At 67.2% G+C, this 115343-nt stretch carries 97 protein-coding genes and 2 tRNA genes (2 of these 99 only partly in view); 46 read left to right on the top strand and 53 right to left on the bottom strand.

The genetic code is table 11. The annotated features are described in order from the left end of the window. The 4 genes in view from PT85_RS10290 to PT85_RS10275 are tightly spaced (at most 14 nt apart) and all read left to right on the top strand, a layout consistent with a single transcriptional unit that may run on beyond the window. On the top strand, window positions 1-494 hold the 3' portion of the coding sequence (locus PT85_RS10290) for a pilus assembly PilX family protein (protein ID WP_027589034.1). The gene continues 19 nt to the left of window position 1, outside the view; only the last 494 of its 513 coding nucleotides appear in the window; the start codon falls outside the window, past its left edge; the stop codon is at window positions 492-494. A gap of 14 nt (window positions 495-508) precedes the next feature. After that, a complete protein-coding gene (locus tag PT85_RS10285; RefSeq protein WP_139182016.1) occupies window positions 509-850 on the top strand; it encodes a hypothetical protein in 342 nt (113 codons plus the stop codon). A 12-nt stretch (window positions 851-862) separates the two neighbouring features. Continuing rightward, entirely contained in the window at window positions 863-4936 is a 4074-nt protein-coding gene (locus PT85_RS10280; RefSeq protein ID WP_039606594.1) for a PilC/PilY family type IV pilus protein, read from the top strand. Further along, window positions 4936-5388 (top strand): type IV pilin protein, encoded by a 453-nt coding sequence (locus PT85_RS10275; protein WP_039559277.1) that lies wholly within the window; start codon window positions 4936-4938, stop codon window positions 5386-5388. Before PT85_RS10280 ends, PT85_RS10275 begins: the two co-directional genes overlap by 1 nt. A gap of 93 nt (window positions 5389-5481) precedes the next feature. Here the strand turns inward: PT85_RS10275 and ispH are convergent, their stop codons facing one another. The 6 genes from ispH to murJ form a co-directional block, all read right to left on the bottom strand. Further along, window positions 5482-6426 (bottom strand): 4-hydroxy-3-methylbut-2-enyl diphosphate reductase, encoded by a 945-nt coding sequence (ispH, locus tag PT85_RS10270; protein ID WP_039606593.1) that lies wholly within the window; start codon window positions 6424-6426, stop codon window positions 5482-5484. Between the two features lie 130 nt (window positions 6427-6556). Continuing rightward, a complete protein-coding gene (locus PT85_RS10265) occupies window positions 6557-6994 on the bottom strand; it encodes an FKBP-type peptidyl-prolyl cis-trans isomerase (protein WP_027589029.1) in 438 nt (145 codons plus the stop codon). Further along, on the bottom strand, window positions 6991-7488 hold the full coding sequence (lspA, locus tag PT85_RS10260) for a signal peptidase II (protein ID WP_027589028.1): 498 nt from the start codon (window positions 7486-7488) through the stop codon (window positions 6991-6993). The genes PT85_RS10265 and lspA overlap by 4 nt, the downstream gene beginning before the upstream one ends. A 27-nt stretch (window positions 7489-7515) precedes the next feature. Further along, window positions 7516-10347: an isoleucine--tRNA ligase gene (gene ileS / locus PT85_RS10255; protein WP_039606592.1), complete on the bottom strand. Its 2832-nt coding sequence runs from the start codon at window positions 10345-10347 to the stop codon at window positions 7516-7518. Window positions 10348-10362: 15 nt separating this feature from the next. Beyond that, on the bottom strand, window positions 10363-11301 hold the full coding sequence (gene ribF, locus PT85_RS10250) for a bifunctional riboflavin kinase/FAD synthetase (RefSeq protein WP_039559283.1): 939 nt from the start codon (window positions 11299-11301) through the stop codon (window positions 10363-10365). Between the two features lie 75 nt (window positions 11302-11376). Next, a complete protein-coding gene (gene murJ, locus PT85_RS10245; protein WP_039559284.1) occupies window positions 11377-12918 on the bottom strand; it encodes a murein biosynthesis integral membrane protein MurJ in 1542 nt (513 codons plus the stop codon). A 200-nt stretch (window positions 12919-13118) separates the two neighbouring features. On the opposite strand from murJ, the gene rpsT reads away from it, so the two are divergent. Next, window positions 13119-13385 (top strand): 30S ribosomal protein S20, encoded by a 267-nt coding sequence (rpsT, locus tag PT85_RS10240; RefSeq protein ID WP_027589024.1) that lies wholly within the window; start codon window positions 13119-13121, stop codon window positions 13383-13385. 183 nt (window positions 13386-13568) lie between these two features. Here the strand turns inward: rpsT and PT85_RS10235 are convergent, their stop codons facing one another. From PT85_RS10235 to rplU, 5 genes are all read right to left on the bottom strand, one after another. Beyond that, window positions 13569-14012, bottom strand: a complete 444-nt coding sequence (locus PT85_RS10235) for a CreA family protein (RefSeq protein WP_027589023.1) — start codon at window positions 14010-14012, stop codon at window positions 13569-13571. A 10-nt stretch (window positions 14013-14022) separates the two neighbouring features. Continuing rightward, the gene (gene proB, locus PT85_RS10230; protein ID WP_039606591.1) at window positions 14023-15141 is read right to left on the bottom strand and encodes a glutamate 5-kinase; all 1119 of its coding nucleotides are present in this window, start codon (window positions 15139-15141) and stop codon (window positions 14023-14025) included. A 77-nt stretch (window positions 15142-15218) separates the two neighbouring features. Further along, window positions 15219-16439 (bottom strand): Obg family GTPase CgtA, encoded by a 1221-nt coding sequence (gene cgtA, locus PT85_RS10225; protein ID WP_039562433.1) that lies wholly within the window; start codon window positions 16437-16439, stop codon window positions 15219-15221. Between the two features lie 156 nt (window positions 16440-16595). Then, complete coding sequence (gene rpmA / locus PT85_RS10220) at window positions 16596-16853, bottom strand: 50S ribosomal protein L27 (protein ID WP_027589020.1); 258 nt, start codon at window positions 16851-16853, stop codon at window positions 16596-16598. 22 nt (window positions 16854-16875) lie between these two features. After that, window positions 16876-17187 carry a 50S ribosomal protein L21 gene (gene rplU / locus PT85_RS10215; protein WP_039562440.1) on the bottom strand — a complete coding sequence of 104 codons (312 nt, stop codon included), beginning with the start codon at window positions 17185-17187 and terminating at the stop codon, window positions 16876-16878. A gap of 242 nt (window positions 17188-17429) precedes the next feature. Here rplU and PT85_RS10210 point away from each other — a divergent pair, with 242 nt between their 5' ends. Then, window positions 17430-18398 (top strand): polyprenyl synthetase family protein, encoded by a 969-nt coding sequence (locus PT85_RS10210; protein WP_027589018.1) that lies wholly within the window; start codon window positions 17430-17432, stop codon window positions 18396-18398. A gap of 73 nt (window positions 18399-18471) precedes the next feature. Here PT85_RS10210 and PT85_RS10205 read toward each other — a convergent pair whose 3' ends face one another. From PT85_RS10205 to PT85_RS10185, 5 genes are all read right to left on the bottom strand, one after another. Further along, complete coding sequence (locus PT85_RS10205) at window positions 18472-19545, bottom strand: NAD(P)-dependent alcohol dehydrogenase (RefSeq protein WP_027589017.1); 1074 nt, start codon at window positions 19543-19545, stop codon at window positions 18472-18474. 90 nt (window positions 19546-19635) lie between these two features. Beyond that, the gene (locus PT85_RS10200) at window positions 19636-21720 is read right to left on the bottom strand and encodes an EAL domain-containing response regulator (RefSeq protein WP_039606590.1); all 2085 of its coding nucleotides are present in this window, start codon (window positions 21718-21720) and stop codon (window positions 19636-19638) included. A gap of 203 nt (window positions 21721-21923) precedes the next feature. Next, complete coding sequence (gene asd / locus PT85_RS10195; RefSeq protein ID WP_039606589.1) at window positions 21924-22799, bottom strand: archaetidylserine decarboxylase; 876 nt, start codon at window positions 22797-22799, stop codon at window positions 21924-21926. 21 nt (window positions 22800-22820) lie between these two features. Continuing rightward, on the bottom strand, window positions 22821-23639 hold the full coding sequence (locus PT85_RS10190; protein WP_039606588.1) for a rhodanese-like domain-containing protein: 819 nt from the start codon (window positions 23637-23639) through the stop codon (window positions 22821-22823). Between the two features lie 76 nt (window positions 23640-23715). Beyond that, complete coding sequence (locus PT85_RS10185) at window positions 23716-25269, bottom strand: HDOD domain-containing protein (protein ID WP_039606772.1); 1554 nt, start codon at window positions 25267-25269, stop codon at window positions 23716-23718. Window positions 25270-25379: 110 nt separating this feature from the next. On the opposite strand from PT85_RS10185, the gene motA reads away from it, so the two are divergent. Together motA and motB are read left to right on the top strand one after the other, a co-directional pair. Next, entirely contained in the window at window positions 25380-26231 is an 852-nt protein-coding gene (motA, locus tag PT85_RS10180) for a flagellar motor stator protein MotA (protein ID WP_027591751.1), read from the top strand. Between the two features lie 9 nt (window positions 26232-26240). Continuing rightward, window positions 26241-27224 (top strand): flagellar motor protein MotB, encoded by a 984-nt coding sequence (gene motB, locus PT85_RS10175; RefSeq protein WP_039606587.1) that lies wholly within the window; start codon window positions 26241-26243, stop codon window positions 27222-27224. Between the two features lie 131 nt (window positions 27225-27355). Here motB and rsgA read toward each other — a convergent pair whose 3' ends face one another. Next, entirely contained in the window at window positions 27356-28375 is a 1020-nt protein-coding gene (gene rsgA, locus PT85_RS10170) for a small ribosomal subunit biogenesis GTPase RsgA (RefSeq protein ID WP_027591749.1), read from the bottom strand. A gap of 159 nt (window positions 28376-28534) precedes the next feature. On the opposite strand from rsgA, the gene orn reads away from it, so the two are divergent. Next, entirely contained in the window at window positions 28535-29077 is a 543-nt protein-coding gene (gene orn, locus PT85_RS10165) for an oligoribonuclease (RefSeq protein WP_039606586.1), read from the top strand. A gap of 141 nt (window positions 29078-29218) precedes the next feature. Here orn and queG read toward each other — a convergent pair whose 3' ends face one another. After that, a complete protein-coding gene (queG, locus tag PT85_RS10160) occupies window positions 29219-30283 on the bottom strand; it encodes a tRNA epoxyqueuosine(34) reductase QueG (protein WP_039606585.1) in 1065 nt (354 codons plus the stop codon). Between the two features lie 57 nt (window positions 30284-30340). On the opposite strand from queG, the gene PT85_RS10155 reads away from it, so the two are divergent. From PT85_RS10155 to PT85_RS10080, 16 genes are all read left to right on the top strand, one after another. Further along, complete coding sequence (locus PT85_RS10155; protein WP_039606584.1) at window positions 30341-31840, top strand: bifunctional ADP-dependent NAD(P)H-hydrate dehydratase/NAD(P)H-hydrate epimerase; 1500 nt, start codon at window positions 30341-30343, stop codon at window positions 31838-31840. Next, window positions 31828-32295: a tRNA (adenosine(37)-N6)-threonylcarbamoyltransferase complex ATPase subunit type 1 TsaE gene (gene tsaE, locus PT85_RS10150; RefSeq protein WP_039562453.1), complete on the top strand. Its 468-nt coding sequence runs from the start codon at window positions 31828-31830 to the stop codon at window positions 32293-32295. Before PT85_RS10155 ends, tsaE begins: the two co-directional genes overlap by 13 nt. A gap of 20 nt (window positions 32296-32315) precedes the next feature. Further along, window positions 32316-33707 carry an N-acetylmuramoyl-L-alanine amidase gene (locus tag PT85_RS10145; RefSeq protein ID WP_027591744.1) on the top strand — a complete coding sequence of 464 codons (1392 nt, stop codon included), beginning with the start codon at window positions 32316-32318 and terminating at the stop codon, window positions 33705-33707. Further along, window positions 33704-35578 (top strand): DNA mismatch repair endonuclease MutL, encoded by a 1875-nt coding sequence (mutL, locus tag PT85_RS10140; protein ID WP_039606583.1) that lies wholly within the window; start codon window positions 33704-33706, stop codon window positions 35576-35578. Before PT85_RS10145 ends, mutL begins: the two co-directional genes overlap by 4 nt. Window positions 35579-35763: 185 nt before the next feature. Continuing rightward, window positions 35764-36735: a tRNA (adenosine(37)-N6)-dimethylallyltransferase MiaA gene (gene miaA, locus PT85_RS10135; protein WP_027591742.1), complete on the top strand. Its 972-nt coding sequence runs from the start codon at window positions 35764-35766 to the stop codon at window positions 36733-36735. Window positions 36736-36825: 90 nt separating this feature from the next. Beyond that, window positions 36826-37080 carry an RNA chaperone Hfq gene (gene hfq, locus PT85_RS10130; RefSeq protein ID WP_027591741.1) on the top strand — a complete coding sequence of 85 codons (255 nt, stop codon included), beginning with the start codon at window positions 36826-36828 and terminating at the stop codon, window positions 37078-37080. Window positions 37081-37092: 12 nt separating this feature from the next. Then, entirely contained in the window at window positions 37093-38394 is a 1302-nt protein-coding gene (hflX, locus tag PT85_RS10125) for a ribosome rescue GTPase HflX (RefSeq protein ID WP_039559333.1), read from the top strand. 96 nt (window positions 38395-38490) lie between these two features. After that, window positions 38491-39666, top strand: coding sequence for an FtsH protease activity modulator HflK (gene hflK / locus PT85_RS10120; RefSeq protein ID WP_027591739.1), 1176 nt, complete (start codon window positions 38491-38493; stop codon window positions 39664-39666). Then, on the top strand, window positions 39666-40535 hold the full coding sequence (gene hflC, locus PT85_RS10115; RefSeq protein ID WP_027591738.1) for a protease modulator HflC: 870 nt from the start codon (window positions 39666-39668) through the stop codon (window positions 40533-40535). The genes hflK and hflC overlap by 1 nt, the downstream gene beginning before the upstream one ends. 111 nt (window positions 40536-40646) lie before the next feature. Beyond that, a complete protein-coding gene (locus tag PT85_RS10110) occupies window positions 40647-40832 on the top strand; it encodes a DUF2065 domain-containing protein (RefSeq protein ID WP_027591737.1) in 186 nt (61 codons plus the stop codon). Between the two features lie 20 nt (window positions 40833-40852). After that, on the top strand, window positions 40853-42040 hold the full coding sequence (locus PT85_RS10105) for an ATP phosphoribosyltransferase regulatory subunit (protein WP_039559339.1): 1188 nt from the start codon (window positions 40853-40855) through the stop codon (window positions 42038-42040). 54 nt (window positions 42041-42094) lie between these two features. After that, the gene (locus PT85_RS10100; protein WP_027591735.1) at window positions 42095-43390 is read left to right on the top strand and encodes an adenylosuccinate synthase; all 1296 of its coding nucleotides are present in this window, start codon (window positions 42095-42097) and stop codon (window positions 43388-43390) included. Window positions 43391-43528: 138 nt separating this feature from the next. Further along, complete coding sequence (locus tag PT85_RS10095; protein WP_027591734.1) at window positions 43529-43855, top strand: ArsR/SmtB family transcription factor; 327 nt, start codon at window positions 43529-43531, stop codon at window positions 43853-43855. Between the two features lie 5 nt (window positions 43856-43860). Beyond that, complete coding sequence (locus tag PT85_RS10090) at window positions 43861-45219, top strand: NAD(P)/FAD-dependent oxidoreductase (RefSeq protein WP_052237652.1); 1359 nt, start codon at window positions 43861-43863, stop codon at window positions 45217-45219. Between the two features lie 18 nt (window positions 45220-45237). Continuing rightward, window positions 45238-45585 (top strand): DUF5368 domain-containing protein, encoded by a 348-nt coding sequence (locus PT85_RS10085; RefSeq protein WP_039606582.1) that lies wholly within the window; start codon window positions 45238-45240, stop codon window positions 45583-45585. 114 nt (window positions 45586-45699) lie between these two features. After that, window positions 45700-46068 carry a DsrE family protein gene (locus PT85_RS10080; RefSeq protein ID WP_039606581.1) on the top strand — a complete coding sequence of 123 codons (369 nt, stop codon included), beginning with the start codon at window positions 45700-45702 and terminating at the stop codon, window positions 46066-46068. 194 nt (window positions 46069-46262) lie between these two features. Here the strand turns inward: PT85_RS10080 and PT85_RS10075 are convergent, their stop codons facing one another. The 4 genes from PT85_RS10075 to PT85_RS10060 are packed head-to-tail and all read right to left on the bottom strand — an operon-like array spanning window position 46263 to window position 52136. Beyond that, window positions 46263-47636, bottom strand: a complete 1374-nt coding sequence (locus PT85_RS10075; protein ID WP_039606580.1) for a TolC family protein — start codon at window positions 47634-47636, stop codon at window positions 46263-46265. A 29-nt stretch (window positions 47637-47665) separates the two neighbouring features. Then, window positions 47666-47875 carry a YgaP family membrane protein gene (locus tag PT85_RS10070; protein ID WP_039559349.1) on the bottom strand — a complete coding sequence of 70 codons (210 nt, stop codon included), beginning with the start codon at window positions 47873-47875 and terminating at the stop codon, window positions 47666-47668. 3 nt (window positions 47876-47878) lie between these two features. Next, window positions 47879-51103 carry an efflux RND transporter permease subunit gene (locus PT85_RS10065; RefSeq protein WP_039606770.1) on the bottom strand — a complete coding sequence of 1075 codons (3225 nt, stop codon included), beginning with the start codon at window positions 51101-51103 and terminating at the stop codon, window positions 47879-47881. Window positions 51104-51113: 10 nt separating this feature from the next. After that, window positions 51114-52136: an efflux RND transporter periplasmic adaptor subunit gene (locus tag PT85_RS10060; protein WP_039606579.1), complete on the bottom strand. Its 1023-nt coding sequence runs from the start codon at window positions 52134-52136 to the stop codon at window positions 51114-51116. A gap of 142 nt (window positions 52137-52278) precedes the next feature. On the opposite strand from PT85_RS10060, the gene PT85_RS10055 reads away from it, so the two are divergent. After that, window positions 52279-52602: an ArsR/SmtB family transcription factor gene (locus tag PT85_RS10055; RefSeq protein WP_027591729.1), complete on the top strand. Its 324-nt coding sequence runs from the start codon at window positions 52279-52281 to the stop codon at window positions 52600-52602. 52 nt (window positions 52603-52654) lie between these two features. Here the strand turns inward: PT85_RS10055 and PT85_RS10050 are convergent, their stop codons facing one another. From PT85_RS10050 to PT85_RS10040, 3 genes are all read right to left on the bottom strand, one after another. After that, the gene (locus PT85_RS10050; RefSeq protein WP_027591728.1) at window positions 52655-54235 is read right to left on the bottom strand and encodes a methyl-accepting chemotaxis protein; all 1581 of its coding nucleotides are present in this window, start codon (window positions 54233-54235) and stop codon (window positions 52655-52657) included. A gap of 190 nt (window positions 54236-54425) precedes the next feature. After that, a tRNA-Leu gene (locus PT85_RS10045) sits at window positions 54426-54512 on the bottom strand. A 58-nt stretch (window positions 54513-54570) separates the two neighbouring features. Then, window positions 54571-54657: transfer RNA gene (locus PT85_RS10040), tRNA-Leu, on the bottom strand. A 201-nt stretch (window positions 54658-54858) separates the two neighbouring features. On the opposite strand from PT85_RS10040, the gene rnr reads away from it, so the two are divergent. From rnr to PT85_RS09995, 9 genes are all read left to right on the top strand, one after another. After that, window positions 54859-57690 carry a ribonuclease R gene (rnr, locus tag PT85_RS10035; RefSeq protein ID WP_051587331.1) on the top strand — a complete coding sequence of 944 codons (2832 nt, stop codon included), beginning with the start codon at window positions 54859-54861 and terminating at the stop codon, window positions 57688-57690. Beyond that, window positions 57687-58433 (top strand): 23S rRNA (guanosine(2251)-2'-O)-methyltransferase RlmB, encoded by a 747-nt coding sequence (gene rlmB / locus PT85_RS10030; protein WP_039606578.1) that lies wholly within the window; start codon window positions 57687-57689, stop codon window positions 58431-58433. The genes rnr and rlmB overlap by 4 nt, the downstream gene beginning before the upstream one ends. 173 nt (window positions 58434-58606) lie before the next feature. Next, window positions 58607-59020, top strand: a complete 414-nt coding sequence (gene rpsF, locus PT85_RS10025; protein WP_027589449.1) for a 30S ribosomal protein S6 — start codon at window positions 58607-58609, stop codon at window positions 59018-59020. Window positions 59021-59048: 28 nt separating this feature from the next. Beyond that, a complete protein-coding gene (gene rpsR, locus PT85_RS10020; protein ID WP_003452992.1) occupies window positions 59049-59279 on the top strand; it encodes a 30S ribosomal protein S18 in 231 nt (76 codons plus the stop codon). Between the two features lie 37 nt (window positions 59280-59316). Further along, a complete protein-coding gene (locus PT85_RS10015; protein WP_027589450.1) occupies window positions 59317-60201 on the top strand; it encodes a YybS family protein in 885 nt (294 codons plus the stop codon). 21 nt (window positions 60202-60222) lie between these two features. After that, window positions 60223-60669, top strand: a complete 447-nt coding sequence (rplI, locus tag PT85_RS10010) for a 50S ribosomal protein L9 (RefSeq protein WP_027589451.1) — start codon at window positions 60223-60225, stop codon at window positions 60667-60669. Between the two features lie 113 nt (window positions 60670-60782). Next, complete coding sequence (gene dnaB / locus PT85_RS10005) at window positions 60783-62180, top strand: replicative DNA helicase (protein ID WP_027589452.1); 1398 nt, start codon at window positions 60783-60785, stop codon at window positions 62178-62180. 109 nt (window positions 62181-62289) lie between these two features. Next, the gene (gene alr, locus PT85_RS10000; RefSeq protein ID WP_039606577.1) at window positions 62290-63366 is read left to right on the top strand and encodes an alanine racemase; all 1077 of its coding nucleotides are present in this window, start codon (window positions 62290-62292) and stop codon (window positions 63364-63366) included. A 99-nt stretch (window positions 63367-63465) separates the two neighbouring features. Beyond that, window positions 63466-65763 carry a YgiQ family radical SAM protein gene (locus tag PT85_RS09995; RefSeq protein ID WP_039606576.1) on the top strand — a complete coding sequence of 766 codons (2298 nt, stop codon included), beginning with the start codon at window positions 63466-63468 and terminating at the stop codon, window positions 65761-65763. 136 nt (window positions 65764-65899) lie between these two features. Here the strand turns inward: PT85_RS09995 and PT85_RS09990 are convergent, their stop codons facing one another. Next, window positions 65900-66913 (bottom strand): DUF5924 family protein, encoded by a 1014-nt coding sequence (locus PT85_RS09990; protein ID WP_039606575.1) that lies wholly within the window; start codon window positions 66911-66913, stop codon window positions 65900-65902. 313 nt (window positions 66914-67226) lie between these two features. Between PT85_RS09990 and azu the strand changes: the two genes are divergently transcribed. The 3 genes from azu (at window position 67227) to PT85_RS09975 (ending at window position 70408) form a co-directional block, all read left to right on the top strand. Beyond that, the gene (gene azu, locus PT85_RS09985; protein WP_027589903.1) at window positions 67227-67676 is read left to right on the top strand and encodes an azurin; all 450 of its coding nucleotides are present in this window, start codon (window positions 67227-67229) and stop codon (window positions 67674-67676) included. A 533-nt stretch (window positions 67677-68209) separates the two neighbouring features. Further along, window positions 68210-69304 carry a flavin reductase family protein gene (locus PT85_RS09980; RefSeq protein ID WP_027589902.1) on the top strand — a complete coding sequence of 365 codons (1095 nt, stop codon included), beginning with the start codon at window positions 68210-68212 and terminating at the stop codon, window positions 69302-69304. A 33-nt stretch (window positions 69305-69337) separates the two neighbouring features. Beyond that, window positions 69338-70408, top strand: coding sequence for a fatty acid desaturase family protein (locus tag PT85_RS09975; protein ID WP_039606574.1), 1071 nt, complete (start codon window positions 69338-69340; stop codon window positions 70406-70408). Between the two features lie 261 nt (window positions 70409-70669). Here PT85_RS09975 and PT85_RS09970 read toward each other — a convergent pair whose 3' ends face one another. After that, the gene (locus PT85_RS09970) at window positions 70670-71302 is read right to left on the bottom strand and encodes a TetR family transcriptional regulator (protein ID WP_027589900.1); all 633 of its coding nucleotides are present in this window, start codon (window positions 71300-71302) and stop codon (window positions 70670-70672) included. A 193-nt stretch (window positions 71303-71495) separates the two neighbouring features. On the opposite strand from PT85_RS09970, the gene PT85_RS09965 reads away from it, so the two are divergent. From PT85_RS09965 to PT85_RS09950, 4 genes are all read left to right on the top strand, one after another. Continuing rightward, window positions 71496-72392, top strand: a complete 897-nt coding sequence (locus PT85_RS09965; RefSeq protein WP_039606573.1) for an AEC family transporter — start codon at window positions 71496-71498, stop codon at window positions 72390-72392. 34 nt (window positions 72393-72426) lie between these two features. Next, window positions 72427-73314, top strand: coding sequence for an esterase/lipase family protein (locus PT85_RS09960; RefSeq protein ID WP_027589898.1), 888 nt, complete (start codon window positions 72427-72429; stop codon window positions 73312-73314). Between the two features lie 141 nt (window positions 73315-73455). Beyond that, window positions 73456-75768 (top strand): putative bifunctional diguanylate cyclase/phosphodiesterase, encoded by a 2313-nt coding sequence (locus tag PT85_RS09955; RefSeq protein ID WP_039606572.1) that lies wholly within the window; start codon window positions 73456-73458, stop codon window positions 75766-75768. Next, window positions 75765-76637 carry a phosphate/phosphite/phosphonate ABC transporter substrate-binding protein gene (locus tag PT85_RS09950; RefSeq protein WP_039606571.1) on the top strand — a complete coding sequence of 291 codons (873 nt, stop codon included), beginning with the start codon at window positions 75765-75767 and terminating at the stop codon, window positions 76635-76637. Before PT85_RS09955 ends, PT85_RS09950 begins: the two co-directional genes overlap by 4 nt. Here the strand turns inward: PT85_RS09950 and PT85_RS09945 are convergent. Beyond that, the gene (locus PT85_RS09945) at window positions 76621-77229 is read right to left on the bottom strand and encodes a LysE family transporter (protein WP_027589895.1); all 609 of its coding nucleotides are present in this window, start codon (window positions 77227-77229) and stop codon (window positions 76621-76623) included. The two genes, PT85_RS09950 and PT85_RS09945, sit on opposite strands and share 17 nt — an antisense overlap. 110 nt (window positions 77230-77339) lie before the next feature. On the opposite strand from PT85_RS09945, the gene PT85_RS09940 reads away from it, so the two are divergent. Together PT85_RS09940 and PT85_RS09935 are read left to right on the top strand one after the other, a co-directional pair. Beyond that, entirely contained in the window at window positions 77340-78236 is an 897-nt protein-coding gene (locus tag PT85_RS09940) for a LysR substrate-binding domain-containing protein (protein WP_234702690.1), read from the top strand. Between the two features lie 180 nt (window positions 78237-78416). Next, the gene (locus tag PT85_RS09935; protein ID WP_039606569.1) at window positions 78417-79715 is read left to right on the top strand and encodes an NAD(P)/FAD-dependent oxidoreductase; all 1299 of its coding nucleotides are present in this window, start codon (window positions 78417-78419) and stop codon (window positions 79713-79715) included. Between the two features lie 184 nt (window positions 79716-79899). Here the strand turns inward: PT85_RS09935 and PT85_RS09930 are convergent, their stop codons facing one another. The 4 genes from PT85_RS09930 to PT85_RS09915 all read right to left on the bottom strand — a co-directional run bounded on the left by PT85_RS09930 (window position 79900) and on the right by PT85_RS09915 (window position 85609). After that, a complete protein-coding gene (locus tag PT85_RS09930; protein ID WP_052237651.1) occupies window positions 79900-82452 on the bottom strand; it encodes a bifunctional diguanylate cyclase/phosphodiesterase in 2553 nt (850 codons plus the stop codon). Window positions 82453-82662: 210 nt separating this feature from the next. Beyond that, window positions 82663-83928 (bottom strand): Hsp70 family protein, encoded by a 1266-nt coding sequence (locus PT85_RS09925; protein ID WP_039606568.1) that lies wholly within the window; start codon window positions 83926-83928, stop codon window positions 82663-82665. An 84-nt stretch (window positions 83929-84012) separates the two neighbouring features. Further along, window positions 84013-84954, bottom strand: a complete 942-nt coding sequence (locus PT85_RS09920) for a lysylphosphatidylglycerol synthase transmembrane domain-containing protein (protein WP_027589891.1) — start codon at window positions 84952-84954, stop codon at window positions 84013-84015. A gap of 175 nt (window positions 84955-85129) precedes the next feature. After that, window positions 85130-85609: a GNAT family N-acetyltransferase gene (locus PT85_RS09915; RefSeq protein ID WP_039559794.1), complete on the bottom strand. Its 480-nt coding sequence runs from the start codon at window positions 85607-85609 to the stop codon at window positions 85130-85132. Window positions 85610-85775: 166 nt separating this feature from the next. On the opposite strand from PT85_RS09915, the gene PT85_RS09910 reads away from it, so the two are divergent. Further along, window positions 85776-86639 carry a DMT family transporter gene (locus PT85_RS09910; protein WP_039606567.1) on the top strand — a complete coding sequence of 288 codons (864 nt, stop codon included), beginning with the start codon at window positions 85776-85778 and terminating at the stop codon, window positions 86637-86639. A gap of 68 nt (window positions 86640-86707) precedes the next feature. Beyond that, entirely contained in the window at window positions 86708-86974 is a 267-nt protein-coding gene (locus PT85_RS09905; protein ID WP_039559385.1) for a DksA/TraR family C4-type zinc finger protein, read from the top strand. Window positions 86975-86981: 7 nt separating this feature from the next. On the opposite strand, the gene PT85_RS09900 is transcribed toward PT85_RS09905, so the two are convergent. The 21 genes from PT85_RS09900 to dsbD form a co-directional block, all read right to left on the bottom strand. Next, window positions 86982-88286 (bottom strand): aspartate aminotransferase family protein, encoded by a 1305-nt coding sequence (locus PT85_RS09900; RefSeq protein ID WP_027589887.1) that lies wholly within the window; start codon window positions 88284-88286, stop codon window positions 86982-86984. A 106-nt stretch (window positions 88287-88392) separates the two neighbouring features. Beyond that, the gene (gene urtE / locus PT85_RS09895; RefSeq protein ID WP_039606768.1) at window positions 88393-89091 is read right to left on the bottom strand and encodes an urea ABC transporter ATP-binding subunit UrtE; all 699 of its coding nucleotides are present in this window, start codon (window positions 89089-89091) and stop codon (window positions 88393-88395) included. 184 nt (window positions 89092-89275) lie between these two features. Beyond that, window positions 89276-90094 carry an urea ABC transporter ATP-binding protein UrtD gene (urtD, locus tag PT85_RS09890; RefSeq protein ID WP_039606566.1) on the bottom strand — a complete coding sequence of 273 codons (819 nt, stop codon included), beginning with the start codon at window positions 90092-90094 and terminating at the stop codon, window positions 89276-89278. Further along, window positions 90091-91167 carry an urea ABC transporter permease subunit UrtC gene (gene urtC / locus PT85_RS09885; RefSeq protein WP_039606565.1) on the bottom strand — a complete coding sequence of 359 codons (1077 nt, stop codon included), beginning with the start codon at window positions 91165-91167 and terminating at the stop codon, window positions 90091-90093. The genes urtD and urtC overlap by 4 nt, the downstream gene beginning before the upstream one ends. A 5-nt stretch (window positions 91168-91172) precedes the next feature. After that, on the bottom strand, window positions 91173-92741 hold the full coding sequence (urtB, locus tag PT85_RS09880; protein ID WP_039606564.1) for an urea ABC transporter permease subunit UrtB: 1569 nt from the start codon (window positions 92739-92741) through the stop codon (window positions 91173-91175). 178 nt (window positions 92742-92919) lie between these two features. Continuing rightward, window positions 92920-94182, bottom strand: a complete 1263-nt coding sequence (gene urtA, locus PT85_RS09875; protein WP_039606563.1) for an urea ABC transporter substrate-binding protein — start codon at window positions 94180-94182, stop codon at window positions 92920-92922. 70 nt (window positions 94183-94252) lie between these two features. Continuing rightward, on the bottom strand, window positions 94253-94969 hold the full coding sequence (locus PT85_RS09870; protein WP_039606562.1) for a GntR family transcriptional regulator: 717 nt from the start codon (window positions 94967-94969) through the stop codon (window positions 94253-94255). A 1-nt stretch (window position 94970) separates the two neighbouring features. Next, window positions 94971-98606, bottom strand: coding sequence for an urea carboxylase (gene uca, locus PT85_RS09865; protein WP_039606561.1), 3636 nt, complete (start codon window positions 98604-98606; stop codon window positions 94971-94973). 134 nt (window positions 98607-98740) lie between these two features. Beyond that, window positions 98741-100549 (bottom strand): allophanate hydrolase, encoded by a 1809-nt coding sequence (gene atzF, locus PT85_RS09860; protein WP_175444354.1) that lies wholly within the window; start codon window positions 100547-100549, stop codon window positions 98741-98743. A gap of 254 nt (window positions 100550-100803) precedes the next feature. Beyond that, on the bottom strand, window positions 100804-101400 hold the full coding sequence (locus PT85_RS09855) for a MarC family protein (protein WP_027589909.1): 597 nt from the start codon (window positions 101398-101400) through the stop codon (window positions 100804-100806). Between the two features lie 96 nt (window positions 101401-101496). Further along, complete coding sequence (locus PT85_RS09850) at window positions 101497-104247, bottom strand: response regulator (RefSeq protein WP_039606559.1); 2751 nt, start codon at window positions 104245-104247, stop codon at window positions 101497-101499. Window positions 104248-104366: 119 nt separating this feature from the next. Further along, window positions 104367-105656 carry a phosphoribosylamine--glycine ligase gene (gene purD, locus PT85_RS09845; protein WP_039606558.1) on the bottom strand — a complete coding sequence of 430 codons (1290 nt, stop codon included), beginning with the start codon at window positions 105654-105656 and terminating at the stop codon, window positions 104367-104369. A gap of 212 nt (window positions 105657-105868) precedes the next feature. After that, the gene (gene purH / locus PT85_RS09840; protein ID WP_027589912.1) at window positions 105869-107476 is read right to left on the bottom strand and encodes a bifunctional phosphoribosylaminoimidazolecarboxamide formyltransferase/IMP cyclohydrolase; all 1608 of its coding nucleotides are present in this window, start codon (window positions 107474-107476) and stop codon (window positions 105869-105871) included. 45 nt (window positions 107477-107521) lie between these two features. Then, on the bottom strand, window positions 107522-107833 hold the full coding sequence (gene fis / locus PT85_RS09835) for a DNA-binding transcriptional regulator Fis (RefSeq protein ID WP_027589913.1): 312 nt from the start codon (window positions 107831-107833) through the stop codon (window positions 107522-107524). Continuing rightward, window positions 107830-108825, bottom strand: coding sequence for a tRNA dihydrouridine synthase DusB (gene dusB / locus PT85_RS09830; RefSeq protein ID WP_027589914.1), 996 nt, complete (start codon window positions 108823-108825; stop codon window positions 107830-107832). The genes fis and dusB overlap by 4 nt, the downstream gene beginning before the upstream one ends. A 194-nt stretch (window positions 108826-109019) precedes the next feature. Next, complete coding sequence (locus tag PT85_RS09825; RefSeq protein ID WP_039606557.1) at window positions 109020-110216, bottom strand: DUF3426 domain-containing protein; 1197 nt, start codon at window positions 110214-110216, stop codon at window positions 109020-109022. 65 nt (window positions 110217-110281) lie between these two features. Continuing rightward, window positions 110282-111160, bottom strand: coding sequence for a 50S ribosomal protein L11 methyltransferase (prmA, locus tag PT85_RS09820; RefSeq protein ID WP_039606556.1), 879 nt, complete (start codon window positions 111158-111160; stop codon window positions 110282-110284). Window positions 111161-111281: 121 nt separating this feature from the next. Further along, a complete protein-coding gene (accC, locus tag PT85_RS09815) occupies window positions 111282-112634 on the bottom strand; it encodes an acetyl-CoA carboxylase biotin carboxylase subunit (protein WP_037008665.1) in 1353 nt (450 codons plus the stop codon). A 17-nt stretch (window positions 112635-112651) separates the two neighbouring features. Then, window positions 112652-113113 carry an acetyl-CoA carboxylase biotin carboxyl carrier protein gene (accB, locus tag PT85_RS09810; RefSeq protein WP_039559420.1) on the bottom strand — a complete coding sequence of 154 codons (462 nt, stop codon included), beginning with the start codon at window positions 113111-113113 and terminating at the stop codon, window positions 112652-112654. A 23-nt stretch (window positions 113114-113136) separates the two neighbouring features. Further along, the gene (aroQ, locus tag PT85_RS09805; protein WP_027591851.1) at window positions 113137-113580 is read right to left on the bottom strand and encodes a type II 3-dehydroquinate dehydratase; all 444 of its coding nucleotides are present in this window, start codon (window positions 113578-113580) and stop codon (window positions 113137-113139) included. 200 nt (window positions 113581-113780) lie between these two features. Continuing rightward, window positions 113781-115343, bottom strand: the 3' portion of a protein-coding gene (gene dsbD / locus PT85_RS09800; protein WP_039606555.1) for a protein-disulfide reductase DsbD. Its footprint extends 183 nt past the window's final position; 1563 of the gene's 1746 nt are visible here — the last part of the coding sequence; the start codon falls outside the window, past its right edge; the stop codon is at window positions 113781-113783.

Below are 115343 nucleotides of genomic sequence, written 5' to 3'. Positions count from 1 at the left end.
GTCAACGCGGGGCCAGCCTGATCGTGGCCCTGATCTTTCTCCTGGTACTGACCGTTGCCGGCCTGACCGCCGTGCGCTTTGCCACGCTTGAGGAGCGCATGGCCAGCAACACCCAGTTCCGCAGCATGGCCCACCAGTTGGCGCAGAGCGAGATGCGCGCGCAGCAGCGCTTGTTCAATACCAGCGCGGCGGGGCGTGCCCCGCTACTGGAGGCGCTGAATGCCGGAGTCCATGGCCTGACGTCCTCTCAGTTGGCCAACCTGGCCCTGCCGGACACCAGCCGTTTGCCCGTGGCGCTTGATGCTGAAATCGATCCTGCGGGAGCTGCCTTCCCCCAGCACAGCGTGCGTTTCCTGAACCAGCGGATCTGTGAGGACGGCAGCAGCGGGGACAAGTTCTCCTGCACCTATTACGAAGTGGCCACCACCGCCCGGATGGATGGCGGGGCCGAGTCGTCGCAGGTGCAGGGCATCGTATTCATGAGTAACCAGTGAGCGAGGAGTGGGTCATGACCCGGATCGGCGTATGTATCGCCTGCATTCTTGCGTTGGCGCTAGGAAATGCAGCGGCGCGGGAACAAGCGATGCATGAAGTGCTTATGGAAACCATCGAATCCCAGCGGTTGATTTTCCACTGGCGGCACGAGCCAGAGCGTTTGGCAACTGTGCTGGTTTACACCTGTTCGACCTGTGAGATTCAGCAGAAATTCATTGATCGAGAAACCCGGCTGATACGCGGCAACCAGGAGCTGGACATTTCGCTGCTCGGGCAAAGAGTCGAATGGGACGGTCATGTGACGATCTCCAGTGCTGATCCGAAGCGGATTCTAAAAGTCGAGATATTCGAGTAAGAAGGGTCAATCATGGCAAGGAAATTAGCGCTGGCCGCAGGGGCCTTTCTCTATACGTTGCTGGCCTCTCAGGCGGTGCTGGCAGACGACATAGAAATCTACGTCACCCGCGATCTGCCGGCCGATCAACGGGTTCGGCCGAACATTCTGTTCATCATCGACTCCTCCGGTTCCATGGGCACGGAAGTCTCCGGCACCAAGCCCAAGCAAAGTCGCATTCAGGTCGTGCGCCAGGTGACCAAGCAGCTTATCGATGAGTTGAAAGTCGCCGAGGATGTCAATGTGGGCATCATGCGCTTCAACGGCAATGATGGCGGTAAGGTCCTGCAGGAAGTTAAGCGGCTGACGAAAAATAATGCCGCCGACATGAAGGACGTTGTGGATGATATCCCTGCATCGGGGAATACTCCGCTGCTGGAAACATTCCACGAAGCCTTTCTTTATCTGAGTGGTGGTAGTCCCTACTGGGGCAAGGAAGTCTTGCAGTGTGTTGATTGGGACCGCAGGGGAAACTGTACGAAGCGGGAACTCGTTAATGTCAGTGTTGCGAGCTCCATCCGGGACGGCGCCTATATATCCCCGCTTACCCATAGTTGCCAGAAGACCAACATCATTTATCTCAGTGATGGCGAGCCAACCCAGGACACCAGTTCCAACGAGGCGGTGCGCAAGCTGGTGGCCGGCAAGAATGTCCGATATCCCGCCTCGACCTGCGGCAATGGTCAGGGAGCCTGCCTGCCTCACCTGGCCGAGTACATGGCCAATCAGGACATGGCTCCTGGCGTGAGCGGCACGCAGACGGTCAACACCTACACCATCGGTTTCGCCATCGACCTGCCGCTGCTGAAGAACACCGCCGAGGCTGGCGGCGGCAAGTACTTCACCACCAGCAACGTCTCCGGGCTGACCGAGGCGATGAAGTCGATCATCGTCGAGATCCTCGCCGAGAACACCAGCTTCGCCGCGCCCAGCGTGGCGGTGAGCGCCTACAACAATCTCGGCTACCGCAACGACCTCTATTACGCGCTGTTCCGGCCCGCCGAAGGCGACCGCTGGGTGGGCAACGTCAAGCGCTACAAGCTGACCCGGGATGGCAACGGCGACAGCCTGATCGTCGATCGCGACGGCAATCCGGCCGTGGACCCCCAGACCGGCTTCTTCCGCGATACCGCGCGCAGCTTCTGGTCATCGACCACGGACGGGAAGGATGTGGCCAAGGGTGGCGTGGCCGAGAACCTGCCGGCTTCGCGAACGGTTTACACCTGGACCGGGAACGACCGTACCCCGACAGCCAATGCGGGTGTAACCGGCGCAGCCACCTTGGCAAGCCTTGCGGATACCCAGCAGCTGACCAACGCCATGCTTGGCGCGGCCAACAACACCGAGCGCAGCAACTTCATCAAGTGGGGCCAGGGACTCGATCCGCAGACCAATACCCGCCGCCAGCAGGTGGCCGATATCCTGCATAACGAGCCGAAACTGGTGGCCTACCGCACCGATGAGAACCTGGCACGGGTCACCAATGCCGAAAAACCGACCAATGACCCCACGTACGATCCCGTGCTGGGCTCGTCCCTGGAGCAGCTGTACCTGTTCTTCAGCAGCAACGAAGGCTTCATTCATGCCGTCGATGCCAGCACCGGGGTAGAGAAGTTCGCCTTCATTCCCAAGGAGTTGCTGCCCAACCTGGGTGCCTACTACAAGGATGCGAAGGGTGGAGCCAAGACCTATGGCATGGACGGGCAGATCAAGCTGTGGGTCGAGTACGGCCCCCTGGATGCCGACAACCAGACCCGCAGCCTGTCCAAGGCGTTCCTGTATGCCGGCATGCGCCGGGGCGGGCGCAATTACTACGCCCTGGATGTCGCCAATCTTGATGCGCCCAAGCTCAAGTGGGCGATCAAGGGTGGCGTGACGCCGGGTTTCGATGCGCTCGGGCAAACCTGGGCGGCGCCGATGCTGGGCCAGCTCAAGGTCAACGGCACGCCCACCAAGGTGCTGATCCTGTCCGGTGGTTACGACACCAACCAGGACAATGACGAGCCGAACACCCCCAGCAACGATACACGTGGCAATGCGCTGTTCATTGTCGACGCCGATAGCGGAAAACTGTTGTGGCGGGCCGGCAGCGATCAGGCGGCCGACCTGCAGATCGCCAGCATGACCAACAGCATTCCGGCCGAGCCGGCGCTGGTGGATGTCGATGGCAATGGTCTGGTCGATATCCTCTATGTCGCGGATACCCGCGGGCAGATCTTCCGCATCGATTTCAACCACAGCGGTGCCAACAGCACCGCGACGGGTGGGCGTGTCGCCAGCCTGGGCGGCACTACCGCGGCGGACAATCGCCGTTTCTACAGCCCGCCGGACATCGCGCTGCACCGCGTGCGTGGTAGCCAGCCGCACTTCACCATCGCCATCGGCTCGGGCTATCGCGCCCATCCACTCAACGAGGACACCGAAGACCGCTTCTATGTGTTGCGTGACTACAACGTCTACTCGCCACCGACGAGTTATACGACGCTGACCGAGGCTGATCTGACGGATGTTTCCAGTGTGAGTGTCAGTGGCGACGCGGCGGCGGCTATCCGCACGCAGCTGGCCGCCAAGGAAGCGGAAATCAGCGCGCTGAATGCGACGGTGGTGTCGGCCCAGTTGGCCCTGACGGACTATCGGGCCTCCAGCGGCCTGACCGGCAAGTATCAGCAGTGGCAACAGGAACAGGCCGAGGCGCTGTATCGCCAGCAGCAGATCGAGCAGATCCTCGAGCGGAATCCCTTCGTCGTGCAGCATGCGCCGGAATCCGAGCAACAGCGGGACTTCCAGGAGCAGATCGCCGATGTGCAGGCATTGCTCGATGGCTGGGTGGAGGCGGATCCGAACAACACCGATTTGATTGCCTATCGCAGTCAGCTGACCACGGTCTACGGCAATCTGTTGCAGCGGCAGGCCTCTCTGGAAGCCTACCAGGCCACCGTGACGGCCAAGGAGGCGGAGCTGGTGGCAGCCCGCAACGACCCCGACAACGCAGATGTGGATGGGCTGGAGCAAGAACTCGGCGATCTGCGTCAGAACTACGCAACTGCGGCCGCCGGGCGCGATCGGCTGAATACCACGCTGCCTGATCTGATCGACGCCGCCCGTGCTGCCACGACAGACCGTCAGTTAGCACTGGATGCGTTGCAGGCCGCCATCGCGGACGTCGGTTCCTGGGACAGCGGTGCCGGCCAGCTCGAAAGCGACCTCCTGGCGCGCGACGAACAGGGCAAGCTGCAGGACCTAGAGAATTTGGCCGACAGCCAGAGTAATGATGTCGAACTGCTCGACGATCTCGAGGATGAGCGCCAGACGCATCTGGCCCAGGCCGCTGCCTTGCTGGCTGCCATCGAAGCGCTGCAGGCACTGCCCTACGTCGACTCCCCCACGCTGACTGAGGAACAACTGGCGGCGGCCCGCGCGCAGTACGGCGACGACCTGACCATCCTCGAGGCCTACCAGTTCCTGCTGGACCAGGCGATCGCCACCGCCAGCGAGCGTCTGCCGGGCCTGCGCACCGAGATCAATGGGCTCTACGCCCAGCTGCAGCCGGGCGACAACTACACGCCCAACCAGACCCTGCTCGGCCAGAGCCAGGGCTGGTTCATGCGCCTGCCCCATGGCGAGAAGGTGCTATCGGCCTCGACCTCCTACAAGGGCGTGGTGTTGTTCAGTACCTTCAGCCCGCGCGGCCAGGCGGTCAGCACCTGCGGGCCGGATGTCGGACGGGGCCGCTACTACGCCGTCAACCTCAGCGATGCCAGCGGCGTGTTCCTCAAGGATGGTGTGGTGGTGCGCGGCTTCGACCTGAATCGCAGCGGGATTCCGCCGAGTCCTTCGGTGATTCTGGATGACAGCCCGTCCGGTGATTCAGGCAGCGACGGTGGCGGTGATGATGGCACGCCCCCAGGCACTGGCACGGAAAGTGGCTCCAAGGGCCCGGCATCGGGCGCCGGTACGGAAATCAATACACCAGCCTGCGGCCCTGGCCCCGGCAAGCGCTACTGCGAAAGTACCCCGGTGACCCCGACCTACTGGAGAGAAAACTGATGGACCAGAAAGGCTTCACTCTGCTCGAAGTGATGATCGTCGTGGCGATCATCGGCATCCTCGCGGCCATCGCCTACCCGAGCTATCAGGAGCATACCCTGCGGGCCGGGCGGGCCGACGGCAAGGCCAAGCTGATGGAGATCCTGCAGGCTCAGGAGCGCTTCTACTCGCAGAACCAGCGCTATATCGCAGCCCTGGATGGCGATCCTTCCGCCGCGCCACCCACTGGTCTCGGCTATGCCGCCGATCCGGTGATTTCCGACGAGGGGCGCTACAGCATCACGGCGGCGGCCTGCGGCAACGGCGCCGGCCAGGGCATCGCCAGTTGCGTGATCCTCACGGCTACCCCGCGCGGGGCGCAGGCCAATGATGCCGCGTGCGGCAACCTGACCCTGAACAGCCGGGGCGAGCGTGGGCGCAGCGGCAACGGTAATCTCGACGCCTGCTGGTAGGCGGCCGGAAAGGCGCCAACCGCCCTACGGTCTGGTAATGGCAGAAACGACAAGGCCGGCAATCGCCGGCCTTGTCGTTTGTTACCCGCGCAATTACAGCGCCTTCACCCGCAGTTCCTTCGGCATGGAGAAGGTGATGTTCTCCGGCCGACCTTCCAGTTCCTCGGCACCCGTCGCGCCCCAGGCGCGCAGTTGCTCAATCACGCCACGCACCAGCACTTCCGGGGCTGAGGCGCCGGCGGTGATGCCGATCTTCTCGACTCCCTCGAACCACTCGCGCTTGAGGTCCTCGGCGCCGTCGATCAGGTAGGCCGGCGTGCCGATGCGTTCGGCCAGCTCGCGCAGGCGGTTGGAGTTGGAGCTGTTCGGGCTGCCGACCACCAGCACCAGGTCGCACTCCACGGCCAGTTGCTTGACCGCGTCCTGGCGGTTCTGGGTGGCGTAGCAGATGTCGTCCTTGCGCGGTCCGCCGACGTTGGGAAAGCGCTGGCGCAGGGCGTCGATGACCTTGCTGGTGTCGTCCATGGAGAGGGTGGTCTGGGTGACGAAGGCCAGCGATTCCGGCTGGCGCACCTGCAGGCGGGCCACGTCTTCCTCGTTTTCCACCAGGTAGATGCTGCCGCCGTTGCTGTTGTCGTACTGGCCCATGGTGCCTTCGACTTCCGGGTGGCCGGCGTGGCCGATCAGCACGCATTCGCGGCCTTCGCGGCTGTAGCGCACCACTTCCATATGCACCTTGGTGACCAGCGGGCAGGTGGCGTCGAACACCTTCAGGCCGCGGCGATCGGCTTCGTCACGCACGGCCTTGGAGACGCCGTGGGCGCTGAAGATGACGATGTAGTTGTCCGGCACCTGGTCGAGTTCCTCGACGAAGATGGCGCCACGGGCGCGCAAGTCCTCGACCACGAACTTGTTGTGCACCACTTCGTGACGCACGTAGATCGGCGGGCCGAAGACTTCCAGGGCGCGGTTGACGATCTCGATGGCGCGGTCGACACCGGCGCAGAAGCCACGGGGGTTGGCGAGTTTGATGTGCATGGCGGTGTCTCGTCGTGGTGGTGCTAGGCGTAGGGTGGAAACTCGCGAAGCGATTTTCCACCGGGTAGGCGCTGGGGTGTCAACGGTAGACAAGGCTGCGCCGTTGTCTACCCTACGGCCTCGGCGGCTGTCAGGCGGCCTTGACGTCCAGGATCTCCACCTCGAAGGTCAGCACCTTGCCGGCCAGCGGGTGGTTGAAATCAACGGTGACCTGCTGGTTGTCGAAGTGGCTGACCACGCCGGGCAGCTCGCCCTTGGCGGCGTCCTGGAAGATGACCATCAGCCCCTCGGAGAGCTCCATGCCCTCGAACTGGCCGCGGGGCATGACCTGCACGTTCTGCGGATTGGGCTGGCCGAAGCCGTGTTCCGGCTCGATGCGCAGGCTGCGCTTGTCGCCGGCCTTCAGACCCTGCAGGGCCAGCTCGAAGCCGGGCAGCAGGTTGCCGTCACCGAATGTGAAGGTGGCGGGCTGCTTGTCGAAGGTGCTGTCGACCACGTCGCCGCTCTCCAGCTTCAGGGCGAAGTGCAGGGTAACTTCCTTGTCCGGGCCGATGCGGATGTCAGTCATTGGGATTCTCCGGACTGCTTGGATGTGAACATGTCGATGACCAGCATGATGGCGCCAACGGTAATGGCGCTGTCCGCCAGGTTGAAAGCCGGGAAATACCAGCGGTTCTGCCAGTGCACGAGGATGAAGTCGATGACGTGGCCGAACAGCACGCGGTCCACCAGGTTGCCCAGCGCGCCGCCGAGCACCAGTGCCAGGGCGATGGCCAGCCAGGTTTCGTTGGGCTTCAGACGCTTGAGCCAGACCACCAGCACCACGCTGACCACAATGGCGATCAGCGCGAACAGCCAGCGCTGCCAGCCGGACTGGCCGGCCAGGAAGCTGAAGGCCGCGCCGGTGTTGTAGGCCAGCGTCCAGCTGAACAGGTCGGGAATGATCACGATCTGCTGGTACAGGTTCAGGGCGCCCTCGAAGTAGAACTTGCTGGCCTGGTCGAGCACGAATACCAGGGCGGTGAGCCACAACCAGGGCAGCTTGCCGAAGCGCGCGCTCATCGCATGCCCTCGCTGACCGGCGATTCGTTACGCATAGTGGCGCTCCTCGCCCTGACCTTCGATGTTGTCCACGCAGCGGCCGCACAGCTCCGGATGCTCGGCGTGTTGACCCACGTCCTCACGGTGGTGCCAGCAGCGGGTGCACTTGGCGTGCTCGGACTTGACGATCTTCAGCTTCAGGCCCGCCACCTCGGTGCCCACGGCGTCAGCCGGCGCATCGGCCAGCGGCGCCAGGGAGGCGGTGGAGGTGATCAGCGCGAAGCGCAGCTCGTTGCCCAGCTTGGCCAACTGCTCGACCATCGCCGGTTCAGCGAACAGGGTGACCTCGGCCTGCAGGCTGCCGCCGATGGCCTTGGCGGCGCGCAGGTTTTCCAGCTCCTTGTTCACCGCGCCCTTCACGGCCTGGATCTGCTCCCAGTAGGCGCGATCCAGCGTGGAGCCTTCCGGCAGGGTGGCCAGTTGGTCGTACCAGGTGTTGAGCATCACCGACTCGTTGCGCTCGCCCGGCAGGAACTGCCAGATCTCGTCGGCGGTGAAGGCCAGGATCGGCGCGATCCAGCGCACCAGCGCCTCGGCGATGTGGAACAGCGCGGTCTGGCAGGAGCGCCGCGCGATGCTGTTGGCCTGGGTGGTGTACTGGCGGTCCTTGATGATGTCCAGGTAGAAGCCGCCCAGCTCCTGCACGCAGAAGTTGTGCACCTTGTGGTAGACGTTCCAGAAGCGGTACTCGTCGTAGGCCTCGATGATCTCGGCTTGCAGGCGTGCCGCGGCGTCCACTGCCCAGCGGTCCAGGTCCAGCATCTGCTCGGGCTGCAACAGGTCGCGGGCCGGGTCGAAGCCGTTCAGGTTGGAAAGCAGGAAGCGCGTGGTGTTGCGGATACGCCGGTAGGCATCGGCGCTGCGGGTCAGGATGGTCTTGGAGACGGCCATCTCGCCGGAGTAGTCGGTGGACGACACCCACAGGCGCAGGATGTCGGCGCCCAGGCTGTCGTTGACTTCCTGCGGGGCGATCACGTTGCCCAGCGACTTGGACATCTTGCGGCCGTTCTCGTCGACCACGAAGCCGTGGGTCAGCAGGCCGCGATAGGGCGCGTGGCCGTCGATGGCGCAGCCGGTGAGCAAGGATGAGTGGAACCAGCCGCGGTGCTGGTCGGAGCCTTCCAGATACAGGTCGGCGCGCGGGCCCTGTTCGTGGCCCATGGGGTGCGAGCCGCGCATCACGTGCCAGTGGGTGGTGCCGGAGTCGAACCACACGTCCAGGGTGTCGTTGATCTTCTCGTACTGGTCGGCCTCGGCGCCCAGCAGCTCGGCCGGCTCCAGCTTGAACCAGGCTTCGATGCCCTGCTGCTCGACGCGCTGGGCCACCTGCTCCATCAGCTCGACGGTGCGCGGGTGCAGCTCGCCGCTTTCCTTGTGCAGGAAGAACGGGATCGGCACACCCCAGTTGCGCTGGCGCGAGATGCACCAGTCCGGGCGGCCGGCGATCATGCCGTGCAGGCGCGCCTGGCCCCAGGCTGGCACGAACTGGGTCTGCTCGATGGCGTCCAGTGCGCGGGCGCGCAGGCTGCTGCCGTCGGCCACCACCTTGTCCATACCGACGAACCACTGCGCGGTGGCGCGGTAGATCAGCGGCGTCTTGTGGCGCCAGCAGTGCATGTAGCTGTGCTGGATCGCGGTGTGCTTGAGCAGCGCGCCGACTTCACGCAGCTTGTCGACGATGGCCGGGTTGGCCTTCCAGATGAACTGGCCGCCGAAGAACGGCAGGTCGGCCACGTACACGCCGTTGCTCTGCACCGGGCTGAGGATGTCGTCGTTGGACATGCCGTAGTGCTTGCAGGAGCGGAAGTCGTCCTCGCCGTAGGCCGGTGCGGAGTGCACGATGCCGGTCCCGGAGCCGGTTTCCACATAGTCGGCCAGGTACACCGGCGCGAAACGCTCGTAGAACGGGTGACGGAAGCGGATCAGTTCCAGCTTGGCGCCTTCGGTGCGGGCGATGATCTGCCCGTCCAGCTCGTAGCGCTGCAGGCAGGACTCGACCAGTTCCTCGGCCAGCACCAGCAGCCTGTCGCCGGTATCGACCAGCGCGTAGACGAAGTCGGGGTGAACGTTCAGCGCCTGGTTGGCCGGGATGGTCCACGGGGTGGTGGTCCAGATCACGATGCTGGCCGGCTTGGCCAGGCTGGCCAGGCCGAAGGCGGCGGCGAGCTTTTCGGCGTCTTCCACCGCGAAGGCCACGTCGATGGCGTCGGACTTCTTGTCCTGATATTCGACTTCCGCCTCGGCCAGTGCCGAGCCGCAGTCGAAGCACCAGTTCACCGGCTTGAGACCCTTGAACACGAAACCGCCTTCGACCATCTTCGCCAGCGCGCGGATCTCGCCGGCCTCGTTGGCGAACTCCATGGTCTTGTACGGGTTGCTCCAGTCGCCGAGCACGCCCAGGCGGATGAAGTCGGCCTTCTGGCCTTCGATCTGCTGGCTGGCGTAGTCGCGGCAGCGCTCGCGGGTCTGGTCGGCCGGCTGGTTCTTGCCGAAGGTGGTTTCCACCTTGTGCTCGATGGGCAGGCCATGGCAGTCCCAGCCCGGCACATAGGGGGCGTCGAAGCCGGACAGGGTGCGCGAACGCACGATCATGTCCTTGATGACCTTGTTCACCGCGTGGCCGATGTGAATGCTGCCGTTGGCGTAGGGCGGGCCGTCGTGGAGGATGAACTTCGGACGTCCCTCACCGATCGCGCGCAGCTTGCCGTACAGGTCAATGCTGTCCCAGCGCTGCAGCATCTCCGGCTCGCGTTGCGGCAGGCCGGCCTTCATCGGAAATGCCGTTTCCGGCAGATTGAGGGTCGCTTTGTAGTCGGTCATCGTCGTTCAGGCTCGTTATTGAAGCGGTTGGCCCAGCCAGTAGGCTCGGGCGGCAGCGATATCGGCGTCGATAGCGGTTTTCAATTCTTCCAGCGAGGCGAAGCGTTGTTCGTCGCGCAGCTTGTGGTGGAACGCCACGCTGAGGCGCTTGCCATACAGGTCGCCGGCGTAATCCAGCAGATGCACTTCCAGATGGGCGCGGCCGTCGCCCTTGACGGTGGGACGCATGCCGATGTTGGCCACGCCCGGGCGACGCTGGCCGTCGAGCAGCACGCTGACCAGGTACACCCCCTGCAGCGGCACGCGGGTGCGCTTGAGCTGTACGTTGGCGGTGGGCGTGCCCAGCTGGCGGCCGAGCTTCTGGCCGTGCATCACCCGGCCGGCAATCGCATAGGGGCGGCCCAGCAGGCGTTCGGCGAGGGCAAAGTCAGCGGCGGCCAGGGCCTGGCGCACCCGCGTGCTGCTGATTCGCTCACCGTCCAGCTCGATGGTGCTGGCCGCTTCCACCGAGAAACCGTGGCGTTCGCCGGCCTGCTGCAGGAAGGCGAAATCCCCGGCGCGGTCGCAGCCGAAGCGAAAGTCGTCGCCGATCTCCAGATGTGCCACGTGCAGGCCGTCGACCAGCACCTGCTGGACGAAGTCCTGGGCAGACAGCTCGCGCAGGCGGCGGTTGAAGGCCAGGCACAGCACGCGGTCCACGCCCTCGGCGGCCAGCAGCTCCAGCTTGTCGCGCAGGCGCGCCAGGCGCGCGGGCGCCTTGTCCGGGGTGAAGAACTCGCGCGGCTGCGGCTCGAAGATCACCACGCAACTGGGCAGGCACAGCTCGGCCGCGCGTTCGCGCAGACGCTTGAGAATGGCCTGATGGCCGCGGTGCACGCCATCGAAGTTGCCGATGGTTGCGACGCAGCCCCGATGCTGGGGCCGCAGGTTGTGGAGGCCTCGAACCAGCTGCATAGCGGATGTCTTGATTGAAAAGTGGCCGATTATACGCACAGCGCCGGTATGCGGGTAGGGCGCAGCGGCGCGCCGCTACAGCGCGCGCCGGGCGAACTGGCGGGGCCGGAAGCCGAGCAGCGCCAGCACGCCGAAATAGGCGAGCACCCCGGCGCCAATCAGCACGCCCAGGCGCGCGAAGCGCATAGGCATGCCGCCGTCCGACCAGGCCGGCAGGTAGTGCATGACCGCCAGCAGCGCGGCGACCATCGCCAACAGCCCGATCAGCAGTCGGGCGAGGAAGGAGGCCCACCCGGGTTGCGGCTGATACAGGTCCTGGGCGCGCAGTTTCCAGAACAGCAGGGCGGCGTTAAGGCAGGCGGCCAGGCCGATGGCCAGAGCCAGGCCGGCGTGGGCCAGCGGGATGACGAAGACGAACAGCACGTTCATCACCTGGGTCATGGCCAGGGTGAACAGGGCGATGCGCACCGGGGTGCGCACGTTCTGGCGCGCGTAGAAGCCTGGCGCCAGCACCTTGATGAGGATCAGCCCAAGCAGGCCCACCGAATAGGCGATCAGCGCGCGCTGGGTCATCTCGGCGTCGTGGGCGGTGAACTGGCCGTACTGGAACAGCGACACGGTCAATGGCTCGGCCAGCAGCGCCAGGGCCACCGCGCAGGGCAGCACCAGCAGGAAGCACAGGCGCAGGCCCCAGTCGAGCAGGCGCGAGTAGTCTTCGCGGTTGCCGCCGGCCACCGACTTGGAGAGTGATGGCAGCAGGATGGTCCCCAGCGCCACGCCGAGCACACCGGTGGGGAGCTCCATCAGGCGGTCGGCGTAGTACATCCAGGACACCGAGCCGGCCACCAGGAAGGAGGCGAAGATGGTGTTGATGATCAGCGACAGCTGCGCCGCCGAGACGCCGAGGATCGCCGGGCCCATCAGCTTCATGACCCGCCACACGCCGCTGTCGCGCAGGTTCAGGCGCGGCAGCACCAGCATGCCGATCCTCTTCAGGTGCGGCAGCTGATAGAGCAGTTGCGCCAGGCCGCCGGCCAGCACCGCCCAGCCGAGCACCATGATCGGCGGGTCGAAATAGGGGGTGAGGAACAGGGCAAAGCCGATCATGCACACATTGAGCAGCGTCGGCACGAACGCCGGCACGGCGAAGCGGTTCCAGGTGTTGAGGATCGCGCCGGCCAGTGAGGACAGCGAGATCAGCAGGATATAAGGGAAGGTGACACGCAACAGGTCGCTGGTCAGCGTGAAACGGTCGGCCTCGTCGGCGAAGCCGGGCGCGGTGGCCCAGACGATCCACGGGGCGGCGAGGACGCCAAGCAGGCTGACCGCCGCCAGTACCAGGGTCAGCAGGCCGGCCACGTAGGCGATGAAGGTGCGCGTGGCCTCTTCGCCCTGCTGGGTCTTGTACTCGGCCAGGATCGGCACGAACGCCTGGGAGAAAGCGCCTTCGGCGAAGATGCGGCGCAGCAGGTTGGGCAGCTTGAAGGCGACGAAGAAGGCGTCGGAAGCCACGCCGGCGCCGAACACCCGGGCGATGATGGTGTCGCGCACGAAGCCGAGCACGCGGGAAAGCAGGGTGATGGAGCTGACCGCGGCCAGGGATTTGAGTAGGTTCATGGACGACCGATGCGAGAGAGTCGGCCCGGTGGGCCTGGAAACCAGGCGGCGAGTGTAGCGGCAAACAGCGCGGGGCGGGGAGCGGGCGTGGCCTCGCCGGGCATCGCGCGCCGGTGTTCGCGCGCTTGACAAGCCAAAGGCGCGTCGGCATCATTCGCGGCCTTATTTACCTGCATCCCCAGTTTTCGAGGAGTTCGACGGTGGCCAACAGCCCTTCCGCCAAGAAACGCGCCCGCCAGGCTGAGAAGCGTCGCAGCCACAATGCCAGCCTGCGTTCCATGGTTCGTACCTACATCAAGAACGTGGTCAAGGCTATCGACGCCAAGGACCTGGACAAGGCCAAGACCGCTTACGTGGCTGCAGTGCCGGTGATCGACCGTATGGCCGACAAGGGCATCATCCACAAGAACAAGGCCGCTCGTCACAAGAGCCGCCTGAACGCCCGCATCAAGGCCCTGGTTGCCTAAGCAAAGCGTTCCACAAAGAACCGGCCCAAGGGCCGGTTTTTTGTTGCCTGGGATTTATGTTGGAAACCGCAATGAGGTGATGGTGGCCTGCGGATCCTGTGGGAGCGAATTCATTCGCGAGCTTCTGGCGGCGGCCTGCGCGAACAGCGCGCGGACAAGTCCGCCCCCGCATAGGCCGTGGGGCTACCAGGGCCGGATCGGCACCGCCGTCAGCGAGTTCTGCGGGCTGCCTTCGATGATCCGGTCGCTGTAGACCAGATACACCAGCGTGTTGCGCTTCTGGTCGTGAAAGCGCACCACCTGCATGCTCTTGAAGACCAGCGAAGTACGCTCCTTGAACACCTCCTCGCCATCCTTCAGCTCGCCCTTGAAGCGGATCGCGCCGGTCTGCAGGCATTCGAGCGAGGCCTCGGAGCGATCCTCGGCCAGGCCCAGGCCGCCGCTGACCCCGCCGGTCTTGGCGCGCGACAGGTAGCAGGTCACGCCCTCGACCTTGGGGTCATCGAAGGCCTCGACCACCACCTTGTCGTTGGGCCCCAGCCACTTGAACACCGTGGAAACCTCGCCGATGGTTTCGGCCAGGGCGAGGGGCGAAAAGAGCAGGGTGGCCAGGGCCAGTGCGCGCATGGATGTGTCCTCAGACCAGGATCAGGTTGTCGCGGTGGATCAGCTCGGGGCCGTCGATGTAGCCAAGCAGCTCCTCGATGTCGGTGGTCGGATGGCCGATGATCTTCTGGGTCTCCGCCGCGCTGTAGTTCACCAGTCCGCGGGCGACCTCCTCGCCCTGCGGGTCGACGCAGACCACCATCTCGCCGCGCCGGAAGTTGCCGGAGGCGGCCTTGACGCCGACCGGCAGCAGGCTCTTGTGTCCGTCGCGCAGGGCGCGCACGGCGCCGGCGTCCAGCGTCAGCGTGCCGCGCATCTGCAGGTGGCCGGCCAGCCACTGCTTGCGGGCGGCGTGGCGGCTCTGTTCGGGGCTGAGCAGCGTGCCCAGGCGCTCGCCGGTCTTGAGGCGATCGAGAACGCTCTCGATGCGGCCGCCAACGATCACCGTGTAGGCGCCGGAACGTGCCGCCACGCGCGCGGCACGCAGCTTGGTCTGCATGCCGCCACGCCCCAGGGCGCCGGCGCTGCCGCCAGCCACGGCGTCCAGTTGCGGGTCGTCGGCGCGGGCTTCGTAGATGAGCTTGGCGTCGGGGTTGTGGCGCGGGTCGGCGTCGAACATGCCGTCGCGGTCGGTGAGGATCACCAGCAGATCGGCTTCCACCAGGTTGGCCACCAGCGCGGCCAGGGTGTCGTTGTCGCCGAAGCGGATCTCATCGGTGACCACCGTGTCGTTCTCGTTGATCACCGGGATCACGCCCAGGTCCACCAGGGTGCGTAGGGTGGTGCGGGCGTTCAGGTAGCGCTTGCGGTCCGACAGGTCGTCATGGGTGACCAGGATCTGCGCAGTCTGCAGGCCGTGCTCGGCGAAGCTGCTTTCCCAGGCGCGGATCAGGCTCATCTGGCCCACCGCGGCGGCGGCCTGCAGCTCGTGCATGGCCTTGGGGCGTTCGGCCCAGCCAAGCCGGTTCATGCCGGCCGCCACCGCGCCGGAGGATACCAGCACTAGTTCCGCGCCCGCCTGGCGCAGGGCGACCATCTGCTTCACCCAGGTGTCCATTGCCGCCCGGTCCAGCCCCTTGCCGTCGGCGGTCAGCAGGGCGCTGCCAATCTTCACTACCCAGCGCCTGGCGCCGGTCACCTTGTCGCGCATGTCTTTGTTCTGCCTTCGCAAAGCCGTGAGTCAATCAGCACGGCGCCGCTTGGAGAAGCGGCGCCGTGGGTTTGTCGTCAGTCCCTGACGTAGATGATTTCCGGACCGTCCTCGTCGTCCTCGTAATCGTCGAAATCGTCGTCGTCCACGTCGTCGACGCTCTTCAGGCCGGCGCGGCGCAGGGCGCGGCGGTCGTCCAGTGCCTGCAGGCGGGCGCGCGCCTCGTCCTCGATACGCTGGTTGAGCTCTTCCAGCGCCTGGGCGTACTCCGGATCCTCGGCGATGCGCTGATCGCGCTCGTCCAGGTAGCGCATGATGTCCTTGCTCAGCGCGTCGGTGCCTTCGCTCTCCAGCGCGGAGATCACGTAGACCGGGCCCTTCCAGTCCAGGCGCTCGACGATGTGCTTCAGACGCTCCTCGCGCTCCTCGTCGAGGATCTGGTCGGCCTTGTTCAGCACCAGCCAGCGTTCACGCTCCAGCAGCGCCGGGCTGAACTTGCCCAGTTCGTTGAGAATCGTCTCGGCGGCGTCAGCCGGGTCGCTCTCATCCAGCGGGGCGATGTCCACCAGGTGCAGCAGCAGGCGGGTGCGCGCCAGGTGCTTGAGGAAGCGGATGCCCAGGCCGGCGCCCTCCGACGCACCTTCGATCAGGCCGGGAATGTCGGCGACCACGAAGCTCTTGTAGCGGGCCACGCTGACCACGCCCAGGTTGGGGATCAGGGTGGTGAAGGGGTAGTCGGCGACCTTCGGTTTGGCGGCGGACACTGCGCGGATGAAGGTGCTCTTGCCGGCGTTGGGCAGGCCGAGCAGGCCGACATCGGCCAGCACCTTGAGCTCCAGCTTGAGGTCGCGGGATTCGCCGGGCTTGCCGGGCGTGGTCTGGCGCGGCGCGCGGTTGGTGCTCGACTTGAAGCGGGTGTTGCCCAGGCCGTGCCAGCCGCCCTGAGCGACCAGCAGGCGTTGCCCCGCCTTGACGAGGTCGCCAATGATTTCCTGGGTGTTGGCGTCGATCACCGTGGTGCCGATCGGTACCGGCAGGATCAGATCCTCGCCCTTGGCGCCGGTGCAGTCGGTGCTGCCGCCCTTCTGGCCATTCTGGGCCTGGAAGCGGCGGGTATAGCGGTAGTCCACCAGGGTGTTGAAGTTTTCCACGGCTTCCAGGTACACGGAGCCGCCGTCGCCCCCGTCACCGCCGTTGGGGCCGCCCTTTTCGATGAACTTCTCGCGGCGGAAGCTCATCATGCCATTGCCGCCGTCGCCGGCCTTTACAGAGATCGATACTTCATCGACGAATTTCATGGAGCGCCTCCCGCCCGTGGGCGGGCAGTATGAATCGGGTGAATCAGCCCAGGGCCTGAGGGCCTGTCGAACGTCCGACAGGCTCCCAGCGGCCACTAGGATACAGAAACAAAAAAGCCCCGTCGCACGGACGGGGCTTTTTCAGCAAGCGCGGACTTAGGCAGTCACGACGCTCACGTAGCGACGGCCGAAGGCGCCCTTCACTTCGAACTTGATCGCACCGTCCACTTTCGCGAACAGGGTGTGATCCTTGCCGATGCCCACGCCGTAGCCAGCGTGGTATTGGGTGCCGCGCTGACGCACGATGATGTTGCCGGCCTTGACAGCCTGGCCGCCGAACAGCTTCACGCCAAGGCGCTTGCTTTCTGAGTCGCGGCCGTTGCGGGTAGAACCGCCAGCTTTTTTGTGTGCCATGAGTCAAATCCTCCTAAAGGGATCAGGCCTGAATGCCAGTGATCTTGATTTCGGTGAACCACTGACGGTGGCCCTGGCGCTTCATGTGGTGCTTGCGGCGACGGAACTTGATGATGGTCACCTTGTCATGACGGCCCTGGCCGATGACTTCAGCAGTCACCTTGGCGCCTTCTACGACCGGAGCGCCGATCTTGACGTCGTCGCCGTTGCCGACCAGCAGCACGCGGTCGAAGCTGATGGATTCGCCAGTGGCGACTTCCAGCTTCTCGACCTTCAGGAATTCACCTTCGGCGACCTTGTATTGTTTGCCACCGGTAACGATTACAGCGTACATGGAATATCTCCGTTGATCCTGCTCACCCAGCGCTTTATAGGAGGAGGTATTGGCTGGCATGGCTGCTCGGGTTCGAAGGGTCGCCGAGCATTTGCGTAAGGCAGGGAAATTGCCCAGGAAAGTTCAGGGTGCGCGATTGTACGCAAGGCACCCAGACGGCGCAAGCGGCGCGGGGCCTCGCCTTGACAGTGTCTGGGGCGGCCCCTAGCATGCCGCGCAATCCTGCAAGTGTGAGATACGCCGTGCAACCGCAACTTTTCCATCGCGTGGTAGCGGACGATTTCGCCGCCGTCGACGAGATCATCCGCCAGCAACTCAGCTCGCGCGTTCCCCTGGTGGAAAAGATCGGCGACTACATCATCTCGGCCGGCGGCAAGCGCCTGCGCCCGCTGCTGGTCCTGCTCGCCGGGCGCGCCCTCGGTTACCGCCAGGACGATCTGCGCCTGCTGGCGGCGATCATCGAGTTCCTGCATACCTCGACCCTGCTGCATGACGATGTGGTGGACATGTCCGGCATGCGCCGTGGCCGTTCCACCGCCAACGCGCTGTGGGGCAACGCGCCCAGCGTGCTGGTCGGCGACTTCCTGTATGCGCGCTCGTTCGAAATGATGGTCACGCTGGGCTCCATGCCGGTGATGCGCATCATCTCCCAGGCCACCCGGGTGATCGCCGAAGGCGAAGTGCTGCAGCTGTCCAAGGTGCGCGACGCCAGCACCACCGAAGAAACCTACATGGAAGTCATCCGCGGCAAGACCGCGATGCTCTTCGAGGCCTCGACCCACAGCGCGGCCGTGCTGACCCAGACCCCGGCGGACGTGGCTGAAGCGCTGCGCCAGTTCGGCGACAACCTGGGCATCGCCTTCCAGCTGGTCGACGACCTGCTGGACTACAAGGGCGACGCCGAAACCCTGGGCAAGAATGTCGGCGACGATCTGGCCGAAGGCAAGCCGACCCTGCCGCTGATCTACACCATGCGCGAAGGCAACGCCGAACAGGCCGCGCTGGTGCGCCAGGCTATCCAGAAGGGCGGCATCGAGGACCTGGAGCGCATCCGCGAGGCCGTGGAAGCCGCCGGCGCGCTGGACTACACCGCCAGGCTGGCCCGCGAGTATGCCGATCGTGCCATTGCCTGCCTGGAGGTGCTGCCGGATTCCGAGCATCGCCAGGCCCTGGAAGAACTGACCCGCTTCGCGGTCGCCCGTACCCACTGAGGCCAGGTGACGTCTGGCGTCGCCCCCCCCCCCCCCCAACGGCGGCCGGAAAAACACCGACCGCTCAAGGAACTCAGGGTTTTATCGCCACCTTCAACACGCCGTCGCGCTGGTGGGAGAACAGGTCGTAGGCCTCGACGATGTCGTCCAGCCGGTAGTGATGGGTGACCAGCGCGCCGAAGTCCGCCCGGCCGGAGGCCACCACATTGAGCAGCCGGCGCATGCGTTCCTTGCCGCCCGGGCATAGCGACGTGATGATCTTGTGGTCGCCCAGGCCGGCATGGAAGGCGCCCAGTGGAATGCTCAGGTCCTGGGAATAGACCCCCAGGCTGGACAGCGTGCCGCCGGGCTTGAGCACCCGCAGCGCCTGCTCGAAGGTGGTCTGGGTACCCAGCGCCTCGATGGACGCGTCCACGCCACGCCCGCCGGTCAGTTTCAGAATCTCGTCTACCACGTCGACGTTGCGGAAGTTCAGCGTCACGTCGGCGCCCATGCGGCGGGCGACTTCCAGGCGCTGGTCCACGCCGTCCACCACGATGATGGTGCTGGCGCCACGCAAGCGCGCACCGGCGGTGGCACACAGGCCGATCGGCCCCTGGGCGAATACCGCGACGATGTCGCCGATACGGATATGGGCCGCCTCGGCGCCGGCGAAACCAGTGGACATGATGTCCGGGCACATCAGCACCTGCTCGTCGCTGAGGCCGTCCGGTATTGGTGCGAGGTTGGCCTGTGCATCGGGCACCAGCGCATATTCAGCCTGCACGCCATCGATGCTGTTGCCGAAGCGCCAGCCGCCCATCGGCTTGTAGCCATGGCAGCTGCAGCCGCCGTCCTGGCTCGGCACGCCGTCCTGGCAGGCGTAGGAAGTGAAGCTCGGGCAGATTGCGCCGGCAATCACCCGCTGGCCTTCCTGATAGCCCTTCACGTTGCTGCCCAGCTTCTCGATGATGCCGACCGGTTCGTGGCCGATGGTCAGGCCGCGCGCCACCGGGTATTCACCCTTGAGGATGTGGACGTCGGTGCCGCAGATGGTGGTGGTCGTGATGCGCAGCAGCGCGTCGTTGGGGCCGACCTCTGGGATGGGTTTTTCCTGCAGTTCGATGCGGCCGGGTTCGACGAACACGGCGGCTTTCATCATGGCCATGGCACGCTCCTGGGTAGGGAAGAGTGTCAGGACACTCTAGTCCCAGGAATGGCCCCCGGTCGCGGCGGTGCATTGTCGCGCGCCGGGCGGTTACTCCTCGCCGGCCGCGAAGTCGTAGTTCATGGTGGCAGCCGGGCTCTGCAGGTAATGGCCCTGGATATAGTTCACCCCGGCCTGCCAGAGGCTGGACAGCGCGCTGGCGGTTTCCACTGCGGGCATGATGCTCAGGCGGTTCTGGGCATGCAGGCCGGCCAGCAGGGTCTTGATGCCTTCAAGCTGCTCCGGCTGGCCGAGCTCGCGCGTGAAGGAAGCGTCCAGCTTGACGTAGTCGGCAGCCAGGTGGCGCAGGGTGTTGAGCGGGTTGAGCGCGCAGCCGAACTGCACCAGGGCGACCTTGCAGTGCAACGCGTGCAGCCCTTCGGCCAGCGCCTTGGCCTGCTTGAGGTAGCTGACGGCATCGGTTTCGCGCAGTTGCAGCACCAGGCTGTCGGCGGGCAGGCGTGCGGCCTTGAGCACCGTGGTGAGCCAGGGCAGCAGGCCGGGGTCCTGCAGGCTGGCATCGCTCAGGTGGATGAACAGGCGCGTGCTGTGTCCCTTGGCCAGGTGCTCGACCAGCTGTTTGACCGCCGTGAGCAGTACCCAGCGGTCGATCCGTACCGCCAGTCCGGCCTGGCGGGCGGCGTCCAGGAAGTCCGGCGGCGACAGTTCCTCCCCCTGGGGCGAGGCCAGTCGCAACAGCACTTCGTAGTGCTCCTGGGTGTCGCCGCGCAGGCTGATGATCGGCTGGAACAGCAGCCGGAAACCGTTGCTATCCAGTGCCTGGCGCACCATGGCCTCCAGGTTGCCGCGGCTGGCTTCGGCGGCCAGCTCCTCGGTCGGGTCGTGCAGCTTGAGGCCGGCGCGTCCCTCCAGGCTGTCGGCGCAACGGTGGGCACGGTCGATCACGTCCTGGGCGCGGGCGGTCTTTTCGCTCAGGCCGGCGAGGCCGATGCCCAGGCTGGCCTGCACGCTGCGGCCGTGGATGTCGAACAGGTGGCCCTCCAGGCGCTTGAGCAGCGCCTCCAGCGGCGTCTGCAGCTGCTCCGGAGTGTGCCCGGTGTACAGGACGGTGAAGACCTCGTCGCTGAAGCGCGCCAGGTACGCCTCGGCGGGCAACTGGCCGGGCAGCCAGCGCGCCAGCTCGGTCAGCAGCAGGCCGATGTCGGTGACACCCAGTTCGCTGAGCAACTGGGCGTAGTGGTTCAGTTGCAGGTAGGCGAGGGCGGACGGCTGGCCGGCATTCACCGCGCGCTCGGCGGCGGCATCCATCAGCTCCAGGAAATGCGGGCGGTTGTACAGGCCGGTCAGCGGGTCGAGGGTGCTCGCCTCGCGCAACCGCTCCTCCAGCTCGGCGTTGTCTGCATCACGGCGGATCACCACCTGAATGCAGGGCTCGCCGTCATAGCTGGCCGGGGAAAAATGCATGCGGGCGCGGAACGTCTCGCCATCCGTGCGCACGCCGCCACAGTTGAGTTCGCTGCGGCCATTGCCACTCTGGTAGCCCTTGAGGAAGTCCTTGAAGGCACTCTGATCGCTGGCACCGATCAGGTCGATCATCGGCATGCCTTCCAGCTCGTCGGCGTCGGCATAGCCGAACAGCTCCAGGTAGGCGCGGTTGGCATAGATATGCATGCCGTCATGCGCGTAGGCGATGGCATCCACTGAGCTGTCGAGCAGCAGTTGGCAGCGCTTCTCCGCCTCGTGCAGCGCCACTTCCGCGGCGCGGCGGGCGCGACGCTCCTCCAGGTTGGCCAGTTCGCGCTCGGCGACGCGCATCAGGCGTTCGTCCTCGCCCTGCGGCAGGGCATCCTGAGCGCCCAGGCTCATGGCCTCGACAATCGCGTCGCTGATGTCGCGGGTCGGCATGCCGGCGGGCACCAACTGGATGATCGGCAGGTCCTTGGCCTGGCGGCGAATGGCGTGCACCACCTCCTCGGGAGGCAGCAGCTGGCTGCTGGGTGCGCAGATCAGCAGGTCCCAGGTCTGTTGCAGGGTGCTTTGCAGGTCTTCGGCCGAGGTCAAGCGCTGCACGCGGGTGGCGCGCCCGGCGTTGCGAAACAGGCTGACCAGGCGCTCGGCCTCGTTTTGCGAGTCTTCGAGCAGCAGCAGGCGAATGGTCTTCTTGTCGATGGTCATGGAGAGGACGCGGCCCGGGCGGGCGAATAACGCTGGAGGGTGTGCCCGGAATCTTGCGGCGCGGCGCGCGGCGCGTCAAAACGCCCGGCCGAAGCTGTGACGTGGGTCGCTTGGGGTGCGGCAGGCCGGGTGGGGAGGCGTTATGTCGGCCGCGCGGAATCGGGCTGGCTGGGGTGGGCCGGGATGAACCCGGCCCGGCAGGCTTACTGGGCGCCGTCGTGCGCCATGCCCAGTCGCTGACCCATGACCACGGGGCTGAGGGCGGCCAGTTGTTCGTCCCAGTCGACCTGGTTGGGTCCGAACAGCACGATGGCGGTCGAGCCCAGCTTGAAGCGGCCCATTTCCTCGCCTTTCTCCAGGCTGATGGGTGCGCGGGCCGCCTCGTCATAGCGGAAGCTCTTCAGCGCACGCTTGGGCGGCGTGACCAGGCCGGCCCAGACCGTTTCGATGCTTGCGACGATCATGGCGCCGACCAGCACGACGGCCATCGGCCCGCGCTCGGTGTCGAACAGGCAGACCACGCGCTCGTTGCGGGCGAACAGCTCGGGTACGTTTTCCGCGGTGGTCTGGTTGACCGAGAACAGTCGACCGGGCACGTAGACCATCTCGCGCAGGGTGCCGCCCAGCGGCATGTGCACGCGGTGATAGTCGCGCGGCGACAGGTAGACGGTGGCGAACTGGCCACCCATGAACGGCGCGGCGCGCTCGGCGTCGCCGCCCAGCAGCTCCAGCGCGCTGAAGCTGTGGCCCTTGGCCTGGAAGATGCGCCCGTCGGTGATCGCGCCGAGCTGGCTGACGGTGCCGTCGGCTGGGCAGAGGATGGCGCCGGGCGTCGTGTCCAGCGGGCGGGCGCCTTCCTTCAGGGCGCGGGTGAAGAAATCGTTGAAATGGGCGTAGGCGTTCAGGTCCTCGACCTGGGCCTGGCTCATGTCCACCTGGAAGTGCTCAGCGAAACGGCGGATGAAAGTGCTCTTCACCCAGCCGATCCGGCATTCGGCCAGGCAGCCGGCCAGGCGCGACAGCAGGTGATGGGGCGTCAGGTACTGAGTGAGGATGAACAGGCGGTCTTTGAAGGACATGAAGGTTCCTTGGGTCTGAGCCTAGAGTTCGACGGGCGTGTCGGGATGGTTGCCCCATTCCGACCAGGAGCCGGCATAGCCTTTGACGCGCGGGTAGCCGAGCGCCTTGGCCACCAGATAGGTGAAGCCCGAGCGGTGATGGGTGTGGCAGTGGGTGATGATTTCCTTGTCCGGGGTGATGCCCAGCGCCAGCAGCTGCTCGGCGATGTTCGCACGAATGCGCAGGGCACGCGCGCCATCCATCCCGGCGGTCCATTCGTAGTTCACCGCCCCCGGGATGTGCCCACCCTTGGCAGCCAGCACCTTCTCGCCCCGGTATTCGGCGGGCGAACGGGCGTCCCAGATCACCAGGTCGTCGGCGCCCAGGCGGCTCTGCAGGTAGTCGAGGCTGGCGATGGGTGTCTCGTCGAGGCGCAGCTGCACCGGGCCGCCGGCGCGCGGCGGGACGTCGTGGCTGAGCGGCAGGCCGGCGGTCAGCCAGGCATGCAGGCCGCCATTCAGGTAGTGGTAACGGCGCTGGCCAATGATGTCCAGCAGCCAGATGAAGCGGCCGGCCCAGCCGCCGCCTTCGTCGTCGTACACCACGTAGACCGCACCGTGCCGGTGGCCGAGATCGCCGAACAGCTCTTCCAGATGCTCGCGGGGCGGCAGCAGGCCGGGCGCCGGCGGCTGGCCAAGCTGAGTGCGCTTGGGGTCGATGTAGCGAGCGCCGGGAATATGACCCTCTGCATAGCGGGCGCTGCTGGTCAGGTCGACCAGGATCAGCTCGGGCGCCGACAGGCGCGGCAGCAGGTCCGACGGTTCGATCACCAGCGGCAGTTCGGAAAAGACGTCGCTCACGGCGGCTCTCCAGGAAAAGGGCGGGCGATTGTAGCGAAAAGCCGCCCGTACGGCAGTGGGCCCGCCGACGAGACGGTCAGGGCGCCGGCGGTACGGCTGCCGCAGTGGCTGGCGCGCCGCGCCGACCGAAGGCCAGCGTGCCCCGCTCGATCACCCGTGCGGTCTTCTCCAGCAGCTCCAGCTGGCGATCCGAGAAGGGCATGCCGTGCTGGTCGCCGAACAGCACCAGGCCGTTGCGTCCGCCCAGATCGAAGCCGCGCATGACCATGTGGCGCCCATCGAACTGTTCGCGGATGGCCGGCGGCAGCTTGCGACACAGCCCGGCGTTGCGCTGCGGCGAGACGTGCACCAGCACCGATTGCGCAATCAGTTGCGGCAACAGCGGCCAATGCCCCGGGTCGGCCTTCAGGCGGGGCGTGCGGGGCGGCAGGCCTTGCTGATGCAGGGCGATCAACTGGCCCTGGCGGTCCGTACAGAGCAGGGCGAAGCGCTGCAGCCCGCACAGTTCCAGGGCTTGCGCGGCGCTGGCGAGCAGGTGTGGCAGATTGGCGAAGGCGCTCGGCTGCTGGCTGAAACGCTCGCACAGGCGGCTCCATTGTTCCGGGCGGAAGAAGCTGGAAAGCAGCGAGGGCGGCTCAGGGGGTGGCGGCCTGCGGCTGCCTGCCGGCCAGAGCAGCGCCTGGGTCGGGTGCCAGGCCGGGCCCGCCGGCAGCAGGCGGGCGCTGTCCGCCGCCAGGCCGTGAATCTGCGTCTGCACGCGCGCCAGGGGCAGGTCGAGATAGAGCGCCGTCAGTCGCTGCCAGCGCAGGCTGCGGGCATCGTCCCAGGCGCTGTGGGCGGCCAGCGCCAGGGCGTTGGCGAACAGGGCGCTGTGGCTGGGGCGGGTCAGCCAGCGCAACTGCTCGGAGTCCTCGTCCTGCAGGCGCTGCAGCGGGTGCGTGCCGGGCCGCCGTGCCAGGCGCAGGCAACGGATCAGGGCGTCGCGCTCCTGGCCCAGCGCCTGGTAGCCGAGGATCACCGCCTCGGGCAGCCGCCAGCGCCGGGCCAGCGCCAGGCCCAGTTCCACCAGCGGCACGCCGAACAGATCCTGTTCCACCGTGCGGGCCGGCTGGTGCTCGCCGATCACACGCGCTTCCCAGCGTTGCAGCAGGTCGGGGAAGGCCTGGGCCAGCGCCCAGAACGGCGCCAGGAACAGCAGGCTGGCGCAGAGAATTTCGCCCTCCAGGCGCGCCATGCGGGTGGCGAACAGGCCGGCGGCCTGGTGTTGGGCGTGCTGGCTGATCAGCAGCAACTGGATCAGGGCCGGCGGCAGGGTGGTCGCGTTGCGTTCCGGAAGTTCCTGCAGGATGGTCGCGGCGCGACTCAGGCCGAGGCGTACCAGGGCGCTTTCCAGGTGCTCGCTGTCACTGCCCAGCGGGCCGGGTGCGTGGCGATTGGCTTCGCGCAAGAGGGCCAGGGTCAGGGCCGGACAGGTCTGCAGTCGCTGGGCGATGATGCGCAGCGGACGGTCGCCACGGCGCAGTTCGCGGTGCAACTGCTCGCGTTGCCGGTCGGAAATGGGCAGGCTCGTCGCGTCCAGGCGTTCAAGCCAGGCGTCGAGGCTGCGGGGCGGCGCGGAAGGGTCTGGCATGGGCATTGGCGCGTACCTGAAAAATTCGCCTTCAGTTTGCCTGAAGGGCGCCGATAACCACTAGGGCATAACCGGTCGTCCGCTTCCTCCAGGATTCGTAGTCTTCAGTCATGGCAAAAATCATCGGTATTCTCGTCGTATTCAGCAGCGTGCTGGGCGGCTTCGCGCTCGCGGGCGGCAAGATCATGGCGCTGATCCATCCGTTCGAGCTGATCATCATCGGTGGTGCGGCGCTGGGCGCGTTCATCCAGTCGAACCGTGGCCACAACTCGTGGCGCATCATCAAGAAATCGCTGCGCATGTTCAGCTCGCGCTACAACCGGGCCTATTACCTGGAAGTGCTGCGGCTGATCTACGACATCCTCACCAAGAGCCGGCGTGAAGGCATGATGGCCATCGAGGGCGACATCGAGGAACCCCACGAAAGTCCCATCTTCGCCAAGTATCCCAGCGTGCTGAACGACGAGCGCATGGTGGCGTACATCTGCGACTACCTGCGCATCATGACCAGCGGCAACATGGCCGCTCACGAGCTGGAAAACCTCTTCGAAATGGAGCTGGCCAGCCTCAAGGAAGAGCTGCACCACCCCTCCCACTCGGTGGGCAAGGTGGCCGACGCGCTGCCGGGCTTCGGTATCGTCGCCGCAGTGCTGGGCATTGTGATGACCATGGCCCTGCTCGGCGAAGCCGAACAGGCGCGCATCGGTGAAAGCGTGGCGGCGGCGCTGGTGGGTACCTTCCTTGGCATCCTGGCCGCCTACGGCTTCATCGGCCCGCTGTCGGTGTGCCTGGAGCAGGACGCCCGCGAGGAGCTGAACGTCTACGAGGCCATCAAGGCCAGCCTGATCGCCTCGGCCTCCGGCCTGCCGCCGACCCTGGCGGTGGAGTTCGGACGCAAGGTGCTGCTGCCGGGGCATCGGCCCAGCTTCCAGGAGCTGGAACAGGCGATGCGCGGGAGCTGATGACAGGCGATGGAAAACAACCAGCCCATCATCATCAAGCGCATCAAGCGCTATGACAGCGGCCATCACGGTGGCTCCTGGAAGATCGCCCTGGCCGACTTCATGACCGCCATGATGGCGTTCTTCCTGGTGCTCTGGCTGATGTCGGTGTCCACGCCGCTGCAGCGGGCGATCATCTCCGGCTACTTCAAGGACCCGATCGGCTTCAGCGGCTCGACCAGCAAGCACGTCATCGACCTGGGCGGCTCGCCGCACCCGGCGCCGGATCGCACCCAGAACGTCGAGCTGAACGGTCCGCTCAGCGAGGGACTGAGCAATCCGGTGGACGTCGACGAGATCAGCAACCTGTCCGCCGAGCTGGATTTCGAGCGTCTGGAAATGCTGCGCCTGGAGCTGCAGAACGTCATCGAGGAAAGCTCCGAGCTGCAGCGTTTCAAGGACCAGATCCTGATCGAGAGCACCCGCGATGGGCTGCGCATCCAGATCATGGATTCGGAGAATCGCCCGATGTTCGCCCTGGGCAGCGACCGCATGGAAGAGTACTTCGAGGACATCCTGCTGGCCCTGGGCGACACTCTGGTCACCGTGCCGAACAAGATCACCCTCAGCGGCCATACCGATGCTCGTCAGTACTCGGCGGCGCGCGGTTTCGAGGGCAACTGGGAGCTGTCCACCCTGCGCGCCAACGCCGCCCGCCGGGCGCTGGTGGCCGGTGGCTATCCGGAGGAGAACGTTGCCCAGGTGGTCGGTTACGCCTCAGCGGCGCTGTACAACCGCGCCGATCCCTACAGTCCGGCCAACCGCCGCATCGATATCGTGGTGCTGACCCGTAAGGCGCAGCGGGCGATGGAAGGCGAGCCGGATGGCTCGGGTGGCCGCCTCCCTGCGCCGCAGGAGACGCCGCCGCCGCCGGTGCCGGCCGAGGAGGTGAAGCAGCGCATGGACCTGTTCCGCGACGGCCCGCTGAAGATGGATGAACTGAAGCGGCAATGAACCGCCGCGACGCCCGGTTTTCGCGTGGGCCCGCAGCCAGCCCGTAGGGTGGATCACGCCTTGCCGATCCGCCATGCGGGCCGCGCAGGCCCGCTGGTGGCCAGCGCAGGCGCTGACCACCCTAGATCCCTTTAGTACTCGCGTTCCGGCAGGCTGGCGATGATGTGCCGGTAGCTGGCCAGTCGCTGCGGCTGGATGCGTCCTTCCTCCAGCGCCTGCAGCAGGGCGCAACCCGGTTCCCGGTCGTGGCGGCAGTCGCGGAAGCGGCAGCGACCGAGCAGTTCGCGGAACTCGATGAAGCCGGCTTCCACATCGTCGCGGCTGACATGGCCCAGACCGAATTCGCGGATGCCGGGCGAGTCGATCAGGTCGCCGCCCTCCGGGAAATGGAACAGCCGCGCCGTGGTGGTGGTGTGCGTGCCCTTGCCGGTCAGTTCCGAGAGCGCGCCGACCTTCAGGTCGACCCCCGGCAGCAGGCTGTTGACCAGCGACGACTTGCCCACCCCCGACTGGCCGACGAACACGCTGATGCGGTCATCCAATGCCGCGCGCAGCTGGTCCATACCGGCGCCTTCGTGGGCGGAAACTTCCAGCAAGGGGTAGTCGAGCTGCCGATAGGTGGTCAGCAGGCTGTCGATGAACGCCGCGTTGTCCTCATCGAGCAGGTCGGCCTTGTTGAGCAGCAGCAACGGGCGGATGCCGGCGTGCTCGGCGGCGATCAGATAGCGGTCGATCAGGTTGGCGTGCGGCTGCGGCAGTGGCGCGAAGACGATGACGATCTGATCGACATTCGCCGCCACCGGCTTGAGCTGGCCGCGGCTGTCCGGCCGGCACAGTTCGCTGCTGCGCGGCAGCTGGGCGACGATCACCCCCTGGCCCTGGTTGCCGGCACGCCACACCACCCGGTCGCCAGTGACCAGCGTGGGCAGGTTGGCGCGCAGGTGGCAGCGGCAGATCTGCCCGTCGCCGTCTTCGACATCCACCTGCACGCCGAAATGGGCAATCACCAGACCGTGCTGTTCCGGGCCCAGGTCGCCGCCTTCCAGCTCGTCGAGCATGCGCTCCTCGCGCTTGGCGGCGCGTGCGGCGCGCTCTTCCTGGATCTTGCCGATGCGCCAGTTTTGCCGGCGAGAGAGTTGGCGTTTGGACATGCTGGAGCCTGGTCGGAGAAAGGCCGGCATTCTATCACGGCGCGCCGGGGCGCCCGGGGTGCGACGATTCGTTCTGGCAAAGCGCCGTCAGGAAGCGGAGTATTTGATTCGGACGGTCGGACCACTAGACTGCGCCGCCCCGACCCAAGGAGCCCCGTCATGCTGAATGCCCAGAACCTGATCTGGATCGACCTGGAAATGACCGGTCTGGATCCCGACAAGGACCACATCATCGAAATGGCCACCATCGTCACCGACAGCCAGCTCAACGTGCTGGCCGAAGGCCCGGTGATCGCCATCCACCAGAGTGACGCGATCCTCGCCGGCATGGACGAGTGGAACACCCGCACCCATGGCCAGTCCGGGCTGACCCAGCGGGTGCGCCAGAGCCGCATCGAAACCGCCGAGGCCGAGGCGCTGACCCTGGCCTTCCTGGAGGAATGGGTGCCCAAGGGTGCCTCGCCGATCTGCGGCAACAGCATCTGCCAGGACCGCCGCTTCCTCTACCGCCACATGCCGACCCTGGAAGCCTATTTCCACTACCGCAACCTGGACGTCTCCACCCTGAAGATCCTCGCCGACCTGTGGGCGCCGGCCGTGAAGGAAAGCTTCCAGAAAAAGGGCAGCCACCTGGCACTGGACGACATCCGCGAATCCATCGCCGAGCTGCGCCACTACCGCGAGCATTTCATCAAGGCGTGATGGCCCGGAAGTGGCGCGGCCTCCCGTAGGAGGGGGCTTCAGCCGCGACCGGGCCTGCAAGGCGTCGCGGCTGAAGCCCTGCGCTCGGTGCCGCTTTTCTGTGGGAGCGGACTTGTCCGCGAGCGTTGCGCTGTCCGAACGCTACCCCCGCCCGTGCCGCGCCAGCGCCCAGGCCACATGCTCGCGCACCAGCTCCGACGGGTCGTCGCGCCGCAGCTCCAGCGCCTCGATCACCGCGATGGTGCTCGGCGCGTTGCCCAGCCCCACCGCCAGGTTGCGCAGCCAGCGCTGGTAGCCGGCGCGGCGCAGTGGCGAGCCCTCGGTGCGCTGCAGGAACTCCTCCTCGCTCCAGCGGAACAGCGCGGCCAGCTGGCTGTTGTCCAGGTCGTGACGCGGCAGGAAATCGCTTTCGCCAGTGGGGCGCGCGAAGCGGTTCCACGGGCAGACCAGCTGGCAGTCGTCGCAGCCGAACACCCGGTTGCCTATCAGCGGTCGCAGCTCCAGCGGAATCGCCCCCTTGAGCTCGATGGTCAGGTAGGAGATGCAGCGTCGCGCATCCAGCAAGCGTTCCCCGGCGAACGCGCCGGTCGGGCAGATGTCCAGGCAGGCCCGGCAGGAGCCGCAGTGCTCGCGGTTGTGGGGCTCGTCCATCGGCAGTGGCAGGTCGACGAACAGCTCGCCGAGGAAGAACCAGCTGCCGGCCTGGCGGTTCAGCAGCAGGGTGTTCTTGCCGATCCAGCCGAGGCCCGCCTGCTGGGCCACCGCCTTCTCCAGCACCGGTGCGCTGTCCACAAAGGCGCGATAGCCGAACGGACCGACCACGCCCTGGATGCGCTCGGCCAGTTGCTGCAGGCGCTTGCGCACCAGCTTGTGGTAGTCGCGGCCCAGCGCGTAGCGCGATACATAGGCCTGCTCCGGGTCGGCCAGGCGTTCGGCCATGCCGGTGTCGCCGGGCAGGTAGTCCATGCGTACCGAGATCACCCGGCGGGTGCCTTCCACCAGTTCGGCTGGCCGTGAGCGCTTGTGACCGTGGGCGGCCATGTAGTCCATCTCGCCCTGGTAGCCGGCGGCCAGCCAGTCCTGCAGATATTGCTCATGTGTGCCGAGGTCGACATCGGCGATGCCTACCTGCTGGAAGCCCAGCTCGCGGCCCCAGTCCTTGATGGACCGGGCCAGGGTGTCGAGATCGGGAAACGTGGCGGACATGGCGGGGCGGCGGGCTGGTGAAGATGCGTATAATTCTGCCAGACATCGGAGCTACCCATGGCACCCGCTCGCGACCCACTGCCCATTCCCCTCTATTCCGCTGCTCAGGTGCGTGACCTCGACGCCCGGCTGATCGCCGCCGGCACGCCGGGGTTCGAACTGATGCAGCGCGCCGCGCATGCCGCCTGGCGCGCGCTGCGCCAGCGCTGGCCGGATGCCCGGCAACTGACCGTGCTGGCCGGACGCGGCAACAATGCCGGCGACGGTTATCTGCTGGCGGCCCTGGCCGTGCGTGCCGGACTTGAGGTGCGCGTGCTGGCGGTGTGCGATCCCGCCGAGCTACGGGGCGATGCCGCGCTGGCGCATGCCGAGGCCCGCCAGGGCGGCGCGTCAATCGAGCCCTGGCGGGCCGATGCGAACCTGGCCGGCGTGCTGGTCGATGCGCTGCTGGGCACCGGCCTGCAGGGCGAAGTGCGCGAGCCCTATGCCGCCGCCATCGCCGCCATGAACGCCAGCGGCCTGCCGGTTCTCGCCGTGGACATTCCCTCGGGTCTGTGCGCCGACAGCGGCCGGGCGCTGGGCAGTGTGGTGTGCGCGCAACTGACAGTGACCTTCATCGGTCTGAAGTTCGGCCTGTTCAGCGGCGTGGGCCCGGACGTGGTGGGCGAGCTGCGCTTCGCCGACCTGCAGGCCGACGCGGCGCTGGTCGCGGCCACACCCTGGCTGGCGCAACGCCTGGATGGCTCGGTGGTGCCGCGCCTGGCGCCGCGTCGGCCCACCGATCACAAGGGCCGCTTTGGTCATGTGCTGGTGGTGGGCGGCGAACGCGGCACCGGCGGCGCCGGCCTGCTCGCGGCGGAAATGGCCTTGCGCAGCGGTGCGGGCCTGGTATCGCTGGCGACCCGGCCGGATAACACCGCCGCTTCCCTGGCGCGTTGTCCCGAAGTGATGGCCGCCGGCGTGTCCTCCGCCAACCAGCTGATGCCGTTGCTGGATCGCGCCAGTCAGCTGGTGGTCGGGCCGGGGCTGGGGCAGGGCGCCTGGGGGCGTAGCCTGCTGTCCGCCGCGGCGGCCTCTGGCAAGCCGCAGGTCTGGGATGCCGATGCGCTGAACCTGTTGGCTGCGGGCGCGGCTCGTTTGCCGAGTGATGCGCTGCTGACGCCGCATCCCGGCGAGGCGGCGCGGCTGTTGGGTGTCGATACCCGGGAGATCCTGGCCGACCGTCGCGGAGCGGCGCTGGCACTGGCCCGGCGCTACGGCGCCGTGGTGGTGCTCAAGGGGGCCGGCAGCCTGATCGCCGCGCCGGACGGTCGGCTGGTGCTCTGCGATCAGGGCCATCCGGCAATGGCCAGCGCCGGGCTCGGCGATGTGCTGGCCGGCCTGCTGGCTGCGTTGCGTGCCCAGGGATTACAGGCCTTCGAGGCCGCCGCTCTCGGTGTCTGGCTGCATGCCCGCGCGGGAGTCCGGCTCGGCGCCGGCGGTCGCGGGCTGGCTGCCCGCGACCTGATGACTGTCATACGAGAAGTGCTGGAGGAGCATGCCCCATGTCTGAACTGATGCTGTATGCCGCCGACGAAGCGACCATGCTGGCCCTGGGCGCGCGCCTGGCGACGGTCAGCGAGGGCCGGGGCGTGATCTACCTGCACGGCGACCTGGGCGCCGGCAAGACCACGCTGTCGCGCGGCATCGTGCGCGGCTTCGGGCATACCGGGGCGGTCAAGAGTCCGACCTTCACCCTGGTGGAACCCTATGAGCTGGGCGCGGCGCGCATCTATCACTTCGACCTGTACCGCCTGGTCGACCCCGAGGAGCTGGAGTTCCTCGGCATTCGCGACTACTTCACCGGTGATGCCCTGTGCCTGGTGGAGTGGCCGCAGCGCGGCGCCGGCGTTTTGCCAAGGGCGGACCTGGACATTACCATTACCCCCCATGAAGCCGGTCGCGCGCTGCGCCTGAGCCCGCGTAGCCCGCGCGGCGAGGCCTGGTGTCGAGCGCTGGCGCTGCCGGAATGAGCAAGCGGATGGAGAAACTGATGCGAGTCGCCGCTGCGTTCGTCGGGATTGCGATGCTCCTGGGGCTGACGGCGGAAGCCATGGCCGTCGAGGTGCGGGGCGTGCGCCTGTGGCGGGCTCCGGACAATACCCGCCTGGTCTTCGACCTCGGCGGCCCGACCGAACACAGCGTGTTCACGCTCAGCGCGCCGGATCGCCTGGTGATCGACATTCCGGCCGGCCAGATGAAGGCTGCGCTGGACCAGCTCTCCGTGGAGAACACCCCCATCAAGGGGCTGCGTTCCGCCCAGCGCACGCCCAGTGAACTGCGCATCGTCGTGGACCTGGGCGCACGGGTGACGCCCCGCAGCTTCACCCTCCCGCCCAACCAGCAGTACGGCCATCGCCTGGTGGTGGACCTGTACGACGAAGGCGCGGCGCCGGAGACCCCTGCTGCAACGGCGACCGCGGCGGCCGTGCCACCGGTCCGGCTGGCCCCCTCGCCAAGCGCAAAGCGCGACGTGCTGATCGCCATCGATGCCGGTCATGGCGGCGAAGATCCCGGTGCGTTGGGGCCGCGCGGCGTGCGCGAAAAGGACGTGGTGCTGGCCATCGCCCGAGAGCTGCAGCGCCAGATCAACGCCGAAAAGGGCTTCAAGGCCCAGTTGGTGCGTACCGGCGACTATTTCATTCCGTTGCGCAAGCGCACCGAGATCGCCCGCAAGATGGGTGCCGACCTGTTCGTTTCCGTGCACGCCGATGCCGCACCGCGCACCTCGGCCTCCGGGGCGTCGGTGTTCGCCCTGTCCGACCGGGGCGCGACCTCGGAAACCGCGCGCTGGCTGGCCGACACGGAAAACCGCTCAGACCTGATCGGCGGCGACGGTGGCGTCAGTCTGGACGACAAGAACCCCATGCTGGCCGGTGTGCTGCTCGACCTGTCGATGACCGCCTCGCTGTCCTCCAGCCTGGATGTCGGCCAGAAGGTGTTGACGCAGATGGGCCGCGTCACGCCGCTGCACAAGCGGCGCGTGGAACAGGCCGGGTTCATGGTGCTCAAGTCCCCGGACATTCCCTCGATTCTGGTGGAGACCGGCTTCATCACCAATCCGGGCGAGGCCAGCAAGCTGCAGAAGTCCAGCCACCAGCAGGCACTGGCCCGTTCGATTCATCAGGGCATCCGCCAGTTCTTCCATGCCAGCCCGCCGCCGGGCACGCTGCTGGCCTGGGAACGGGACGCCAAGTTGCTGGCCGAAGCCGCGCCGATCGCGCGCACCCACGTGGTCAGCGCCGGTGAGAACCTGCTGCAGATCGCCCAGCGCTACCAGGTCAGCCTGGCCAGCCTGCGCCGAGCCAACAACCTGAATAGCGACATGATCCGCATTGGCCAGTCCCTGCGCATCCCCGCCACCAGCCTGGCGGTGCAGCCATGAGTGAAACTCGTCGTATCCAGCTGCTCAGTCCGCGGCTGGCCAACCAGATCGCCGCCGGTGAGGTGGTCGAGCGCCCGGCCTCGGTGATCAAGGAGCTGCTGGAGAATTGCCTGGATGCCGGTGCCCGGCGCATCGACGTGGATGTGGAACAGGGCGGTATCAAGCTGTTGCGCGTGCGTGACGATGGCGGCGGCATTCCGGCCGACGACCTGCCGCTGGCCCTGGCGCGCCATGCCACCAGCAAGATCCGCGAGCTGGACGATCTGGAAGCGGTCAGCAGCCTGGGCTTTCGTGGCGAGGCGCTGGCCTCGATCAGTTCGGTGTCGCGCCTGACCCTGACCTCGCGCACCGCCGATGCCGGCCAGGCCTGGCAGGTGGAAACCGAGGGGCGTGACATGGAGGCGCGCGTGCAGCCGGCGGCGCATCCGGTCGGCACCACCGTGGAAGTGCGCGACCTGTTCTTCAACACCCCGGCGCGGCGCAAGTTCCTGCGCACCGAGAAGACCGAGTTCGAGCACCTGCAGGAAGTCATCAGACGCCTGGCGCTGGCGCGCTTCGATGTGGCCTTCCATTTGCGCCACAACGGCAAGAGCGTGCTGGCGCTGCATGAAGCATCCGACGCACAGACCCGTGCGCGCCGCGTGGCGGCGGTGTGCGGGCCGGCCTTCCTGGAGCAGGCTCTGCCGGTGGAGATCGAGCGCAACGGCCTGCGCCTGTGGGGCTGGGTCGGCCTGCCGACCTTCTCGCGCAGCCAGGCGGACCTGCAGTACTTCTACGTCAACGGTCGCATGGTGCGCGACAAGCTGGTTGCTCACGCGGTGCGCCAGGCCTACCGCGATGTGCTCTACAACGGCCGGCATCCGACCTTCGTGCTGTTCCTGGAGCTCGATCCGGCGACGGTGGATGTCAACGTGCATCCGACCAAGCACGAGGTGCGCTTCCGCGACAGCCGCACCATTCACGACTTTCTCTACGGCACCCTGCACCGCGCCCTGGGCGAGGTGCGTCCGGAGGATCAGCTGGCTGCACCGGCCGCTGTCGCGCCGATGGTCCGCCCCATGGGGTTGGACGCCGGCGAATTCGGCCCGCAGGCGGAAATGAGTCTGGCCGCCACGGTGCTGGAGCGGCCCGCCGACGTCCCCGCCTGGCGACCCGCCAACGGGGGCGGCTATGCACCGCGCGGCGTGCAGCCGGTGCCGGCGGCTGAGCTGCAGGGCGCCTACCGCGAATACTTCGCCCCGCTGCCAGCTGCCGAGGTGGCGCCGCTGCCGGAATCCAGCGGTGACATTCCCCCGCTGGGCTACGCCCTGGCCCAGCTCAAGGGTGTCTACATCCTGGCCGAGAACGCCCTGGGTCTGGTGCTGGTGGACATGCACGCGGCCCACGAGCGCATCACCTACGAGCGGCTGAAGACCGCCATGGCCAGCGAGGGGTTACGCGGCCAGCCGTTGCTGGTGCCGGAAAGCCTGGCGGTCAGCCAGCGCGAGGCGGATTGCGCCGAGGAACACCATGCCTGGTTCCAGCGCCTGGGTTTCGAGCTTCAGCGCCTGGGGCCGGAGAGCCTGGCCATCCGCCAGATCCCGGTACTGCTCAAGCAGGCCCAGGCCGGACAGCTGGTGCGCGACGTGCTGGCCGATCTGCTGGAATACGGCAGCAGCGACCGCATCCAGGCACACCTCAACGAGCTGCTGGCGACCATGGCCTGCCACGGCGCGGTGCGTGCCAACCGCCGCCTAACCGTGCCGGAGATGAACGCCCTGCTGCGCGATATGGAACACACCGAGCGCAGCGGCCAGTGCAACCACGGTCGGCCGACCTGGACGCAGCTGGGTATGGACGACCTGGACAAGCTGTTCCTGCGCGGCAGGTAATTGGCCATGGGTTCTCCATGCGGGCCAGCGCGTCACGTTGACCAGCCCATGCATAGTTGGTAGGTCGTAGGGCGGTCGGCGCTTTCCCGGCCGCCGCTGCGGTGTCGTGGGCGTTGGGCGCACGCTCGCTTGCAGCCGGCGGCCGGCAACTGGAAACTATGCAGCCATCCGCTGTGAGTCCCTCGATGTCCTCCCTGCCTCCCGCCATCTTCCTCATGGGCCCGACCGCCGCCGGCAAGACCGACCTGGCGCTGGCGCTGGCGCGCGCGCTGCCTGTCGAGCTGATCAGCGTTGATTCGGCGCTGGTTTACCGGGGCATGGACATCGGCACCGCCAAGCCGGAGCCGGAGGTGCTCGCCGAGTTTCCGCACCGGCTGATCGATATCCGCGATCCGGTGGAAAGCTACTCGGCCGCCGAGTTTCGCGTCGATGCCTTGCAGGCCATGGCGGACATCACCGCCCGGGGGCGCATTCCGCTGCTGGTCGGCGGCACCATGCTTTATTACAAGACATTGCTGGGTGGCCTTGCCGACATGCCCAGCGCCGACCCTGCGGTGCGCGCCGAGCTCGAGCGTCAGGCTGCCGAACTGGGCCTGGCCGAGCTGCATCGCCAACTGGCCGCCGTCGATCCCGAGTCCGCCGCGCGCATTCATCCCAATGACCCGCAGCGGCTGGTGCGCGCCCTGGAGGTGTACCGCGTCAGCGGTGTGAGCATGAGCGAACACCGCCGTCGACAGGCCCTGGAAAATGCTTCGCAGCCCGGCGCCGGGACGGCCGGTTTGCCGTATACTGTCGCGCAATTTGCGATCGCGCCGGGTCTGCGCTCCGTTCTGCACGAGCGTATCGCCCGGCGTTTCCATCTCATGCTGGAACAGGGTTTCGTCGAAGAAGTCGAACGATTGCGCCAGCGAGGTGACTTGCACGCCGGGCTGCCGTCTATACGAGCGGTGGGCTACCGTCAGGTCTGGGAGTATCTCGAGGGGCAGCTGGATCGCGCCGATATGGTCGAGCGCGGCATCATTGCCACTCGTCAGCTGGCCAAGCGGCAGTACACCTGGTTGCGAGGCTGGCAGGGCCTGCAATGGCTCGACAGCCAGGCTTGCGACAACCTGTCACGCGCCTTGAAATGCCTGGAGTCGGTCTCCATATTGGGCTGATCCGTACTGATGCTGTCTATCCTTCGAGGGGATGCCGAGCCGTTGCAATCCCCCGCTTACGTTCTCATTTCCATTGATAGGAGTTTTGCAATGTCAAAAGGGCACTCGCTACAAGACCCTTACCTCAACACCCTGCGTAAGGAACGCGTACCGGTTTCCATCTATCTGGTCAATGGCATCAAGCTGCAGGGCCAGATCGAGTCCTTCGACCAGTTTGTCATCCTGCTGAAGAACACCGTCAGCCAGATGGTCTACAAGCACGCCATCTCCACCGTAGTGCCGAGCCGCCCGGTCCGTCTGCCGAATGCCGGCGAGTCCGAGACCGCCGAGTCCGGCAACGCCTGATAGGAGTCCATCTTGTTCTTCGAGCGCCCTGGTGGTGGAGAAAGGGCCATTCTGGTGCATCTGGAAGGCCAGGACCCGGAAGCGCGTGAAGACCCGCAGGAGTTCCAGGAGCTGGCCAACTCGGCCGGTGCCGACACGGTGGCATTCGTCAGCGTGTCGCGGCATCAGCCGAGCGCCAAGTTCCTGATCGGCAGCGGCAAGGTCGAGGAGATTCGCGACCTGGTCAAGGCCGAGGACGTCGAGCTGGTCATCTTCAATCACACCCTCACCCCGAGCCAGGAGCGCAACCTGGAGCGGGAGTTCGAGTGCCGGGTGCTGGACCGCACCGGGCTGATTCTCGACATCTTCGCCCAGCGCGCCCGTACCCACGAGGGCAAGCTGCAGGTGGAGCTCGCCCAGCTGGAGCACATGAGCACGCGCCTGGTGCGCGGCTGGACTCACCTGGAGCGCCAGAAGGGCGGTATCGGCCTGCGCGGCCCGGGTGAAACCCAGCTGGAAACCGACCGCCGCCTGTTGCGGGTGCGCATCCGGCAGATCAAGTCCCGTCTGGAGAAGGTGCGCAGCCAGCGCGAGCAGGCGCGGCGCGGCCGTCGCCGCGCGGATATCCCCTCGGTCTCGCTGGTGGGTTATACCAACGCGGGCAAGTCGACCCTGTTCAACGCCCTGACCACCTCCGAGGTGTATGCCGCCAACCAGTTGTTCGCCACGCTGGATCCGACCCTGCGGCGTCTGGAGCTGGATGATCTCGGGCCGGTGATCCTGGCGGACACCGTAGGTTTCATTCGCCACCTGCCGCACAAGCTGGTGGAGGCGTTCCGTGCCACGCTGGAGGAGTCCAGCAACGCCGACCTGTTATTGCACGTGATCGATTCCCATGAACCGGAGCGTGACCAGCAGATCGACCAGGTCCTGCGCGTGCTGGGCGAGATCGGCGCCGACCAGTTGCCCATGCTCGAGGTGTACAACAAGATCGACCTGCTCGAAGGCGTGGAGCCGCAGATCCAGCGTGACGGCGAGGGCAAGCCGCAGCGGGTCTGGCTGTCGGCCCGCGAGGGGAAAGGTCTGGACCTGCTGCGCCAGACCATTGCCGAACTGCTCGGCGAGGATCTGTTCGTCGGTACCCTGTGCCTGCCGCAGCGCCTGGGGCGCCTGCGCGCACAGTTCTTCGAGCTGGGGGCCGTGCAGGAAGAAACCCACGATGAACGGGGGGCCAGCCTGCTGTCGGTGCGCCTGCCGCGCATCGAGCTGAACCGGCTGGTCAGTCGCGAGGGGCTGCAGCCGAGCGAATTCCTGGCGCAACACACTTTGCAATAATGCCCGGGTGGGCAACTTTGCCGCCTCCGTGCGGCATTCGGTAGCATTGAGCGGCGCGCCGCGGGCGCGCCTTCGCTTTATCTGATGGAGAGCGCTATGGCTTGGAACGAGCCGGGTGGCAACTCGAACAACAATGATCAGGATCCCTGGGGCGGCCGCCGTGGCGGCGATCGCAAGGGTCCGCCCGATCTGGACGAGGCCTTCCGCAAGCTGCAGGACAGCCTCAACGGCATGTTCGGCGGCAAGAAATCCTCTGGAGGCGGCGCCGCCGGCGGCCGCAAGGGTGGTGGCTTCGGTCTGATCGCCATTGTCGTCGCCGTGCTGGCGGTGATGTGGCTGTACAGCGCCATCTACGTGGTGGACGAGCAGGAACAGGCGGTGGTGCTGCGCTTCGGCGAGTACTACGAAACCGTCGGTCCGGGCCTGAACATCTATTTCCCGCCGATCGACCGCAAGTTCCAGGAAAACGTCACCCGCGAGCGGGCGTATTCCAAGCAGGGCCAGATGCTCACCGAGGACGAGAATATCGTCGAGGTGCCGCTGACCGTGCAGTACAAGATCTCCAACCTGAAGGACTTCGTGCTCAACGTCGACCAGCCGGAGGTGAGCCTGCAGCATGCCACCGACAGTGCGCTGCGCCATGTGGTCGGTTCGACCGCCATGGACCAGGTGCTGACCGAGGGCCGTGAACAGGTGGCAACCGACACCCGCGAGCGCCTGCAGCGCTTCCTGGACAACTACCGCACCGGCATTACCGTCACCCAGGTGAACGTGCAGAGCGCCGCCGCGCCCAAGGAAGTGCAGGAAGCCTTCGACGACGTGATCCGTGCCCGTGAAGACGAGCAGCGCGAGAAGAACCAGGCCGAAGCCTATGCCAACGGCGTGATTCCGGAAGCGCGTGGTCAGGCCCAGCGCATCATCGAGGAGGCCAGCGGTTACCGCGATGCCGTCGTGTCCCGCGCCGAAGGTGAGGCCGCACGCTTCAAGCTGCTGCTGGCCGAGTACCGCAAGGCGCCGCAGGTCACTCGCGAACGTCTCTACCTGGAAACCATGCAGGAAATCTACGGTAACACCAGCAAGGTGCTGGTCGCTGGCGACAAGGGGCAGAACAACCTGCTCTACCTGCCGCTGGACAAGATGGTTCAGGGGCGCGCCGCCGCGCCGGGCAACGCGCAATCCGGCGCTGCGACCACGCCGAGCGCCGCCGATACCGCCGCGCGCATCGTGCGGGAGATGGAACAGCGTGATCTGCGTACGAGGGAGAGCCGCTGATGAGCAATAAATCGCTGGCTGCCCTGATTGTCGGGGTGGTAGTGGCGCTGGTCGCCTGGAACAGTTTCTACATCGTTCAGCAGACCGAGAAGGCCGTGCTGCTGCGCTTCGGCAAGGTGGTCGAGGGCGACGTGCAGCCGGGCCTGCATGTGAAGATCCCGCTGGTCGACAAGGTGCGCACCTTCGATGCGCGTCTGCTGACCCTGGATACCGCCACTGCGCGCTTCCTGACCCTGGAAAAGAAAGCGGTGATGGTGGACGCCTTCGCCAAGTGGCGCGTGGCCAATGCCGAGCAGTTCTACACCGCGACCTCGGGCCTCAAGCAGATCGCCGACGAGCGCCTGGCGCGTCGTCTGGAAGCCGGCCTGCGCGACCAGTTCGGTAAGCGCACCCTGCACGAAGTGGTATCCGGCGAGCGCGATGCGCTGATGGCCGAGATCACCGCCTCCATGGATCGCATGGCGCGTCGTGAGCTGGGCATCGAGGTGCTGGACGTGCGTGTCAAGGCCATCGATCTGCCGCGCGAAGTCAACCGCAGCGTGTTCGAGCGCATGAGCACCGAGCGTGAGCGCGAAGCGCGTGAACACCGTGCCAAGGGTCGCGAGCTGGCCGAAGGTATCCGCGCCGATGCTGATCGTCAGCGCCGCGTACTGCTCGCCGAAGCCTATCGTGAAGCCGAGGAAACCCGTGGTCAGGGCGATGCCCGGGCGGCGGCGATCTATGCCCAGGCCTACTCGCAGGATCCGGAGTTCTACGCGTTCCACCGCAGCCTGCAGGCCATGCGCGACAGCTTCAACGACAAGAGCGACGTGCTGGTGCTTGATCCCAGCAGCGACTTCTTCCGCTACATGCAGAAAAGCAAGCCCTGACGCGGTGCCATCCGGCGAGCCATGCTGCTCGCCGGATGACCCACAGGCAAAAGGTTGTTATCATCCGCCAGCCGGGCCAAACCCGGCTTTTTTACGTCTGCGTGAATAAGCATGTGGCAGGAACTCGGTATTGCCCTGTGTCTGATGCTGGTGCTGGAAGGCATCCTGCCCTTCCTGTTCCCGCAGCGTTGGCGCGCGGCGTTCAGTCAGCTATTGCAGCTGTCCGACCGTCAGCTGCGCTGGATGGGGCTGGTCAGCATGCTGCTGGGCACCGCCCTCCTGTATCTGCTTCGTTAAGGTTTGCCCGGGGAGGCGAAATGGCAACGGTAGATCGCTGGCTGCTGCCAGATGGCATCGAGGAAGTTCTGCCGCCGGAAGCGGCGCGCATCGAAGCAGCCCGCCGCCAGGTGCTCGACCTGTTTCAGCGCTGGGGCTACGAGTTCGTGGTCACCCCGCACATTGAATTCATTGAATCCCTGCTGACCGGCGCCGGCCAGGATCTGGACCTGCGTACCTTCAAGGTCACCGACCCGCAATCCGGTCGGCAGATGGGTTTCCGCGCCGACATCACACCGCAGGTCGCGCGCATGGACGCCCACAGCCTGCGCCGCGAAGGTCCGGTGCGCCTGTGCTACGCCGGCAGCGTGCTGCAGGCCCGTCCGCGCGCGCTGAGCACCTCGCGCAGCCCGATCCAGCTGGGTGCCGAACTCTATGGCGATGCCAGTCCGGCCAGTGATGTCGAAGTCATCAGCCTGATGCTCGACATGCTTGAGCTGGCGGCGGTGCCCAACGTACACATGGACCTGGGCCACGTCGGCATCTATCGCGGTCTGGCCGCTGCCGCCGGGCTGACTGGCGAGGCCGAGCAGCGCCTGTTCGACGCCCTGCAGCGCAAGGCGGTGGACGAGATCGAAACGCTGACCGCAGACCTGCCGGAATCCCTGGCTCGCATGCTGCGCGCCCTCGCCGAGCTGTGTGGCGGGCGAGAGGTGCTCGACCTGGCGCAGGCCTGTCTGGTGGATGCACCGGACGACGTGCACGCGGCGCTCGACGAGCTGGTGGGCATCGCCGATCTGCTGGAGATGCGCTACCCGGAGCTGCCGCTGTACTTCGACCTGGGCGAGCTGCGTGGCTACCACTACCACACCGGAGTGGTGTTCGCGGCCTTCGTGCCGGGCGTGGGCCAGTCGATCGCCCAGGGTGGCCGTTACGACGACATCGGCGCGGTGTTCGGCCGTGCCCGTCCGGCCACCGGCTTCTCCACCGATCTGAAGGCGCTCATCGATCTCGGCACGCGCGAAAGCGTCGCTGCGCCGGCTGGCATCTGGGCGCCCGACAGCCATGATTTCTATCTCTGGCAGGCCGTGCAGCGCCTGCGCAAGGCCGGCGAGCGGGTGGTTCAGGCGCTGCCGGGGCAGGACCTCGACGCGGCGGTCGCGGCCGGTTGCGATCGTCAGTTGCTGATCCGCGATGGCCAGTGGCAGGCCGTGGCGCTGAATTCCTGAGACTTTTTCCGCCGGCCCGTGCCGGCTACCGAGCTTCCGAAGAGGACAAGTGTTATGGGTAAGAACGTCGTCGTCCTGGGCACCCAGTGGGGTGATGAGGGCAAGGGCAAGATCGTCGACCTGCTGACCGACCAGGCCGCCGCAGTGGTGCGCTACCAGGGCGGTCACAACGCCGGCCACACCCTGGTGATTGACGGCGAGAAGACCGTCCTGCACCTGATTCCGTCCGGCATCCTGCGCGAGAACGTGCAGTGCCTGATCGGCAACGGCGTGGTGGTGGCTCCCGACGCCCTGATGCGCGAAATCACCAAGCTGGAAGAGAAGGGCGTGCCGGTGCGCGAGCGCCTGCGCATCAGCCCGTCCTGCACCCTGATCCTGCCGTACCACGTGGCACTGGATCAGGCCCGCGAGGCGGCTCGCGCGGAAGGCAAGATCGGCACCACCGGCCGTGGCATTGGCCCGGCCTACGAGGACAAGGTGGCGCGTCGCGGCCTGCGCATCGCCGACCTGTTCAACCCCGAGCGCTTCGCCGCCAAGCTCAAGGAATTGCTGGAGTACCACAACTTCGTCCTGCAGAACTTCTACAAGGTCGAGCCGGTGGACTTCCAGAAGACCCTCGACGAGGCGCTGGGCTACGCCGACATCCTCAAGCCGATGGTCGCCGACGTCGCCGCGCGCCTGCACGAGCTGCGCAAGGCTGGCGCCTGCATCATGTTCGAGGGCGCCCAGGGCTCGCTGCTGGACATCGACCACGGCACCTACCCCTACGTGACGAGCTCCAGCACCACCGCTGGCGGTACCGCCACCGGTTCCGGCTTCGGCCCGCTGTACCTGGACTACATCCTGGGCATCACCAAGGCCTACACCACCCGCGTCGGCTCTGGTCCTTTCCCCACCGAGCTGTTCGACGAGGTCGGCGCGCGCCTGGCCAGCGTCGGTCACGAGTTCGGCTCGACCACGGGCCGTGCCCGTCGTTGCGGCTGGTTCGACGCGGTGATCCTGCGTCGCGCCATCGAGATCAACTCCATCTCCGGCCTGTGCTTGACCAAGCTGGACGTGCTGGACGGCCTGGAAACCGTGAAGCTCTGCGTGGGCTACAAGGATGCCAGCGGCCAACTGCTGGCCGAGGCGCCGACCGAGTCCGACAGCTATGTCGGCCTGCAGCCGGTGTTCGAGGAAATGCCGGGCTGGAGCGAATCCACGGTCGGCGCCCAGCGTCTGGAAGACCTGCCGGCCAACGCCCGTGCGTATATCAAGCGCATCGAGGAACTGGTCGGCGCGCCGATCGACATCATCTCCACCGGCCCGGATCGCAACGAGACCATCGTGCTGCGCCATCCCTACGCCTGATCGCGCCGTTCACGAAACCAAATCCCCGGTGGAAGCCCGCTTCCACCGGGGATTTTTTTTGTGGCCGGATTACCAAGGTCGTATCCGGACAATCTATAAATTTATATATAGTTTTTTTGTAAAGAGTGGACGGTAACCATGCAGGACACCCCAACCACCCGTGTCGATGATCTGCGCCGCCATGCCGGAGCAGCCTGCAATCTGCTCAAGGTGCTCGCCAATGAGGACCGACTCCTGCTGCTGTGCCAGCTGAAGGACGGGCCCCATGCGGTCTGCGAGCTGGAAGCGGCGCTGGGCATTCGCCAGCCAACGCTTTCCCAGCAGCTGGCGGTGCTGCGCCAGAATGCGCTGGTGAGCACGGAGCGGGACGGCAAGCACATCCGGTACAGCCTGGCCAACGCCGATGTCGAGCGGATCATGCGCACGTTGTGGGAGATCTATTGCGCTTCGCACCAACAGGAGTAGGGAGCATGAAAAGCGATAACAAGAACAACACCGGGCCCGACGAAGGGCTCCTGAGGGAACCGCTGAGCCGACGGACCTTCATGCAGCTGTCGGCGCTCGGAGCCGGCGCTCTGCTGCTCAAGCCCGGCGCCGCCCAAGCCGCCCCGAAGCTGCGCAGCGCCGCCCGGATCGTCATCGCCGGGGCCGGGGCGGCTGGCCTGGCAACCGCCTCGCGACTGGCCGCACGGCTGGAAGGCGCGACCATCACACTCATCGACGCGCGCAAGGCGCACTACTACCAGCCCGGCTTCACCCTGGTGGCCTCCGGCATCAAGCCGGCCAGCTACGTGACCTCGAGCACCGTTGATTACGTGCCGTACGGCGTGGAGTTCATCGAGGAGCGCGTCGCGGAGATCGACCCCGAGGGCAACACGGTGGTCACCGCCTCGGGGCGCAGCGTGCCCTACGACTTCCTGGTGGTCGCCACCGGCCTGCAGCTGGACTACGCCGCCATCGAGGGCATGGATGAACGCCTGATCGGCCAGAACGGTCTGGGCAGCATCTACCACAGCCCGGCGGCGGCCGAGGCCACCTGGCGGCAGATGTCCGAGTTCGCCGACAAGGGCGGCGTGGGCGTGTTCCTGCGCCCGGGTACCGAGATGAAATGTGCCGGCGCCCCGCTGAAGTACACCTTCGTCACCGAGGACTACCTGACCCGTCGGGGCAATCGTGGCAAGGCGGAGATCATCTACAACGCCAACAACAAGGCGCTGTTCAGCGTGCCGATCGTTTCGGAAAAGGTACGCATGCTGTTCCAGCAGCGCGACATCAAGGTCAACTACGACCGCGTGCTGCAGTCCATCGACCCGGGCCGGCGCATCGCCACCTTCCGCACCCCGGAGGGCACCACCGAACTGGGTTACGACTTCATCAACGTGATTCCGCCGATGAAGGCGCCGGACGTGGTGCGCAACAGCCCGCTGCCCTGGCAGCAGGGCGCCTGGGGCAACGAGGGCTGGCTGGAGGTGGACAAGCACACCCTGCGGCATGTGCGCTATCCGAACGTGTTCGGGGTCGGCGACATCGCCGGCGTGCCGAAGGGCAAGACCGCCGCCAGCGTGAAATGGCAGGTGCCGGTGGCCGTCGAGCACCTGCTGGCCGACATCGCCGGTACCGAATCGACGGCCCGCTACGACGGCTACACCTCCTGCCCGCTGATCACCCGTCTGGGTCGGGCGATGCTCATCGAGTTCGACTACCAGAACAACCTCACTCCTTCGTTCCCGGGGGTGATCGCGCCGCTGGAAGAGCTGTGGACCAGCTGGGTGGTCAAGACCATGGGCCTCAAGCCCACCTACATCAGCATGCTGCGCGGTCACGCCTGAACCGCCGAGGAATCCGTCATGAAAGAACTCGATCCGATGATCCTGCTGGCCGTGTTCCTGGAAATGCTCGGCCCGCTGCTCTGGCTGCTGCTGGCGATGGTGCTGCTCGGCACCGCGGCCTTCGTGGCCCTGCTGGTACGCGAGCGCGGCATCGCGGCCAGCCGGCTGGTGCGCGCTCAGTTGGTAGGTCTGGTTGGGGGTGTGCTGGCGCTGGTGCTGATGGCCACGGTGTCGTCGTCCGGTTTCACCGACGCTGCCGGTCCGATCGACTGGATCCTCATCGTGCTGGTCTATGGTCTGGGCATGCTTGGCACCATGGTGCTGGTCTACACCGTAGCCGGCTGGACGCGCCTGCTGCGCCGCTAGGGCGCGGCTGGCTAGCCGGATGCGGCCGTCCAGGTGTCCCAGCCCGGAAGGCAGGTCAATGGACGCCCGGCGAAGTCGGGCGTCTCTCTTTCATCCATCCGCGGGAGAATCCCCATGAGCAACACTCGCTTCGTTGCCACCCTGTTCGATGGCCGTGGCAACCCCAACAAGGTCACCGTCGCCTTCACCATGGCACTCAATGCCCGCATGAAGGGGCACGACACCACCCTGATCCTGATGGCCGAGGCGGTCGAGCTGGGCCAGCCCGGCGCCATCGACCTGGATATCGGCGCGCCCTTCGAACCGGTCGATGCGCTGCTTGGACGTTATCGGGAGCTGGGCGGCAAGATCGCCATCTGCTCGGCGTGCATGCAGCACAACGGCTTCACCGCCCAGGACATGGTGCCCGATTACGCCATCATCACAGCGCCGCAGGTGATCGACCTGCTGATGGAGGCCGGCGGCTCGCTGCAGATCACCTGAGGCGAGAAGCGCCGACCGGTGGGCGCCGTAGGGTAGACAACGGCGCAGCCTTGTCTACCGATGCCACGGCGCGCGGCGCTGGTGGGAAATCGCTGCGCGAGTTTCCCACCCTACGGTCCCTACAGCCGTGAGCCTTAACGTGGGGCGGTCCGCGCCGTTCCGGCCGCCGTTTGCCTATTACCCGGGCCCCAGCCTCAGCGCTGGGCGAGGCGGGCGCTGGCCTGCTGGAAGAAGCCTTCATCCAGCTGGCCGGCGAGGGCGGCCAGACGCAGCTCCTGCAGGAACAGCGTGGCGCGTACCTGGGCCAGTTCCAGCTCGGCGGCGGCGGCGGCGTTTTCCGCATCCAGCAGGTCCTGGGTGCTGCGTTCGCCGGTCTTGCGACCGATGCGGGTCGCCGCCAGGCGCGCCTGGCTGGCTTCGGCGGCGGCGGCCAGCGCCTGCGCCTGTTCGCGGCCGACCGACAGCGCCAGCCAGGCGGCGCGGGTCTGCCGGGCCACCAGCAGGCGGCCGTGGTCGAGCTCGGCCTCGGCCTCGGCCAGGCGGGCACGCGCCTCATCCTGACGCGCCGAGCGCATGCCGCCGGTATACAGCGGAACCGACACCTGCAGGCCGACCATGCTCTGTTCGGCGCTATAGCTGGCCGAGCCGACCTCGGCATCGCCGGAAAGCTTTTCACGGCCGTGGCTGGCCACCAGCTCCAGGGCGGGCGACAGCGGCAGCGAGGTCTTGCGCACCTCCTGCTCGGCGCCCTGCTGGCGGGTCTGGGCCAGCTGCAGCTGGGTGTTCTGGCGCGCCGCGCGAGCCAGCCAGTCCTCCAGCGCGCCGATCTGCGCCGGCGTGTCGCTTGGCAGGGTCAGCGGCGAGTCGCCGGGCTGGCGACCGATCAGGTCGGCCAGCGTCTGACGGCGCAGGTCCAGCTCGGTCTGCGCGGCCAGATGCTGGGCGCGCAGGCCGGCGGCCCGCGCGCGGGCCTCGTGCAGGTCGGTGACCGGCAGGCTGCCGACCTTGAAGCGCTCGTCGGCCTCGCGGGCGGTGCGCTCCACCGCCTCGAGCTGGCGTTCCAGCAGTTCGAGGCGACGGGCGGCGAGCGCCAACTGGAAATAGTGCTCGGCGCTGCGCAGCATCAACTGCTGCTGGGCGCCGACCCAGGCCAGCTCGGCGGCGTCGGCCTGGATGCGCAGTTGCCGGCCCTGGGCCGAGCGTTCGCGGTCATACAGCGGCTGGCGCAGCACCACGCCGTAGTGGCTGCGGGTGCCGCTGTCGATCTGCGTGTCGAAGGCCGCATCGTTGTAAGTGCCCAGGGTGGACTGGGAAAAGACTGCCCCGCGTGTCTGGTTGTCCAGCGAGGCGGCCGCCACCCCGCCCTGCAGCATCAGGTTCGGGCGCCACAGGGCGCCGGCCTGATCCTGGCTGGCCAGGCCGGCGGCATGCGCGGCGCGGGCGGCGGCGAACTCGGGGTCATGCTGGCTGGCGGCGCGCCAGACCTCGAACAGGTCCAGGGCCTGGGCGGCTGGCGAGACCAGCGCCGCGCAGCTCAGCAGCAGGACGGACAGGCGGGGCAGTTGCATGGCGATGTTCCTTAACGTTTTCGTTGGCCTCAGCAGCCGGACTGCACGCCGACCTTGCGCAGGACGATTTCCAGCGGGCACCAGCGGGTGAACGCGCTCTGCAGCATGTTCACGCCGACGAAGGCGGTCAGCCACAGCCAGTTGCTGCTGTGGAACAGCGGGCTCTGGGCGACGCCAAGGGCCAGCGAGGCGAGGATTACCACGCCGGCGAACATGCGAACGATTTGCCATGAGGTCATGGGTCAGACTCCTTGTGCGGGTTGGTTGGCTTCGCCGCTACGGTGGTAGGCGGCGAAGTAGAGCAGCGGGATCACCACCAGGGTGAGCACCGTGGAAACCAGGATGCCGAAGATCAGCGCGATGGCCAGGCCATTGAAGATCGGGTCGTCGAGGATGAAGAAGGCGCCGAGCATGGCCGCCAGGGCGGTCAGCAGGATCGGCTGGGCGCGGGTGATCGCCGAGCGCACCACCGCCTCGGGCAACGGCACGCCGGCGGCCTGCTGCAGGTGGATGAAGTCCACCAGCAGAATGGAGTTGCGCACGATGATGCCGGCCAGGGCGATCATGCCGATCATGCTGGTGGCGGTGAACTGCGCGCCGAGCAGGGCATGGCCGGGCATCACGCCGATGATGGTCAGCGGGATCGGCGCCATGATGATCAGCGGCGTCAGGTAGGAACCGAACTGCGCCACCACCAGCAGGTAGATGAGGATCAGGCCGACCGCATAGGCGGCGCCCATGTCACGGAAGGTCTCGTAGGTGATCTGCCACTCGCCGTCCCACTTCAGGCTGTAGCCTCGCCATGGGTCGGAGGGCTGGTTGATGAAGTACTCCTGCAGCGGGCCGCCGCCGGGCAGCCGCAGGTCCTGGAGTTCGCCGCGCATGCTGAACATGCCGTACAGCGGGCTGTCCACGCGCCCGGCCATGTCGCCGGTGACGTAGTGCACCGGCAGCAGGTCCTTGTGGTAGATCGGCTGCTCGCGCAGGCTGTCGCTGAGGGTCACCAGTTCGCGGATCGGCACCAGCTGGCCGGCCGCGCCACGCACCGTCAGCTGCAGCAGGGCGTCCAGCGAACCGTGCTGCTCGGCGGGCAGCTGCAGCACGGCCGGCACCGGATACTTGCTGGCGTCGTGCAGGTAGGTGGCGGCTTCGCCGGCCAGGCCGGCGCGCAGGGTGGCGACGATGTCGCGCTGCGCCACGCCGAGCAGCGCGGCCTTGCGGCGGTCGACCAGCAGCAGGGTGCGCGGCGCGTCGGCGATCGCGGTGTCATCCACGTCCACCACGTAGTCGGTGCGCTCGAACAGTGCGCGCACCTCTGCGGCCACCTGGCGGCGACCCTCGGCGTCCGGGCCGTAGATTTCCGCGACGATGGGCGACAGCACCGGCGGGCCGGGCGGCACTTCCACCACCTTGAGGTTGGCGCCATGGCGTTTGGCGATGGCCTGCAGGTCCGGACGCAGACGCGTGGCAATCGCGTGGCTCTGCTCGTCGCGGTCGCCCTTGGCCACCAGGTTGACCAGCATGTCGCCGACTTCGCCGCCGCTGCGCAGGTCGTACTGACGCACCAGGCCGTTGAAGTTGATCGGCGCGGCGGTGCCGGCGTAGGCCTGGTAGTCCAGCACCTCGGGCTGTTCGGCCACGTAGGCGCCCAGCTCGCGCAGCACGGCGGCGGTGCCTTCCAGCGGCGTGCCAGCCGGCATGTCGACCACCACCTGCAGCTCGGACTTGTTGTCGAACGGCAGCATCTTCAGCACCACCAGGCCGGCGGCGGGCAACGCCAGGGAGATGGCGATCAGCAGGCCCACGCCGGCGCCGAGCAGCGCGCGGTTGCGCCGGCCGCGGCGTTCATCCAGCAGCGGGCGGAAGATGCCTTCGAAGAACGGCGTCAGCTTGCCGGACAGCCCGCCGTCATGGGCGTGGGCGGCTGTGGGCTTCATCCACAGGCGCGCCAGCCAGGGCGTGACGGTGAAGGCGATGGCCAGCGACAGCAGCATGCCCATGCTGGCGTTGATCGGGATCGGGCTCATGTACGGGCCCATCAGGCCGCTGACGAAGGCCATCGGCAGCAGCGCGGCGATCACCGTCAGGGTGGCCAGGATGGTCGGCCCCCCGACTTCGTCCACCGCGCCGGGAATCAGCTCGCGCAGCGTCTTGCCCGGGTGCAGCGCCTGGTGACGGTGGATGTTCTCCACCACCACGATGGCGTCGTCGACCAGGATGCCGATGGAGAAGATCAGCGCAAACAGCGACACCCGGTTGAGGGTGAAGCCCCAGGCCCAGGAAGCGAACAGGGTGACGGTCAGGGTGAGGATCACCGCGCTGCCGACGATCAGCGCCTCGCGGCGGCCCAGGGCGAGGAACACCAGCACCACCACCGACAGGGTGGCGAACAGCAGCTTCTGGATGAGCTGGCGGGCCTTCTCGTCGGCCGTGGCGCCGTAGTTGCGGGTTTCCGCCAGCTCGACACTGTCCGGGATCAGGCTGTTGCGCAGCTCGGCGACCCGCGCCAGCACGGCGGAAGAAACGTCGATGGCGTTCTCGCCGGGTTTCTTGGTCACGCTCAGGGTGATCGCCGGGAACTCGCCCGCGCCGCCGGGCGCGCTGCTCGGCAGGCCATGCCAGACGTACTGGCTGGGCGGCAGGGCGCCGTCCTCGACGCGCGCCACATCCTTGAGCTGCACCGGCTTGCCGTCGCGCACGCCGACCAGCAGCTCGCCCACCTCGGTGGCGTTTTCCAGGAAGCCACCGGCCTCCAGCTGCAGGCTGCGGTTGCCGCCCAGCAGCTCGCCCACCGGCAGGCCGGCGTTGGCCGACTGCAGCGCCATGCGCAGGTCTCCCACGGTCACCCAGGCCGCGGCCATGCGCGCCGGGTCCAGCTCGACGCGCACCGCGCGGCCGGGGCCGCCGTGGCTGCGAACCTCGCGGGTGCCGGGCACGCGCTTGAGTTCGGCTTCCAGGCTGTGGGCCACGTGCTGCAGGTCCAGCGCGCCGGTGGCGGCATCGCGGCTGTACAGGGTCAGGGTGACGATCGGCACGTCATCGATGCCCTTGGGCTTGATCAGCGGTTCGCCGACGCCCAGTTCGCGGGGCAGCCAGTCCGTGTTGGCGCGCAGCGTGTCGTGCAGGCGCACCAGTGCCTCGGTACGCGGCACGCCGACCTCGAACTGCACGGTGACCATGGCCATGCCGGGACGCGACACGGACATCACGTGTTCGACGTCGGCGATCTGCGCCAGTACCTGCTCGGCCGGCACCGCGACCATCTGCTCCACGTCGCGCACGCTGGCGCCCGGGAAGGGGATGATCACGTTGGCCATGGTGACGTTGATCTGCGGTTCTTCCTCGCGCGGCGTGACCAGTACGGCGAACAGCCCGGCGAGCAGGGCGACCAGCGCCAGCAGCGGGGTGATCTGCGCGGTCTGGAAATAGGCGGCGATGCGTCCGGAGACGCCCATGCGGGGAGTCATGTCCATGTCCTTACTTCAGTTGGCCGGCGGCGAGGGGATCGAGCGCCACCCGTTCGCCGGCGACGAGGCCGCTGAGCACTTCGACCTGGTCGCCCTGCTGCGGGCCCAGGCGCACCTGGCGCAGGCGCGGGCGCTGCTGGGCGTCCAGCACGTAGACGGCGGTCAGTTCGGCGCGGCGCAGCACGGCTGTGCGGGGGATGTACAAACGGTCGCTTTCCCCGGTGAGGTTCAGGCGCGCGCGGGCGAAGGTGCCGGGCAGCACGCGCAGTTCGGCGGGCAGCTCCAGGCGCAGTTCCACGGTATGGGTGGTCGGATCGACGCTGGGCAGCCACTGCACGCGGCGCGGCGTCACCGAGGTATCCAGGCCGGCCAGTTCCAGGCGGGCCGACAGCTCGGCCGGTGCGCTGGCGGCGATCGCCTGCGGCACCTGCACGCTGACCCGCAGCGCGGTGGGATCGTACAGCGTCAGCAGCGGGCGGCCGGGCATGGCCATGTCGCCGAGGCTGACCGGAATGGCCGAGACCACGCCGTCGTAGGGTGCGCGCAGTACATAGAAGTCGGACTGGGTGCGCGAGGCCTCGGCGGCGGCGCGCAGCGCGGCGGCTTCGGCGCGCGCGGCCTTATAGCGGGCCTCGGCGCGGTCGAAGGCGGCCTGGCTGATGTAGTCCGCCTCCAGCAGCTGGCGCTGGCGGGCCAGTTCGCGCTCGGCCTCCTGCTCGACCGCCTGGGCGGCGCGCACCTGGGCGGCGCTGGCGCTGGCGGTCTGCTCGGCGGCGCGGGCGTCCAGGCGCAACAGCACCTGTCCGGCACGTACCGAATCGCCGACCTGTACGGTGATCTCCTGCACGGCGCCGGCCACCTGGGCAGTCAACAGCGTCTGGCGTACAGCCTCGACGACACCTTCGTGGTGGCTGGCGCCGAGCTGGGCGCCCCGCTGCACGGTGGCGCTGCGCAGTTCCTGGGGTTGGGCGAAGGCCGTGCTGCCGAGCAGCAGGCTGGCGGCGAGAAGGATGCGCAAGCCGGCGGTAGACATGAAAGGGCTCCGTTGCCTGATCGGGAATGGCGGGCATTATTTGCGTGATTGGTTAATTAGTCAATTAACTGCTTGCGCAAGCATGCATGCGCGCGGGGGATGGCGTATCATTCGCGGCGTGCAATGTCTTGCGGTGATCAGTATGGAAAACCTTACTCCCGAGGCGATGGAGCAGGTGGCGGCCTATTTCCGTGCGCTGTCCGAGCCCACGCGGCTGGCGATTCTCAATCTGCTGCGTGAGGGCGAGCGCAACGTGGGCGAACTGGCTCAGCTGTGCAGCTGTTCCCCGGCCAACGTGTCTCGCCACCTGTCGCTGCTGAGCCAGCACGGGCTGGTGCGGCGGGAAGGGCGGGGTACGGCGGTGTACTACCGGATCGCCGATGACAGCGTGTACGCGCTGTGCGATCTGGTGTGCGGCAACATCGCGCGGCGCTATCAGCGCAGCCAGCCGTTCCCCGGCGTCTGACGCCAATGAAAAAGGCCGCTCAGGGGAGCGGCCTCGGGTCTTCGTGCAGGGCTCAGGTGCGGAAGCGCGACAGCTGGCCGTGCAGATCCTGCATGCCGGTACGGATCTCTTCGCTGCTGTGCACCACGCGCTCGGCGTCACGGTGGGTCTGCAGCGCCAGCTCGGTGAGCTGGTTCACCCGCCGGTCGATGTCCTGCACCACCTGGCTCTGTTGTTCCACGGCTGAGGCGATCTGCAGGCTGCTGCCATTGATCGCCTGCACGTCCTGAAGCATCGCCTGGAAGATGTTCCGTGCCTGCTCGATCTGCGCCACGTTCTCGGTGGCCTGCTCGGCGTTGTGGCGCAGGCTGTCCAGCGAACGCCGGGCGCGGCCCTGCAGGCGTTCGATGATCTGGCCGATCTCGCCGGTGGACTGCTGGGTCCGGCTGGCCAGGGTACGCACCTCGTCGGCCACCACGGCGAAACCGCGTCCGGCCTCGCCGGCGCGTGCCGCCTCGATGGCCGCGTTGAGCGCGAGCAGGTTGGTCTGCTCGGCGATGCCGGTGATTACCTCCAGTACCTTGCCGACCGCCTGGGTCTCGTTTTCCAGTTCGCGCATGTGCTCGCCGGTGCGTTGCAGCTCCTGGCTCAGCGTGCCGAGCAGCTCGGCGCTGCGCTGCACCGCGGCGCGGCCGCTCTGGCCGTTGCGCTCGGTGCTTTGCGCCGACTGGGCGGCGGACTGGGTGTGGCGAGCGACCTCGGCGAGGCTGGCGGTCAACTCGGTGAGGGCGGTGGCGGCCTGGTCCAGCTGCTGGTGCTGGCGGGCCATGTTCTGCTCGGAGGCCTGGATGGCGCGCAGCGTCTCGCCCAGGTGCTCGCGCGACTGCAGACTGCCGCGCTTGGCCTGGTCGAGCAGCTCGCGCACCTGTTCGACCATGCGGTTGAAGACCACCGCGATGCGGCCAAATTCGTCGTGTTTCCAGCGGGCATGCATGCGCTGGGTGAAATCGCCATCGGCCACCTGGGCCAGGGCCTGTTCCAGCTGGCGCAGGGCGCTCATCAAGGGGTGCATGCCGAACTGATTGCCGGCCATGACCAGGATGAGAATGGCTGCCACGCAGAAGAAGGCGATCTCCAACTGGGTGCGCTGAGTGCTGTCGGCCAGGCGGGTCATCATCACCACGGCATCGTTCATGTGCTTGATCAGCGCGACGGAGTTCTGCTGCAGCAACGCCATGTCCAGCGTGCCGTTGGGCTGGACGGTGAGCAGTTGCTGGCGCAAGCGCTGCCAATGCTCGCCCACGGTGCGCATCTGCGCCTGGATGGACGCATCGTCGAAGCGGCTGATGTTGCGCTCCGGATTGCCATTGAGCAGGTCCTGATGGGAGCGCTCGAACTGCGCCATGGTGCCTTCCATCAGCGAGCGCTCGATGACGCCGCTGTGCAGCAGCAGCGCTTCCTTGGTCATCTTCTGGCTGAGCATGCGCTGGGCGCCGGCGACGTTGATGGTTTCGGCGGAAACCGACAGGCTCAGGTAGAGCGCCACGCAGCTGAGCAGCGCGAGCAGGAACATCAGCAGATAGGAGAACAGGAACTGGTGGGCCAGCGTCTTCAGGCCCAGGCGGTGCAGCAGGGAGTCGATGAAGAATTTCATGGGATATCCAGACAAGGCAGGTGCGACGGCGCGTTGCGCCATCATTCACGGATCGGCCTTGGCGGGAGAAGCTTTAAGGAAAAGAAGGCGTTGCGGTTGTGCTGCGACATTTTGCTGCAGCCCGACGCAGCGATCAGGTTTTTCGCGGGCATAAAAAAACCGAGCCATCGCTGGCTCGGTTTTTCAGAATTGGTGCCCAGGAGAAGACTCGAACTTCCACGGTGTTGCCACCGCTAGGACCTGAACCTAGTGCGTCTACCAATTCCGCCACCTGGGCAATGCCGAAGCATTTTGACTTGCCGTTGATTAGCGAGGCCGGCTGCCTCGTATTGAAGTGGTGCCCAGGAGAAGACTCGAACTTCCACGGTGTTGCCACCGCTAGGACCTGAACCTAGTGCGTCTACCAATTCCGCCACCTGGGCACATGAAACGATGTGTTGCCTTCGTTTCCGTGTTACAACGGCATCGCTGTCGTTGTGGCCGCGAACTATACGGACCACCTTTTTCCTTGTAAACCCCTGACAGCAAAAATAATTGTCCGGCAAAGCTGCCGTGCGGGCGCGATTCGCGCTTCAATAGACAGAGGGCCCGTTCCGCCCTCACACAGAAGGTGATTTTTCTTAATGGCCGATTGGCAATCCCTCGATCCCGAGGCCGTCCGCGAGGCGGAGAAGTACGATAACCCCATCCCCAGTCGTGAACTGATCCTGATGCGACTGGATGAGCGTGGCGCCCCGGCGACCCGCGAGCAACTGATCGAAGAGTTCGGTCTGACCACCGAAGAGCAGCTCGAAGCGCTGCGTCGCCGTCTGCGCGCCATGGAGCGCGATGGCCAACTGGTCTACACCCGGCGCGGCGCCTATGCCCCGGTGGACAAGCTGGACCTGATCCGTGGTCGGGTCAGCGGGCATCGCGATGGCTTTGGATTCCTCATTCCCGAGGACGGCAGCGACGACCTGTTCCTCAGCCCGGCGCAGATGCGCCTGGTGTTCGACGGCGACCGCGTGCTGGCCCGTGTGGCGGGCTTCGACCGTCGCGGCCGGCGCGAAGGCGCCATCGCCGAAATTCTCGAACGCGCCCACGAGGTGCTGGTCGGCCGCTTCTTCGAAGAGAGCGGCATCGGCCGCGTGGTGGCCGACAACCCGAAGATCCAGCAGGAAGTGCTGGTCGCGCCCGGCAAGCAGGCCGGTGCCAAGCATGGCCAGTTCGTCCAGGTGCGCATCGAGCAGTGGCCGAGCAATTTCCGCCAGGCCCAGGGCGAAGTGACCGAGGTGCTCGGCGACTACATGGCGCCGGGCATGGAAATCCAGGTGGCGCTGCACAGCTATGGCATCCCCCACGTCTGGCCCGAGGCGGTGGAACAGGAAGCCGCCAAGCTCAGTCCCGAAGTAGCCGAGCGTGACAAGCAGAAGCGTGTCGATCTGCGTCATCTGCCGTTCGTCACCATCGACGGCGAGGACGCCCGCGACTTCGACGATGCCGTCTATGCCGAACCGGCGGAGGGCGGTGGCTGGACCCTTTACGTGGCCATCGCCGACGTGTCCTTCTATGTGAAGGTGGGCTCGGCGCTCGACGAGGAGGCTGCCAAGCGCGGCAATTCGGTGTACTTCCCCGAGCAGGTCGTGCCGATGCTGCCGGAAGTGCTATCCAACGGCCTGTGCTCGCTCAACCCGCAGGTCGACCGCCTGGCGATGGTGTGCATCGTCGATCTGTCGGCCGCCGGCAAGATGACCGGCTATCGCTTCTGCGAAGCGGTAATCCACTCCCATGCGCGACTCACCTACACCAAGGTCAGTCAGTTGCTGGAGCAGCCGAAGAGCGCCGAGGCCGCGCAGCTGCGCAGCCAACTGCCGCAGGTGACGCCGCACCTCGAGGAGCTGTACCGGCTGTTCAAGGTGCTGCTCAAGGAGCGCACCGTGCGGGGCGCCATCGATTTCGAGACCCAGGAAACCCGCATCGTCTTCGGCGCCGACCGCAAGATCGTGGAAATCCGCCCGACCGAGCGAAACGACGCGCACAAGCTGATCGAGGAATGCATGCTGTGCGCCAACGTGGCCACCGCGGCGTTTCTGCAGGAACACGAGATTCCCGCGCTGTACCGGGTGCATGACAGCCCGCCGGCGGAAAAGCTGGAGAAGCTCAAGGGCTTCCTCGGTGAGCTGGGCCTGACCCTGTACCGGGGCAAGGGCGAACCGACGCCCAAGGACTACCTGCGCCTGCTCGATGCGGTGCGTGATCGCCCGGATTTCCACCTGATCCAGACGGTGATGCTGCGTTCGCTGAGTCAGGCGGTTTACAGCCCGGAGAATGTCGGTCACTTCGGCCTCAACTACGAGGCCTATACCCACTTCACCTCGCCGATCCGCCGCTACCCCGATCTGCTGGTGCATCGTGCAATCCGTGGCCTGATCCGCTCCAAGCGGCAGAGCGAGCACGTGGTACGCGTGGGCGCCGCCGCAGTGCCCAAGGCGCGCATCTATCCCTACGACGAGGAGCGCCTGGCGCAGCTCGGCGAAGACTGCTCGATGACCGAGCGGCGCGCCGACGAGGCCACCCGTGACGTGGTGAACTGGCTCAAGTGCGAATACATGCGCGACCGGGTCGGCGAGACCTTCCCGGGCGTCATCACCGCGGTCACCGGTTTCGGCATCTTCGTCGAACTCACGGATATCTATGTCGAGGGCCTGGTGCACGTTACCGGCCTGCCTGCCGACTACTACCACTTCGACCCGATGCACCATCGCCTGGCCGGCGAGCGCAGCGGGCGCATCTTCCGCCTGGGCGACAGCGTCCAGGTGCGCGTGGCACGGGTCGACCTCGACGAGCGCAAGATCGACTTCGAGCTGGTCGCCGAAGCGGCGGCGCAGCGCCCACGCGGCGAGCCGGCGGTTTCTGCGGAGAAGCCTGTCCGGGCGCGCAAGGGCAAGTCACCGGCCAAGGCGGTCGCTCCGGCGCCGGTCAAGGCCGAGAGGCCCAAGGCCACCAAGCCCGTGAGCGAGCCGGAAAAGCCGGCGCGCAAGAAGATTCGTGACCTGGACGACGAGCCGGCCTTCGACTGGCCGGACCCCGAGCCCGAGGCCCTGCCGCGCAAGCGCAAGGTGGCGCCGGGTACCCAGCCGGAACGTCCGGCGATCCTCGGGCATCGCAAGGCGCGTGAGCCGCAGGTCGAGTTGCCGGAGGAAGTACCGGCGCGGCGGCGTTCGAGCGAGAAGCCGGCACTGCTGTCGCGCCGCGTGGTAGGCAAGGTGCAGGTACTTTCCGCCGCCGAACTGGAGGTGCAGGTGGCCGCCGAGGTAGGCAAGAGCCGCGCGGTCAAGAAGGCGCTGCTCGACGAGGCCAAGGGTAAAGGCAAGCGGGCCTCGAGCAAGGCGAAAGACAAGGATTCCGGCAAGGCCGGCAAGAGCAAGAGCGGCAAGGCCAAGCGTGGCGCCGGCAAATCCAAGGCGAAGTCATGAGTGATCTGGAAAAGGTTTACGGCGTACACGCCGTGGAGGCGTTGCTGCGCCACCATCCCAAGCGGGTCAAGCAGTTGTGGGTGGCCGAGGGCCGCCAGGATCCGCGCATCCAGGCGTTGCTGAGCCTGGCCGAGGCGCATCGGGTCAACGTCGGCCAGCGCGAGCGCCGCGAGCTGGACGAGTGGGCCGAGGGTGTGCACCAGGGCGTGGTGGCGGAAGTCAGCCCCAGCCAGGTGTGGGGCGAGAACATGCTCGACGAACTGCTCGAGCGCAACGAAGGTCCGGCGCTGCTGTTGGTGTTGGACGGGGTCACCGACCCGCACAACCTGGGCGCCTGCCTGCGCACCGCCGACGCCGCTGGCGCGCAGGCGGTGATCGTGCCCAAGGACAAGTCCGCGACCCTGAATGCCACCGTGCGCAAGGTGGCCTGTGGCGCTGCGGAGGTGATTCCGCTGGTGGCGGTGACGAACCTGTCGCGCACCCTGGAAAAGCTGCAGAAGAAGGGCTTGTGGATCGTCGGTACTGCCGGCGAGGCGGACAAGGACCTCTATGACCTGGACCTCACCGGCCCGACCGTGCTGGTGATGGGCGCCGAGGGCAAGGGTATGCGCCGCCTGACCCGCGAGCACTGCGACTTCCTGGCGCGCCTGCCGATGGCCGGCAGCGTCAGCAGCCTGAACGTTTCCGTGGCCACCGGCGTGTGCCTGTTCGAGGCGCTACGCCAGCGTCGCCGGCCGGCCTGACCGGCGGAGCGAATAATCGGCGTCGCGCCTTGCCTGGCGCCGGTTGCCTCTCTAGAATGTCGCCCCTTGCCCTGCCGGCAGGCGTTCGCTCGCCTGCGGGGCAAGTCAAGAACGAGACATTCACTCCTTGCCTGATCGCACGCGCGGCAGGCTACAACCCGTAAGGAGCATTTATGCGTCATTACGAAATCATCTTCCTGGTTCACCCGGACCAGAGCGAGCAGGTTGGCGGCATGGTTGAGCGCTACACCAAGCTCATCGAGGAAGACGGCGGCAAGATCCATCGCCTGGAAGACTGGGGCCGTCGTCAGCTAGCCTACGCCATCGACAACGTTCACAAGGCTCACTACATCCTGATGAACGTCGAGTGCGGCGCCAAGGCCCTGGCCGAGCTGGAAGACAACTTCCGCTACAACGATGCCGTGATCCGTAACCTGATCATCCGTCGCGACGAAGCCGTTACCGGCCAGTCCGAGATGCTCAAGGCCGAAGAAAACCGCAGCGAGCGCCGTGAGCGTCGTGAGCGCGTCGAATCCCCTGAGGGTTCCGACGACAGCGACAATGACAGCGACAACGCTGACGAGTAATCACCGGATCTATTGAGGAGCCAAGACCATGGCACGTTTCTTCCGTCGTCGTAAGTTCTGCCGTTTCACCGCCGAAGGCGTGAAGGAGATCGACTTCAAGGATCTCAACACCCTGAAGGCCTACATCTCCGAAACCGGCAAGATCGTTCCGAGCCGTATCACCGGGACCAAAGCCAAGTACCAGCGTCAGCTGGCCACCGCCATCAAGCGCGCCCGCTACCTGGCCCTGCTGCCCTACACCGACAGCCACGGTCGCTAAGACCGTGCCGTCGACGACAGGCGCGAGATAGACAAGCATGCGGGCACTGGCCGACTTCATCATGCGCGGACGCACCCAAGCCATCCTGGTGGTGGCGGGTGGTGCGTTGCTGCCGATGCTGTTCTGGCTGAGCGCCGCCGCCGGCAGCCTGGTGCTGCTGCGTCGGGGGCTGAACGATGCCCTGGGCATCCTCGTCTGGGCCTTGCTGCCGGCCATTGGCTGGTGGTGGTTCGGCGAGCCGCGCACCTTGCTGGTACTGCTCGGCGCCCTCTGCCTGGCCCTGGTGCTGCGCGCCAGCGTGTCCTGGGTGAAGGTGCTGCTGGCCAGTGTGCCGTTGGGCGTGGTGTTCGGTCTGGTGCTCGGCAGCCAGTTCGCGGAGCCGATCGAGGCCGTGGCCGCTGAGCTGCAGAAGCTCATGCCGCAGGTCATTGGCAGTGGCTGGGAACAGCTGTCCGCCGCCGAGCAGGCCCAGGTTCTGGGGCTGATCGTGCCGGTGCTCACCGGCCTGATGGCCGCGCTGCTGCAGATCGTCACCCTGCTGTGCCTGCTGCTCGGGCGCTACTGGCAGGCGGCACTGTACAACCCCGGCGGTTTTGGCGAGGAATTCCGCGCCCTGCGACTGCCGCTGTGGATGACCGTGCCGCTGGTGGCCGGCATGCTGCTGGGTCCGAGCCTGGGCCTGCCCATGCTGGCGCCGCTGTGCAGTGTGCCGCTGGTGTTCGCCGGTATTGCCCTGGTGCATGGACTGGTCGCCGCCCAGCGTCTCGGACGCTTCTGGCTGGTGGGCCTGTACGTCACCCTGGTGCTGTTCATGCAACTGGTCTATCCGCTACTGATGGTGCTTGCCATCGTCGACAGTCTGTTTGATTTTCGCGGCCGCGTGCCCCGCAAGGGTTCCGGGCCTGCGAACGGTGAAGGTTAAAAGTTAAGAGGTAAGACTCAAATGGAAGTCATCCTGCTGGAAAAAATTGCCAACCTCGGCAACCTGGGCGACAAGGTCAAAGTTCGCAGCGGTTACGGTCGTAACTACCTGATGCCGCAAGGCAAGGCCACCCCGGCTACCGCCGAGAACGTGGCTGCGTTCGAAGCCCGTCGCGCCGAGCTGGAAAAGGCTGCTGCCGAGAAGAAGGCCGCTGCCGAAGCCCGCGCCGCTCAGCTGAACGAGCTGGAAGTGACCATCACCGCCGTTGCTGGCGATGAAGGCAAGCTGTTCGGTTCCATCGGCACCGCCGACATCGCCGACGCCCTGACCGCCTCTGGCGTGGAAGTGGCCAAGAGCGAAGTGCGTCTGCCCAACGGCACCATTCGCCAGGTTGGCGAATACGACGTCGCGCTGCACCTGCACACCGACGTCGAGGCCAGCGTCCGTCTGGTCGTGGTCGCCGGCTAAGGTCGACGAACTGTCTGGCCCCTTGCGGGGTCGGACGCGTAACATCAGGCACGTTTCGCTCAAGCGGAACGTGCCTGTTGTTTTTCTGCCGCAGCAAAACGTTGTCGAGACCCATGAACGAAATCAGCCTACCCGAGCAGTACGACCTGGAAACCGCGGCCCTCAAGGTGCCCCCGCATTCCATCGAGGCCGAGCAAGCCGTGCTGGGTGGCCTGATGCTGGACAACGACGCCTGGGAACGGGTCGCTGACCAGGTTTCGGATGGCGACTTCTACCGCCATGACCATCGCCTGATCTTCCGTGCCGTCCACGTGCTGGCCGAGCGCAACATGCCGTTCGACGTGGTGACTCTGTCCGAGCAACTGGACAAGGAAGGCCACCTGAACCAGGTCGGCGGCCTGGCCTACCTGGGCGAACTGGCCAAGAACACGCCCTCAGTGGCCAATATCAAGGCCTACGCGGCGATCATTCGCGAGCGGGCCACCCTGCGCAAGCTGATCAGCGTCAGCAGCGAGATCGCCGACAGCGCCTATGCCCCGCAAGGCCGCAACGGCGACGAGATCCTCGACGAGGCCGAGCGCAAGATTTTCGAGATCGCCGAGGCACGCCCCAAGAGCGGCGGCCCGGTGGGCCTCAACGACATCCTCGCCAAGGCCATCGACCGCATCGACACGCTGTTCAACAGCACCGACGCCATCACCGGCCTGACCACCGGCTTCTCCGACCTGGACGATAAGACCAGCGGCCTGCAGGCCGCCGACCTGGTGATCGTGGCCGGCCGTCCGTCGATGGGCAAGACCACCTTCGCCATGAACCTGGTGGAGAACGCCCTGCTGCGTAGCGACAAGGCGATCCTCGTCTACTCGCTGGAAATGCCTGCCGATTCCATCGTCATCCGTATGCTCGCCTCGCTGGGGCGCATCGATCAGACCAAGGTGCGCACCGGCAAGCTGGACGACGACGACTGGCCGCGCCTGACCTCGGCGGTCAACCTGCTCAACGACCGCAAGCTGTTCATCGACGACACCGCCGGCATCAGCCCCTCGGAAATGCGCGCGCGCACCCGCCGGGTGGCCCGCGAGCACGGCGAGATCGGCCTGATCATGGTCGACTACCTGCAGCTGATGCGCATCCCCGGCTCCAGCGGCGACAACCGGGTCAACGAGATCTCGGAAATCTCCCGCTCGCTCAAGGCGCTGGCCAAGGAATTCAACTGCCCGGTAGTGGCGCTCTCGCAGCTCAACCGCTCGCTGGAACAGCGGCCCAACAAGCGCCCGGTCAACTCCGACCTGCGCGAGTCCGGGGCCATCGAGCAGGACGCCGACATCATCATGTTCGTCTACCGGGACGAGGTGTATCACCCGGAAACCGAGCACAAGGGCATCGCCGAAATCATCATCGGCAAGCAGCGTAACGGGCCGATCGGCACGGTGCGCCTGGCCTTCCTCGGTCGCTATTCGCGCTTCGAGAACCTGGCGCCGGGTAGCTACCAGTTCGACGACGACGAATAACCCGCCAGCGTCCGGCCGGCGAGGGCGTCGCCGCGCCGCTTTCGCCTTGCGGGCCCGGCTGTGAGGAGTAAGCTTTCCCGGGTCTTTTTCCGCTGCACAGGATTTTCCCATGCGCCCCCTCGTCGCCACGGTCGATCTGGCCGCCATCCGTCACAACTACGCCCAGGCCAAGCGCTGTGCGCCGGGGCGGCGCGCCCTGGCGGTGGTCAAGGCCGATGCCTACGGTCACGGCGCGGCCATGGTGGCGACGGCGCTGGCCGAGGAGGCCGACGGGTTCGCCGTGTGCTGTGTGGAGGAGGCCCGCGTGGTGCGCGCCAATGCGCCCAAGGCGCGCATCCTGCTGCTGGAAGGCTGCTTCGACGAGGAAGACTGGCGCACGGCCGTGGCGCTCAACCTGGATGTGGCGGTGCAGGGCACTGAGCAGGCCGAGCGCCTGTTGATGCTGCGCAGCGACCGCCAGCTCAACGTCTGGCTCAAGCTGGATTCCGGCATGCACCGGCTGGGCTTCTCCGCCGAGGAGATCCGTCATTGGGCCGAACGCCTGCGCGCCGCGCCGCAGGTGGCCGAAGTCAACCTGATCAGCCACCTGGCCTGTGCCGACGAACAGGGTCACGAGCTCACCGGCCAGCAGCTGGATTGCTATGTCGACCTTCAGGATGTGGCGTTCGACCAGCGCAGTTTCGCCAACTCCGCCGCGGTGCTGACCTTTGCCCCGGCGCACATGGACTGGGTCCGGCCGGGGATCATGCTCTACGGCGCCTCGCCGTTCGCCGGGATGAGCGCCGCCGAGCTGGGCCTCACGCCGGCCATGAGCCTGACCGCGCAGATCATCGCGCTGCATGATGTGCCGGCCGGCGAGGGGGTGGGCTACGGCGCCGCCTGGGTGGCGCAGCGGCCGTCGCGCATCGCCACGGTCAGCTGCGGTTACGCCGACGGTTACCCGCGGCACGCGCCGTCCGGCACGCCGGTGGTGGTGCGCGGCCGGCGCGTGCCGCTGGCCGGCCGGGTGTCCATGGACATGCTGGCCATCGACGTCACCGACCTGCCGGAGGCGCGCATCGGCGATGCAGTGGAACTGTGGGGTGCCCAGCTGTCGGTCGACGAGGTCGCGAAGGCTGCCGGGACCATCGGCTACGAGCTGCTGACCAAGGTCACCGCCCGGGTACGCCGCGAGTACCGATCGTAGGCGCTACCGGCCACTGCCAAACCCGAGCGTCCTTGTCGGACTTGTTCACTTTTTGTGCTATATTCCGCGCCCTTTTTCGTATTGCCCCTGGTTCCGTCCATGACCGCCGTCAAGCCGCTGTTCGACTACCCCAAATACTGGGCCGAGTGCTTCGGGCCCGCGCCCTTCCTGCCGATGAGCCGGGAAGAGATGGATCGGCTCGGCTGGGACAGCTGCGACATCATCGTGGTCACCGGCGACGCCTACGTCGACCATCCGTCGTTCGGCATGGCAATCATCGGCCGGCTGCTGGAAGCCCAGGGCTTCCGTGTCGGCATCATCAGCCAGCCGGACTGGCGTTCCAAAGACGACTTCATGAAGCTCGGCAAGCCGAACCTGTTCTTCGGTGTGGCGGCGGGCAACATGGACTCGATGATCAACCGCTACACCGCCGACCGTAAGGTGCGCTCCGACGATGCCTATACCGCCGGCGGCGAGGCCGGCAAGCGTCCGGACCGCGCCAGCCTGGTGTACAGCCAGCGCTGCAAGGAGGCCTTCAGCGATACGCCGGTAGTCCTCGGCGGCATCGAGGCGTCGCTGCGCCGCATCGCCCACTACGACTACTGGTCGGACAAGGTGCGCCGTTCGATCCTCATGGACGCCACCGCCGACCTGCTGCTGTATGGCAACGCCGAGCGCGCCATCGTCGAAGTGGCTCATCGCCTGGCCGCCGGCCAGCCGATCGAGGCCATCACCGACGTGCGCGGCACCGCCTTCATCCGCAAGGACACCCCCGAGGGCTGGTTCGAGATCGACTCCACGCGCATCGACCGGCCGGGCAAGATCGACAAGATCATCAACCCCTACGTCAACACCCGCGACCTGGAAGCCTGCGCCCTGGAAAACGGCCAGCCGCCGGCCGAGGACCCCAACGAGGCCAAGCCGCTGGTGCTGCTGCCGCACCCGAGCCATGACCGCGAGCGCACGGTGATCCGCCTGCCGTCCTTCGAGAAGGTGCGCAACGACCCGGCGCTGTATGCCCACGCCAACCGCGTGCTGCACCTGGAAACCAACCCGGGCAACGCCCGCGCGCTGGTGCAGAAGCACGAGAACCTGGACATCTGGCTGAATCCGCCGCCGATCCCGCTGACCACCGAGGAGATGGACTACGTGTTCGCCGCGCCCTACGCGCGCGTGCCGCACCCGGCCTACAACGGCGCGAAGATTCCCGCCTACGAGATGATCCGCTTCTCGGTGAACATCATGCGCGGCTGCTTCGGCGGCTGTACCTTCTGCTCCATCACCGAGCACGAGGGGCGCATCATCCAGAGCCGCTCGCACGAGTCGATCCTCCACGAGATCGAGGAGATGAAGAAGGTGCGCGGCTTCACCGGGGTGGTCTCCGACCTCGGCGGGCCGACCGCCAACATGTACCGGCTGGGTTGCAAGAGCCACGACATCGAGAAGCACTGCCGCAAGCCGTCCTGCGTTTATCCGGGCATCTGCGAGAACCTGGATACCAACCACAGCTCGCTGATCGAGCTGTACCGCAAGGCCCGCGCGCTGCCCGGCGTGAAGAAGATCCTCATCGCCTCGGGTCTGCGCTACGACCTGGCGGTGGAATCGCCCGAGTACGTCAAGGAGCTGGTCACCCACCACGTGGGTGGCTACCTGAAGATCGCCCCGGAGCACACCGAGCGCGGTCCGCTGGACAAGATGATGAAGCCGGGCATCGGCTCCTACGACCGCTTCAAGAAGATGTTCGACAAGTATTCGAAGGAAGCGGGCAAGGAACAGTACCTGATCCCGTACTTCATCGCCGCGCACCCGGGTACCACCGACGAAGACATGATGAACCTCGCCCTGTGGCTGAAGGCCAACGGCTTCCGCGCCGACCAGGTGCAGGCCTTCTATCCGTCGCCGATGGCCTCGGCCACCGCCATGTACCACACCGGCAAGAATCCGCTGCGCAAGGTCACCTACAAGAGCGAAGGCGTGGTGGTGGTGAAGAGCGAGGAGCAGCGCCGCCTGCACAAGGCCTTCCTGCGCTGGCACGACCCGAAGAACTGGCCGCTGCTGCGCGAGGCGTTGCTGCGCATGGGCCGTGCCGACCTGATCGGCTCCGCCAAGCATCAGTTGATCCCGGCCCATCAGTCGGCCGGCGATGCGGGCTACCAGAGCGCGCGGCGCAAGAACTCCACGCCGGTCGGCAGCAAGAAGGCCGGGCAGGGCGGCAAGCTGCTCACCCAGCACACCGGCCTGCCGCCGCGCAGCCACGACGGCAATGCCTGGGACAAGCGCGAACAGGCCAAGGCCGCTGCCGAAGCCCGTCGCGCCGAGCAGGCCCGGGCGGGCAAGGGTGGCGCCGGCAAGGGCGGGAAGGGCGGCAAGCCGCAGCGCCCGGTGGCGCCGCGCTAAGCCCGTAGGGTGGACAACGTTTTCCTTGTCCACCATCGCGCCGGTACGGCGCGCGGTGGATCGGTGGGGCGCGATCCATCCTACGATCTGGGCCCCCTGCCGCCGGAACGGCGGCCAAGGCGATGCCTTGACCGCCCTACTCGACGACGAAGCGCACCACCCCGATCAACTGACCGGCTTCGGTCACCACCTGCACCTGCCACCTGCCGCGTGGGTCGGGCGGGAAGTTGCGCTTGTGGGTCCAGGCCCGGTAACCCGCTTCACGGCCGCCCTGGATCGACAGGGTGATGCGGTCCACCTCCTTGCCGCTCAATCTCCAGACGTGCTGGATGCGCTCTGACAGGCCGCGCGGCGCGCTGATCGCCGTGTAGGCGTACAGACCCTCAGCATTCAGGCGTTCCACGCTGACCCGCCGCAACCGTTCGGTAGGTGCCCGCTCGCGCACCTCGTGGGCGATGGCGACCTGGTTCAGCCACAGGGTCGCCGGCGGCACCCACAGCCGTGCCAGCCAGCCGGCGCCGGCCAGCGCCACCAGCAACAGGGGGGCCAGCAGCCAGCGGCGCCAGCCCGTTCCGGTGAGTGCCGCGAGGCTGGGCAGGGCCAGCAGCAGGGCGATGCCCAGCGCCCAGCGGTAGCTCTGCGCGGTGTCCAATTGCAGGATGATCGGCAGCGCGGTGAGCAGCACGGCGAACAGCGTCAGGCTGTGGAACGCCAGGTACAGCCAGCGGCGCGTCGCCAGGCCCCGGTAGTAGATCGGGTCGACGATCGAGACCAGCGCGGCCAGGCCCAGCACACCGGTAAACGCGGCCTGGCCGGTATTCCAGCTGGTGGTGATGAAGAAGAACGGCAGGATAAAGAACAGACTCTCCTGGTGGATCATCTGCGTCGCGTAGTGCAGCAGCGGCGGCGGCAGGCGCAGGCCGAAGCGCCGCTCCAGCCAGCGGTACAGGGTGTGACCCAGGGCCAGCCACAGCCAGCTGACCAGCATCACCACGGCGATCACCTTGGCCAGCCCGGCCTGGCGATCGACCAGCAGAAAGCTGGCCAGTCCGGACACGAAGCCGAACAGCGCGACCAGCCCGGGATAGCGTTTGAGAAAGGCGGTCACCCGCTCGATCAGCGGGTGCAGGGAGTCGATCCAGCGGGGCATGCGGCACACGAAGCGAAACTGACGACCGGATGGCCGCCGTGCCGATAAGACCCCCGCCGGGGTTAAAAGGTTGCGGACAAGCTACAGGGCGTTGCCGCACGCCGCCGAGGCATAGCTGGCCAGCAGGTTGCGCAGCAGTTCTTCGAGACCCATGGGAACGTCCTCCGTTCGGTAACGGCTGCCATGCTAGGCCGCCCCGGTCGCCGCGGCTCGTTGAAGCTTTGCATGGCGACGATAGCCTCGTCGTGGCGACGGAACCCCGCCCGAGTCCATGCGTCTACCGGCTCAACCACTCGCTGACCGGAGAACCCTCATGATCCGTCGACTCGCCCTGGTTGCCTTGCTGTCCTTGCCCGCCGCGCCCCTGTGGGCCGCCGAATGCAGCGTGGACATCGACTCCACCGACCAGATGACCTACAGCACCAACGCGATCGAAATCGCCAAGAGTTGCCAGCAGTTCACCGTCAACCTGAAGCACGTTGGCCAGTTGCCGAAGAACGTCATGGGCCACAACTGGGTGCTCACCCGGCAGGCGGACATGACGCCGGTGGTCAACGAGGGCGCCGCGGCCGGCCTGGATAACGACTACCTGAAGGCCGATGACTCCCGCATCCTGGCGCATACCAAGATGATCGGCGGGGGCGAAAGCACGTCCGTCACCTTTGACGTGGCGCAACTGCAGGCGGATGGACAGTACATGTTCTTCTGCACCTTCCCAGGGCACGCGGCCGTCATGAAGGGTACCGTCACGCTTGTGGATTGATTGCGCTGCGTTCGGGCTGGGTAGGCGGCAGGAAGTTGTCCAGAAAACCTGTGGGCCTTCCTGTGCATAAGTGGCGGGAAACGTGCGGGAAGTCACGCCATTCGGGGCCTCCAGCACTTTGTCCGCTTTTTGTGCAGCGCAGAAAATGTCCACTTAACAAGCGCTTAGCACACTTGAGTGGCGCGAGGAAAGCCTGATCTTTTTCCCCAGAAGCTGTGGATAAGTCTGTGGGTAGCGGGCGGAAAACCGGAGGTGGGCAGCGGCTCCCGTGGCTTGGCCGAGGTTGTCGGTTTTTTGCGCAAGAGCAACCAGCCCGTCGGGCGGATGGGGTCGACGGGCCGGTCGCGGTGCCAATTCCATGGCACGGCGATCATTGTGCATGAACGGTGCCATTACTTTGATCTCAATCAGGTTTGCCAGGGGTTGGCGCCGGGCGGCCTTTGGTTGACCGAGGTGCTTCCAGTGAACAAGTGTTGACTCAAGGCCTGCCCTCTGGCAGTTTGTGCACGCTTGTTCACTCAAATGGATCCTGCATGCCCTCTTTCGTTTTCTCCCCTGCCGGCTGGCTCCAGCCGTTGCGCCTGCTGGTGGCGCACGGCTGGCTGCGCGAAGCCGGCGTGGACGCCTGGCTTGGTGCGCTACGCGCCGACTGGCGACTCAACCGTACCTTCGCGCGCGTGCATTCCCTGCGCTGGGTCGCCGCCGACATGCTGGCGTTGCGCCTGAAGGCGAACCGCAACTGGCCGGGCGCGCGACCCGGTCAGGCGGTGCTGGTGTATGGCGAGCGCGACGGCGTGCGCCTGGCGCGCTGCTACAGCCTGACCGTCGTGCGTGGGCGCGTGCTGGAGCTGGCCATCAAGCGCCAGCCTGGCGGGCGTTTCGCCGATAAGCTGATCGACACCCTCCTGCCCGGCGATGTGCTGGAACTGGGCGCGCCAAGCGGTGAGCTGGAGTGGCCCCGGGACGCCGATTCCGGCGTGCTGCTGCTGGCCGCCGGCAGCGGTATCACCGCCCTGTATGGCCTGCTGCGCGAAGCGCTGGCCAAGGGCTGCAAACAGCCGGTCTGGCTGCTGCATTCGGTGCGCCGGCGCGAACAGCGCGCCTTCGTGCCCGAGCTGCAGGCACTGATGGCGCGCCACCCCAATCTGCGCGTGCAATGGCTGATCACCGGAGAGCCGGCCGGGGAGGGCGAACTGCATGGCCGCCTGGGCGCCGAGCACCTGCGCGATCTGCCGGCCCATTCGCTGCTGGCCTGCGGTCCGCACGGCTTCGTGCAAGGGGCGTTGAGCCTGTGGAGTGCCGAGCCGCGTGCCGGCACGGCGCAATGGGAAGCCTTCAGCCCGCCACCCGCCCAGGTCGCCGGGGCGGGGCAGGCCGTGCGCCTGGAATTCGCCCGCTCCGGTCTGCGCGCCGAGGGTGACGACCAGCGCTCCCTGCTGGAACAGGCCGAGGCCCGTGGCCTCAAGCCCAAGCATGGCTGTCGACAGGGCATCTGTACCGAATGCACCTGCCAGCTGCTGGAGGGCCGCGTGCGCGACCTGCGCAGCGGCCGCGAAACCAGCGAGCCCGGCCAGCCGATCCGCATCTGCGTCAGCGCCCCGCTGAGCGATGTGCGCATCGACCTCTGACCGACCGCTCCCATTCCCTGATTCGAGACACCGATGCGTACCGACCGTGAACTGACCCCCGCCGAACTGGATGCGTTCGGCGCCGAGCTCGACGCCCTGCGCGAGCGTACCCTGGCCGACCTGGGCGCGGCCGACGCCCGCTACATCCGCCGTGTCCGCGCCGCCGTGCGCCTGTGCTGCACGGCCGGCCGCGTGCTGCTGATGTTCGGCTGGTTCCCGCCGACCTGGCTGCTCGGCACCCTGCTGCTGGGCCTGGGCAAGATCCTGGAGAACATGGAGCTGGGCCACAACGTGATGCACGGCCAGTACGACTGGATGAACGATCCGGAGCTCAACGGCCAGCGCTACGAGTGGGACATCGTCGGCCCGGCCGACTTCTGGCGGCATACCCACAATCACCTGCACCACACCTATACCAACGTGATCGGCAGGGACGACGACATCGGCTACGGCCTGCTGCGCCTGTTCCCCGAGCAGCGCTGGAAACCCTTCTACCGCCGCCAGGTGCTATGGGCCACCCTGCAGGCGCTGCTGTTCCAATACGCCGTGGCGGTGCAGCACGTGAAGCTGGACAAGTACTTCAAGGGCCGCATCAGCAAGGATGAAGTGCGCCCGCTGCTGCGCCAGATGAACGGCAAGATCGTCCGCCAGTGGGCCAAGGACTACCTGTTCTTCCCGCTGCTGGCCCTGCTGATCGGCGCCAACGCCCTGGCGGTGCTGACCGGCAATCTCGTGGCCAACCTGCTGCGCAACCTGTGGACCTTCGCGGTGATCTTCTGCGGGCATTTCACCGAGAAGGCCGCGGTGTTCCCGGCCGAGGTGCTGGAGAACGAGAGTCGGGGTCACTGGTACCTGCGCCAGCTGCGCGGTTCCAGCAACCTGGAGGGCGGCCCGCTGTTCCACATCCTCACCGGCAACCTCAGTCATCAGATCGAGCACCACCTGTATCCGGACATCCCGGCGCGGCGCTACGCGGAAATGGCCCGCGAAGTCCGCCAGATCGCCGCGCGCTACGGCCAGGAATACAACACCGGACGCATGAGCCGGCAGATCGCCACGGTGTTCCGGCGCATCTGGGTGTACCGCAAGCCACAGGCGGTGTAAGCGTGAGCCGCACTTAGACGTAGGGTGGCCCGCGCTTCACCGGGCCACCGACGCGCCGCGAGGCGCGCCGTTCCGGCGCAGTGGTGGACAAGGAAAACGTTGTCCACCCTACGCCTGTCGCAACCGCACGAGGCGCTGTGAACGTAGGGTGGCTCGCGCTTCACCGAGCCACCGTGCGCGCCACGAGGCGCGCCGTGCCCGGCGCGATGGTGGACAAGGAAGGCGTTGTCCGACCTACGCCGCTCTACCCGGTCGCAGCGCCTACTCCGCCTTGCGCCCCAGTCCGCGCCAGTGGCGGCCGCCGATCATGATGAAGCGCAGCTGCTGGGTGATCTTGGCTTCCGGCTGCAGGTGCGGGGGCAGGGTGTCGGCCGGCGGGTCGATGAGTTCCGGCAGGGTGGCGAACACCGTCTTCACCACCAGGTCGGCGACCACGTCGATGGCGTCCCCGTCCAGGTGCGGCATGCGGTTCATCAGCTTGAGGTCGGCGGCCAGGTCGTCGGTGATGCGCTGGCGCAACGCGGCGATGGCCTGGCGCACCAGCTGCGAGCCGCCGTACTGCTCGCGGGCCAGGAACAGGAACTGGCCGCGATTGGCGCTCACCGCATCGAGGAAGATGCGCGTGCTCGCCTCGATCAGTCCCTGGTGTTCGAACTCGTTCTGGCGCACCTCGCGCAGCGTGGCGCGAAAGGTCTCGCCCACCTCGGCGACCAGCGCCAGCCCCAGGGCATCCATGTCGCTGAAATGCCGGTAGAAGCCGGTCGGCACGATGCCGGCGTGGCGCGCCACTTCGCGCAGGCTCAGGCTGCCGAAGCCGCGACCGCTCTCCATCAACAGGCGGGCGGCGTCCATCAGGGCCTGGCGGGTCTGCAGTTTCTGTTCGGCGCGGGTCATGGGCGGGCGTTCTTCCGGTGGGCGCAGGGGGTGCACTCTAGCAAATGCCCCGCCTCGCGTGGCCGCTTTGGGGGCGGGAATGAGACTTCCGCCGGTCGTCCGCCGGGATGGCGGCACGGACGCTGGCGTACCCCTTGCATGGGCCGGCGCCATTCTGCGGGGGCGTCAGAGGCCCGGCATTCGGAGAGGTGCGATGGCGGCGGTGCAGGCAATTTTGCCGATCTTCCTGTTGATTCTGCTCGGTTACTGGATCGGGCGCCGGCAATGGCTTGCGTCGGACGCGGCCAGCGGCCTGTCGACGCTGACCTTCAAGCTGTTCATGCCGCTGGTGCTGTTCACCGGCATTGCCCGCGCGAACCTGGCCGAAGGCCTGTCGCCGCACCTGCTGCTGGCCTATTTCCTGCCGGCGCTGGGGCTGTTTGCGCTGGTCAGTCTGCTGGCCCACCGACGACTCGGCCGGGCCACGCCGCTGGGCCTGGCCGCCGCCTATTCCAACAACGTGCTGATCGGCATTCCCCTGGTGGCCTCGGTGCTCGGCGCGCCGAGCATGGTCTACGTGTTCGCCATCCTGGTGTTCCACAGCCTGCTGCTGTTCAGCGTGCAAAGCCTGTACGCGGCGTTCGGTACCGGCGAGAAGGTGCGCCTGAGCAGCCTGCTGGGCAACCTGGCCAATCCGCTGATCGTCGGCCTGCTGCTCGGCGCCCTGCTGAATGTCTCCGGCCTGCCGCTGCCGGCGCCGCTCTGGCGACTGGCCGATTGGCTGGCCGGCGCGGCGCTGCCCTGCGCCCTGCTGGTGCTGGGCCTGAGCCTGTCGCGCTTCCGGCTGATGCCGGATGGAGCATCCTGGGCGCTGACCCTGGTCAAGCTGGTGGCCTTCCCGGCGCTGGTCTACCTGCTCGCCGGCGCCCTGGGGCTGCCGGATGCCGCGCGCGCCGTGCTGGTGGTGCTCGCCGCCTGCCCGAGCGGGGTGAATGTGCTGGGCTTCGTGCGCAAGCCCGAGGACAGCCGCACCGTCAGCGCCACCGTGTTCCTCTCCACGCTGCTCGCCGCCGTCGGCCTGCCGCTGTGGCTGAGCGTCCTGCACGTGTGATACTGGCGGGCCTGCAACGGCAATGGAGGCCCGCATGAACACCCCCGACACGCCGCGTTATCCCCTGGTGCTGGTGCACGGCCTGCTCGGCTTCGGCCACCTGCTGGGTTATCCCTACTGGTATGGCATCGACAGCGCGCTGCGCCGCGCGGGCGTGGATGTGCACCTCGCGCGCATCTCCGCCGTGCATGGCAATGAGCCGCGCGGCGATCAGCTGCTCGAGCGCCTGGCCGAGATCCGCCGCGCCACCGGGGCGGACAAGATCAACCTGCTCGGCCACAGCCAGGGCGCGCTGACCGCCCGTTACGCCGCCGCCAGGCGTCCGCAATGGGTGGCTTCGGTCACCTCGGTGGCGGGTCCCAATCACGGCTCGGAGCTGGCCGACGCGCTCAAGCGGCGCTTCCCCGAGAACGGGCGCGGCCGGCGCCTGCTGGCGCGTTTCACCGAAGGGCTGGCGCGGCTGATGGCCGGGCTGGATCGCGAGGCCGCCGGCCTGCTGCTGCCCGGCGACGCCCTGCAGGCCCTGGAGGAACTGTCCACCGAGGGGGTGGCCGCCTTCAATGCCCGTTATCCCCAGGGCCTGCCGGCGCAATGGGGCGGGGAAGGCGCGCATGAGGTGAACGGCGTGCGCTACTACTCCTGGAGCGGCATCCTCGGCCCGGACACCGACCAGGGCGCCAATCGCCTGGACCCCAGCCATCTGTTGTGTCGGCGCCTGGCGCGGCACTTCCAGCGCGAGGCCGGGCAGAACGATGGCATGGTCGGGCGCTTCAGCAGCCACCTGGGCCAGGTGATCCGCTCCGACTACCCGCTTGATCACCTGGACATCGTCAACCAGCAGGCCGGTGCCGTCGCTCCCGGCGTCGACCCGGTGGCGCTGTACCTGGAACACGCCCGGCGCCTGGCGCAGGCGGGGCTTTAGGTCTCTGCGGTGCGGCCGCCGGCCTGGGCGGCCGGGCAACCAACCGCTCTGGCACGCCGCCGAAGCCGGTGGGCGGTCACGGGATTGTCATGTTTCGCGTGACAGAATTCACAAAATCCCTGTCGTGCCTCCCTCTGAAGAATGCGCCGTAAAACATCCGTCATGCCGGGGCTGATGCCCTGGGCCACGCTGGTGCTGGGCACGCTGATCCTCGGCTTCATCTGGACCCTGCATCACCACCAGTACGACCGCGCCCGCGACGACGTGCTGGCGACCAACGCGTCCGAACACCTCAACCTGGCCACCATCCTGGCGGAGAACTTCCGGCAGATCACCGACCGCGCCCAGGCGGTGGTCGGGCAGTTGGTCAGTGCGCTGGACGAGCCGGACGGCGCCTGGAAGATGGTCCGCATGCTGGCCAGCGACCCGATCTTCAATCGCCTGGGTCTCTACGACGCCGAGGGCCGTGCGCTGTTCTCCAGCCATGCGCCGCTGTCCGAGGCGCTGCCCGCCGAGGCCCTCAGTGCACTGAACGCCCATTGCCAGCGCTTCGGTTATGTCCCCTATCTGGCCACCCGCGACGGCGTGGCCGAGGGGCTATCGCCGTCCTGGCGGCTGCCGTTGCTGGTGCCGCTGCCGGACGAGGCGCGCCAGTCCATCGCCCGGGTGGTGCGCATCGACCTGGACATCGGCTACCTGGCGCGGCTCTACCAGCACATCGACTTCGGCCCCACCGGCTTCGTGCAACTGCTCGACGCCGGCGGCCGCGAGCGGCTGCGCGCCAACGGCGCGGGCGTCATCCACGGCGGCACGCCGCTCACCGCCAGCTACACGCCGAGCCCGGAGCTGCGCGCCGGGCGCTACACCTCGGTGGCCGACGGGCTGGCCTACCAGAGCCTGTTCCGCCACCTGCCGGAGCTGGGCGTGACGCTGGTGATCAGCCAGCAGTACCGGGACATCACGGCGGCCATCGACGACCGCGAATCCGGCCACCTGTTGTTCAACCTGATCATGAGCGGCGTGGTGGTGCTCGGCTTCCTCTCGGTGATCCACATGCTGCGCCGCCAGCAGGACGCGCTGCTCGCCTTGCGCCAGTCCGAGCAGGAGAACCGCCAGCTGATCAGTCGCCTGGAAACCGAGCACGCGCGCAGCCGCCAGGCCGCCTCCACCGACCACCTCAGCGGCCTGTACAACCGCCGGCAGTTCATCGAGGTTGCCGCCCGCAGCCTGGCCGAGCAGCGCGCTCGGCGCTGCCTGGCGGCGGTGCTGTTCATCGACCTGGACCGCTTCAAATCCATCAACGACAGCCTCGGCCACCGCATCGGCGACCTGCTGCTGCAGGCGGTGGCCGGGCGCATCCAGACCCTGCTGGAGCCGGGCGACGAGGCGGCGCGCTTCGGCGGCGACGAGTTCGTGGTGCTGCTGGCCGGCAACCGCAGCGAGCAGCAGATCGACGCCTGGGCCGCGCGCCTGGCCGAGCACCTGTCGGCGCGCTACCAGCTGGATGGCACCGAGCTGCACACCAGCCCGAGCATCGGCATCGCCATCGCCCCGCGCGATGCCCAGGAGATCGACACCCTGATCCGCTACGCCGACGGCGCCATGTACTCGGCCAAGCGCGCCGGGCGTGGCCAGTACCGCTTCTTCGATCCGTCGCTCAACCGCGTCAACATCCAGGAGTTCCAGTTCGAACAGCGCTTCGGCGAGGCGCTGCGCCAGCACCAGTTCGTGCTGCACTACCAGCCGCAGATCAGCATCGACAGCCTGCAGGTGTGCGGCTACGAGGCTCTGGTGCGCTGGCAGCACCCGGAGTTCGGCCTGGTCTATCCCGACCGCTTCATCGGCGTGGCCGAGCGCAGCGGCTTTATCGTGCCGCTGGGCATGGAAGTGCTGCGCCTGGCCTGCCGACAGCTGGCCGCGTGGCGCGCCGAGGGCCTGGAGACCAGCGTCGCGGTGAACGTCTCGGCCCTGCAGCTGTTCCAGGCGGACTTCAGCGAACGGGTGCTGGGCATCCTCGCCGAGGCCGGCATCGAGCCGCGCTGCCTGGAGCTGGAAGTCACCGAGACGGCGGTGCTCGACCGCGAGGATGTCGCCCTCGCCAACCTCGAGGCGCTGCGCGAGGCCGGCCTGGGCATCAGCCTGGATGACTTCGGCAAGGGCTATGCCGGCTTCGCGCACCTGCACTCGCTGCCGATCAGCAAGCTGAAGATCGACCGCAGCCTGATCGCCCAGCTGTCCAATGCCCACGACGACAGCCTGATCGTCGCTTCGACCATCACCCTGGCCAAGCGCCTGTCGCTGCGGGTGGTCGCCGAAGGCGTGGAGACCCGCGACCAGCTGATCTACCTGAAACTGGGCGGCTGCGACATCGCCCAGGGCTATCACTTCAGTCGCCCGCTGGCCGCCGAGCAGGTGCGCGATTTCCACGATTCCTTCACCACCACAACCGCATGAAAACGATCCGCCTCCTTGCCTGCCTGCTGGCGCTGCTGCCGGCGCTTCCCGCCTGGTCGCACAGCCAGTGCACCAGCAGCCTGCGCCTGTCCTCCATCCCCGAAAAGCGCCTGGAGATCCAGCAGCGCGACTTCCAGCCGCTGATCCGTCTGCTCGGCGAGGGCCTGGGTATCCCGGTGCAGATGGTGCCCGCTGGCTCCTATGCCGGCGCCATCGACGCGGTGGTGTCCGGCGGCGTGGACCTGGCCATGCTGGGGCCGGCGGCCTACCTGCTGGCCCGCCAGCGCGATCCGCACATCGAGGCGTTCGCAACCCCGACCCTGGCGCAGGGCCATTTCACCCCTGCCGGTGCGTACTACCACGCCCTGCTGGTGGTGCGCGCCGACCGGGATGTCCAGACGCTGGCCGACCTGCGCGGCGCCCGGGTAGCGTTGAGCGACCCGGCCAGCACCTCGGGCAGCGTGATCCCCAACCTCGAGTTCCCCACCGCCGTAGGCCGGCCGCTGCAGCGCTTCTTCGCCGGGCAGCTGTATACCGGCTCCCACGAGAAGGCCCTGGACGCGCTACTGGACGGCAAGGTGGAGGCCGCCTTCGTCTCCAGTCCGCGCGCCGACGATTACCTGCGGCGCGGCCTGATCAGTACGCGCAGCCTGCGCGTGCTGTGGCGCTCGCAGCCGATCCCCAATGATCCGCTGGTGTTCAGCAGCGGGCTGTGCGGCGAGCTGCGTCAGCGTATCCGCGCGCTTCTACTGGGCGACTCGCCGCAGCTCGCGGCCTTCCTGCACGCGCAACAGGCCAGCGGGTTGGCGCCGGTGGGGCAGGCCGCCTACCACGCACTGGAGCAGACGCTTATCAACCCGCGCCGTTGAGCAGTTTGAGCGCCGCGCCGGCGAACGACAGCAGGCCCAGGCCGAGCAGCACCCAGGCGGGCAGCACGCCCAGCAGCGCCGCCAGCCGCGCACTGCGCCCCAGACGCCGTGCGGCCAGGCTGTAGGCCAGCAGCACGCTGAAATCGAGGGCCGCCCAGATCAGTGCCAGCGCCACGGCCTGGCCGGCAAAAGCCTGCTCGGGACGTATGAACGCCGGCAGGAAGGCGAGGAAGAACAGGATGTCCTTGGGGTTGGACAGCCCCACGCCCAGCGCGCGCCAGAAACGCCGGGCCGGGGCCGGCTGGGCGCGCTGGGCGGCGGGCGGGCTGCGCAGGGTGGTGATGCCCAGGGCGGCCAGATAGAGGCCGCCGAGCAGCTGGCCGAGATCGATCAGCTGCGGGCTGAGCGCCAGCGCGCGGTCCAGCGCCAGCAGGGCGAGTCCCATCAGCAACAGTGCCGACAGCATGCCGCCGGCGAGGGTGCCCAGCGGCCAGCCGCGCCGTCCGTCCGCCAGCACCAGGGCCACGACCGGGCCGGGCGAGGCAATCAGCAGCAGGGCGCTGGCGGCGAACGCAGCATACGTATTCATCATGGTTCTCGAATTCGGGGTAGCGGCCTTTCATAGCCTGGGCCTTGTGCGGTTGGCGGAAAAACGCAAAAACGTGCTATCAAGCCTGACTTTTACTCATGCTTGGAGCCTGCATGCGTCTGCCCCCGCTGTATGCCTTGCGCGCCTTCGAGGTGGCGGCCCGCCACGGCTCGTTCACCTCCGCTGCGCGCGTCCTGTGCATCACCCAGAGCGCCGTCAGCCGGCACGTGAAGGGGCTGGAGGAACACCTGGGTTGCGCGCTGTTCGCGCGGCACGGTCCGCGTCTGGCGCTCACCGAGGCCGGCGAGCAGTTCGCCCGGGAACTGGCGCGCGGCTTCGCCACCCTGGAAAACGCCTGTGCGGCGATCGCCGGCCAGCGTGACCAGTTGCGCCTGAAGGCGCCGTCCACCCTGACCCTGCGCTGGCTGTTGCCGGCGCTGGAAGCCTTCCATGCCGCCGACGGACGCCACCGGGTGCAACTGACCAGTGTGTGGATGGATGTGGACCAGGTGGACTTCCGCAGCGAGCCCTTCGACTGTGCGGTGCTGCTCGGACGCGGCGACTTTCCGGCAGACTGGCAGGCGGTGCGCTTGTTCGACGAGTGGCTGGTGCCGGTCTGTGCGCCGGCCCTGTTGGGCGAGGGTGAATGGGACGCCGCGCGGCTGGCCCGCCAGCCGCTGATCCATCCCTCGCGGGATTGCCGCGACTGGCAGCGCTGGCTGGAGCACCAGGGCTGGAGCGAACAGGTGCCCTGGCGGGAGGGCAAGCGCTTCGACACCCTGGAAATGGGCATCGGCGCCGCCGCCCAGGGATACGGGGTGTCCGTCGCCGACCTGGCGCTGGTGGCCGAGGATCTGCGCCGCGGCACGCTGGCCCTGCCCGTGCCGTCGCCGCTGCGCAGCGGCGACAGTTACTACCTGGTGTGGCCCGCCTTGGGTGCGAAGCGCGAGATGGCCCGACGCCTGGGCGATTTCCTGGTGACGCGGGCGCCGCGATTGCCCGGCAGCTAGACCTCCCGCAATTTTTTTGCGGCCGCGCGCCCCGGCCTATGCCGCCGAAACGGTCAACATCCTGTACACTTCCGGGCGCTTTTTCATTCGGCCTGGCGGGGGCGCCACCGCACGTGCAGCGGCGGTTCGCCCGCTGGCACGACTCCCTAATTGCGCCCCTTTCAGGTTCTATCGTTTCCCATGACTCATCGAATCGTTATCGTCGGCGGCGGCGCCGGCGGGCTTGAGCTCGCCACCCGTCTAGGTCGCACCCTGGGCAAGCGGGGCAAGGCCCGCATCACCCTGGTTGACGCCAACCTGACCCACCTGTGGAAGCCCCTGTTGCACGAAGTGGCCGCCGGCTCGCTGAACGCGGCCGAGAACGAGCTCAACTACGTGGCCCAGGCCAAGTGGAACCACTTCGAGTTCCAGATCGGCCGCCTGGAAAGCCTGGACCGCGCCGCCAAGCGCATCGGTCTGGCCGCCACCCTGGACGAGGCCGGTCACGAGCTGGTGCCGGCGCGCAGCCTGGACTACGACACCCTGGTGATCGCCATCGGCAGCCGCACCAACGACTTCGGCACCCCGGGCGTGGCCGAGCACTGCATCCTGCTCGACACCACCGCCCAGGCCAAGCGTTTCCACCGCCAGCTGCTCAGCCACTACCTCAGTGCCCACGCGCGCGGCCAGGACGACGGCAATGTCAGCGTGGCCATCGTCGGCGCCGGCGCCACCGGCGTCGAGCTGGCCGCCGAGCTGCACAACGCCGCACTGGGCCTGGCCGCCTATGGGCTGAAGGGCATCCAGCCGCAGAACATGAAGATCACCCTGATCGAGGCCGGCCCGCGGGTATTGCCGGCGTTGCCCGAGCGCATCAGCGTGCCGGTGCACAAGACCCTGGAAAAGCTCGGCGTGACCGTGCTGACCAGCGCGCCGGTGAAGCAGGCGGACGCCGACGGCATGACCCTGGCCACCGGCGAGGTGATTCCGGCGAGCCTGAAGGTATGGGCTGCCGGGGTGAAGGCGCCGGAGTTCCTCAAGGGCCTGGACGGCCTGGAGAGCAACCGCATCAACCAGTTGCTGGTACGTCCGACCCTGCAGACCACCCTGGACGACAACATCTTTGCGCTTGGCGACTGCGCGGCCTGCCCGCTGGACGACGGCAGCGAGCGCAACGTGCCGCCGCGCGCCCAGGCCGCCCACCAGCAGGCCAGCCTGCTGGCCCGTTCGCTGAAGCTGCGCCTGGCCGGCCAGCCGCTGCCGACGTTCCGCTACCGCGACTACGGCTCGCTGGTCTCGCTGTCGCGCTTCAGCGCAGTCGGCAACCTGATGGGCAACCTGATGGGCAGCGTGCAGTTGGAAGGCTGGCTGGCGCGCATGTTCTACATCTCGCTGTATCGCATGCACCAGGTGGCGCTCTACGGCGTGGTGCGCACCGGGCTGATGATGCTCGGCGACCGCATCGGCCGCAGCACCGAGCCGCGCTTGAAGCTGCACTGAGGCTGCCGTTGCAGGGTGGATCGCGCTTCATCGATCCACCCGGCGCGCCGTGCCGGCGCGTTGGTGGACAAGGAAAACGTTGTCCACCCTACAGTGACCGTGCGGGCGTGGCGGGTCGGATCCCTTCGTTGGGATCGCGCGTCCACCGTGCGCGCCGGCCGATCCGGCGTAGGGCTCCTTGCCGTCAGATGTCGTAGCTGTAATCCGACGGGATATGCGACTGGCCCAGCCAGCCCTGTTCCCGGCAGCGCCGTTCAAACTGTTCCACCGGCAGCGCCGGCGAGAACAGGAAGCCCTGCGCCTGGTCGCAGCCCATTTCCTCCAGGGCGGCCAGCTGTTCGGCGGTTTCCACGCCTTCGGCGATGGTGTGCAGGTTCAGGCCGCGGGCGATGCCCAGCACGGCCTGGACGATGCGCTGCGCGCTGGCCTCGTGCAGATCGCGGACGAAGCTGCGGTCCACCTTGAGGGTGTGTACGTCCAGTTGCTTGAGGTAGGCGAGCGAGGAATAGCCGGTGCCGAAGTCGTCCAGCGCCAGGCGCACACCCAGCGCGCTGAGGCGCTGTACCTCGCGCACCACGCTGTCCGGATCGTGCATGGTCAGGCTTTCGGTCAGCTCCAGCTCAAGGCTGTCCGGCGCGAGGCGGTGCTGGGCGAGCAGCCCAGCGATCCGCTCGCACAGCCCCGGGGTGCGGAACTGCGCCATGGACAGGTTGACCGCCATCCGCAGCTCCGGCCCGTAACCCTGGTCCAGCCAGCGTCGCAACTGGGCAACCGCGCTGGCCAGCACCCAGTCGCCGATGGCCAGGATCTGTCCGCTGCTTTCCGCCGCCGGAATGAATTCGGCCGGACTGACCGCGCCCAGCTGCGGGTGTTGCCAGCGCAGCAGTGCTTCGGCGCCCACCAGCCGGCGCCCGCGGATGTCCAGCAGCGGCTGGTAGTGCAGGCTCAGTTCGCCGCGTTGCAGTGCGCCGCGCAGCGCCTGCTCCAGCGTGCGGGCGCGGCTGAGGCGCGTCTGCATGTCGGCGGTGAAGAAGGCATGGCCGCCGTTGTTGTCCTGCTTGGCCCGGTACATGGCGGTGTCGGCATTGCGCACCAGGGTTTCGCGATCCTCTCCGTCGGTCGGGAACACGGCGATGCCGACTGAAGCGCTGAGGTGCAGGGTGTGGTTGAGCACCTCGAAGGGCTGGCGCAGCGCCTCGCAGATGCGCTGCGCCACCCGCGCGGCCTCGTCGGCGCCGCTGCCGGGCAGCGCGCAGATGAACTCGTCGCCCCCCTGGCGGGCCAGGGTGTCCTCGCTGCGCAGCAGCGAGGTCAGACGCCGGGCCACGGCGCGCAGCAAGGCGTCGCCCACCCGGTGGCCGAGACTGTCGTTGATTGCCTTGAAACGATCCAGATCGAGGAACAGCACCGCCAGCGGCCGCTGCTGACGCGCGCAGATCTCCAGGGCCAGGTCGACGCGGGTGGCGAACAGGGTACGGTTGGGCAGCTCGGTGAGGACGTCGTAATGGGCCAGGCGCTCGATGCGCCGCTGGTCGCGCAACCGCTCGGTGATGTCGCGGGCCAGCACCACGTAGCGGGTTTCCCGCTGCTGGCGCAGCGGCGACACGGACAGCTCGAAACTGCGCGTCTGCCCGGCCTGTTCCAGGTGCAGCTGCCGGCCGGTGCTGGCGCCCTGGCTGCGGGCCTCGTCCAGCGCCTGCTGGCAGACCTGCGCCGCGTCGGCGGGCAGCAGTTCCTCGAGGCGGCGCCCGGTGGCATTGGCCGGCAGGCCGTTGGGCCTGGCCGCGCGCGGGTTGTACAGGCGCAGCAGGCGGCCCTCGTCGTCCAGCTCCAGCAGCAGGTCGGGAATCGCCTCGACCATGGCCTGCATCTCGCGCCGGCTGGCGCTCAGCGCCCGGTAGGGCGCCGCCACGGTTTCCACGAACATCGACCAGTAGAGCATCAGGTAGGCCAGCACCTTGTAGGCGTGGCCTGCCAGGTTGTACAGGTCGGTCACCCGGAAATAGCTGGTGAACAGCAGCTCGCTGAACACCGTCAGCCCCAGGGCGCCCATCAGCAGTGGCACGTTGAAGTGGGCCCGCCTGCGCAGGCGCCGGCCCAGCAGCACCAGGGCCGCCAGGCAGATCAGAATGACGCCCATCTCGGCGGCAAGCTTGAAGGTGGTCAGCCCCTGGCCGGCGATGAAGGTACGCGGCAGCCATTCGGGATGGACCAGAAACACCCAGTGCGCGACCCCGACCACCAGCAGGATCACCACCAGGCTCAGCGAGCGATGGTTGAGCAGGGTGCGCTGGTCGTGGGCGGCCTCGCTGAGCGGTCGCCAGGGCAGCAGGGCGACCAGCAGCAGGGCCAGGGCCGCCAGGTAGCGGGCCAGCAGCCAGAAGTGGATGGCCTTCTCGGGGCTGCTGGGGGTGAAGTAGTCGGGCATGCCCTGGAACGAGAGCATGTGCGAGAAGTCGGCGATGGCCACCCCGAGAAAGGCGCAGGACACCACCAGGATGTTGCTCTGCCGATGCTGCCGGTAGGTGTTCCAGCCGATGGCGAAGATCAGCCCGGCGATGACGATGGACAGGGTTTCCAGCAGCAGGTGCCCGGTCAGGAAATGCTCGCCGGCCGTCTCGCGGTACGCCACGAACGGCAGCACCAGCAGGCCGCACAGCGCCAGGCTGAGCAGCAGCAGGGTCAGACGCAGGGAGCGATGGTGCTGGGGATGGATGGACTGCAGTAAAACGGCCAAGCGCGGGTTCCTTTCCCCTGGATGACGCTCGGTACGGTCCAGGGCCGCCGCCCGCTCGGGTCACGCAGACGCGACGGTAGCCGTACAGAACACCAGGCGAGCGTGAGGCTGGACTAGGGTGGTGGCAATTTGACTGCGCGGTCAGGCTTCGTCAAGCCGACCTAGGTCAAAGAACCGCACCCCGCGCCCAGCCGGAAGCCTGCGGATTCCCTAGCCGTAGCGCTTGAAGGCTTCGATGGCCAGGCCGCTGCCAATGCCGCCGAAATGGTCGCCTTCCACGGTGCGCGCCTGGGGCAGCAGGCGGGCGACGCTCTGGCGCAGCGCCGGCACCGCGCTGGAGCCGCCGGTGAAGTACAGGGTGTCCACCTGTTCGCCGGCGATGCCGGCGCGCGCCAGCAGCCCGGCGATGCTGGCGCCGATGCGCTCCAGCTGCCCGGCGATGGCCGACTCGAACAGCTCGCGCGGCAGCTCGGCAGTGAGGCCGGCCTCGATGCGCGTGAGGTCGATGCGCCGCTCGGCGGCGTGGGTCAGCTCGATCTTGCTGTCTTCCACCTGCATCGCCAGCCAGTGTCCGGCGCGCTGTTCGATCAGGCGGAACAGCCGGTCGATGCCGGTGGGGTCGACGATGTCGTAGCGCATGTTCTTCAGCGCCAGCCGGTGCTTTTGCGCGTATACCGCATTGATGGTGTGCCAGGTGGCCAGGTTCAGGTGCGTGCTGGTGGGCATCGGCGCGTCGCTCTTCATGCGGCTGCCGTAGCCGAACAGCGGCATCACGCCGGCCAGCGACAGCTGCTTGTCGAAGTCGGTGCCGCCGATATGCACGCCGCCGGTGGCCAGGATGTCGTCCTGGCGCTCGGCAACCTGTCGGCGGTCGGGCGACAGGCGCACCAGGGAGAAGTCCGAGGTGCCGCCGCCGATGTCGACGATCAGCACCAGCTCCTCGCGCGCCAGGGTGGCTTCGTAGTCGAAGGCGGCGGCAATCGGCTCGTACTGGAAGGAAATGTCCGTGAAGCCCAGCCCGGCGGCCACCGCCCGCAGGGTATCGGCGGCCTCGCGGTCGGCATCCGGGTCGTCGTCGACGAAGAACACCGGGCGCCCCAGCACCACCTGCTCGAAGGGACGCCCGGCGGCAGCTTCGGCGCGCTTCTTCAGCTCGCCGAGGAACAGGCCGAGGATCTGCTTGAACGGCACCGCGCTGCCCAGCACCGTGGTGTCGCCCTTGAGCAGCGAGGAGCCCAGCAGGCTCTTCAGCGAACGCATCAGGCGGCCTTCGTAGCCGTCCAGGTATTCGCCCAGGGCCTGGCGCCCGAAGGCCGGGCGGCGTTCCTCCTGGTTGAAGAACACCACGGAGGGCAGGGTGATCCGGCCGTCTTCCAGGGGGATCAGCGTCGGCTGGTCGGGGCGCAGCCAGCCGACGGTGGAGTTGGAGGTGCCGAAATCGATGCCGCAGGCGCGGGCGGGAACAGCGAGGGACATGGGGCGAAGCGGCTCAGAAAAATGGGCCGCGCAGTTTAGGTCAGCGGCAGGCTCAGGCGAAGGGCCATTCACCCGCAGTTGCGCTTACTCGTGCGGCTGCTCGCGCCGGGCGACCCACTGCTTGTACTCGAAGCCCAGCACCACCAGCAGCGACAGCGCGAAGGGCAGCAGCAGGTAGAAGCCGCGGAACACGATCAGCGCGGCCAGCAGGTCGGTGGTGGCGATCTCCGGCAGGGCGGCGATGAAGGTCATTTCCAGCACGCCCAGGCCGCCGGGCGCGTGGGACAGCAGCGCCAGGGAGAAGGAGGCGAGGAACACGCCCAGTACCACCAGGTAGCCGGGGTTGGTTTCGGCGGGCAGCGCGAAGTAGATGATCGCTGCGGCGCACAGCAGTTCCAGCGGGCCGGCGATCAACTGGTCGCGTACCACCGCCAGGCGCGGGTATTCGATTTTCAGCTTGCCGAACTCGCGGGGCTTGAACTGCAGCCAGGAGCCCAGCACGTACAGCGCCACGAAGGCCAGCATGCCGCTGCCGATCAGCACCGAGACCAGCGGCGAGACGTCCGCCAGGCGGTGGATCAGCTCGGGCTGGATGATCAGCACCACGCCGCCGGCGAAGATGGCGCCGAGGCTGAAGGTGAACGAGCAGAACACGATCAGCAGGCCGATTTCCTGCGGCGTCAGCCCTTTGGTGCGGTAGGCGCGGTAGCGCACCAGCGCGCCGGAGAACACCGAGGCGCCGATGTTGTGGGCCAGGGCGTAAGTGGTGAACGAACAGAGGGTGATGAACCAGAGCGAGATTTTCTTGCCCAGGTGCTTCAGGGCGATGCGATCGTAGCCGGCCAGCGCCGCATAGGCGCCGGTGGTGGCCAGCGCCGCCAGCAGCCACTGATGGTGGGAGATGGCCCGCAGGCTTTCAGCCAGGTCGTCCAGCGAAATGTCACGGATCTCGTGGTAGAGCAGAAAGCAGGAAAAGATGACAGCGCCAATGCCGACGAGGCTCCAGACGACATCGCTCCTCTTCATTGGCTCGGCTCCACGGCGTGTTGGTGTACGGACAGTCAGGCTGTCAGATGAGGGTAGGCAACGAGGCGGTCTCTTTCGAAGAAAAAGAGGCGGCGCGCAGTATCCCGAAGGCGGCGGCGCGGCTCAACCGCTGACGACGATGGGGACGTAACCATGTGTTTCGCAGGGGAATCGATCATTGCAGCGGGCGCACCATGTAGGTGGCGGGCACCTGGTAGCTGTGCAGGTGCGCGGCATGCTCCGGGTCGGGCTGGTGTTCGGCGTAGCCCATGCGGTTCCAGAAGGCGTGGGAATCCTGCACGGAGACCAGCGCGGAAAAGCGCAGCTGCTGCTGGCGCGCCTGGCCGAGGGCCTCGCGCACCAATGCCGGGCCGATACGCCGCCCGGCCGCCCGGCGGGCCACCGCCAGGTCGTGCAGGTAGAGGCAATCGGGCTGGGCAGGGGTGCGAAACTCGCCATCCAGTGGGGTCACCTTGCCGACACGCGAGTGATAGGCGAACAGATAGGCACACACGCCCTGGTCATCCTCGGCCACCCAGGCATGCCGGGGCGCGCTGGCGCGGCGGGCACGGATGATCGCTTCGGATTCCAGCAGATCGCTGGCATAGGCCTCGGTCTGGATATCCAGGATGGCGGGGATGTCCTGGTCGTGCATCAAGCGGATGGAAAACATCGAAAAGGAACTCGGCGGATAGGTCGGCTGGACCGACGGCTACTTTCGGGGGCGGCATTCTATCGCCGCCGGCAGTCGTTTGTCGCATGGTGCGACAATGGGAGCGGTATATACTTAGCAAGCTAACTAACTTCCGCCGTGCCTCCCGATGACGCCCAACCCTCTGATCGGTATTGCCCTGATCCTGCTGTCCGGCTTCCTGCTGGCCAGCCATGACGCCCTGTCCAAGCAGTTGGCGCTGCTCTATTCGGTCTTCCTGATCGTCTGGGCGCGCAACCTGACCCAGCTGGTGGTGATGACCATCGGCTTCGCCCCGCGCATGGGCCGCAACCTGCTGCGCACGCAACGACCGCTGCTGCAGCTCGTGCGGGCGCTCAGCCAGGTGGGCATCAGCGTGTTCCTGCTGGTGGGCCTGCGCTACATCCCGCTGGGCGAGGCCACCGCGGTGATGTTCCTCTCGCCGCTGTTCGTCACGCTGTTGTCGGTGCTGCTGCTCAAGGAGCGCGTCAGCCTGGGGCAGTGGGCGTCGGTGCTGCTCGGCTTCGCGGGGGTGCTGATCATCGTACGGCCGGGCGGCGAGCTGTTCACCCCGGCCATCCTCTGGCCGCTGGCCGCCTCGCTGTGCCTGAGCGTCTACATGCTGCTGACCCGGCGCCTGAACGGCACCGACCACCCGGTCACCACCAACTACCTGAGCGGCCTGATCGCCACGCTGCTGTTCAGCCTGGCGGTGCCCTTCGTCTGGGAGCTTCCGGAGTGGAAGCACCTGCTGATGATGGTGGGCATGGGCGTGCTCGGCATGTCGGGGCACCTGGTACTGACTCGTGCCTATGCCTTCGGCAGCGCGGCGACACTGGCGCCGTTCACCTATGGCCAGATCTTCTTTGCCACCCTGCTGGGGGCGGTGCTGTTCGACCACATGCCGGACGCCCTCGGCCTGCTGGGGATGGCCGTGCTGATCGCCAGCGGCGGCCTGTCGGTGTTGCTGCAACGTCTTGCCGCTCGGCACTGAGCCCCTTGCAGGCGGCCGGCGCCGGGTGCATACCTTTACCCGGTGAAATCCCCGGAAGGAGGTGCGACATGGCCGGTGGCTGGACCAGCGACGGCGCGGTACAGGAACAGATCGACAGCAGCATCGACGACGCCATCGCGCGCGCCCGCAGCGAACTGCCCACGGGCGAAAGCCTGAGCCATTGCGAAGAGTGCGACGCGCCCATTCCCGAGGCGCGCCGCGCGGCGCTGCCCGGCGTGCGTCTGTGCGTGGCCTGCCAGACCGAGCGCGACAAGGCCGGCGCCGCCTTCAGTGGCTACAACCGGCGCGGCAGCAAGGACAGCCAGCTGCGCTGAGCCGCAACTAGAGGCTACCGAGCACGTCGTCGTAGATCGCCAGCGCCTGGCGCACCTCCTCGGCGCTGACGATGCACGGCGGCAGCACATGGATGCGGTTATCCACGATGAACGGAATCAGCCCACGCTCCAGCAGCCTGGCCTTGATGCGTGCCATCTGCGCTGCTGGCAGCGGAGTCCTGCGCTGGCGATCCTCGACCAGCTCCAGCGCCCAGAACAGGCCGATGCCGCGCGCCTCGCCGATCACCGCGTGCCTGTCGGCCAGCGCCTTGAGGCCCGGCCCGAGCACTTCCTCGCCGACCTGTCGGGCATTCTCCACTACCCCTTCTTCGTGCATGGCATCCAGCGTGGCGACGATGGCGGCCATGGCCAGGGGGTGGCCGGAGTAGGTCAGGCCGCCGGGGAAGTAGCGGGTCTCGAAGAAATCGCACAGGCGCGCCGAGATCATCACCCCGCCGGCCGGCACGTAACCGGAGTTCACCCCCTTGGCGAAGGTGATCAGGTCCGGCACCACATCGAAACGCTCCAGCGCCAGCCAGCTGCCGCAGCGGCCGAAGCCGGCCATCACCTCGTCGAGGATCAGCAACAGGCCGAATTCGTCGGCCAGCGCGCGCACGCCCTGCAGGTAGCCCGCCGGCGGCACCAGGATGCCGACGCTGCCGGGCACGGTTTCCAGCAGGATGGCGGCGATGCTCGACGGGCCTTCGCTTTCGATCACCCGGCGCAGGTGGCGCAGGGCGCGCTCGCATTCCTCCTGCTCGCTGCCGGCGTGGAATTCGCTGCGATAGAGATACGGTCCGAAGAAATGCACATGGCCGGTGGCGTATTCGTTGGACAGGCGCCGCCCTTCGCCGGTGGCGACGATGGCCGCGCCGGTGTTGCCGTGGTAGGAACGGTAGGCGGAGAGGATCTTCGGCCGCCCGGTGAACAGGCGCGCCATGCGCATGGCGTTCTCGTTGGCATCCGCCCCGGCGTTGGTGAAGAACACCTTGGCGAAGCCATCCGGCGCGCGAGCGATGATGCGTTTCGCTGCCTCGCCGCGCATCAGGTTGGCGGTGGCCGGGGCGACGGTCGCCAGGCTGGCGGCCTGCGCCTGAATGGCGGCGACCACCTTCGGATGCTGGTGGCCCAGGTTGGTGAAGACCAGCTGGCTGCTGAAATCCAGATACTCGCGGCCGTCGTGGTCCCACAGCCGACAGCCCTGGCCGCCGGCGATCACCAGCGGATCAAGGTTGCCCTGGGTGGACCAGGAGTGGAAGACGTAGCGGCGATCCAGGTCGCGGACGTACGCGTTGCTGATGGGCTGCGGCATGGGAACCTCTTGTGGGGGATCGGGCGCCGTTGAAGATAGGTTCACAATGCCGTTTGTGCCTGTCATTCCTCCTGCGGCACCGCCCTCTACCAGGGTGCTGCGATCCTCAGATCGCCACCAGCCCGCGCACCCCTTCACGCTCCATGTCTTCTCCGCGTCCGCGCTGGACGATCTCGCCCCGGCTCATCACCAGGTACTGGTCGGCCAGCTCGGCAGCGAAGTCGTAGAACTGCTCGACCAGCAGAATGGCCATGTCGCCGCGTGCGGCGAGCTTCTTGATTACCGCGCCGATTTCCTTGATCACCGAGGGCTGGATGCCTTCGGTGGGCTCGTCGAGGATCAGCAGACGCGGGCGGCTGGCCAGGGCGCGGCCGATGGCCAGCTGTTGCTGCTGGCCGCCGGAGAGGTCGCCGCCACGGCGATGCTTCATTTCCTGCAGCACCGGGAACAGCTCGTAGATGAATGCCGGCACCTCCCTGGCTTCGCGGGCGTTGAAACGCGACAGGCCCATCAGCAGGTTTTCCTCCACGGTCAGGCGCGGAAAGATCTCCCGGCCCTGGGGCACGTAGGCGATGCCGGCCTGTACGCGCTGGTGCGGCTTGAGGGCGGTGATGGGCTGGTCTTCCCAGAGCACTTGCCCGTCCTTGGCAGGGATCAGGCCCATCAGGCACTTGAGCAGCGTGGTTTTGCCGACGCCGTTGCGGCCGAGCAGGCAGGTGACCTCGCCGATCGGTGACTCGAACGACAGCCCGCGCAGGATATGGCTGCCGCCGTAGTACTGGTGTAGCGATTGGACGTTGAGCATCTCGGTGTCCTTTGAGTTTTCTTCGGCGGCCATGCCGGTGGCATGACCGCCCTGCAGTTCGTTTCGGGTATCCGCGCGGGGTTCGCGGCCCGCCGTGCCGGCGGGGCGGTGGGCAAGGAAAGCGTTGTCCACCCTACGTTCGCAGCCGGCGTAGGATGGATGGCCGCAGCCATCCACCGCATGTTCAACGCCCCAGGTACACCTCGATCACCCGCTCATCGTTCTGCACCTGTTCCAGCGAGCCCTCGGCCAGCACCTGGCCCTGGTGCAGCACGGTGACCTGGTCGGCGATGCTGCCGACGAAGCCCATGTCGTGCTCGACCACCATCAGCGAGTGCTTGCGGGCCAGGGACTTGAACAGTTCGGCGGTGAACTCGGTTTCCGCGTCGGTCATGCCGGCCACCGGCTCGTCGAGCAGCAGCAGTTGCGGGTTTTGCACCAGCAGCATGCCGATCTCCAGGAACTGCTTCTGGCCGTGGGACAGCAGGCCGGCCGGGCGCTGGCGCTCGTGGCCGAGGCGGATGGTCTCCAGCACCTCGTCGATGCGCTCGCGCTGCTCGCCGCTCAGCCGGGCGCGCAGGCTGGCCCACACCGACTTGTCGGTCTTCTGCGCCAGTTCCAGGTTCTCGAACACCGACAGCGCCTCGAACACCGTGGGCTTCTGGAACTTGCGGCCGATGCCGGCCTGGGCGATCTGCACCTCGCTCATGCGCGTCAGATCCAGGGTTTCGCCGAACCAGGCGCTGCCCGAGTCCGGGCGGGTCTTGCCGGTGATCACGTCCATCAGCGTGGTCTTGCCGGCGCCGTTGGGGCCGATGATGCAGCGCAGCTCGCCGACGCCGATGTACAGCGTCAGGTCGGTGAGCGCCTTGAAGCCGTCGAAACTGACGCAGATGTCTTCCAGCGACAGGATGGTGCCGTGGCGGGTGTTCAGCCCCTTGCCGGCCACCTGGCCGAGGCCGATGGCGTCGCGGGCCAGGCCCGCGTCGATGCTGGTGCTCATTGCTCACCTCGCTTGATCAGCCCGTAGATGCCCTTGGGCAGGTACAGGGTTACCAGAATGAACAGCGCGCCGAGGAAGAACAGCCAGTACTCGGGCAGCGCCACGGTGAAGAAGCTCTTCATGCCGTTGACGATGCCGGCGCCGAGCAGCGGGCCGATCAGGCTGCCGCGCCCGCCAAGGGCTACCCACACGGCGGCTTCGATGGAGTTGGTCGGCGACATCTCCGAGGGGTTGATGATGCCCACCTGCGGCACGTACAGCGCCCCGGCCAGGCCGCACAGCACGGCGCTGAGCACCCAGATGAACAGCTTGTAGCCGCGCGGGTCGTAACCGCAGAACATCAGGCGGTTCTCGGCGTCGCGCACCGCGGTCAGCACCCGGCCGAACTTGCTGCGCGCCAGGCGGAAACCCAGGTACAGGCTGCCCAGCAACAGCAGCACGCTGGCCAGGAACAGCACGGCGCGGGTGCCCGGCGCGGTGATGTCGAAGCCGAGGATGCGCTTGAAGTCCGTAAAGCCGTTGTTGCCGCCGAAGCCGGTTTCGTTGCGGAAGAACAGCAGCATGCCGGCGAAGGTCAGCGCCTGGGTCATGATCGAGAAGTACACACCCTTGATGCGCGAGCGGAAGGCGAAGTAGCCGAACACGAAGGCCAGCAGCCCCGGCACCGCTACCACCAGGCACAGCGCCCAGAGGAAATGCTGAGTGCCGAGCCAGTACCAGGGCAGTTCGCTCCACGACAGGAACGCCATGAAGGCCGGCAGGCCATCGCCCGCGCTCTGGCGCATCAGGTACATGCCCATCGCGTAGCCGCCGAGGGCGAAGAACAGCCCGTGACCCAGCGACAGCAGGCCGGCGTAGCCCCACACCAGGTCCAGGGCCAGGGCCACCACCGCGTAGCAGAGGATCTTGCCGACCAGCGTCAGGGTGTAGGAGGACACATGCAGGGCGTGCTCGCCCGGCAGCAGGTGCAGCAGCGGCAGGGCCAGCAGCACGGCCAGTACGGTCAGGCCGATGGCCAGGCTGACGCGCGGGCCGACCTTGGCGCTGGCGCGCAGCAGCAGCGTCTGGTTCATGGTGTTCAATCGATGACCCTCCCCTTGAGAGCGAACAGGCCCTGCGGGCGTTTCTGAATGAACAGGATGATCAGCGCGAGGATGAGGATCTTGCCCAGCACGGCGCCGATCTGCGGCTCGAGGATCTTGTTCAGCACGCCGAGGCCGAAGGCGGCGGAGATGCTGCCCGCCAGCTGACCGACGCCGCCGAGCACCACCACCAGGAACGAGTCGATGATGTAGCCCTGGCCGAGGTCCGGTCCGACGTTGCCGATCTGGCTCAGCGCCACGCCGCCCAGGCCGGCGATGCCCGAACCGAGGCCGAAGGCCAGCATGTCCACTCGGCCGGTGGGCACGCCGCAGCAGGCCGCCATGTTGCGGTTCTGGGTCACGGCGCGAACGTTCAGGCCCAGGCGCGTCCTGTTGAGCAGCAGCCAGGTGAGCGCCACCACGAACAGCGCGAAGCCGATGATGACGATGCGGTTCCAGGGCAGCACCAGGTTGGGCAGCACCTGCCAGCCACCGGACAGCCAGGCCGGGTTGGCCACTTCCACGTTCTGCGCGCCGAAGATCACTCGCACCAGTTGGATGAGGATCAGGCTGATGCCCCAGGTGGCCAGCAGAGTTTCCAACGGTCGGCCGTAGAGGTGGCGGATCACCGTGCGCTCCAGGGCCATGCCAATGGCGGCGGTGACCAGGAAGGCCACCGGCAGCGCGGCCAGCGGGTAGAGCGCCAGGTACTCGGGGGCCAGCCGCTGGAAGCCGATCTGCACCAGATACGTGCTGTAGGCGCCAAGCATGAGCATTTCGCCGTGGGCCATGTTGATCACACCGAGCAGGCCGAAGGTGATCGCCAGCCCCAGGGCGGCGAGCAGCAGGATCGAACCCAGCGACAGGCCGCTGAAGGCCTGGCCGAGCAGTTCGCCGATGAACAGCTTGCGCTCCACCTGCGCCAGGCTGGTTTCCGCTGCCTTGCGCACCGCCGGGTCGGTCTCGTCGCCGTCCAGCAGGCCCTGCAGCCGGATCTTGGCCAGCGGTTCGCCGGTCTCGCCGAGCAGGCGCACGGCCTTCAGGCGCGTGGCGGCCTCCGGGCTGGCCAGCTGCAGGTTGGCCAGGGCCAGCGCCAGGGCGTCATGCACCGCATCATCGCCTTCCTGGGCAAAGCGCTGTTCGAGCACCGGCAGCAGGGCCGGCGGCGCGTTGCGCTGCAGGGTGCGGGCGGCGTCCAGGCGCGCGCTGGCGTCCTCGTCGCTCAGCGCATGGCTGGCCAGTGCGGTGTTCAGCAGGCCGCGCAGGCGGTTGTTCAGGCGCAGCACGCGTGGGGTGTCCTGCGCTGTACTTTCAGCTTCCAGGGGCAGCCACTGGCCGGCCTCCTGAACGTAGGGATTCTTGTCCTTGTCGGTGCCGATCCGGCCCTGCTGCAGGGCGTCGAGAAAGGCGCGGCGTTCGGCCGTGGGGCTGGCGCTCCAGTGTTCCAGCAGGCGCACCTGATCGCTGGCGCCGGCGCGGGTGAATTCCAGGGCATCGCCGGCCTGGGCGCCCAGCGGCAGCAGCAAGGCCAGCGACAGCAGTAATCGGTACAAGGCAGTGGGCATGGTGAAGCCCCTTCATCAATGGGCAAATGGATGACGCGTGGGGTTGTGGCCCGGCCCGCCGTGCCGGCGGGTTGGTGGACAAGGAAGGCGTTGTCCACCCTACGGCGCTGCCACGTACCGTAGGGTGGATCGCGCTTTACCGATCCACCGAGCGGGCTCTGCCCGCCGTGCCGGGGTCTTAGTTACCCACCACCGCGTAGTCCGGCTTCTTGTCGTTGCCGGGGATGTACGGGCTCCACGGTTGGGCGCGCAGTGGGCCTTCGGTCTGCCAGACCACCGAGAACTGACCGTCCTCCTGCACTTCACCGATCATCACCGGCTTGTGCAGGTGATGGTTCTTTTCCATGGTCAGGGTGTAACCGCTCGGCGCGGCGAAGGTCTGGCCGTAGAGGGCCTGCCGCACCTTGTCCACGTCGGTGGTGCCGGCCTTCTCGACGGCCTGGGCCCACATGTGGATGCCCACGTAGGTGGCTTCCATCGGGTCGTTGGTCACCGCCTTGTCGGCGTTCGGCAGGCCCTTGGCCGTGGCGTAGGCCTTCCACTTCTTCACGAACTCGGCGTTGACCGGGTTTTCCACCGACTGGAAGTAGTTCCAGGCGGCCAGGTGGCCGACCAGCGGCTTGGTGTCGATGCCGCGCAGTTCTTCCTCACCCACCGAGAAGGCCACCACCGGCACGTCGGTGGCGTCCAGGCCCTGGTTGGCCAGTTCCTTGTAGAAGGGCACGTTGGAATCGCCGTTGATGGTGGACACCACCGCGGTCTTGCCGCCGGCGGAGAACTTCTTGATGTTGGCGACGATGGTCTGGTAATCGCTGTGGCCGAACGGGGTGTAGACCTCTTCGATGTCCTTCTCGGCCACGCCCTTGGAGATCAGGAAGGCGCGCAGGATCTTGTTGGTGGTGCGCGGGTAGACGTAGTCGGTGCCCAGCAGGAAGAAGCGCTTGGCCGCACCGCCGTCCTCGCTCAGCAGGTATTCCACCGCCGGGATGGCCTGCTGGTTCGGCGCCGCGCCGGTGTAGAACACGTTGGCCGACAGCTCCTCGCCTTCGTACTGTACCGGGTAGAACAGCAGGCCGTTCAGCTCCTCGTAGACCGGCAGCACCGACTTGCGGGACACCGAGGTCCAGCAGCCGAAGGTCACCGCCACCTTGTCCTGGGTCAGCAGCTGGCGGCCGCGCTCGGCGAACAGCGGCCAGTTGGAGGCGGGGTCGACCACCACTGGTTCGAGCTGCTTGCCGAGCACGCCACCCTTGGCGTTGATCTCGTCGATGGTCATCAGCGCCATGTCCTTGAGGGACGTTTCGGAGATGGCCATGGTGCCGGACAGCGAGTGCAGGATGCCGACCTTGATGGTTTCGGCGGCCTGGATGCTCCAGCTCATGCCCATGGTGACCAGCGAGGCGGACAGGGTCAGTGCCTTGATCAGTTGACGACGTTGCATGTTGCGATCTCCATTCACTGAAAAGGGGTCGTACGTTCGAGCGGTTGGCAGTCTTCAGGCGGTGGAACCGTCACCCTTGCAGCGCCCGTTGTCGGGCGTTGTGCAGCATGTGCAGGGTGATCTTGCGCACTTCGGCCTTGCTCAGTTCGATGTGCGTCCTGAGCAGGCGCTGTGCTTCTTCGGGGCGGCGCGACAGGATCGCGCCGAGAATCCGGGCATGTTCTTCATAGGTGGCGGTGATGCGGGCGCCCTGGGTGAAATCCAGGCGGCGGATGATGCGCAGCCGCTCGCTGATGTCACGGTGCAGGCGAGCCATTTCGCGGTTGCCGGCGCCTTCCACCAGCAGGCAGTGGAAGGCCTCGTCCAGCCGTGACACCTCGCGGCCATCGCTCAGGCGTTCCGCCGGCGCCACCAGCCAGGTGGCGCGCAGCTGCTCCAGCGCGGCGGGCAGCTCGCCGGCCGGGCGTTCGCACAGCCGGCGCACCGCTTCCAGTTCGAGGACGATGCGCACGTCGTACAGCTCCTCGAAGTGGTGGAAGTCGAACGGCGTGACCTGCCAGCCGCTGCGGAACGACACCGCGACGAAGCCCTCGCGCTCCAACTGGTAGAGCGCCTGGCGCACCGGGGTGCGGCTGACCGCCATGCGCTCGGCGACCTCGCCTTCGCTGAAGCGGTCGCCGGGCAGCAGGCGGAACTCGAAGATGTCGTCCTTGAGCTGCTGGTAGATGCGCTCGGCGAGATTCTCCGGGCGTTCCCGGCTGCGCCGTTCCGGACTGTGCAGCTGCATGTCAGGCTGCCTCGTCCGATTCGGGCTCGAGCAGCAGCAGGGCGTCGCCGGGCGTCACCGCCTTGCCAGGCTGACAGCGCACCGACTTGACGATGCCGGCCACCGGCGCGATGACCGCCAGCTCCATCTTCATGGCCTCCACCACCAGCAGCGGAGTGCCGGCCTCGACGCGCTGGCCGGGCTGTACCAGCACCTTCCACACGCTGCCACTCATCTCGGCGCTGACCAGGTGGCCGTTAAGGTCGCCGTCATCCTCCACGGCGCTGGCCAGCGGCTGGGCGGCGGCCGGGTCGTCGTCGCGCCACAGCTGCACCTCGGCGGCGAAGGCGGCCTTCTGGCGCTGCTGGAACGCGGCGATGCTCTCCGCGTTGTCGACCAGGAAGCGCTGGTACTCGGCGAAGTCGAACTCGCCCTGCTCGATGCGGATCTGCGCGCGGCCCTCGCGAAAGGCCTCGCGGAAGGCAGTGAGCTCCTCCTCGCTGACCTCGTAGAAACGCACCTGGTCGAAGAACTTCAGCAGCCAGGGCTCGCCGCGCTCGAACTGGGCGTTCTTCAGGTATTTGTTCCAGATCGGCAGGGTGCGACCGACCAGCTGATAGCCGCCGGGCGAGTCCATGCCGTAGATGCACATGTACATGCCGCCGATGCCCACCGTGCCCTCGGCGGTATAGGTGCGCGCCGGGTTGTACTTGGAACTGAGCAGGCGATGGCGCGGGTCCAGCGGCACGGCGCAGGGCGCATCGAGATAGACGTCGCCCAGGCCGAGGATCAGGTAGCTGGCGCCGTAGAGGATGTCCTTGACCCGCTCGCGGCTATCCAGGTCGTTGATGCGCTGCAGGAAGTCGACGTTGTTCGGCAGCCAGGGCGCCTCGGCGCGCACGGTTTCCCGGTAGCGGGTCACCGCGCCGAGGGTGGCGCTGTCCTCGAAGGCCATCGGCAGGTGCACGATGCGGGTCGGCACCTTGAGGTTGCTGACGTCGCCCAGCGTTTCCTCCAGGCGCAGCAGGTGGTCAAGCAGGGTGCGCTGGTGCAGCACTCGGCTGTCATAACGCAGCTGCAGGGAGCGCACGCCGGGCGCCAGTTCGGCCAGACCGTCGATGTTCGCCGCCTTCAGCGCTTCCATCAGCAAGTGCACGCGCAGCCGCAGGGCCAGGTCCAGCACGTTGTCGCCGTATTCCAGCAGCAGGTAGGCGTCGCCGGCCTGGCGGTAGACCACCTGTGGGCGACCGGCGCTGGCCGGCAGCTCGGCCAGCACGGTGGCGGACACGGTGCTGCCCGGCTGCAGCGCCGGCGCCGGCAGGCTGACCGCGCTGATCGCCGCCAGCGCCTCGATGCTGCCCAGTTGCGCCTGCTCCAGGGCCTGGGCTTGCTGGAAGCTGATGGGGTGGAAGCGCAGCCGGTCGCCGGGCTTGACCTGGCCCACCTTCCACAGCTCGGCCTTGGCGATGGTCACCGGGCAGACGAAACCGCCGAGGCTCGGGCCGTCCTTGGTGAGGATCACCGGGAAGTCGCCGGTGAAGTTGATCGAGCCGATGGCGTATTCGCAGTCGTGTACGTTGGACGGGTGCAGGCCGGCCTCGCCGCCGTCGGCGCGGGTCCAGCTCGGCTTTGGCCCGGACAGGCGCACGCCAAGGCGGTTGGAGTTGTAGTGCACTTCCCATTCGGCGGCGAAGAACTCCTCGATGGCCTCGGGAGTAAAGAAGTCCGGCGCGCCATGCGGGCCGTAGAGCACGCCGATGTCCCAGGTGCTGCCGTAGCTGGGGATCAGGCTGGCATGCGCGGCCTGCGGCGGCGCCACCGGGGCTGGCGTGGTGCAGGCTGGTAACGCCGGTTGGGAAATAGCCAGCATGTCGGCCGGGCGCAGGGTACGGCCGGCGTGGCCGCCGAACTGGCCGAGGGCAAAGGTGGAGCGGCTGCCCAGGTACAGGGGCACGTCCAGGCCATTGCGCACCGCCAGGTAGGTACGACAGCCGCTGGCGGCGCGGCCCAGCTTGAGTACCTGGCCGGCGCGCACCGACACCGGCTCCCAGTAGGCCACCGGCGCGTCGTCGAGGGTGGCCGGACAGTCGGCGCCGGTCAGCGCGATCAGTGCGTCGCAATGAAACTTCAGCGTCGGGCCCTGCAGGGTGAACTCCAGGCCGGCGGCGCTGGTGTGGTTGCCGACGATGCGGTTGGCCAGCCGGAAGGCGTAGTCGTCCATCGGCCCGGACGGCGGCACGCCTATGTCCCAGTAGCCGAGGCGGCCAGGGAAATCCTGCACGCTGGAGTAAGTGCCCGGTTCCAGCACTTCGATGACGCTGGCGGTGTATTGGAAGCTGTCCAGCAGGCGGGTCCAGACCCGGCCCTCGGCGAAGCGCTCGTCGGCCACCACCTGGCGCAGGTAGTCCAGGTTGCTGGCGATGCCGTGCAGGCGGGTCTCGGCCAGGGCGGCCCGCAGCTTCTGCAGTGCTTCCTCGCGGCTGGTGCCGTGCACGATCAGCTTGGCGATCATCGGGTCGTAGAAGGCCGACACCTCGCTGCCGGTGCTGACCCAGCCATCCACTCGCACGCCTGCCGGAAAGTGCACATCGGTGAGCGCGCCCGGGCTGGGCTGGAAATTCTTCAGCGGGTCTTCGGCATACAGGCGCACCTCCATGGCCGCGCCCCGTGGAGCCTGGCCCAGCGCGTCCCAGTCCAGCGCGTCGCCGGCGGCCACGCGCAGCATGCATTCGATCAGGTCCAGGCCGGTGACCCTCTCGGTGACCGGGTGCTCCACCTGCAGGCGGGTGTTCACCTCCAGGAAATAGACGTCGTCGCGGGCGGCGTCGTAGATGAACTCCACGGTGCCGGCGCTGCGGTAGTTCACCGAGCTACCCAGTTGCACCGCGGCGGCATGCAGGCGTTCGCGGGTGGCCTGCGGCAGATTCGGCGCCGGGGTTTCCTCCACCACCTTCTGGTTGCGGCGCTGCAGGGAGCAGTCGCGCTCGCCGAGGGCGACCACGCGGCCCAGGCCGTCGCCGAAAATCTGCACCTCCACATGGCGCGCCTGATCGACGAAGCGCTCGAGGAACACACCCGCGTCGCTGAAGAACTGCTCGCCCATGCGTTTGACGCTTTCATAGGCGCTGGCGAGCGCCTCGGCATCGGCGCAGCGGGTCAGGCCGATACCGCCCCCTCCGGCGGTGGTCTTTAGCATCACCGGATAGCCGATCCGCTCGGCGGCGGCCAGGGCGTCTTCCAGGCTGCTCAGCAGACCGGTGCCCGGCGCCATCGGCACCCCGGCCTCGGCGGCCAGTTCGCGGGCGCGGTGCTTGAGGCCGAATTCCCGGATCTGCGCGGGCGTTGGGCCGACGAAGGCGATGCCGGCGGCCGCGCAGGCCTCGGCGAACTCGGCGCTTTCCGAGAGGAAGCCGTAGCCGGGGTAGATGGCCTGGGCGCCGGTCTCGGCGGCCGCGGCGAGGATCTTGTCGACGCGCAGGTAGCTGTCGGCCGGCTTGTCGCCACCCAGGGCGATGGCCAGGTCGGCATCCCGCACGTGCTGGGCGTTGCGGTCGGCGTCGGAGTACACCGCCACGCTCTTCACGCCCAGGCGCTTGAGGGTGCGGATGGCGCGGACGGCGATCTCGCCACGGTTGGCGATGAGGACGGTATCAAACATGGGTGGCCTCCGTGGCGAGATCGCCGTGGTGGGCTACGCCCACCCGGCACTTTGACTTCGGCGCTGCGCCGCTTCGCGGCTGGTCACCACGGTTGGCGATGAGGACGGTCTGAAACATGGCGCTCTCCTTGGCCTCAGGCCTTCACGGGGATGGCGTTCTGGGCGGCGATGAAGGCGCGCCAGCCGCCGAAGGGGGTGATGTCGCGGGCGCCTTCCAGCGCGTAGGGCTCGCAGATGAAGCCCTTCACCCAGCGGCCGTCGGCCAACTGCACGTTGCCGATGCCCAGCGGCGGCGGGATCTCCGCGACGAACTCGCCGAAGCGCGCCTGCGGCACGTCCCACAGCTCGACGATGATCGGTGCGCCTTCGGCCATGCGCGCCAGGCCAGGCTTGGGTGGCACGGTGCCGGGCAGGGCATACAGGCGGTAGTGCGGGGCCGTGGTGGTCTGTTCCACCCACACGGCGTCGCGGGTGGTGAGCTGGAAATTCAACGGCATGCCGGTCAGGTGGGCGCCGACCATCGCCACGCGTACGCTGCCGGGTGCCTGGGGCAGTGGCGCGAGCTCCGGTAGCGGCCGCCCGGTGGCGCCGAGCGGCAGGGCCAGCGCCTGCTGCCAGCGCTGGCCGAGCGCGGCCAGGGCCTGGTCGCGCCAGGCGGGGGCGATGAAGGTGATGCCGGCCGGCAGGCCATCGGTGCGGAAACCGGCCGGAACAGCCAGGGCGCACAGGTCGGCCAGGTTGGTGAAGTTGGTGTAGGTGCCGAACTGGCTGTTGAACAGCACTGGCTCCTGCTCCATTTCGGCCAGGGTGCGGATCGTCGGCGAGGTCGGCACCACCAGCGCGTCGAAGGGCGCCAGGGCCTCGTGGATGCAGCGGGCCAGCTCGGCGCGCAGGTATTCGGCGCCGTAGGCATCGCAGGCGCTGTACGGGTGGCCCTTGTCGACGATGCCACGCACCACCGGGTGGATGTGCTCCGCTGCGACGCCGGCCAGAGCCACGGTGCGCTCGGCCACCCAAGGGCCGTAGTAGAGCTGTTCGGCCAGGGTCTGGAACGGGCTGAAGTCGATCGGCGTCAGCTCGGCGCCCTGGGCTTTTAGCTGCTCCAGTGCTTGCAGGTAGACCGTCTGGTTCTGGGTATCGCCGTAGAACTCCGGGTCGGCCGGGTAGGCCAGCTTCGCAGCGACCGGCACGCCGACCTTGGCGCTGCAAGGGTTGCTGCGGCTGAAGGCATCGCTCGGGTCGTAGCCGCCGGCCAGATTGGCCACCGCCAGGGCGTCGTTCACCGTCAGGGCGAACGCCGAGATGCAGTCCAGCGTGCGGCAGGCTGGCACCAGGCCGGTGGTCGATAGCCAGCCCTTGGTGGGCTTGAGACCGACGATGTTGTTGAAGCCGGCCGGTACGCGACCGGAGCCGGCGGTATCGGTGCCCAGGGCGAAGGGCACCAGGCCGCGCGCCACCACGCTGGCCGAACCGGAGCTGGAGCCGCCGCTGACATAGTCCGGGTTGAAGCTGTTGGGCACCGCGCCGTAGGGCGAGCGGGTGCCGACCAGGCCGGTGGCGAACTGGTCCAGGTTGGTCTTGCCGATCAGGATGGCGCCGGCGGCGCGCAGGCGAGCGACCACGTGGGCATCTTCGCTGGCCCGGTAGGCAAAGGCAGGGCAGGCGGCGGTGGTGGGCCAGCCGGCGGCGTCGATATTGTCCTTGATGGCGAAGGGCACGCCGAACAGCGGCAGGGCCTCCTGCTGGCCGCCGGCGGCGTCGAGCAGGCGGTCGAGTGCGCCGAGCTGTTCATCCAGCTGGCTGCGGCTGGCCAGGGTGATCCAGGCCGGATCGTCCGGGTTCAACTGATCGAGCAGGGCGTGGATCAGTTCGGCGGGGCTTATCCGGTTGCGGTAGGCCGCTTGCCAGTCGGCAAGGGTAAAGCCGAGGGGAGCGTTGGGCATGCTCTGAGGTTCCATCTTGTATCCAAGCGATGGAACGGACAGAGCAAGGGTGGTGCCAGGTTCGGAAAGGCCTGGATTTTCAGGGCGTTACGCTCATATTCGGTGGCATTTCGCGCGCGATGCGCGGCGCCGACGCACCGGGGCGGGGCATGGGTGCGTGGTCGTGGTGCGAACGCAGGCGGTCGGTGCCGTTCCGGCTGCCGCTGCGGATGCACCGAGGCCGCGAGCAGCGGCCAACGCCTGGCGTTGCCCCCCTACGGAATCAGGTAGCCCTGGATGCCGGTGAAGATGATCTGCGCGGCCAGCGCACAGACGAACAGGCCCATCAGCCGGCTGACGATCTGCAGGCCCTGCTCGCCGAGCAGTTTTTCGAACTGGTTGGACAGGTAGAGCACCGTGCCGACGGTCAGTGCGGCCAGACCCAGCGCGGCGATGGTCACCAGCTTCTGGTCCCACTGGGTGTCGGCCACGCCCATCACCAGCAGGGCGCCGATGGTGCCGGGGCCGACGGTCAGCGGGATGGTCAGCGGCACGATGGTCACGTCCTGGTGGACGTTGTCGCTCTGCGCCACCGCCTTGCCCTGGGCCATGCCCAGCGCGGAGATGAACAGCACGCTGCCGGCGCCGATGCGGAAGGCGTCGATGGTGATGCCGAACAGGTCGAAGATGTAGCGACCGAACAGGTAGAGCAGCAGGCTGGCGATCAGCACGCCGGTGGCCACGCGCCAGGCCAGGTGCTTGCGTTCGCGCGGCGCATAGCCGCGGGTCATGCTGATGAAGCAGGAGAGCACGAAGAAGGGACTGTAAAGCACCAGCATCCGCAGATAGATACTGAACAGCTCGGCGATCATGGCGGGGGTGTCTCGGAAAACGGTGGGTTGAGCGGCGCGATTCTAGCCGAGCCGTCCGTTAAAAGCGCTGGTTGCGTGACCCATCAGTCCGACCGGCTATCCGCTCAGCGCATGGCGGTGCAGGTCGCGCTCCAGCACCCAGTGATTGAGCAGCTCGCGCAGCTGCGAAAGCTCCACCGGCTTGGCGATGTGCCCGTCCATGCCGCACAGGCGCGCACGGTCCTTGTGCTCGCCGAGGATGTGCGCAGTCAGTGCCACCACCGGGGTGCGCGGGCGCTGTTCGCGGGCTTCCCATTCGCGCAGCTCGCGGGTGGCGGTGAAACCGTCCATGACGGGCATCTCGCAGTCCATCAGCACCAGGTCGTAGTGCTGCTCGCGCAGCGCCGCCAGGGCCTCCTCGCCGTTGCTGACGGTATCCGGCTCCAGGTTGAGCTTGCGCAGCATGCCGCGGATCACCTTGGTGGAGATGCTGTTGTCCTCGGCCACCAGGACGCGGAAATCGCTGGGCAGAGGGGGCAGTTCGGCCGGCATGGAAGGGCTGGCCGGCTGTTGCGGGCTGCGGCCCAGCTCTTCGGCCAGGGTGGCCTTGAGGGTATAGCCGGCCACCGGCTTGGCGAGGATGCGGCGAATGCCGGCGTTGCGGGCGATCACCTTGCTCGGTGCGCTGTTCACGCCGGTCAGCATGATCAGCAGGATGTCGCGGTTGAGGTGGGGGTCTTCCTTGATCCGCGCGGCCAGTTGCAGGCCGCTCATGCCGGGCATGTCGTGGTCGAGCAGCACCAGATCGAAATCGTTCTGCAGGTGCGCGCGGGTGCGCAGCATGGCCAGCGCCTCGCGACCGGAGGCCACCGCCACGGCCTGCATGCCCCAGGCGGCGCACTGCTGGACCAGCACCTTGCGGCAGATTTCGTTGTCATCGACGATCAGCACCCGCGCGTCGTGCAGCGGCTCGTGCAGATCGCCCGGCGCCTGGCGCAGCTGCGCGGCATCCAGGGGCAGGCTCAGCGACAGGGTGTTGCCGCGCAGTTCGCCGGCCTGCACGCCGAACTCGCCCTCCATCAGCAGGGTCAGCTGGCGGGCGATGATCAGACCCAGGCGCCCACCATTTCGACTGGCAGAGAGCAGGTCGGGACTGTGCAGCGCCGCATTCAGCAGCGCCTGGCGTTCGCTCTCCGGCAGTGGCGCACCGCTGTCCTGCACGGTAATACGCAGCTGTTCGCCGTCGAGGGCGGCGGCCAGCAGGATCTCGCCGTCCTGGGTCTGGCGGAAAGCGTTGTCCAGCAGGCTGACCAGCACCTGGCGCAGGCGGGTCGGGTCGCCGGCGATCACCCGAGGCAACTGCGGCTGCACGAACCCGATCAGCTCGATCTTCTGCTGCTCGGCCCGCGCGCGGAACATGCCCAGGCAATCCTCGATCAGCGCGCCGAGATCGAAGGCCACGTCATCCAGCTCGATCTGTCCGGATTCCAGCCGGGAGATGTCGAGAATCTCGTTGATCAGAATGAGCAGTTCGTTGCCTGCACCATGGATGGTCTGCACGTAGTCACGCTGCTTGCTGGACAGCTGGGTGCCGAGCAGCAGTTCGCTCATGCCCAGCACGCCGTTCATCGGCGTGCGGATTTCATGGCTGATCTTGGCCAGGAAGTCGGCCTTGGTGCGCAGTTCGGCGCGGTTCACCGCGTCGTCGGTGCGCGCCTGGGCTCGCTGCATGGCGTCCCGGTGCTGGCGCTGGCGCAGGGCCAGGCACAGCAGCACACCGGCCATGCCCAAGGCGACGTAGATGCTGGCGACCAGTGCGACGTGAGGCAGTTGCGCCAGGCCGAGCATCACAGGCATGACCAGCAGGATGGTGAAGAACTGCAGCAGCATGGCCAGACCGACCTGGCCCACAGCCACCTGGCCGGCGCGGTAGCGGCGCCCTGCCAGGTAGCCCACGACGGCGGGGACGGTCAGCAGCGCCAGATACATCAGCGGACTGAACCAGTGCGCCAGCGGCGGATAGACCAGCAACAGGAAGGGCAGCGCCGTCAGCCACAGGGTGGCGCGCTGGAGGAGGCGCTCCAGCACAGAGGGCGACGAGAAGAAGTCGCGGGCGAACAGCTGCAGACCGAGCAGGCCCAGCAGGGCGAACAGATCGCCGATCAGGGTTTGCGGCACCCCGAGACGCCTGGAGAACTCCATGAGCAGGCCAAGATGCGCCATGGCGCAGATCAGCAGTGAGGCGTGCAGGGCTGCCAGCCAGACAAAGCTCAGGCTGCGCGTGATGCCAGCGTAGATCAGGCAATAGACCAGCAGGGCGAAGAGTGCCCCGATCAGCGCGCCGTTCAGGTAGCTCGGCTGGCCGTGGCTGATCAGCGCTTGCTCATCCAGCACCTGCATCCAGCCACGCAACGCGTGGTAGCTGCCCAGGCGCAGGTACACCTCGCGCGCCTGGCCATCGTAGGGCAGGCGAACGAAATAGGCCTGCCCCGCGCGAATGACCTCCGCCTGCTGCGGATGGCGTTCCCCGGAGGTGAAATGGGTGATCGGCTCGCCGCGCTCGAACAGGAAGTAGTCAATCTCCTGCGCCTTGGGGGCGAGCAGCCACAGCCAGCGCGGGGCATCGAGTGGCGGCAGGCTGACGTGCAGCCAGAGCGCACCGGGCGACGGGGGGCGGGAGAAACTGGCAGAGGCCAGGGGCCGGAAGGGCGCTTTGCGCACGTCATCAAGGGCCAGTCGGCCGCTGGTGTCGTCGAACAGACTCCAGCGCAGCGCAGGCTCGGCGTGCGCTGCGGCCAGGGTGGCCGTGGCCAGGAGGCTGAGCAACAGCGCCATGAGTACTGCAATCACTCTCCTTGACTGCTGCACGACAACTCTCGTCTCGATCCGTGAAAAAAGTGGTCGATTATAGACATCGATCCACAGGGTTAAACAAAAAAGACGGATAAAAATCCGTCTTTTTCGGGCAGCTGTGCAGAAGTTTCCGATTAACGGTTCTGCTCGCGGGCAATGGCGCGATAGCCAATGTCCTTGCGATAGAACATGCCGTTCCAGCGGATCTTCTCTGCCAGGCGGTAGGCCTGCTGCTGGGCGTCGGATACCGTGCGGCCGATGGCGGTGGCACACAGCACGCGGCCGCCGGCGGTGACCACCTGGCCCTGGGCATTCAGCACGGTGCCGGCATGGAACACCTTGCCGTCCAGTTGCGCGGCATCGGCCAGGCCTTCGATCACGTCACCCTTGGCGTAGTCGCCCGGGTACCCGCCGGCGGCCAGCACCACGCCCACGGTGGGACGCGGGTCCCAGGTGGCTTCGACCTTGTTCAGCGCCTTGGCCAGCGCGGCCTCGACCAGCAGCACCAGCGAGGATTCCAGTCGGCACATGATCGGCTGGGTTTCCGGGTCGCCAAAGCGGCAGTTGAACTCGATGACCTTGGGGGCGCCGCTCTGGTCGATCATCAGGCCGGCGTACAGGAAGCCGGTGTAGACGTTGCCTTCACTGGCCATGCCGCGCACGGTCGGGTAGATGATCTCGTCCATCACGCGCTGGTGCACGGCGTCGGTGACTACCGGCGCGGGGGAATAAGCGCCCATGCCGCCGGTGTTCGGGCCGGTGTCGCCGTCGCCGACGCGCTTGTGGTCCTGGCTGGTGGCCATGGGCAGCACGTTTTCGCCGTCGACCATGACGATGAAGCTGGCTTCCTCGCCATCGAGGAATTCCTCGATGACCACGCGCGAACCGGCGTCACCGAAGGCGTTGCCGGAGAGCATGTCGCGCACGGCGGCTTCGGCTTCTTCGAGGGTCATGGCGACGATCACGCCCTTGCCGGCGGCCAGGCCGTCGGCCTTGATGACGATCGGCGCGCCCTTTTCACGCAGGTAGGCCAGTGCCGGTTCCACTTCGGTGAAGTTCTGGTAGTCGGCGGTGGGAATCTTGTGGCGGGCCAGGAAGTCCTTGGTGAACGCTTTGGAGCCTTCCAGCTGCGCGGCGGCGGCGGTCGGGCCGAAGATGTCCAGGCCGCGCGAGCGGAACAGGTCGACCACGCCCTTCACCAGCGGCGCTTCCGGGCCGACGATGGTCAGCTGCACGTTCTTCGCGGCGAAGTCGGCCAGCGCCTCGATGTTCAGCACGTCGATGGCGACGTTCTCGCACTTGGCTTCGGTGGCGGTGCCGGCGTTGCCGGGGGCGACGAAGACCTTCGCGACGCGCGAATCCTGCGCGACCTTCCAGGCCAGGGCGTGTTCACGTCCGCCGCTGCCGATGATCAGTACGTTCATTTCTCTCTCCCAATGGGGGCGGGCCTGCGGCCCGCTCGGTGGATAAACAAAGCGTTATCCACCCTACAAAAACAGGCGACTCGGTACGAGGTCGCAATGGAGCCGGTAGATGCTAGGCGCCCCGGGCTCCGACAAGCGCAGTTGCCTGTTGGCAATGAGCATTGGCGGAGTCCGGGGCAACGACGCAGATGCCGGTTCCAGTGCGGCCGGGTTTAGTGCCTAAAGTGGCGCATGCCCGTGAACACCATCGCGATGCCGGCCTCATTGGCCGCATCGATCACTTCCTGGTCGCGCATCGAGCCACCCGGCTGGATCACGGCGGTGATGCCGGCCTTGGCGGCGTTGTCGATGCCGTCGCGGAACGGGAAGAACGCGTCGGAAGCCATGACGGCGCCCTGCACCTGCAGACCGGCATGCTCAGCCTTGATGGCGGCGATGCGTGCGGAGTTGACGCGGCTCATCTGGCCGGCGCCGACGCCGACGGTCTGGCGGTTCTTCGCGTAGACGATGGCGTTGGACTTGACGAACTTGGCCACCTTCCAGGCGAACACCAGGTCGTGGATTTCCTGCTCGCTCGGCGCGCGCTGGGTCACCACCTTCAGGTCATCGGCGGTGATCATGCCGATGTCGCGGCTCTGCACCAGCAGACCACCGTTGACGCGCTTGAAGTCCCAGCCGGCGGCGCGTTCGGCCGGCCATTCGCCGCATTCCAGCAGGCGCACGTTGGCCTTGGCGGCCACCACGGCGCGGGCTTCGGCGGAGACCTTCGGGGCGATGATCACTTCGACGAACTGGCGCTCGACGATGGCCTTGGCGGTTTCGCCGTCCAGCTCGCGGTTGAAGGCGATGATGCCGCCGAAGGCGGATTCGCTGTCGGTGGCATAGGCCAGGTCATAGGCCTTGCGGATGCCGCCTTCGTTTTCCGGCACCACGGCCACGCCGCACGGGTTGGCATGCTTGACGATCACGCAGGCCGGCTTGACGAAGCTCTTCACGCATTCCAGCGCAGCGTCGGTGTCGGCCACGTTGTTGTAGGACAGCTCCTTGCCCTGCAGCTGCACGGCGGTGGCCACGCTGGCCTCGCCCTTCTGCGGCTCGACGTAGAAGGCGGCGATCTGGTGCGGGTTCTCGCCGTAGCGCATTTCCTGCGCCTTGATGAACTGGCTGTTGAAGGTGCGCGGGAACTGGCCACGGCCTTCGGTGGACAGGGTTTCGGCGGCCTGGTCGATGGTGCCCAGGTAGTTGGCGATCATGCCGTCGTAGGCGGCGGTGTGCTCGAAGGCCTTGAGGGCCAGGTCGAAGCGCTGGGCGTAGGTCAGGCCGCCGGCCTTCAGGGACTCGACGATCCCCGCGTAGTCGCCGGCGTTGACCACGATGGCGACGTCCTTGTGGTTCTTCGCCGCGCTGCGGACCATGGTCGGGCCGCCGATGTCGATGTTCTCGATGGCATCCGGCAGGGTGCAGCCCGGCTTGGCCACGGTGGCCGCGAACGGGTAGAGGTTGACCGCCACCAGGTCGATCGGGGCGATGCCGTGTTCGGCCATGACTGCGCCATCCAGGTCACGGCGACCGAGGATGCCACCGTGGATCTTCGGGTGCAGGGTCTTCACCCGGCCATCCATCATTTCCGGGAAGCCGGTGTAGTCGGCGACTTCCACGGCATTGACGCCGTTGTCCTTGAGCAGCTTGTAGGTGCCGCCGGTGGAGAGGATCTCCACGCCGAGCGCGGCGAGCTCACGGGCGAAGTCGACGATGCCGGTCTTGTCGGAAACGCTGATCAGGGCGCGGCGGACGGGGAGGCGGGTGGTTTGGTCGGTCATCAGGCAGGTCCAGCTACTAAGTGAGGTGATTTGGGAGCGTGGGGGTCAGAGAAGGTCGTACTGCTTGAGCTTCTTGCGCAGGGTGCCGCGATTGAGGCCCAGCAGCTCGGAGGCCTTGGTCTGGTTGCCCTTCACGTAATTCATCACGGTTTCCAGCAGGGGTGCTTCGACTTCGGCCAGCACCATGTTGTACACGTCCGTGGCAGGAGCGCCTTCCAGATGGGCGAAATAGTTGCGCAGCGCCTGTTCCACGCTGCCACGCAGGGTCTGCTGGCCGGGCGCGTTCAGATGCTGTTTCAGATTGGCTTGCTCACTCACGGGGGTTGTTCCAGTTTCAAATGTCTCGGTCATGGTCATGCGGCCACCTCTTCCTCTGCATTCCGCGCGGCGAAGAATTCACGAACATCGGCGCACTGCGCGTGCGTGCTGTCCAGACGATTGAATTGGGCGCGGAACTCCCTGGCGCCCGGCAGCGTTGCCAGATACCAGCCGACATGCTTGCGGGCGATGCGAACGCCCATCTCGTCGCCGTAAAAGGCGTGCAGTGCCGACAGATGATCCAGCAGTATTCGTTCCACTTCTTGCAGCCCCGGCTCGGGCAGGCGTTCCCCGGTTTCCAGGAAATGGTTGATCTCCCGGAAGATCCACGGGCGCCCCTGCGCCGCGCGGCCGATCAGCAGTGCGTCGGCGCCGGTGTGCGCCAGCACCTGGCGGGCCTTTTCCGGTGAGGTGATGTCGCCGTTGGCGAACACCGGCATGGAAACGGCCTGCTTGATGGTGGCGATGGTGTCGTACTCCGCTTCCCCGGTGTACAGGTCGGCCCGTGTGCGGCCATGCACGGCGAGCGCGGCAATGCCTTCCTGTTCGGCAATCCGTGCCACGGTCAGCCCGTTCTTGTTATCGCGGTCCCAGCCGGTGCGGATCTTCAGCGTGACGGGCACATCCACTGCGCCCACCACGGCCGAAAGGATTTCCGCGACCAGCTTTTCGTCCTTCATGAGCGCCGAACCGGCCGCCTTGTTGCAGACTTTCTTGGCGGGGCAGCCCATGTTGATGTCGATGATCTGCGCGCCCAGCTCCACGTTGGCGCGCGCTGCCTCGGCGAGCATCTGCGGATCGCCGCCGGCGATCTGCACCGAACGCGGTTCCGGGTCGTCGGCGTGCAGCATGCGCAGGCGCGACTTGCGGCTGTGCCACAGGCGCACGTCGCTGGTGAGCATTTCCGACACCACGAGCCCGGCGCCGAGCCGCCGGCAAAGCTGGCGGAACGGCCTGTCCGTCACGCCCGCCATGGGCGCGAGGATCAGTCGATTGGGCAATTCGTAGGGGCCGATACGTACCGCTGACATAGGACTTCCCTGCTCTGGGGCCTGCTGGCTCAGGTCGATCGGGGGCTGCAAAAAAGGGTGGGCATGATACCCGCTCTCCGGGCCCGGTTAAAGTTGGTTTTGAACAAATTCTGAACAGTCGGAGCGTTATCGCCGTGTGGAATCAGCTAACCGACGAGGCGTGGTCCACCCCGATCCGGTCCGGGCGATCCCGGCTATTCAGGAGAGTGGAAGGCGAGGCTGTAGTTCACCGCCTTGCTGCCCGGATCGAGAATTTCCAGGGAGATGTGGATGGGCGTCTGCGAGGGCATGTCCTGTTGCCCGGCCAGTTCGCCGCTCAGGTATTCGCTGGGCTTGAAGCGGCGGCTGGCGATCGGCTGCCCGCCGATGTCGGCGAAGCGCAGTTCCAGCAGCGGGAAGGGCTGGGCGAAGCTGGCGCGGTTGTAGAGGATGGCGTCCACCACCAGCGCGCCCCGGTAGGACGGATGGCTGCGCACCACCAGATTGCTGCTGCGGATCTGCTCGATGTCGACCCGTGACGGCAGGCTGCAGCCGAGGGTCGGGCAGAGCCGTTCGAACCAGGGGCGGTACTGGTCCTGGCGGGCCAGGTCCTGGAAATTGTGGTGGACGTACTGGGCGGCCAGCGCCAGGAGCGCGAGCAGAATCAGGAACGCCCAGAGCAGCCAGCGTCCCCAGGGCTTCTTCGGCTTCTGCCATTCCAGCTGCAGAGGCGCCTCGGCCAGCTCATGAAGGGCAACCCCGGGGGCTTCATCGCTGCCGTCGTCGACCCGCAGCGATTCAGCGGGAGCTGCCGGCAGCGGCTTGTCAGCCTTCTGCCGGGCCGGGCCGAGCGCTTCAGGCTGCGGCTCGCGCGTGTTGTCGCGTTCGGCGCTGAGTGCCTCGTCGCGCAGCAATGCCTCGGCCCAGGCCTCATCGTCCCCTTCGGGCTTGGTGGCGGGGCCGAGCAGGCGCTCGGCGGTGCCGGGCGCGCCCTTGAGGGTCTTGAACTGCGCGGACAGCTGTTCTTCCTGGTCCAGGCGCTCCAGTTCCTGGTCCAGGTCCAGGTCGCCCAGATCCAGGTCGTCATGGATGCGCAGGTCGTCATCGCGCAGCGTCGGTCGGGGTTTGTCCGCCGGCGGGGACTTCGCGGCTTCGGGCTTGGCGGGCGGGACCACCGCAGCCGCGGGGGGCGGCGGCGAAGCCGGCTTGGCGACCGCCGGCGCAGGCGTCCCGGACGGCTTGCTGGCGGCGGGCGGCGCGTTGCGGGCGGCCTCGGCAATCTGCCGCGCAGCATTGAACACGTGCAGGCAGGCGCCACAACGCACGGCGCCCTGGGCTGCGCCGAGCTGGGCGCGGCTGACCCGGAAGCGGGTGCGACAGTTGGGGCACTGGGCGACGTAGTTCTCTGACATTGCGCGTATCCGCGGGGAGTCGGGCGATGGCCTTACAGGCCGATTAGTCTAACGCAACCCCGTGCTCAGCGGCGTACCCCGCTGATGCGTACCCAGCCGTCCTGCTCGGCGGTGGGGTCGAGTTCGAAGGCCTCGGCGTAAGCCGCGCGCACCTCGTCAGCCTGCTCGGCCAGGATGCCGGACAGCGCCAGGCGGCCGCCGTGCTTCACTCGCGCGGTGATCTGCGGGGCGAGCTGCACCAGCGGGCCGGCGAGAATGTTGGCGACCACCACGTCGGCCTGCTCGTCCGGCAGATCCTGCGGCAGATAGAGCGGGAAGCGCGCCGGGTCGATGCCGTTGCGGCTGGCGTTGTCGCGGGAGGCTTCCAGGGCTTGCGGGTCGATGTCGGTGCCCACCGCCCGTTCGGCGCCCAGCAACAGGGCGGCGATGGCCAGGATGCCGGAGCCGCAGCCGAAGTCCAGCACGCTGCACCCTTCGAGCACCTGGCCGTCCAGCCATTGCAGGCACAGTGCGGTGGTCGGGTGGGTGCCGGTGCCGAATGCCAGGCCCGGATCGAGCAGCAGGTTGACGGCGTCCGGCTCGGGGGCGGCGTGCCAGCTCGGCACGATCCACAGGCGGCGGCCGAAGCGCATGGGCTGGAAGTTGTCCATCCAGCTGCGCTCCCAGTCCTGGTCCTCGATGCGCTCGACCTGGTGCTCGGGCAGCGGATCGCCGGTCAGCAGGCGCAGGTGCGCGAGTACCTGCTCGCCATCGGCATCGCCTTCGAACAGCGCCAGCAGGTGGGTGTGGCTCCACAGCGGCGTGGTGCCCAGGTCCGGCTCGAAGATCGGCTGGTCTTCGGCGTCCGTGAAGGTGACCGACACGGCACCGACGTCCAGCAGGGCATCCTCATAGAAAGAGGCCTGCTCAGGGGTGATGGCGAGGCGGACTTGTAACCAGGGCATGGGCGTACCTGCGGGCGAGTGGGGTGGCATGGGGCGCGCATGATAGCGCGTCGGCGGGGCCAGGCCCAGAAACGCCAAGGGCCGCCCGCAGGCAGCCCTTGGTGTACACGTCAGCCGAGGCTCAGTGCTTGTCCATACCCAGTTTCTTTTCCAGGTAGTGGATGTTCACGCCACCCTGGCAGAAGCCCGGGTCACGGGTCAGGTCGCGGTGCAGCGGGACGTTGGTCTTGATGCCGTCGACCACGATCTCGTCCAGGGCGTTGCGCATGCGCGCCATGGCTTCGTCGCGGCTGTTGCCGTAGGCAATGACCTTGCCGATCAGCGAGTCGTAGTTCGGCGGAACCGCGTAACCGCTGTACAGGTGCGAGTCGACACGGATGCCGTTGCCGCCCGGGGCGTGGTAGTGCTTGACCTTGCCGGGGCTGGGCATGAAGGTCGCCGGGTCTTCGGCGTTGATCCGGCACTCCAGCGCGTGGCCACGGACCACCACGTCTTCCTGCTTGATCGACAGCTTGTTGCCGGCGGCGATGCTGAGCATCTCCTTGACGATGTCCACGCCGGTGATCATTTCGGTCACCGGGTGTTCGACCTGCACGCGGGTGTTCATCTCGATGAAGTAGAAGCGACCGTCTTCATAGAGGAACTCGAAGGTGCCGGCGCCGCGGTAGCCGATCTCGATGCAGGCGTCGACGCAGCGCTTGAGCACTTCGGCGCGGGCCTTCTCGTCGATCAGCGGGGCGGGGGCTTCTTCCAGCACCTTCTGGTGGCGGCGCTGCAGGGAGCAGTCGCGGTCGTAGAGGTGGATGGCGTTGCCCTGGCCGTCGGCCAGCACCTGGACTTCCACGTGACGCGGGTTGCCGAGGAACTTCTCCAGGTAGACCATCGAGTTGCCGAAGGCGGCGCCGGCTTCGGTGCGGGTCAGCTTGGCCGACTTGATCAGGTCTTCTTCCTTGTGCACCACGCGCATGCCGCGACCACCGCCGCCGCCGGCGGCCTTGATGATCACCGGATAACCCACTTCGCGGGCGATGCGCAGGGCTTCCTGCTCGTCTTCCGGCAGCGGGCCGTCGGAGCCCGGAACGGTCGGCACACCGGCCTTCTTCATGGCGTCCTTGGCAGACACCTTGTCGCCCATCAGGCGAATCACGTCGGCGGTCGGGCCGACGAAGGCGAAGCCGGAGCGCTCGACCTGCTCGGCGAAATCAGCGTTCTCGGCCAGGAAGCCGTAGCCCGGGTGGATCGCGGTGGCGCCGGTGACTTCGGCGGCGGCGATGATCGCCGGGATGGACAGGTAGGACTGCGCGGCGTTGGCCGGGCCGATGCAAACCGACTCGTCGGCCAGCGACAGGTGCATCAGCTCGCGGTCCGCGGTGGAATGAACCGCGACGGTCTTGATGCCCAGTTCCTTGCAGGCGCGCAGCACGCGCAGGGCAATCTCGCCGCGGTTGGCAATAAGGACTTTTTCCAGCTGCATCGCAGGTTCCCCGCGCATCAGACGATGGTGAACAGCGGCTGGTCGAACTCTACCGGCTGACCGTTTTCCACCAGGATGGATTCGATGACGCCACTGGCTTCGGCCTCGATGTGGTTCATCATCTTCATCGCTTCAACGATGCACAGGATGTCGCCCTTCTTCACGGTCTGGCCGACTTCGGCGAACGCCGCGGAGGTCGGGGAGGCGGCGCGGTAGAAGGTGCCGACCATCGGCGAGCGGACCACGTGGCCGTTCAGCTTGGGTGCGGCCGGAGCGGCGTCGGCGGCGGCCGGAGCGGCAGCCGGGGCAGCGGCGACAGGAGCAGCCATCGGGGCCGGAGCGGCGTAGACGTGCTGGGCAGCGCCCTTGCCGGTGTTACGGCTGATGCGCACGGACTCTTCGCCTTCGCGAATTTCCAGTTCGTCGATACCGGACTCTTCCAGCAGCTCGATCAGTTTCTTGACTTTACGGATATCCATTAAGCAATCACTCCCAAGTAGGGTCAGGGGCGTTCAAGGTGTTCTAGTGCCGCCTCCAGGGCCAGGCGGTAGCCGCTGGCGCCGAGACCGCAGATCACTCCCACCGCCACGTCGGAAAAGTAGGAGTGATGCCGGAAAGGTTCACGTTTATGCACGTTGGACAGGTGAACTTCGATGAATGGGATGCTCACTCCCAGCAGCGCGTCACGTATCGCAACGCTGGTATGCGTAAAAGCCGCCGGATTGATGAGGATGAAGTCCACGCCCTCGCCACGCGCGGCGTGAATCCGCTCGATGAGCACGTGCTCGGCGTTGCTCTGCAGCCAGTGCAGTTCATGACCGGCGGCGCGGGCGCGCTGTTGCAGATCGGCATTGATCTGTTCGAGCGTGATCGCGCCGTAGATACCGGGCTCGCGAGTGCCCAGCAGGTTGAGATTGGGACCGTGCAGCACCAGCAGCGTGGCCATGGGGGAACCTTGTGCGGGGATGGAAGTCGGCGACTATGCCGGGAACCGGGGGCGGCTGTCCATAAGCCAACAGTAGACGGCCGATTGCCGGGTAATGGCCGACGTTGGCCGAAAGATGCCTGGGTTTCGGAATGCTGGGGCGGAAGCCGACCGCCTGGTCGGAACCGCTGCCGCCAGCCTTGCGCGGGCGGCTGCTGGCTTCAGAGGCGCGTGCTCGCTTCGCGCAGGCGCTCGCCGAACAGCGCGGCGGTGGTTTCGCCGACCACGCGCAGGTCCTGCCACTCTTCGCCGCTGGGTGCGAACAATTGCAGGGCTGGCGGGCCGAACAGCTGGTAGCGATCGAGCAGGGTGCGCTGGGCGGCGTCGCTGCGCGTGATGTCGAAGCGCAGCAACCGGTAGCCGGCCAGCTGTTCACGGATCTGGGGTGCCTCGAGCACCTCGCGTTCGATGACCTTGCAGCTCACGCACCAGTCGGCATACCAGTCGAGCAGCACCGGCTGGCCGGCGGCGCGCGCGTCGGCCAGGGCGGCATCCAGGGCGGCGGGCTCATCAAGGGTCAGCCAGGCGCCACTCTGCACGCGGGTCGCCGGCGCGGCGCTGCCGGCCTCCAGGCGGCCCAGCGGACGCAGCGGATCCGATTCGCCCTGCAGCGCGCCGACCCAGGCGCTCAGGCCGTAGACCAGCAGGGCCAGGCCGGCCAGCTGGCTGAGCTTCTGGCGTCCCGGCTTGGGAATGAATTCCAGGGCGCCGAGCCACAGTGCGGTACCAACCGCCAGCAGGCCCCACAGCGCCAGGGACAGCGAGCCGGGCAGCACACGCTCCAGCAGCCAGATCGAGACCGCCAGCAGCATCACGCCGAAGGCGTTGCGTACGCCCACCATCCAGGGGCCGGACTTGGGCAGCAGCGTGCCACCGCCGACCCCGAACAGCACCAGCGGCGTGCCCATGCCCAGGCCCAGCGCCAGCAGCTTCAGGCCACCACCCAGCGCATCGCCGCTGCTGCTGATGTACAGCAGGGCGGCGGCCAGCGGTGCGGACACGCAGGGCGACACTAGCAGGCTGGACAGCACCCCGAGGACCGCCGCGCCGAGCAGCGAGCCGCCGCGCGCCTGGCCGGCCAGGCGGTCCAGCGGTGTGCGCAGCACGGCAGGCAGGCGCAGCTCGAAGGTGCCGAACATGGCCAGCGCGAACAGCGCGAAGAAGGCGGCGAACGGCACCAGCACCCAGGGGGACTGCAGGCGCGCCTGCAGGTTGAGGCCGGCGCCGAACAGGCCCATCAGGGCGCCGAGCAGGGCAAAGCAGATCGCCATCGGCAGCACGTAGGCCAGCGACAGGCTCAGGCCGCGCAGGCCGCCCACCTGGCCGCGCAGCACCACGCCGGAGAGGATCGGCAGCATCGGCAGCACGCAGGGAGTGAAGGTCAGCCCCAGGCCGGCCAGGAAGAACAACGCCAGGCTGCGCCAGTCCAGGGATGCGCCGCCGGGCCCGTCGATCTCCAGCTCGCGGCTCTCCGGCGGATAGCACAGGCCCAGGTCGGCGCAACCCTGATAGCCGGCCCGCAGCGTGAAGCCGCGGCCCTGCGGGTTGTCCACGGCCAGGCTGATCTCGGTGATGCCGTAGTGGGCCTCGATCTCGCCGAAGTACTCGTCGACTTTCTTTACGCCGGGGGGAATCTGCGGCTCGCCCAGCGTCACGCCGGGCGTGTCGGTGGCAAAGCGGAACTGATGGCGGTACAGGTAATAGCCGTCGGCGTTGCTGAAGCG

The sequence above is a fragment of the Pseudomonas flexibilis genome (genome assembly GCF_000806415.1).
GTDB classification, from domain to species: Bacteria; Pseudomonadota; Gammaproteobacteria; order Pseudomonadales; family Pseudomonadaceae; genus Serpens; species Serpens flexibilis.
Note: the sequence above shows the minus strand (reverse complement) of the source record. Positions and strands in the feature narration are given on the sequence as shown.

Bases quoted from the DNA above. Each gene is read 5' to 3' on its own strand.
- urtC (WP_039606565.1), bottom strand. From the start codon at position 91,167: ATGAACCAGACGCTGCTGCTGCGCGCCAGCGCCAAGGTCGGCCCGCGC.
- murJ (WP_039559284.1), bottom strand. From the start codon at position 12,918: ATGAACCTACTCAAATCCCTGGCCGCGGTCAGCTCCATCACCCTGCTT.
- accC (WP_037008665.1), bottom strand. From the start codon at position 112,634: ATGCAGCTGGAAAAAGTCCTTATTGCCAACCGCGGCGAGATTGCCCTG.
- proB (WP_039606591.1), bottom strand. From the start codon at position 15,141: ATGCGCGACAAGGTGACCGGCGCCAGGCGCTGGGTAGTGAAGATTGGC.
- PT85_RS09915 (WP_039559794.1), bottom strand. From the start codon at position 85,609: ATGCACGACCAGGACATCCCCGCCATCCTGGATATCCAGACCGAGGCC.
- alr (WP_039606577.1), top strand. From the start codon at position 62,290: ATGCGCCCCCTCGTCGCCACGGTCGATCTGGCCGCCATCCGTCACAAC.
- PT85_RS10050 (WP_027591728.1), bottom strand. From the start codon at position 54,235: ATGAAATTCTTCATCGACTCCCTGCTGCACCGCCTGGGCCTGAAGACG.
- motA (WP_027591751.1), top strand. From the start codon at position 25,380: ATGGCAAAAATCATCGGTATTCTCGTCGTATTCAGCAGCGTGCTGGGC.
- purH (WP_027589912.1), bottom strand. From the start codon at position 107,476: ATGACCGACCAAACCACCCGCCTCCCCGTCCGCCGCGCCCTGATCAGC.
- hflC (WP_027591738.1), top strand. From the start codon at position 39,666: ATGAGCAATAAATCGCTGGCTGCCCTGATTGTCGGGGTGGTAGTGGCG.
- PT85_RS10280 (WP_039606594.1), top strand. From the start codon at position 863: ATGGCAAGGAAATTAGCGCTGGCCGCAGGGGCCTTTCTCTATACGTTG.
- rpsF (WP_027589449.1), top strand. From the start codon at position 58,607: ATGCGTCATTACGAAATCATCTTCCTGGTTCACCCGGACCAGAGCGAG.
- uca (WP_039606561.1), bottom strand. From the start codon at position 98,606: ATGTTTGATACCGTCCTCATCGCCAACCGTGGCGAGATCGCCGTCCGC.
- queG (WP_039606585.1), bottom strand. From the start codon at position 30,283: ATGTCCGCCACGTTTCCCGATCTCGACACCCTGGCCCGGTCCATCAAG.
- PT85_RS09975 (WP_039606574.1), top strand. From the start codon at position 69,338: ATGCGTACCGACCGTGAACTGACCCCCGCCGAACTGGATGCGTTCGGC.
- PT85_RS09965 (WP_039606573.1), top strand. From the start codon at position 71,496: ATGGCGGCGGTGCAGGCAATTTTGCCGATCTTCCTGTTGATTCTGCTC.
- PT85_RS10085 (WP_039606582.1), top strand. From the start codon at position 45,238: ATGAAAGAACTCGATCCGATGATCCTGCTGGCCGTGTTCCTGGAAATG.
- PT85_RS09855 (WP_027589909.1), bottom strand. From the start codon at position 101,400: ATGATCGCCGAGCTGTTCAGTATCTATCTGCGGATGCTGGTGCTTTAC.
- PT85_RS09995 (WP_039606576.1), top strand. From the start codon at position 63,466: ATGACCGCCGTCAAGCCGCTGTTCGACTACCCCAAATACTGGGCCGAG.
- PT85_RS10285 (WP_139182016.1), top strand. From the start codon at position 509: ATGACCCGGATCGGCGTATGTATCGCCTGCATTCTTGCGTTGGCGCTA.
- PT85_RS09910 (WP_039606567.1), top strand. From the start codon at position 85,776: ATGACGCCCAACCCTCTGATCGGTATTGCCCTGATCCTGCTGTCCGGC.
- PT85_RS10060 (WP_039606579.1), bottom strand. From the start codon at position 52,136: ATGTCTACCGCCGGCTTGCGCATCCTTCTCGCCGCCAGCCTGCTGCTC.
- PT85_RS10100 (WP_027591735.1), top strand. From the start codon at position 42,095: ATGGGTAAGAACGTCGTCGTCCTGGGCACCCAGTGGGGTGATGAGGGC.
- rnr (WP_051587331.1), top strand. From the start codon at position 54,859: ATGGCCGATTGGCAATCCCTCGATCCCGAGGCCGTCCGCGAGGCGGAG.
- PT85_RS10200 (WP_039606590.1), bottom strand. From the start codon at position 21,720: ATGACCATCGACAAGAAGACCATTCGCCTGCTGCTGCTCGAAGACTCG.
- PT85_RS10275 (WP_039559277.1), top strand. From the start codon at position 4,936: ATGGACCAGAAAGGCTTCACTCTGCTCGAAGTGATGATCGTCGTGGCG.
- urtD (WP_039606566.1), bottom strand. From the start codon at position 90,094: ATGAGCACCAGCATCGACGCGGGCCTGGCCCGCGACGCCATCGGCCTC.
- urtE (WP_039606768.1), bottom strand. From the start codon at position 89,091: ATGCTCAACGTCCAATCGCTACACCAGTACTACGGCGGCAGCCATATC.
- PT85_RS09825 (WP_039606557.1), bottom strand. From the start codon at position 110,216: ATGTCAGAGAACTACGTCGCCCAGTGCCCCAACTGTCGCACCCGCTTC.
- PT85_RS10070 (WP_039559349.1), bottom strand. From the start codon at position 47,875: ATGACCTCATGGCAAATCGTTCGCATGTTCGCCGGCGTGGTAATCCTC.
- PT85_RS10055 (WP_027591729.1), top strand. From the start codon at position 52,279: ATGGAAAACCTTACTCCCGAGGCGATGGAGCAGGTGGCGGCCTATTTC.
- ribF (WP_039559283.1), bottom strand. From the start codon at position 11,301: ATGCAGCTGGTTCGAGGCCTCCACAACCTGCGGCCCCAGCATCGGGGC.
- dnaB (WP_027589452.1), top strand. From the start codon at position 60,783: ATGAACGAAATCAGCCTACCCGAGCAGTACGACCTGGAAACCGCGGCC.
- rpsR (WP_003452992.1), top strand. From the start codon at position 59,049: ATGGCACGTTTCTTCCGTCGTCGTAAGTTCTGCCGTTTCACCGCCGAA.
- PT85_RS10080 (WP_039606581.1), top strand. From the start codon at position 45,700: ATGAGCAACACTCGCTTCGTTGCCACCCTGTTCGATGGCCGTGGCAAC.
- PT85_RS09900 (WP_027589887.1), bottom strand. From the start codon at position 88,286: ATGCCGCAGCCCATCAGCAACGCGTACGTCCGCGACCTGGATCGCCGC.
- PT85_RS09955 (WP_039606572.1), top strand. From the start codon at position 73,456: ATGCGCCGTAAAACATCCGTCATGCCGGGGCTGATGCCCTGGGCCACG.
- cgtA (WP_039562433.1), bottom strand. From the start codon at position 16,439: ATGAAATTCGTCGATGAAGTATCGATCTCTGTAAAGGCCGGCGACGGC.
- hflK (WP_027591739.1), top strand. From the start codon at position 38,491: ATGGCTTGGAACGAGCCGGGTGGCAACTCGAACAACAATGATCAGGAT.
- rsgA (WP_027591749.1), bottom strand. From the start codon at position 28,375: ATGTCCAAACGCCAACTCTCTCGCCGGCAAAACTGGCGCATCGGCAAG.
- orn (WP_039606586.1), top strand. From the start codon at position 28,535: ATGCTGAATGCCCAGAACCTGATCTGGATCGACCTGGAAATGACCGGT.
- PT85_RS10205 (WP_027589017.1), bottom strand. From the start codon at position 19,545: ATGGCCATGATGAAAGCCGCCGTGTTCGTCGAACCCGGCCGCATCGAA.
- PT85_RS09950 (WP_039606571.1), top strand. From the start codon at position 75,765: ATGAAAACGATCCGCCTCCTTGCCTGCCTGCTGGCGCTGCTGCCGGCG.
- PT85_RS09920 (WP_027589891.1), bottom strand. From the start codon at position 84,954: ATGAAGAGGAGCGATGTCGTCTGGAGCCTCGTCGGCATTGGCGCTGTC.
- PT85_RS10095 (WP_027591734.1), top strand. From the start codon at position 43,529: ATGCAGGACACCCCAACCACCCGTGTCGATGATCTGCGCCGCCATGCC.
- urtA (WP_039606563.1), bottom strand. From the start codon at position 94,182: ATGCAACGTCGTCAACTGATCAAGGCACTGACCCTGTCCGCCTCGCTG.
- PT85_RS09960 (WP_027589898.1), top strand. From the start codon at position 72,427: ATGAACACCCCCGACACGCCGCGTTATCCCCTGGTGCTGGTGCACGGC.
- purD (WP_039606558.1), bottom strand. From the start codon at position 105,656: ATGAACGTACTGATCATCGGCAGCGGCGGACGTGAACACGCCCTGGCC.
- ispH (WP_039606593.1), bottom strand. From the start codon at position 6,426: ATGCACATCAAACTCGCCAACCCCCGTGGCTTCTGCGCCGGTGTCGAC.
- rlmB (WP_039606578.1), top strand. From the start codon at position 57,687: ATGAGTGATCTGGAAAAGGTTTACGGCGTACACGCCGTGGAGGCGTTG.
- PT85_RS09940 (WP_234702690.1), top strand. From the start codon at position 77,340: ATGCGTCTGCCCCCGCTGTATGCCTTGCGCGCCTTCGAGGTGGCGGCC.
- atzF (WP_175444354.1), bottom strand. From the start codon at position 100,549: ATGCCCAACGCTCCCCTCGGCTTTACCCTTGCCGACTGGCAAGCGGCC.
- accB (WP_039559420.1), bottom strand. From the start codon at position 113,113: ATGGATATCCGTAAAGTCAAGAAACTGATCGAGCTGCTGGAAGAGTCC.
- aroQ (WP_027591851.1), bottom strand. From the start codon at position 113,580: ATGGCCACGCTGCTGGTGCTGCACGGTCCCAATCTCAACCTGCTGGGC.
- PT85_RS10015 (WP_027589450.1), top strand. From the start codon at position 59,317: ATGCGGGCACTGGCCGACTTCATCATGCGCGGACGCACCCAAGCCATC.
- PT85_RS10105 (WP_039559339.1), top strand. From the start codon at position 40,853: ATGGCAACGGTAGATCGCTGGCTGCTGCCAGATGGCATCGAGGAAGTT.
- PT85_RS09990 (WP_039606575.1), bottom strand. From the start codon at position 66,913: ATGCCCCGCTGGATCGACTCCCTGCACCCGCTGATCGAGCGGGTGACC.
- motB (WP_039606587.1), top strand. From the start codon at position 26,241: ATGGAAAACAACCAGCCCATCATCATCAAGCGCATCAAGCGCTATGAC.
- PT85_RS09870 (WP_039606562.1), bottom strand. From the start codon at position 94,969: ATGCAGCTGCACAGTCCGGAACGGCGCAGCCGGGAACGCCCGGAGAAT.
- hfq (WP_027591741.1), top strand. From the start codon at position 36,826: ATGTCAAAAGGGCACTCGCTACAAGACCCTTACCTCAACACCCTGCGT.
- PT85_RS10185 (WP_039606772.1), bottom strand. From the start codon at position 25,269: ATGCCAGACCCTTCCGCGCCGCCCCGCAGCCTCGACGCCTGGCTTGAA.
- PT85_RS09905 (WP_039559385.1), top strand. From the start codon at position 86,708: ATGGCCGGTGGCTGGACCAGCGACGGCGCGGTACAGGAACAGATCGAC.
- tsaE (WP_039562453.1), top strand. From the start codon at position 31,828: ATGTCTGAACTGATGCTGTATGCCGCCGACGAAGCGACCATGCTGGCC.
- fis (WP_027589913.1), bottom strand. From the start codon at position 107,833: ATGACCATGACCGAGACATTTGAAACTGGAACAACCCCCGTGAGTGAG.
- lspA (WP_027589028.1), bottom strand. From the start codon at position 7,488: ATGAGCGCGCGCTTCGGCAAGCTGCCCTGGTTGTGGCTCACCGCCCTG.
- miaA (WP_027591742.1), top strand. From the start codon at position 35,764: ATGTCCTCCCTGCCTCCCGCCATCTTCCTCATGGGCCCGACCGCCGCC.
- PT85_RS10265 (WP_027589029.1), bottom strand. From the start codon at position 6,994: ATGACTGACATCCGCATCGGCCCGGACAAGGAAGTTACCCTGCACTTC.
- rplI (WP_027589451.1), top strand. From the start codon at position 60,223: ATGGAAGTCATCCTGCTGGAAAAAATTGCCAACCTCGGCAACCTGGGC.
- rpmA (WP_027589020.1), bottom strand. From the start codon at position 16,853: ATGGCACACAAAAAAGCTGGCGGTTCTACCCGCAACGGCCGCGACTCA.
- PT85_RS10145 (WP_027591744.1), top strand. From the start codon at position 32,316: ATGCGAGTCGCCGCTGCGTTCGTCGGGATTGCGATGCTCCTGGGGCTG.
- PT85_RS09980 (WP_027589902.1), top strand. From the start codon at position 68,210: ATGCCCTCTTTCGTTTTCTCCCCTGCCGGCTGGCTCCAGCCGTTGCGC.
- ileS (WP_039606592.1), bottom strand. From the start codon at position 10,347: ATGACCGACTACAAAGCGACCCTCAATCTGCCGGAAACGGCATTTCCG.
- PT85_RS10110 (WP_027591737.1), top strand. From the start codon at position 40,647: ATGTGGCAGGAACTCGGTATTGCCCTGTGTCTGATGCTGGTGCTGGAA.
- PT85_RS09945 (WP_027589895.1), bottom strand. From the start codon at position 77,229: ATGATGAATACGTATGCTGCGTTCGCCGCCAGCGCCCTGCTGCTGATT.
- PT85_RS09925 (WP_039606568.1), bottom strand. From the start codon at position 83,928: ATGTCCCTCGCTGTTCCCGCCCGCGCCTGCGGCATCGATTTCGGCACC.
- urtB (WP_039606564.1), bottom strand. From the start codon at position 92,741: ATGCCCACTGCCTTGTACCGATTACTGCTGTCGCTGGCCTTGCTGCTG.
- PT85_RS10090 (WP_052237652.1), top strand. From the start codon at position 43,861: ATGAAAAGCGATAACAAGAACAACACCGGGCCCGACGAAGGGCTCCTG.
- mutL (WP_039606583.1), top strand. From the start codon at position 33,704: ATGAGTGAAACTCGTCGTATCCAGCTGCTCAGTCCGCGGCTGGCCAAC.
- rplU (WP_039562440.1), bottom strand. From the start codon at position 17,187: ATGTACGCTGTAATCGTTACCGGTGGCAAACAATACAAGGTCGCCGAA.
- PT85_RS10065 (WP_039606770.1), bottom strand. From the start codon at position 51,103: ATGACTCCCCGCATGGGCGTCTCCGGACGCATCGCCGCCTATTTCCAG.
- PT85_RS09935 (WP_039606569.1), top strand. From the start codon at position 78,417: ATGACTCATCGAATCGTTATCGTCGGCGGCGGCGCCGGCGGGCTTGAG.
- asd (WP_039606589.1), bottom strand. From the start codon at position 22,799: ATGTCCTTCAAAGACCGCCTGTTCATCCTCACTCAGTACCTGACGCCC.
- prmA (WP_039606556.1), bottom strand. From the start codon at position 111,160: ATGCCCTGGTTACAAGTCCGCCTCGCCATCACCCCTGAGCAGGCCTCT.
- PT85_RS10075 (WP_039606580.1), bottom strand. From the start codon at position 47,636: ATGCAACTGCCCCGCCTGTCCGTCCTGCTGCTGAGCTGCGCGGCGCTG.
- PT85_RS10235 (WP_027589023.1), bottom strand. From the start codon at position 14,012: ATGCGCGCACTGGCCCTGGCCACCCTGCTCTTTTCGCCCCTCGCCCTG.
- dusB (WP_027589914.1), bottom strand. From the start codon at position 108,825: ATGTCAGCGGTACGTATCGGCCCCTACGAATTGCCCAATCGACTGATC.
- PT85_RS09970 (WP_027589900.1), bottom strand. From the start codon at position 71,302: ATGACCCGCGCCGAACAGAAACTGCAGACCCGCCAGGCCCTGATGGAC.
- azu (WP_027589903.1), top strand. From the start codon at position 67,227: ATGATCCGTCGACTCGCCCTGGTTGCCTTGCTGTCCTTGCCCGCCGCG.
- PT85_RS10155 (WP_039606584.1), top strand. From the start codon at position 30,341: ATGGCACCCGCTCGCGACCCACTGCCCATTCCCCTCTATTCCGCTGCT.